The sequence below is a fragment of the Butyricicoccus porcorum genome, assembly GCF_051246315.1.
In the GTDB taxonomy this organism is placed as follows: domain Bacteria; phylum Bacillota; class Clostridia; order Oscillospirales; family Butyricicoccaceae; genus Butyricicoccus_A; species Butyricicoccus_A porcorum.
Genome location: NZ_CP178353.1, coordinates 1,381,013 through 1,496,355, shown reverse-complemented (window position 1 = coordinate 1,496,355; position 115,343 = coordinate 1,381,013). Strand labels below are relative to the sequence as shown.

At 53.5% G+C, this 115,343-nt stretch carries 105 protein-coding genes, 9 tRNA genes, 2 rRNA genes, 1 other RNA gene, 1 pseudogene, 1 CRISPR repeat array and 1 riboswitch (2 of these 120 running past the window's edge); of the genes and pseudogenes, 27 read left to right on the top strand and 91 right to left on the bottom strand.

All coding sequences use genetic code 11. The annotated features are described in order from the left end of the window. From ACLM7Z_RS07250 to ACLM7Z_RS07240, 3 genes are all read right to left on the bottom strand, one after another. Positions 1–778: the 5' portion of a GGGtGRT protein gene (locus ACLM7Z_RS07250; protein WP_273350364.1), read on the bottom strand. Its footprint begins 224 nt before the window's first position; the window shows 778 of its 1,002 coding nt (coding positions 1–778); it begins with the start codon at positions 776–778; its stop codon lies beyond the left edge, outside the window. A gap of 16 nt (positions 779–794) precedes the next feature. Beyond that, entirely contained in the window at positions 795–1,487 is a 693-nt protein-coding gene (locus tag ACLM7Z_RS07245; protein ID WP_087021896.1) for an iron-sulfur cluster assembly scaffold protein, read from the bottom strand. Positions 1,488–1,900: 413 nt separating this feature from the next. Then, positions 1,901–2,833, bottom strand: a complete 933-nt coding sequence (locus ACLM7Z_RS07240) for a sugar-binding transcriptional regulator (protein WP_087021893.1) — start codon at positions 2,831–2,833, stop codon at positions 1,901–1,903. Positions 2,834–3,515: 682 nt separating this feature from the next. Between ACLM7Z_RS07240 and ACLM7Z_RS07235 the strand changes: the two genes are divergently transcribed. After that, positions 3,516–4,076 carry a manganese efflux pump MntP gene (locus tag ACLM7Z_RS07235; protein WP_087021887.1) on the top strand — a complete coding sequence of 187 codons (561 nt, stop codon included), beginning with the start codon at positions 3,516–3,518 and terminating at the stop codon, positions 4,074–4,076. 194 nt (positions 4,077–4,270) lie between these two features. Beyond that, the gene (locus ACLM7Z_RS07230; protein ID WP_087021884.1) at positions 4,271–4,951 is read left to right on the top strand and encodes a GTP pyrophosphokinase; all 681 of its coding nucleotides are present in this window, start codon (positions 4,271–4,273) and stop codon (positions 4,949–4,951) included. 97 nt (positions 4,952–5,048) lie between these two features. Here ACLM7Z_RS07230 and ACLM7Z_RS07225 read toward each other — a convergent pair whose 3' ends face one another. The 3 genes from ACLM7Z_RS07225 to ACLM7Z_RS07215 form a co-directional block, all read right to left on the bottom strand. After that, entirely contained in the window at positions 5,049–5,456 is a 408-nt protein-coding gene (locus ACLM7Z_RS07225) for a hypothetical protein (protein ID WP_435645751.1), read from the bottom strand. A gap of 16 nt (positions 5,457–5,472) precedes the next feature. Then, positions 5,473–6,654 (bottom strand): Gfo/Idh/MocA family protein, encoded by a 1,182-nt coding sequence (locus ACLM7Z_RS07220; RefSeq protein ID WP_087021879.1) that lies wholly within the window; start codon positions 6,652–6,654, stop codon positions 5,473–5,475. A 93-nt stretch (positions 6,655–6,747) separates the two neighbouring features. Next, entirely contained in the window at positions 6,748–7,680 is a 933-nt protein-coding gene (locus tag ACLM7Z_RS07215) for a sugar phosphate isomerase/epimerase family protein (protein ID WP_087021876.1), read from the bottom strand. 312 nt (positions 7,681–7,992) lie between these two features. Here ACLM7Z_RS07215 and ACLM7Z_RS07210 point away from each other — a divergent pair, with 312 nt between their 5' ends. Together ACLM7Z_RS07210 and ACLM7Z_RS07205 are read left to right on the top strand one after the other, a co-directional pair. Further along, positions 7,993–8,865 (top strand): AraC family transcriptional regulator, encoded by an 873-nt coding sequence (locus ACLM7Z_RS07210; protein WP_435645750.1) that lies wholly within the window; start codon positions 7,993–7,995, stop codon positions 8,863–8,865. A 275-nt stretch (positions 8,866–9,140) separates the two neighbouring features. Then, positions 9,141–9,569 carry an Hsp20/alpha crystallin family protein gene (locus ACLM7Z_RS07205; protein ID WP_087021871.1) on the top strand — a complete coding sequence of 143 codons (429 nt, stop codon included), beginning with the start codon at positions 9,141–9,143 and terminating at the stop codon, positions 9,567–9,569. Between the two features lie 104 nt (positions 9,570–9,673). Here the strand turns inward: ACLM7Z_RS07205 and ACLM7Z_RS07200 are convergent, their stop codons facing one another. The 7 genes from ACLM7Z_RS07200 to ACLM7Z_RS07170 form a co-directional block, all read right to left on the bottom strand. Next, complete coding sequence (locus ACLM7Z_RS07200; RefSeq protein ID WP_435645749.1) at positions 9,674–10,852, bottom strand: MFS transporter; 1,179 nt, start codon at positions 10,850–10,852, stop codon at positions 9,674–9,676. A 131-nt stretch (positions 10,853–10,983) separates the two neighbouring features. Continuing rightward, on the bottom strand, positions 10,984–11,586 hold the full coding sequence (gene recR / locus ACLM7Z_RS07195) for a recombination mediator RecR (protein WP_087021865.1): 603 nt from the start codon (positions 11,584–11,586) through the stop codon (positions 10,984–10,986). Positions 11,587–11,592: 6 nt separating this feature from the next. After that, the gene (locus ACLM7Z_RS07190) at positions 11,593–11,964 is read right to left on the bottom strand and encodes a YbaB/EbfC family nucleoid-associated protein (protein WP_087021863.1); all 372 of its coding nucleotides are present in this window, start codon (positions 11,962–11,964) and stop codon (positions 11,593–11,595) included. A gap of 15 nt (positions 11,965–11,979) precedes the next feature. Next, positions 11,980–13,617 carry a DNA polymerase III subunit gamma/tau gene (gene dnaX, locus ACLM7Z_RS07185; RefSeq protein WP_273350102.1) on the bottom strand — a complete coding sequence of 546 codons (1,638 nt, stop codon included), beginning with the start codon at positions 13,615–13,617 and terminating at the stop codon, positions 11,980–11,982. Positions 13,618–13,709: 92 nt separating this feature from the next. Further along, positions 13,710–13,976, bottom strand: an RNA gene (ffs, locus tag ACLM7Z_RS07180) — signal recognition particle sRNA large type. A 73-nt stretch (positions 13,977–14,049) separates the two neighbouring features. Next, entirely contained in the window at positions 14,050–15,960 is a 1,911-nt protein-coding gene (locus ACLM7Z_RS07175) for an LTA synthase family protein (protein WP_165761173.1), read from the bottom strand. A 91-nt stretch (positions 15,961–16,051) separates the two neighbouring features. After that, positions 16,052–18,511: a transglycosylase domain-containing protein gene (locus tag ACLM7Z_RS07170; RefSeq protein WP_435645748.1), complete on the bottom strand. Its 2,460-nt coding sequence runs from the start codon at positions 18,509–18,511 to the stop codon at positions 16,052–16,054. A gap of 236 nt (positions 18,512–18,747) precedes the next feature. Between ACLM7Z_RS07170 and ACLM7Z_RS07165 the strand changes: the two genes are divergently transcribed. Continuing rightward, on the top strand, positions 18,748–19,065 hold the full coding sequence (locus ACLM7Z_RS07165) for a hypothetical protein (protein WP_087021851.1): 318 nt from the start codon (positions 18,748–18,750) through the stop codon (positions 19,063–19,065). 54 nt (positions 19,066–19,119) lie between these two features. Here the strand turns inward: ACLM7Z_RS07165 and ACLM7Z_RS07160 are convergent, their stop codons facing one another. Then, complete coding sequence (locus ACLM7Z_RS07160; RefSeq protein ID WP_087021848.1) at positions 19,120–19,671, bottom strand: inorganic diphosphatase; 552 nt, start codon at positions 19,669–19,671, stop codon at positions 19,120–19,122. A 583-nt stretch (positions 19,672–20,254) separates the two neighbouring features. Between ACLM7Z_RS07160 and ACLM7Z_RS07155 the strand changes: the two genes are divergently transcribed. Beyond that, entirely contained in the window at positions 20,255–21,937 is a 1,683-nt protein-coding gene (locus ACLM7Z_RS07155) for a carbon starvation CstA family protein (protein WP_087021845.1), read from the top strand. A gap of 90 nt (positions 21,938–22,027) precedes the next feature. On the opposite strand, the gene ACLM7Z_RS07150 is transcribed toward ACLM7Z_RS07155, so the two are convergent. Both ACLM7Z_RS07150 and ACLM7Z_RS07145 read right to left on the bottom strand, forming a co-directional pair. Continuing rightward, the gene (locus ACLM7Z_RS07150; protein ID WP_087021842.1) at positions 22,028–22,816 is read right to left on the bottom strand and encodes a hydroxypyruvate isomerase family protein; all 789 of its coding nucleotides are present in this window, start codon (positions 22,814–22,816) and stop codon (positions 22,028–22,030) included. Between the two features lie 132 nt (positions 22,817–22,948). Further along, complete coding sequence (locus ACLM7Z_RS07145) at positions 22,949–24,475, bottom strand: phage tail tip lysozyme (RefSeq protein WP_435645747.1); 1,527 nt, start codon at positions 24,473–24,475, stop codon at positions 22,949–22,951. Positions 24,476–25,077: 602 nt separating this feature from the next. On the opposite strand from ACLM7Z_RS07145, the gene ACLM7Z_RS07140 reads away from it, so the two are divergent. After that, complete coding sequence (locus ACLM7Z_RS07140) at positions 25,078–26,112, top strand: sugar ABC transporter substrate-binding protein (RefSeq protein ID WP_087021836.1); 1,035 nt, start codon at positions 25,078–25,080, stop codon at positions 26,110–26,112. Between the two features lie 200 nt (positions 26,113–26,312). Here the strand turns inward: ACLM7Z_RS07140 and ACLM7Z_RS07135 are convergent, their stop codons facing one another. Continuing rightward, complete coding sequence (locus tag ACLM7Z_RS07135; RefSeq protein WP_273350090.1) at positions 26,313–27,182, bottom strand: AraC family transcriptional regulator; 870 nt, start codon at positions 27,180–27,182, stop codon at positions 26,313–26,315. A gap of 305 nt (positions 27,183–27,487) precedes the next feature. Here ACLM7Z_RS07135 and ACLM7Z_RS07130 point away from each other — a divergent pair, with 305 nt between their 5' ends. Together ACLM7Z_RS07130 and ACLM7Z_RS07125 are read left to right on the top strand one after the other, a co-directional pair. Then, entirely contained in the window at positions 27,488–28,666 is a 1,179-nt protein-coding gene (locus ACLM7Z_RS07130) for a Gfo/Idh/MocA family protein (RefSeq protein ID WP_087019711.1), read from the top strand. Between the two features lie 108 nt (positions 28,667–28,774). Beyond that, positions 28,775–29,740: a sugar phosphate isomerase/epimerase family protein gene (locus tag ACLM7Z_RS07125; RefSeq protein WP_087021830.1), complete on the top strand. Its 966-nt coding sequence runs from the start codon at positions 28,775–28,777 to the stop codon at positions 29,738–29,740. A gap of 86 nt (positions 29,741–29,826) precedes the next feature. Here the strand turns inward: ACLM7Z_RS07125 and ACLM7Z_RS07120 are convergent, their stop codons facing one another. The 4 genes from ACLM7Z_RS07120 to ACLM7Z_RS07105 all read right to left on the bottom strand — a co-directional run bounded on the left by ACLM7Z_RS07120 (position 29,827) and on the right by ACLM7Z_RS07105 (position 34,944). Beyond that, positions 29,827–31,194, bottom strand: coding sequence for an MATE family efflux transporter (locus tag ACLM7Z_RS07120; RefSeq protein WP_087021827.1), 1,368 nt, complete (start codon positions 31,192–31,194; stop codon positions 29,827–29,829). A 140-nt stretch (positions 31,195–31,334) separates the two neighbouring features. Further along, positions 31,335–32,423: a sugar kinase gene (locus ACLM7Z_RS07115; protein WP_435645746.1), complete on the bottom strand. Its 1,089-nt coding sequence runs from the start codon at positions 32,421–32,423 to the stop codon at positions 31,335–31,337. 197 nt (positions 32,424–32,620) lie between these two features. Next, positions 32,621–33,643: a substrate-binding domain-containing protein gene (locus tag ACLM7Z_RS07110; RefSeq protein WP_087021821.1), complete on the bottom strand. Its 1,023-nt coding sequence runs from the start codon at positions 33,641–33,643 to the stop codon at positions 32,621–32,623. A gap of 353 nt (positions 33,644–33,996) precedes the next feature. Then, entirely contained in the window at positions 33,997–34,944 is a 948-nt protein-coding gene (locus tag ACLM7Z_RS07105; protein ID WP_087021818.1) for an AraC family transcriptional regulator, read from the bottom strand. A 192-nt stretch (positions 34,945–35,136) separates the two neighbouring features. Here ACLM7Z_RS07105 and ACLM7Z_RS07100 point away from each other — a divergent pair, with 192 nt between their 5' ends. After that, the gene (locus tag ACLM7Z_RS07100) at positions 35,137–35,958 is read left to right on the top strand and encodes an MBL fold metallo-hydrolase (protein WP_435645745.1); all 822 of its coding nucleotides are present in this window, start codon (positions 35,137–35,139) and stop codon (positions 35,956–35,958) included. Positions 35,959–36,088: 130 nt separating this feature from the next. On the opposite strand, the gene ACLM7Z_RS07095 is transcribed toward ACLM7Z_RS07100, so the two are convergent. From ACLM7Z_RS07095 to ACLM7Z_RS07065, 7 genes are all read right to left on the bottom strand, one after another. Then, positions 36,089–36,173: transfer RNA gene (locus tag ACLM7Z_RS07095), tRNA-Tyr, on the bottom strand. Between the two features lie 22 nt (positions 36,174–36,195). Further along, positions 36,196–36,271 (bottom strand) — tRNA-Thr (locus ACLM7Z_RS07090). 116 nt (positions 36,272–36,387) lie between these two features. Further along, positions 36,388–37,080, bottom strand: coding sequence for a helix-turn-helix domain-containing protein (locus tag ACLM7Z_RS07085; protein WP_165761130.1), 693 nt, complete (start codon positions 37,078–37,080; stop codon positions 36,388–36,390). A 235-nt stretch (positions 37,081–37,315) separates the two neighbouring features. Next, positions 37,316–39,649, bottom strand: coding sequence for a hypothetical protein (locus ACLM7Z_RS07080; RefSeq protein ID WP_435645744.1), 2,334 nt, complete (start codon positions 39,647–39,649; stop codon positions 37,316–37,318). After that, entirely contained in the window at positions 39,624–40,523 is a 900-nt protein-coding gene (locus tag ACLM7Z_RS07075) for an ABC transporter ATP-binding protein (RefSeq protein ID WP_273349100.1), read from the bottom strand. Before ACLM7Z_RS07075 ends, ACLM7Z_RS07080 begins: the two co-directional genes overlap by 26 nt. After that, the gene (locus tag ACLM7Z_RS07070; RefSeq protein ID WP_273349101.1) at positions 40,520–40,894 is read right to left on the bottom strand and encodes a GntR family transcriptional regulator; all 375 of its coding nucleotides are present in this window, start codon (positions 40,892–40,894) and stop codon (positions 40,520–40,522) included. Before ACLM7Z_RS07070 ends, ACLM7Z_RS07075 begins: the two co-directional genes overlap by 4 nt. Positions 40,895–40,987: 93 nt before the next feature. Next, entirely contained in the window at positions 40,988–41,494 is a 507-nt protein-coding gene (locus tag ACLM7Z_RS07065) for a VanZ family protein (RefSeq protein WP_273349102.1), read from the bottom strand. 190 nt (positions 41,495–41,684) lie between these two features. On the opposite strand from ACLM7Z_RS07065, the gene ung reads away from it, so the two are divergent. Then, on the top strand, positions 41,685–42,374 hold the full coding sequence (gene ung / locus ACLM7Z_RS07060) for a uracil-DNA glycosylase (protein ID WP_087020720.1): 690 nt from the start codon (positions 41,685–41,687) through the stop codon (positions 42,372–42,374). Between the two features lie 85 nt (positions 42,375–42,459). Here the strand turns inward: ung and ACLM7Z_RS07055 are convergent, their stop codons facing one another. Further along, on the bottom strand, positions 42,460–42,759 hold the full coding sequence (locus ACLM7Z_RS07055) for a DUF1292 domain-containing protein (RefSeq protein WP_273349103.1): 300 nt from the start codon (positions 42,757–42,759) through the stop codon (positions 42,460–42,462). Between the two features lie 236 nt (positions 42,760–42,995). Here ACLM7Z_RS07055 and ACLM7Z_RS07050 point away from each other — a divergent pair, with 236 nt between their 5' ends. Beyond that, positions 42,996–43,970 (top strand): alpha/beta fold hydrolase, encoded by a 975-nt coding sequence (locus ACLM7Z_RS07050; RefSeq protein WP_087020723.1) that lies wholly within the window; start codon positions 42,996–42,998, stop codon positions 43,968–43,970. Between the two features lie 73 nt (positions 43,971–44,043). On the opposite strand, the gene ACLM7Z_RS07045 is transcribed toward ACLM7Z_RS07050, so the two are convergent. The 5 genes from ACLM7Z_RS07045 to ACLM7Z_RS07025 form a co-directional block, all read right to left on the bottom strand. After that, the gene (locus tag ACLM7Z_RS07045; protein WP_087020726.1) at positions 44,044–45,201 is read right to left on the bottom strand and encodes a bifunctional histidine phosphatase family protein/GNAT family N-acetyltransferase; all 1,158 of its coding nucleotides are present in this window, start codon (positions 45,199–45,201) and stop codon (positions 44,044–44,046) included. Next, complete coding sequence (locus tag ACLM7Z_RS07040) at positions 45,198–46,106, bottom strand: dihydroorotate dehydrogenase (protein WP_435645743.1); 909 nt, start codon at positions 46,104–46,106, stop codon at positions 45,198–45,200. The genes ACLM7Z_RS07045 and ACLM7Z_RS07040 overlap by 4 nt, the downstream gene beginning before the upstream one ends. Beyond that, entirely contained in the window at positions 46,106–46,873 is a 768-nt protein-coding gene (locus ACLM7Z_RS07035) for a dihydroorotate dehydrogenase electron transfer subunit (RefSeq protein WP_087020732.1), read from the bottom strand. Before ACLM7Z_RS07035 ends, ACLM7Z_RS07040 begins: the two co-directional genes overlap by 1 nt. Positions 46,874–46,966: 93 nt before the next feature. Then, positions 46,967–47,251, bottom strand: a complete 285-nt coding sequence (locus tag ACLM7Z_RS07030; protein ID WP_087020735.1) for a Dabb family protein — start codon at positions 47,249–47,251, stop codon at positions 46,967–46,969. Between the two features lie 95 nt (positions 47,252–47,346). Then, positions 47,347–48,036, bottom strand: coding sequence for a Bax inhibitor-1/YccA family protein (locus tag ACLM7Z_RS07025; protein ID WP_435645742.1), 690 nt, complete (start codon positions 48,034–48,036; stop codon positions 47,347–47,349). A 201-nt stretch (positions 48,037–48,237) separates the two neighbouring features. Here ACLM7Z_RS07025 and ACLM7Z_RS07020 point away from each other — a divergent pair, with 201 nt between their 5' ends. From ACLM7Z_RS07020 to ACLM7Z_RS07010, 3 genes are read left to right on the top strand one after another with little or no spacing between them, the layout of a single operon-like run. After that, complete coding sequence (locus tag ACLM7Z_RS07020; protein ID WP_242969848.1) at positions 48,238–49,812, top strand: ClC family H(+)/Cl(-) exchange transporter; 1,575 nt, start codon at positions 48,238–48,240, stop codon at positions 49,810–49,812. A gap of 11 nt (positions 49,813–49,823) precedes the next feature. Beyond that, positions 49,824–50,318, top strand: coding sequence for a DNA-deoxyinosine glycosylase (locus ACLM7Z_RS07015; protein ID WP_087020741.1), 495 nt, complete (start codon positions 49,824–49,826; stop codon positions 50,316–50,318). A gap of 16 nt (positions 50,319–50,334) precedes the next feature. Beyond that, complete coding sequence (locus tag ACLM7Z_RS07010) at positions 50,335–51,054, top strand: lysophospholipid acyltransferase family protein (protein WP_087020744.1); 720 nt, start codon at positions 50,335–50,337, stop codon at positions 51,052–51,054. Between the two features lie 59 nt (positions 51,055–51,113). Here ACLM7Z_RS07010 and ACLM7Z_RS07005 read toward each other — a convergent pair whose 3' ends face one another. The 4 genes from ACLM7Z_RS07005 to glyA form a co-directional block, all read right to left on the bottom strand. After that, positions 51,114–52,403 (bottom strand): S-layer homology domain-containing protein, encoded by a 1,290-nt coding sequence (locus tag ACLM7Z_RS07005; protein ID WP_087020747.1) that lies wholly within the window; start codon positions 52,401–52,403, stop codon positions 51,114–51,116. 152 nt (positions 52,404–52,555) lie between these two features. Continuing rightward, positions 52,556–53,902, bottom strand: a complete 1,347-nt coding sequence (locus tag ACLM7Z_RS07000) for an S-layer homology domain-containing protein (protein ID WP_435645741.1) — start codon at positions 53,900–53,902, stop codon at positions 52,556–52,558. A gap of 227 nt (positions 53,903–54,129) precedes the next feature. Further along, positions 54,130–55,377, bottom strand: coding sequence for a replication-associated recombination protein A (locus ACLM7Z_RS06995; protein ID WP_273349876.1), 1,248 nt, complete (start codon positions 55,375–55,377; stop codon positions 54,130–54,132). A gap of 17 nt (positions 55,378–55,394) precedes the next feature. Further along, complete coding sequence (gene glyA / locus ACLM7Z_RS06990; RefSeq protein ID WP_273349879.1) at positions 55,395–56,651, bottom strand: serine hydroxymethyltransferase; 1,257 nt, start codon at positions 56,649–56,651, stop codon at positions 55,395–55,397. A 231-nt stretch (positions 56,652–56,882) separates the two neighbouring features. Between glyA and ACLM7Z_RS06985 the strand changes: the two genes are divergently transcribed. Together ACLM7Z_RS06985 and ACLM7Z_RS06980 are read left to right on the top strand one after the other, a co-directional pair. Further along, positions 56,883–57,524 carry an endonuclease III domain-containing protein gene (locus tag ACLM7Z_RS06985; protein WP_087020755.1) on the top strand — a complete coding sequence of 214 codons (642 nt, stop codon included), beginning with the start codon at positions 56,883–56,885 and terminating at the stop codon, positions 57,522–57,524. Positions 57,525–57,792: 268 nt separating this feature from the next. Beyond that, a complete protein-coding gene (locus tag ACLM7Z_RS06980) occupies positions 57,793–58,020 on the top strand; it encodes a helix-turn-helix domain-containing protein (RefSeq protein WP_087020758.1) in 228 nt (75 codons plus the stop codon). Positions 58,021–58,073: 53 nt separating this feature from the next. Here ACLM7Z_RS06980 and ACLM7Z_RS06975 read toward each other — a convergent pair whose 3' ends face one another. Together ACLM7Z_RS06975 and ACLM7Z_RS06970 are read right to left on the bottom strand one after the other, a co-directional pair. Continuing rightward, a complete protein-coding gene (locus ACLM7Z_RS06975) occupies positions 58,074–58,910 on the bottom strand; it encodes a type III pantothenate kinase (protein ID WP_435645740.1) in 837 nt (278 codons plus the stop codon). Positions 58,911–58,947: 37 nt separating this feature from the next. After that, positions 58,948–59,448 (bottom strand): metallophosphoesterase family protein, encoded by a 501-nt coding sequence (locus tag ACLM7Z_RS06970; RefSeq protein ID WP_435645739.1) that lies wholly within the window; start codon positions 59,446–59,448, stop codon positions 58,948–58,950. 216 nt (positions 59,449–59,664) lie between these two features. Here ACLM7Z_RS06970 and ACLM7Z_RS06965 point away from each other — a divergent pair, with 216 nt between their 5' ends. Genes ACLM7Z_RS06965 through ACLM7Z_RS06955 form a run of 3 tightly spaced genes read left to right on the top strand, consistent with a single transcriptional unit; the run spans position 59,665 to position 60,681 of the window. After that, entirely contained in the window at positions 59,665–59,949 is a 285-nt protein-coding gene (locus ACLM7Z_RS06965; RefSeq protein WP_087020767.1) for a hypothetical protein, read from the top strand. A 3-nt stretch (positions 59,950–59,952) separates the two neighbouring features. Continuing rightward, positions 59,953–60,369, top strand: coding sequence for a hypothetical protein (locus ACLM7Z_RS06960; RefSeq protein ID WP_087020770.1), 417 nt, complete (start codon positions 59,953–59,955; stop codon positions 60,367–60,369). Positions 60,370–60,372: 3 nt separating this feature from the next. Continuing rightward, the gene (locus ACLM7Z_RS06955) at positions 60,373–60,681 is read left to right on the top strand and encodes a hypothetical protein (RefSeq protein WP_273349886.1); all 309 of its coding nucleotides are present in this window, start codon (positions 60,373–60,375) and stop codon (positions 60,679–60,681) included. 5 nt (positions 60,682–60,686) lie between these two features. Here the strand turns inward: ACLM7Z_RS06955 and ACLM7Z_RS06950 are convergent. The 27 genes and pseudogenes from ACLM7Z_RS06950 to ACLM7Z_RS06820 form a co-directional block, all read right to left on the bottom strand. Next, positions 60,687–61,321, bottom strand: a pseudogene (locus ACLM7Z_RS06950) (precorrin-8X methylmutase). Positions 61,322–61,335: 14 nt separating this feature from the next. Further along, complete coding sequence (locus ACLM7Z_RS06945) at positions 61,336–61,857, bottom strand: cob(I)yrinic acid a,c-diamide adenosyltransferase (protein ID WP_087020776.1); 522 nt, start codon at positions 61,855–61,857, stop codon at positions 61,336–61,338. Position 61,858: 1 nt separating this feature from the next. After that, positions 61,859–63,358, bottom strand: coding sequence for a cobyric acid synthase (locus ACLM7Z_RS06940; protein WP_087020779.1), 1,500 nt, complete (start codon positions 63,356–63,358; stop codon positions 61,859–61,861). Continuing rightward, positions 63,346–64,443, bottom strand: coding sequence for a threonine-phosphate decarboxylase CobD (cobD, locus tag ACLM7Z_RS06935; protein WP_087020782.1), 1,098 nt, complete (start codon positions 64,441–64,443; stop codon positions 63,346–63,348). The genes ACLM7Z_RS06940 and cobD overlap by 13 nt, the downstream gene beginning before the upstream one ends. A gap of 17 nt (positions 64,444–64,460) precedes the next feature. Beyond that, positions 64,461–65,426, bottom strand: coding sequence for an adenosylcobinamide-phosphate synthase CbiB (gene cbiB / locus ACLM7Z_RS06930; protein ID WP_087020785.1), 966 nt, complete (start codon positions 65,424–65,426; stop codon positions 64,461–64,463). Continuing rightward, positions 65,423–65,746: a bifunctional adenosylcobinamide kinase/adenosylcobinamide-phosphate guanylyltransferase gene (locus tag ACLM7Z_RS06925; protein WP_087020788.1), complete on the bottom strand. Its 324-nt coding sequence runs from the start codon at positions 65,744–65,746 to the stop codon at positions 65,423–65,425. Before ACLM7Z_RS06925 ends, cbiB begins: the two co-directional genes overlap by 4 nt. Positions 65,747–65,770: 24 nt before the next feature. Then, positions 65,771–66,544: an adenosylcobinamide-GDP ribazoletransferase gene (gene cobS / locus ACLM7Z_RS06920; protein ID WP_165761134.1), complete on the bottom strand. Its 774-nt coding sequence runs from the start codon at positions 66,542–66,544 to the stop codon at positions 65,771–65,773. Then, positions 66,537–67,073, bottom strand: a complete 537-nt coding sequence (locus ACLM7Z_RS06915) for a bifunctional adenosylcobinamide kinase/adenosylcobinamide-phosphate guanylyltransferase (protein WP_087020794.1) — start codon at positions 67,071–67,073, stop codon at positions 66,537–66,539. Before ACLM7Z_RS06915 ends, cobS begins: the two co-directional genes overlap by 8 nt. 3 nt (positions 67,074–67,076) lie before the next feature. Beyond that, on the bottom strand, positions 67,077–68,135 hold the full coding sequence (cobT, locus tag ACLM7Z_RS06910; RefSeq protein WP_273349897.1) for a nicotinate-nucleotide--dimethylbenzimidazole phosphoribosyltransferase: 1,059 nt from the start codon (positions 68,133–68,135) through the stop codon (positions 67,077–67,079). Continuing rightward, positions 68,132–69,481, bottom strand: coding sequence for a cobyrinate a,c-diamide synthase (locus ACLM7Z_RS06905; protein WP_087020800.1), 1,350 nt, complete (start codon positions 69,479–69,481; stop codon positions 68,132–68,134). The genes cobT and ACLM7Z_RS06905 overlap by 4 nt, the downstream gene beginning before the upstream one ends. Then, a complete protein-coding gene (gene cbiE / locus ACLM7Z_RS06900) occupies positions 69,478–70,656 on the bottom strand; it encodes a precorrin-6y C5,15-methyltransferase (decarboxylating) subunit CbiE (protein WP_087020803.1) in 1,179 nt (392 codons plus the stop codon). Before cbiE ends, ACLM7Z_RS06905 begins: the two co-directional genes overlap by 4 nt. A gap of 4 nt (positions 70,657–70,660) precedes the next feature. After that, positions 70,661–71,941, bottom strand: a complete 1,281-nt coding sequence (gene hemL, locus ACLM7Z_RS06895) for a glutamate-1-semialdehyde 2,1-aminomutase (RefSeq protein ID WP_087020806.1) — start codon at positions 71,939–71,941, stop codon at positions 70,661–70,663. Between the two features lie 18 nt (positions 71,942–71,959). Beyond that, positions 71,960–73,465 (bottom strand): uroporphyrinogen-III C-methyltransferase, encoded by a 1,506-nt coding sequence (gene cobA, locus ACLM7Z_RS06890; protein ID WP_435645738.1) that lies wholly within the window; start codon positions 73,463–73,465, stop codon positions 71,960–71,962. A 2-nt stretch (positions 73,466–73,467) separates the two neighbouring features. Next, positions 73,468–74,352, bottom strand: coding sequence for a hydroxymethylbilane synthase (gene hemC / locus ACLM7Z_RS06885; RefSeq protein WP_435645737.1), 885 nt, complete (start codon positions 74,350–74,352; stop codon positions 73,468–73,470). Continuing rightward, positions 74,349–75,524, bottom strand: coding sequence for a precorrin-6A reductase (gene cobK / locus ACLM7Z_RS06880; protein ID WP_273349912.1), 1,176 nt, complete (start codon positions 75,522–75,524; stop codon positions 74,349–74,351). Before cobK ends, hemC begins: the two co-directional genes overlap by 4 nt. Further along, positions 75,521–76,249: a precorrin-3B C(17)-methyltransferase gene (cobJ, locus tag ACLM7Z_RS06875; RefSeq protein WP_087020819.1), complete on the bottom strand. Its 729-nt coding sequence runs from the start codon at positions 76,247–76,249 to the stop codon at positions 75,521–75,523. Before cobJ ends, cobK begins: the two co-directional genes overlap by 4 nt. Then, entirely contained in the window at positions 76,246–77,481 is a 1,236-nt protein-coding gene (gene hemA / locus ACLM7Z_RS06870) for a glutamyl-tRNA reductase (protein WP_435645736.1), read from the bottom strand. The genes cobJ and hemA overlap by 4 nt, the downstream gene beginning before the upstream one ends. After that, positions 77,478–78,494: a cobalt-precorrin 5A hydrolase gene (locus ACLM7Z_RS06865; protein WP_087020825.1), complete on the bottom strand. Its 1,017-nt coding sequence runs from the start codon at positions 78,492–78,494 to the stop codon at positions 77,478–77,480. The genes hemA and ACLM7Z_RS06865 overlap by 4 nt, the downstream gene beginning before the upstream one ends. Then, complete coding sequence (gene cobM, locus ACLM7Z_RS06860) at positions 78,491–79,246, bottom strand: precorrin-4 C(11)-methyltransferase (RefSeq protein ID WP_087020828.1); 756 nt, start codon at positions 79,244–79,246, stop codon at positions 78,491–78,493. Before cobM ends, ACLM7Z_RS06865 begins: the two co-directional genes overlap by 4 nt. Next, positions 79,243–79,926: a precorrin-2 C(20)-methyltransferase gene (gene cobI / locus ACLM7Z_RS06855; RefSeq protein ID WP_087020831.1), complete on the bottom strand. Its 684-nt coding sequence runs from the start codon at positions 79,924–79,926 to the stop codon at positions 79,243–79,245. Before cobI ends, cobM begins: the two co-directional genes overlap by 4 nt. Next, positions 79,923–81,074 (bottom strand): cobalt-precorrin-5B (C(1))-methyltransferase CbiD, encoded by a 1,152-nt coding sequence (gene cbiD, locus ACLM7Z_RS06850; protein WP_087020834.1) that lies wholly within the window; start codon positions 81,072–81,074, stop codon positions 79,923–79,925. Before cbiD ends, cobI begins: the two co-directional genes overlap by 4 nt. A 1-nt stretch (position 81,075) precedes the next feature. Beyond that, a complete protein-coding gene (locus ACLM7Z_RS06845; protein ID WP_087020837.1) occupies positions 81,076–81,927 on the bottom strand; it encodes an ATP-binding cassette domain-containing protein in 852 nt (283 codons plus the stop codon). Next, on the bottom strand, positions 81,924–82,706 hold the full coding sequence (cbiQ, locus tag ACLM7Z_RS06840) for a cobalt ECF transporter T component CbiQ (protein WP_242969849.1): 783 nt from the start codon (positions 82,704–82,706) through the stop codon (positions 81,924–81,926). Before cbiQ ends, ACLM7Z_RS06845 begins: the two co-directional genes overlap by 4 nt. Beyond that, positions 82,703–83,011, bottom strand: a complete 309-nt coding sequence (locus ACLM7Z_RS06835; RefSeq protein ID WP_087020839.1) for an energy-coupling factor ABC transporter substrate-binding protein — start codon at positions 83,009–83,011, stop codon at positions 82,703–82,705. The genes cbiQ and ACLM7Z_RS06835 overlap by 4 nt, the downstream gene beginning before the upstream one ends. 10 nt (positions 83,012–83,021) lie before the next feature. After that, positions 83,022–83,744 carry an energy-coupling factor ABC transporter permease gene (locus ACLM7Z_RS06830; RefSeq protein WP_273350311.1) on the bottom strand — a complete coding sequence of 241 codons (723 nt, stop codon included), beginning with the start codon at positions 83,742–83,744 and terminating at the stop codon, positions 83,022–83,024. A gap of 122 nt (positions 83,745–83,866) precedes the next feature. Continuing rightward, positions 83,867–84,052, bottom strand: a riboswitch (cobalamin riboswitch). Positions 84,053–84,055: 3 nt separating this feature from the next. Then, the gene (rsmA, locus tag ACLM7Z_RS06825; protein WP_435645735.1) at positions 84,056–84,922 is read right to left on the bottom strand and encodes a 16S rRNA (adenine(1518)-N(6)/adenine(1519)-N(6))-dimethyltransferase RsmA; all 867 of its coding nucleotides are present in this window, start codon (positions 84,920–84,922) and stop codon (positions 84,056–84,058) included. Positions 84,923–85,135: 213 nt separating this feature from the next. Continuing rightward, the gene (locus tag ACLM7Z_RS06820; protein WP_273350307.1) at positions 85,136–86,155 is read right to left on the bottom strand and encodes a 3D domain-containing protein; all 1,020 of its coding nucleotides are present in this window, start codon (positions 86,153–86,155) and stop codon (positions 85,136–85,138) included. 434 nt (positions 86,156–86,589) lie between these two features. Between ACLM7Z_RS06820 and ACLM7Z_RS06815 the strand changes: the two genes are divergently transcribed. Next, positions 86,590–87,558 carry a DUF2971 domain-containing protein gene (locus ACLM7Z_RS06815; protein ID WP_087020850.1) on the top strand — a complete coding sequence of 323 codons (969 nt, stop codon included), beginning with the start codon at positions 86,590–86,592 and terminating at the stop codon, positions 87,556–87,558. A 308-nt stretch (positions 87,559–87,866) separates the two neighbouring features. Further along, a CRISPR array of direct repeats spans positions 87,867–93,502; the repeat unit is 33 nt; unit sequence ATTTCAATCCACGCACCCCGTGCGGGGTGCGAC. Between the two features lie 170 nt (positions 93,503–93,672). Here the strand turns inward: ACLM7Z_RS06815 and cas2 are convergent. The 7 genes from cas2 to cas5c form a co-directional block, all read right to left on the bottom strand. Further along, positions 93,673–93,963 (bottom strand): CRISPR-associated endonuclease Cas2, encoded by a 291-nt coding sequence (gene cas2, locus ACLM7Z_RS06810; RefSeq protein ID WP_087020852.1) that lies wholly within the window; start codon positions 93,961–93,963, stop codon positions 93,673–93,675. A gap of 8 nt (positions 93,964–93,971) precedes the next feature. Beyond that, the gene (gene cas1c / locus ACLM7Z_RS06805; protein WP_087020855.1) at positions 93,972–95,003 is read right to left on the bottom strand and encodes a type I-C CRISPR-associated endonuclease Cas1c; all 1,032 of its coding nucleotides are present in this window, start codon (positions 95,001–95,003) and stop codon (positions 93,972–93,974) included. After that, the gene (gene cas4 / locus ACLM7Z_RS06800) at positions 95,000–95,665 is read right to left on the bottom strand and encodes a CRISPR-associated protein Cas4 (protein ID WP_087020858.1); all 666 of its coding nucleotides are present in this window, start codon (positions 95,663–95,665) and stop codon (positions 95,000–95,002) included. Before cas4 ends, cas1c begins: the two co-directional genes overlap by 4 nt. An 18-nt stretch (positions 95,666–95,683) precedes the next feature. Next, a complete protein-coding gene (locus tag ACLM7Z_RS06795) occupies positions 95,684–97,858 on the bottom strand; it encodes a CRISPR-associated helicase/endonuclease Cas3 (RefSeq protein WP_087020861.1) in 2,175 nt (724 codons plus the stop codon). Positions 97,859–97,923: 65 nt separating this feature from the next. Next, positions 97,924–98,808 carry a type I-C CRISPR-associated protein Cas7/Csd2 gene (gene cas7c / locus ACLM7Z_RS06790; protein WP_273349820.1) on the bottom strand — a complete coding sequence of 295 codons (885 nt, stop codon included), beginning with the start codon at positions 98,806–98,808 and terminating at the stop codon, positions 97,924–97,926. 1 nt (position 98,809) lies between these two features. Then, the gene (gene cas8c / locus ACLM7Z_RS06785; protein WP_087020869.1) at positions 98,810–100,567 is read right to left on the bottom strand and encodes a type I-C CRISPR-associated protein Cas8c/Csd1; all 1,758 of its coding nucleotides are present in this window, start codon (positions 100,565–100,567) and stop codon (positions 98,810–98,812) included. After that, positions 100,564–101,226, bottom strand: coding sequence for a type I-C CRISPR-associated protein Cas5c (gene cas5c / locus ACLM7Z_RS06780; RefSeq protein ID WP_087020871.1), 663 nt, complete (start codon positions 101,224–101,226; stop codon positions 100,564–100,566). The genes cas8c and cas5c overlap by 4 nt, the downstream gene beginning before the upstream one ends. A gap of 375 nt (positions 101,227–101,601) precedes the next feature. Here cas5c and ACLM7Z_RS06775 point away from each other — a divergent pair, with 375 nt between their 5' ends. From ACLM7Z_RS06775 to ACLM7Z_RS06765, 3 genes are all read left to right on the top strand, one after another. Further along, complete coding sequence (locus tag ACLM7Z_RS06775; protein ID WP_435645734.1) at positions 101,602–102,693, top strand: IS1182 family transposase; 1,092 nt, start codon at positions 101,602–101,604, stop codon at positions 102,691–102,693. Between the two features lie 70 nt (positions 102,694–102,763). Beyond that, a complete protein-coding gene (locus ACLM7Z_RS06770) occupies positions 102,764–103,111 on the top strand; it encodes a transposase (RefSeq protein WP_435645733.1) in 348 nt (115 codons plus the stop codon). Then, positions 103,062–103,919: an IS3 family transposase gene (locus ACLM7Z_RS06765; protein ID WP_435645260.1), complete on the top strand. Its 858-nt coding sequence runs from the start codon at positions 103,062–103,064 to the stop codon at positions 103,917–103,919. Before ACLM7Z_RS06770 ends, ACLM7Z_RS06765 begins: the two co-directional genes overlap by 50 nt. Before the next feature lie 160 nt (positions 103,920–104,079). Here ACLM7Z_RS06765 and ACLM7Z_RS06760 read toward each other — a convergent pair whose 3' ends face one another. The 8 genes from ACLM7Z_RS06760 to ACLM7Z_RS06725 form a co-directional block, all read right to left on the bottom strand. After that, on the bottom strand, positions 104,080–104,721 hold the full coding sequence (locus tag ACLM7Z_RS06760) for a hypothetical protein (RefSeq protein ID WP_435645732.1): 642 nt from the start codon (positions 104,719–104,721) through the stop codon (positions 104,080–104,082). After that, complete coding sequence (locus ACLM7Z_RS06755) at positions 104,705–105,574, bottom strand: ATP-binding cassette domain-containing protein (protein WP_435645731.1); 870 nt, start codon at positions 105,572–105,574, stop codon at positions 104,705–104,707. The genes ACLM7Z_RS06760 and ACLM7Z_RS06755 overlap by 17 nt, the downstream gene beginning before the upstream one ends. Further along, positions 105,561–107,510, bottom strand: a complete 1,950-nt coding sequence (locus ACLM7Z_RS06750) for a hypothetical protein (protein WP_435645730.1) — start codon at positions 107,508–107,510, stop codon at positions 105,561–105,563. Before ACLM7Z_RS06750 ends, ACLM7Z_RS06755 begins: the two co-directional genes overlap by 14 nt. Positions 107,511–107,750: 240 nt before the next feature. Further along, positions 107,751–108,101 (bottom strand): hypothetical protein, encoded by a 351-nt coding sequence (locus tag ACLM7Z_RS06745; RefSeq protein WP_133058293.1) that lies wholly within the window; start codon positions 108,099–108,101, stop codon positions 107,751–107,753. Between the two features lie 39 nt (positions 108,102–108,140). Further along, positions 108,141–108,224, bottom strand: coding sequence for a cyclic lactone autoinducer peptide (locus tag ACLM7Z_RS06740; RefSeq protein WP_435645762.1), 84 nt, complete (start codon positions 108,222–108,224; stop codon positions 108,141–108,143). Positions 108,225–108,240: 16 nt separating this feature from the next. Next, entirely contained in the window at positions 108,241–108,846 is a 606-nt protein-coding gene (locus ACLM7Z_RS06735) for an accessory gene regulator B family protein (protein WP_435645729.1), read from the bottom strand. Between the two features lie 72 nt (positions 108,847–108,918). Next, the gene (locus ACLM7Z_RS06730; RefSeq protein WP_435645728.1) at positions 108,919–110,256 is read right to left on the bottom strand and encodes a GHKL domain-containing protein; all 1,338 of its coding nucleotides are present in this window, start codon (positions 110,254–110,256) and stop codon (positions 108,919–108,921) included. Beyond that, positions 110,253–110,960 (bottom strand): LytR/AlgR family response regulator transcription factor, encoded by a 708-nt coding sequence (locus ACLM7Z_RS06725; RefSeq protein WP_133058295.1) that lies wholly within the window; start codon positions 110,958–110,960, stop codon positions 110,253–110,255. Before ACLM7Z_RS06725 ends, ACLM7Z_RS06730 begins: the two co-directional genes overlap by 4 nt. Before the next feature lie 205 nt (positions 110,961–111,165). Between ACLM7Z_RS06725 and ACLM7Z_RS06720 the strand changes: the two genes are divergently transcribed. The 3 genes from ACLM7Z_RS06720 (at position 111,166) to ACLM7Z_RS06710 (ending at position 113,572) form a co-directional block, all read left to right on the top strand. Continuing rightward, positions 111,166–111,510 (top strand): hypothetical protein, encoded by a 345-nt coding sequence (locus tag ACLM7Z_RS06720; RefSeq protein ID WP_087020891.1) that lies wholly within the window; start codon positions 111,166–111,168, stop codon positions 111,508–111,510. A 598-nt stretch (positions 111,511–112,108) separates the two neighbouring features. Next, entirely contained in the window at positions 112,109–112,975 is an 867-nt protein-coding gene (locus tag ACLM7Z_RS06715) for a hypothetical protein (RefSeq protein ID WP_435645727.1), read from the top strand. A 120-nt stretch (positions 112,976–113,095) separates the two neighbouring features. Further along, on the top strand, positions 113,096–113,572 hold the full coding sequence (locus ACLM7Z_RS06710) for a tyrosine-type recombinase/integrase (RefSeq protein WP_087020898.1): 477 nt from the start codon (positions 113,096–113,098) through the stop codon (positions 113,570–113,572). A 123-nt stretch (positions 113,573–113,695) separates the two neighbouring features. Here the strand turns inward: ACLM7Z_RS06710 and ACLM7Z_RS06705 are convergent. From ACLM7Z_RS06705 to ACLM7Z_RS06665, 9 genes are all read right to left on the bottom strand, one after another. Then, positions 113,696–113,771: transfer RNA gene (locus ACLM7Z_RS06705), tRNA-Thr, on the bottom strand. Between the two features lie 2 nt (positions 113,772–113,773). Continuing rightward, positions 113,774–113,850: transfer RNA gene (locus ACLM7Z_RS06700), tRNA-Asp, on the bottom strand. Between the two features lie 4 nt (positions 113,851–113,854). Then, positions 113,855–113,930 (bottom strand) — tRNA-Trp (locus ACLM7Z_RS06695). A 75-nt stretch (positions 113,931–114,005) separates the two neighbouring features. Further along, positions 114,006–114,082, bottom strand: a tRNA-Ile gene (locus ACLM7Z_RS06690). 70 nt (positions 114,083–114,152) lie between these two features. After that, a tRNA-Asn gene (locus ACLM7Z_RS06685) sits at positions 114,153–114,228 on the bottom strand. Between the two features lie 36 nt (positions 114,229–114,264). After that, positions 114,265–114,381, bottom strand: a 5S ribosomal RNA gene (rrf, locus tag ACLM7Z_RS06680). A 67-nt stretch (positions 114,382–114,448) separates the two neighbouring features. Continuing rightward, positions 114,449–114,523, bottom strand: a tRNA-Glu gene (locus ACLM7Z_RS06675). Positions 114,524–114,561: 38 nt separating this feature from the next. Further along, positions 114,562–114,637 (bottom strand) — tRNA-Lys (locus tag ACLM7Z_RS06670). A gap of 104 nt (positions 114,638–114,741) precedes the next feature. Then, positions 114,742–115,343, bottom strand: a 23S ribosomal RNA gene (locus ACLM7Z_RS06665); it runs 2,236 nt beyond the window's last position.

Below are 115,343 nucleotides of genomic sequence, written 5' to 3'. Positions count from 1 at the left end.
CGCCGGAAGCAACAGAGAAGTACTTCTTGCCCTGCTCAATGCATTCCTTCTTGTATGTGCCTGCAACCGGATGCTGGAAGCGGGTCGGGTTGGTGGAGTTACCAGTGATGGAAACGTCAACACCCTCATGATGCATGATAGCAACGCCTTCACGGACATCGTCAGCGCCGAAGCAGCGAACCTTGGAGCGCTCGCCGTCAGAGTATGCGATCTCGCGAACAATTGCCAGCTCGCCGGTGTAGTAATCGAACTTGGTCTGTACGTAAGTAAAGCCGTTGATGCGGGAGATGATCTGAGCCGCATCCTTGCCCAGGCCGTTCAGGATAACACGCAGCGGCTCCTTGCGAGCCTTGTTTGCGGAACGTGCCAGACCGATTGCGCCTTCTGCAGCAGCGAAGGACTCATGGCCTGCGAGGAATGCAAAGCACTTGGTCTCCTCACGCAGCAGCATAGCAGCCAGATTGCCGTGGCCAAGACCAACCTTGCGGTCGTCTGCAACGGAACCCGGGATGCAGAATGCCTGAAGGCCGATGCCCAGCGCTTCCGCAGCTTCCGCAGCAGTCTTAACGCCCTTCTTGATTGCGATTGCAGCGCCTACGGTGTATGCCCAGCAAGCGTTCTCAAATGCGATCGGCTGTACAGAGCGAACGGTAGCTGCCGGATCAATGCCCTTTTCCTTGCAGATTTCGGCACACTCTTCTACGCTGGAGATGCCGTACTCAGCGAGGACGCCATTGATTTTATCAATTCTTCTTTCGTAACTTTCAAATAAAGCCATGATCTACTGTCCTCCCTTACTCTGCACGCGGATCGATGAACTTGACACCCTCAGCGAAGCGGCCATAGGTGCTGGTGTTCTTCTTCATTGCTTCTGCCGGCTCAGTACCCTTGCGGATTGCTTCCATCATCTTTCCAAGATGGACGAACTCATAGCCGATTACGAGATTGTCCTTATCCAGTGCAAGGCGGGTGACATAGCCCTCTGCCATTTCCAGATAACGGGTGCCCTTTGCCTTGGTGCCGTACATGGTACCAACCTGGCTTCTCAGGCCCTTGCCGAGATCTTCCAGGCCAGCGCCGATCGGCAGGCCGTTCTCGGAGAATGCGGTCTGGGTGCGGCCGTAAACGATCTGGAGGAACAGCTCACGCATTGCAACGTTGATTGCGTCACATACGAGGTCAGTGTTCAGTGCTTCCAGCAGCGTCTTACCCGGCAGGATCTCCGAAGCCATTGCTGCGGAATGGGTCATACCAGAGCAGCCGATGGTCTCAACGAGTGCCTCCTCGATGATGCCGTTCTTGACATTCAGGGTCAGCTTACATGCGCCCTGTTCCGGTGCACACCAGCCGACGCCATGGGTCAGGCCGCTGATATCCTTGATTTCCATTGCCTGAGTCCATTTTCCCTCCTGCGGGATCGGAGCCGGGCCATGGTATGCGCCCTTAGCTACCGGACACATGTTTTCCACTTCTACGGAATAAAGCATAGTTTTTTTCCTTTCCTGAAACAGATTCTCCCCTTCCACACACTGGAAGGAAAGGCTTCATGCTGAAAATGGAGCTTTCGTCGCAAAAAAAGCTGATAACCCGCATATGCCCTGCCAAAGTCATCAGCACAAAACGGAGAAACCGTATTTGCAGATGCAACAAAAAGTCACGTTTCGCTTTGGCAATATCTTACCATGCCGCAAAAATTTTGTCAACCTGCGCGCATCTGTCATCATGTACTTTTGGAACAGGTTGAGCCGACTTTTTTACGATTTTTGACGGTTTTCCGTCACTAAATTAACCAAAACAGCAACGTATTAAAACCACAATTTAACCATTTGATCCCTTTGGATACAAAAAAAGAAGCGGATTGCCCGCTTCTTTTCCCGTTATTCAAAATTTTTGTAAGCTGTTATGCATAATTCCACTTATCCGTCATGACGGCATCGACCAGCGTTTCCCGTGCAAAAACATGGGTCAGCAATCCGGTTCGCAGTGCGCCTGCGAGTGCTCGCGGGCTGACGTCTGCCGCACACAGGCCGATGACCTGCCGGCACTTCGCCAGCTTCTCCAGCGGGATATGTACCAGATAATCCGATTCCGGACGGATAAACCGGCCATTGATGTCATACGAATACGCTACCATATGACCAACCGTGCGGTTGTCCTGCACCAGCGGACAATCCACATCGACCGCTGCAGTTGTCTCATGGATGCCGACAACTGCCATATCCAACTGATCCCACTGTTCAGAGATTGCGCGGTAATGGCTGGTTTCAGACAGCAGATTCCGCTCATTCATGTCAGCCGGGAAGGCCGGAGTGTACAGGAATTTCGGCTGTGCACACAGTCCCTCTGCAATGATGCGGACGTTTTCATCTGTGTGAAACCGGCGCGATGAGACGCTGCTGTTTCCGACCAGTGGACACACCGTCTGAACCGAGCTCTGCCGGGGCGGAACGCGCTCCAGCAACGAAGTCAGCGCGCCGATGATGGTGCCCCAGCCAATGCCCAGTGCCTTCGGCTGCTCCGCTTCAATATACTCCAGCAGCTTCTGTGCCAAGTTGAAATCACTCATGCTGTTGTTTTCCGCTTCCGGGATCAATACGCCTCCCTGAAGGCCATAGCGCTGGCACAGACGTCCCAGCAGCGCATCCACATCACATACAGGCTGATGCACACGTATCTCCACAATGCCCAGATCTCTGGCCTCCCGGAGCATGCGGCTGACGAGCGGACGGGACACATGCAGCAGATCGGCGATTTCGCCTTGTGTCCGATCCTCCTCATAATACATATGAGCGACCCTGGAAAGCCGCTCTATTTTGTTTTTCCTGTAGTTCATTTTGCATCTCCACCATTCACGAACATGCCTACAGCCAGACTATACACCCCGGACAGACCTCCACCCCCGTCCGATGCAAGCTGTAAAGCATTCAGAGAAGAATTCGAGCTGATCCTTCCCATTGCGTGCAGGCCGCGGTTTCCGCCGCAAGCCGTTCCCTGTTTTCCCTAGGTGTCCTATTACCTTATATACTATCATAAGTATAGCATTTTTTTAATAAAATATCAATAAATCCGTCTATACTTTTACAAAAAATGCGCTATTTTTTTGCGCTCAGGGTGCCATTTTATGTTAAAAATGTGCCTACGAGCTGACAGAATTAACTTTTTCCAATGCTTTTTTCCGTTCGCATATTCATTTTCTGCTCTGCGCCCCTTTTTGGGGTTGGACAGTGCCGCCAATCTCTCTCCATATCCGATTTTCAGCCTGTTTCCCGTCCCGCACGACAGCAGCCGACCAATTTTTTCTTGACAGCCGGAGTGCTTCATGATATGGTAAACAAGATATAAGGGAGTAGTCAGCGCACGGCGTAACTGAGTCAACATACTGGAACACCGGTTCCTGGCTTTGTTTGAAATGACGAGACTTATCTGTAGTACTTGCCGCAGATAGGGTTCGTCTTTTTGTATGTCCCGATCTCCGGCAAAATTCCACAATTTTCGGAAAACAAGGAGCAAATGACATGAATTTATTTGAACTGTTTATTCTGGCGGTCGGCCTTTCCATGGACGCTTTTGCCGTTTCTGTCTGTAAGGGGCTGTCCGTGCGGCAGATCAAACCCAGGCATGCTTGTATTGTCGGCGCATACTTTGGCGGCTTTCAGGCGCTGATGCCGCTCATCGGCTTTGTGCTCGGCGTGCAGTTCCAGCGCTATATCGTCAGCATCGATCACTGGATTGCCTTTATCCTGCTGTTGCTGATCGGTGTAAACATGATCCGTGAATCGCGCGGCGATGCGGAAGAGCTGAACGACTCGTTCACCTTCCCAACCATGCTGCCGCTTGCAATTGCAACGAGCATCGATGCACTGGCCGTCGGCGTCACGTTCGCCTTCCTCCAGGTCAACATCCTGCCCGCCGTGCTGTTCATCGGCTGCACAACCTTTGTCCTGTCCGCAATCGGCCTCAAAATTGGCAATGCCTTCGGCGTCCGCTATAAATCACGCGCCGAGCTGTGCGGCGGTATTGTGCTCATCCTGATGGGATGTAAGATCCTGCTCGAGCATCTTGGATTTCTGCCGTAATCCCTCACTGAAAAAAATGCACTGCGCCGCCGGTAAACCGGCGGCGCATTTCTTTTACATTCCGGTCACACTTTCGTCACAGCAGGTTCGTTGACAGTCCTTTCGTGTCACGGTATAATAAAAACAACGGGGAAACACCGTAAAATCCTCAGTTTTTGCAGTTTTTCCCAATTACAGAGAAAGAATTGAGAGATATGATAGAAAACAACGTAGAACAGTTTACAAAGCTGATCCCGCAGAAAACCGACCTCGTGGGTTTCGCATCCATGGCGGAATCCTTTCAGCGTCTGATGACCTATTACCGCTGTGCGATCATGGAGGTGGAGACAAAATTCCGCGTGCTCGATGTCCAGCTGTCCCTGAACAGTGAAAACAACCCGATTGAAACCATCAAAACCCGCCTCAAACGTCCGGAAAGCATTGCCGCAAAAATCCAGCGGCGCGGCCTTCCATTTACACTGGAAGCCATCGAAAACAACCTGTTTGATATTGCAGGGGTTCGTGTCATCTGCTCGTTCCCCGAGGACATCTACCGTCTCGCAGACAGCCTGCTGCGGCAGGATGATGTCACGCTGATCGAGCGCAAGGATTACATCCAGAATCCCAAACCAAACGGCTACCGCAGCCTGCATCTCATCATTGAAATCCCTATTTTCCTGCAAAATGAAAAGCGCATGATGAAGGTGGAGGTGCAGCTGCGCACCATTGCCATGGATTTCTGGGCGAGCCTGGAGCACAAGCTGCGGTATAAAAAAGATATCCGCAATGTGGAGCATTACGACCAGATCTCCCAAAAGCTCAAAGCCTGTGCCGAAATGAGTGCCACGCTTGACAGCCAGATGGAGGCCATCCGCAACCAGATCGAAGGCATCTGAACCAACAGCAGCATACAATAAGACCCGCCGGTTGGAGTTCTGGCGGGTCTTGCTTCGTCTTGGAGTATAAAGAGAGAGTGGCTCGCTTTCAGGGGGATTATGCCAGTACCAGCGGCGAGAAGATAATGTACATCAGGACAACAACTGCAATGGCCCAATATTTGCCCGTCTTCCAGGGTGTCATATCCAGAACCTTTGCGTCCGGCATCTCCCAGTCGGTCTTGCGCGGTGCAGCCTTGATGCAGACGAAATAAATGATGCATTCGAGGACAAACAATGCAAAAACGACATACAGATAATGGAACTGGCTGAAAAACGGGATGACCTTGGTCAGTCCATACAGTACCATATGTACCGGAACAATGATCTTCGGCGCGATGGCCGGTGCCTTCTTGCTCAGCAGACCGAACAGGACAGCGGTCAGCAGCGGCATGGAGAAGAAGTCCGCCCAGATGGCGCCCTTCTGACCCTCTGCGAGGTTCTTGCCGCCAAGGGAGTGATTCACCCGGGAGAAAGCTGGATTACTCGTAATCTACCCAGCATGCGCCATTGTTTGCCGATTCAACGCACTTTTCAATCCACTTCACGCCCTGTGCACCCGACTCGACGTTCGGATACCAGAAGTCGCCGTATTCTTCGCCGTTATTCGCCGCGTCCATTGCGACAGCAAATCTGCGGTACAGATTTGCCCATGCCTCGAACAAGCCTTCCGCATGACCGCCGCCGATGCGATCCTCGACACGTGCTTCCGGATACAGATAGCCTGCACCGCGCTCCAGCGTGCGTACCGGCTCGCCTTCGATTTCATAGGTCATCTGATTCGGACGCTCATCATCCCACTCAATGGATGCCTTGGAGCCGACGACACGGATCTTATGGCCATGGCGTGCGCCGCAGTTGATGGAGCTTGCCCAGCAGTATACCTTTGCGCCCTCCTGGACAGACTTGCTGCCCTTCAGTCTCATGATGACGAATGCATTGTCCTCCAGCTCACGGCCTTCGACGAACGAATCCTTGGTGCACATCAGGTTGTCGATCTTCATATCCGGGATCATCGCCTCGATGATGAACAGCGGATGGGTGCCGACATCGCCCAGTGCAAAGGACGGACCTGCCTTGGTCGGATCAAAACGCCACTTGGCTGCCGGGTTGGTCTCCTCAATTTTGTAGTTGTAGCCGCCGAATGCAAAGCTCATGTTGATGACACGAATATCGCCGAGGTCGCCGTGCTGAATCATCTGGCGTGCCTGCTGAATCATCTGGTGGCCGGAGTAGCCATAGGTGACACCGACAACGCGGTTCTTTTCCTTTGCGAGGGCAACCAGCTCTTCTGCCTCCTCAGAGGTGAAGCACAGCGGCTTCTCGCAGACAACGTGCAAACCTGCTTCCAGGGCAGCCTTGCAGACGGTGTAATGCATGCCGTTCGGGGTAGCGATGGAAACAGCCTCAATGCCGTCCTCACGCTTTGCCTCTTCCTCAAACATGGTCTTATAGTCCGGATAGCAGCGGTCCGGTGCGACACCCAGCTCTGCGGCAAACGCCATGCCGCGTTCCGGATTGATGTCAAATGCACCTGCAACCAGCTGGAAATTGTTGTCGCGCAGCGCTGCGGAACGATGAATGTAGCCGATCTGGCTGCCCTTGCCGCCGCCGACCATTGCCCAGCGAATCGGATGATCCAGTACCTTGGAACCGTTAATCATAGTCATTTCCTCCTCAAACTCAGAATCCCAAACGGACTCGCTTATGTCAGATTACATGCTTCACATTGTGTTTGCTCAGATTGTGTACGTTATTCAGATTGCGTAGCCGACCGACTTGAGATAATCCACGCTGCGCTTGACATCACGCAGGGACGTATCGGAGTTGCGCGGGTCACGCTCCTGTTCGATGGTAATGTAACCGCTGTAACCGATTTCCTCCAGTGTCCTCTTGATTGCCGGATAATCGAGCGCGCCGGTGCCGATCGGGCACATTGCGCCCTTGCCGCAGCCATCAAAGAAACGGATGTGCTCACCGAGAACTTCACGGTAAACCTTCTCATTGACATCCTTGAAATGGACATAATCCAGCTTGTCCTGATACTTTTTCAGGTACTCGACGGGATCCATGCCGGAGTAATACAGATGACCGGTGTCGAGGCAGAGGCCTGCAACCTCATACGGGATATCGCGGGTAATCCGCTCGATGTCGTCAGCGAATTCAATATACGTACCGGCATGCGGATGGATAACCGGGCGGACGCCCCAGCTGTTTGCGCGGTCGCAGACAGCGCGGACATTCCCGACGAATGCTGCCCATTCTTCGTCGTTCATGCGCGGTGCACGGTCGAAATGACCTGCCGCGAAGTCGCGCTCATCATGGCCCCAGTCCATGACAGTCAGGTACGGGGTCGGCCACTTCTGTCCCTCATGTACCGGCAGCTTCGGCATCTTCGGATCGGTAATCAGCTTGCAGATATCATCGACTGCCTGAAGGACGCTCGGCTGGTTGGCAGGATCGACAAGATCATGGAAAATCGTGCCAACGACAATGGCAAGACCGTTCTTCTCCAGTTCTGCCGCAACGGTATCGACGTCGTTCGGGATATATCCCCACGGGCCAAGCTCAATGGCACGGTAGCCTGCCTGGCTCGCCTCGGAAAGGACTCTCTGCCAAGGCGGCAGATACGGATTCTTTGGATCATCAACACCCCAGCAGCTCGGTGCTCCACAAATATTCATACTCATAGCTTACACACTCCTTATCATCCTCTAAGTCTTTGTTGCGGCAGAAAACACGGTATCTTGTTGTCACCCCATATATTCCCGGGTTTTTACACGATTTTACGTTTCTCCCGCTGTGTTTGTATCCTGTCTTCATTGATTGACTGTGTTGTTTTCCTGTGTTATGCTTTTATTATACTCCTATTTTAGCGGCTGACCTCTAGTAAGTTGTCTGGATGACCGCTTGTTTTGCCGTTATTCTGCACAAATTTCAGCTTCAATTTTTGAACACTACACTATCTTGTTGTCATTTGCGTGTGAAAGGAGCAAAAGCCCATGAACGAAGCGAACGCTGCCCTCGCAAACATCTTTGAAGGCAACCGTCTTCCCACACTGGTTTATGCAAACCGGCAGGACTACGGGCGCGAAAAACACGACCGCCCCATGCACGGGCACGACTCGCTTTGCGAGCTGCTGCTGTGTTATCGCGGCTTCGGCACCTATAATATCGATTCCTTTTCCTATATGATCCAGGAGGGCGATCTCATCTATTACAATGCGGGTGAGCTACACGAAGTCGTGTCCAATTATGACACGGAAATCGGCACATACTGCTTTGGCTTTTCTGATGTACACTTCCGCGGGATGCCGAAAAATCACTTCATCCCGCAGGACAGCCCGCATGTGCGTCCGTCACAGAGCATGTTCCGCTTCCTGCGCGATCTCGCGGAGCAGATTCTCGACCGCTATAACAGCAATCCGTTTGACCAGGTTACGGTACAGCTTTTGGGAGCATCCCTGCTCATGCTGGCGGCGCAGATGCCGACCACGCCGCAAGAAGAACATATCTCCGACACCGCTTCCCAACTGACCACCCGCATCAAGGAATACATCGATGCGCATTACACCGAACCGCTCAAGCTGGAGAATATTGCACAAGCTCTGTCGTGTTCTGTCCCCTATCTCGCGCACACGTTCAAGGACGCAACCGGCTACTCTCCCATCCAATATGCCATCCGCCGCCGCATCGGGCTTGCGCAGACGCTGCTGATCTCCAGCGACTACTCCGCAACGCGCATCGCGACCATGGTCGGCTATGACAACACGAACTATTTCAATTCACTGTTCACCCGCATTGTCGGCACCACGCCGATCCGATACCGCAAAAAATACCTCGAATCGCTGCACGGCGAGCGCGATCAGACCTGAATTAGCACTCTCTTATCGAGAGTGCTAATTTTAACAATTTTGTCACATTTTTTGCGAATTTTATTCACAATCCACTTCTATACTATAGTCATACAAAAAAAGAGCGCACCGAAAGTACAAACCACCGGGCGCAGAAGAAGGAAGGCGTGTCCCGTGACACAGTTCATCTTTACCTGTTGTTAGCACTTAGCTTATCTAATTGCTAGCACACCGTGCCATCCCCCCATTTTACTTCACATCACTTTGATTACTTTATTACGAAAGGACAATGACTTATGTTTGGAATGATTCCGTTTGAATACCGTGACCACAATCTGTTTAACGCATTTGACAACTTCGAGCGCAGCTTCTTCGGCAACAGCAATGTTGACCTGCCTGCATTTCGCACCGATATCCGCGACGCGGGTGACAAGTATCTGCTCGACGCCGAATTGCCGGGCTTCAACAAGGAAGACATCAGCCTCGACATCAAGGATGGCATCCTGACCATTTCTGCCGAGCACAACGAAAGCAATGACCAGAAGGACGACAATGGCAACTACATCCGCCGCGAACGCCGTTACGGTTCGTTCCGCCGTTCCTTCGACATCTCCGGCATTGATGAGAATGCAATTTCCGCATCCTATCAGAACGGCATCCTTCAGCTGACCCTCCCGAAGGCACAGCAGGTTCTGCCGCAGAGTCACCGGATTGCCATTGAGTAAGTTTTTCTTCCTACAATCTTTTGGATCTCATTACCACCTCCATGCATTGATATGAAAGAGGAGCAGGTTTCCGTTTTCCCGGTTACCTGCTCTTCTTATTTGCCTTATTTTACCGTCTTTTTCTGATGATACACAAAAAACAGTGCTGCCGCGACAAGCAGAACGGCAACCAGCACATACAGGAAGCACATGCCGCCGCGAATTCCGATGTGGTCGGCAATCGTGCCGATGGCGCTCTGTGTCAATGCCGCGCCGATGCCCGGAATGGCAATGAACATACCCATGCACATCGGGTATTTCTCCATCAGGTTTTCGCTTCCGCCCAGTGCCGTGCCGTACATGCCTGCCATGAACAGGCCGAGGCCGATCGCACTGACCGTCATCGGAACCAGCGTATGGCTCATCATCAGCCCGGTAAAGCACACTGCGACACCGAGCGACATCACCGCAATCATATGGTGCGGGCGGAACCGCGTGGACAGCCAGGCGCTTGCAAACCGCCCGACCAACAGGGCTCCCCAGAGCGCAGTTGCCAGCAGCTGTGCCGTCGATTCCTTCGCGACGCCGGAATCGACAAAATAAGTGACCAGCCAGCCCATGACCGAGCCCTCAATGGCAAGATAGCTCATGATAAGCGCTGCGCACAGCCAGAATATTTTTGTGCGGAAAAAGCCGAAGTCTACTGTTCCGCTGTCCTCGTTGCTTACAGAATCCTCCGGTCTGATCTCAACGCGCATGCCATGCAGAAACATCACAATACCGACTGCAATTGTGATGGCAAATGCCAGACGCCATGATGTGCCGCACACCATGGCGACCAGCGGCGCCGCACAGGCACCGACAGCAAAAAATGCCTGCGCCAGATTGAGCAGGCTCGCATTGCTGCCTGACATCGTGCTGACAAGCTGGTTTCCAAAATTGCACGTGCTGCCCTTGCAGATGCCGGTGAGCAGCATGGCAAACAACAGTACAAACGGATTGCCTGTCACCATCATCAGTGCGAGTCCGACAAACGCCAGAATGCCGAAGCCAAGATAAACTGCCTTGACGGAAAGCCGCTGTGCAATCATGCTGACACACACACCGGTAACCAGATAGCCAATCTGCTGCGCGGACATCATCAGTCCGCCAATGCGGTAACTGATGCCATAGTCCGCCTTGATGGACGGCAGTGCCGAACCGATCAGAATCAAATACAGTCCCATTGAAAAATATGCAATGAAAAAGTCGTAAATCAGGTAACGCTGCCGTTTCGACATATCTTTCAGTCTTTTTCCCTTCATGTTTCTTTCCTCCCCTTCTGTTGCGATTATATCACGGCGGAATACGGGAAGTCTATCACAATATCGACATATCACTGGTACAAAACCGGATAAAAAACGGACGGACTCCAAAGGAATCCGTCCGCTGTCGTTTATTCAATGCTCTGTCTGCCGTCGAGCGCACGCATCAGCGTGACCTCGTCGATATATTCCAGCTGACCGCCGACCGGAATGCCATATGCCAGACGGCTGATGCGGATGTGGAACGGCTTTAACAGCCGCGCCAGATACATCGCTGTCGCTTCACCCTCCGTGTCCGGATTGGTTGCCAGGATAACCTCCTGGATGTCCTCCTCCGCGACGCGGTGCAGCAACTCACGAATGCGCAAATCATCCGGGCCGATGTGGTTGAGCGGCGAAATTGTGCCGTGCAGCACGTGGTACAGCCCATGATATTCGCGCGTCTTCTCGAACGCCAGTACATCCTTCGGGTCGGCAACCACGCAGATGGTATGCGTGTCGCGCGCCGGATCGGAACAGATCGGGCACAGCGCCTCATCCGTCAAATTCTGGCATTTCGGGCACAGGTGTACGGTCTGCTTGGCATTGGTAATTGCCTGTGCCAGCGCATCCGCCTGTTCCTTCGGCAGGTTGAGCACATGAAACGCCAGCCGCTGTGCCGTCTTGCGCCCGATGCCGGGCAGCTTGGCAAACTCATCGATCAGCGTTTCCACCGATGGTGCAAAAAATTTCATGGATGCTTAAAACATGCCCGGCATACCGCCGCCGGTCGCCTGACGCATGATTGCCGCGCTCTCCTCATCTGCGGTCTTGAGCGCCTGATTGACTGCCGTGACAATCAGATCCTCCAGCATTTCGATGTCATCCGGGTCAACAACCTCCGGGTTGAGCTTCAGGCTGACAATCTCATTGGAGCCCTTGACCACCGCGGTGACAGCGCCGCCGCCGGAGGTCGCGGTATATTCCTTCTGCCCCAGCTCTTCCTGTGCCTTGACCATTTCCTCCTGCATCTTCTGTGCCTTCTTAATCATGGCGTTCATGTTCATTCCGCCCATGCCGCCCATAGCGCCGCCTCTGCCGGCCATGCCGCGGCTCTTAAAACCCTTTGCCATTGATATATCCTCCTGTCAATCGTCTATTTCACATGCAATATCCAACTCTCCGGCGCGCCGGATGATATCGTCAACCGGGTTTGCCTTTGTGGACAGCGCACTGACATTGCTTTCTTCCAGTACCTTTACGCGATAGTCCCTGCCCATAACCGTCTGTGCGGCCTGCGCCAGCGCCTGCTTGACGCTGGTCTCGTTGCACAGCTCATACGTAAACGAATCCTCGCACACAACCAGCAGGTCTTTGCCATGCAGCACACCTTTGGCAAAGGTCAGCTGTGCGAATTTGCTCATCGGCAGCAGCTTTTTTGCCGCCAGCGTGATGTCATTCCATTGCGGGCTGCATTCCAGCTTTTCCGGCTGCTTTGGTTTTGCAGGCACCTGCGCGGGTGCATCCATGTCGTCCCAAAGCGGCATGTCTTCATCGCCCGGGGGCGGTGCGTCCAGATCCGACGGAAACCCGTCGTCCGATGGCTGCTGTGCCGCAGGCGCAGCAGCCATAACAGGCACACCGTGCGCGAGCTTTTCCTCCAGCGCATCCACACGCCCGCTCAGCGTATCGTAATCCTCCGCCGTCAGCTGGCACAGCCGCACGACACACAGCTCCGCTTCTATGCGGCGGTTGGCCGCATGCGGCATGCGCGTGAGCGCCTCCTGCAAAATACCGGTATACGCGAGCAGACGCGACGCAGGTACGCCTTCACACAGGCGCTGTACCGTTTTGAGCGAATACGCCGGGGACAGAAGCGTGGAAACATCGCTTTTGCTGGTCTTGACAAGCAGCATGTCGCGGATCAGCCCGAGCAACTGGTCGAGCACCGCACCCAGCTCACGCCCGGCAGTATAGCTCTCCGCCAGCTGGCCGATGGCCGCCGTCAGATCACCCGTCAGGATGTGCTGCATCAGATCAACTGCTGTGTCACCCGCCAGAATTCCGACGCCGGACGCCACATGTTCCTCATCAATCGGCTCACTGCTGCCCGCAGCGGCGCGGTCGAGAATGGACAGTGCGTCGCGCAGCGCACCATCCGCCAGCCGCGCAATCATGCGCGCGCCGCCTTCGGTCAGCGCGATGTGCTCCTGCTCCGCGATTTCAGTCAGTCGGTGCGCGATATCGTGCGGCGAAATGCGGCGGAAATCAAACCGCTGGCAGCGCGATAAAATCGTCGCAGGGACTTTATTGATCTCCGTCGTCGCCAGAATGAACAGCACATGCGCCGGCGGCTCTTCGAGCGTCTTGAGCAGCGCGTTAAACGCGCCCTGTGACAGCATGTGCACCTCGTCGATGATGTACACGCGCATTTTGACCGATGCCGGCGTATAGCGCGTCTCGTCACGGATGTCGCGGATGTTGTCGACGCCGTTATTGGATGCCGCGTCAATTTCCACAACATCGAGCACGCTGCCGTCGAGAATACCGCGGCAGGATGGGCATTCGCCGCACGGATCGCCGTTTTGCAGGTTGGTGCAGTTGACCGCGCGCGCCAAAATTTTGGCGCAGGTGGTCTTGCCGGTGCCGCGCGTCCCGGTAAACAGATAGGCATGCGACAGGCGCCCGCTCTCCAGCTGTGCGCGCAGCGTATCGGTGATATGCTGCTGTCCCACAACGTCGGCGAACCGGGTCGGGCGCCATTTGCGGTACAATGCCTGGTACATGCGTCTCTCCTCTCCCGAAAATCGGAAAAACGGGCAATCGAAATTGCCCGTTTGTTTGCTGTTTCGCATGGAGAGAACGGTGCTCCGCGCGACCGCGCACCGGCCGTTGAACGAAACGTAATACCTGGTACCCGTACCGTCCGGCTCAGACTCGGTGTTCCCGCGGCACACACCGGGTTCTGCTTAATGCTGCTCGGTTCCCCGCCTGACATGGTTCACAGTCCGATGTTGCGCAGGACCGAATCTTCATCGCCTTCCGATCCGGGTCAAACAATACACGCGCCGCCCGCGGGCCGGGATTCACCCCTGCTATAGCGGATTGCAGGTACAGGACACCGCTGCCGTCCCGGCTAGCGCAGCCACGCGGAGCATCGTTTTCCCACATGCAAGGATATTATACTATAGAAAGCACCTCAATGCAATCAATTTCTTTTATTTGGAATTATTTTTCGCATAATAATCACATTTCAGCAGCAGATTGCTGATGTCAATAAAGTCTTGTGCGGTCTGATTCATCGCGTCGAGATCGACCTGCTCCGCCGCGCCGTCATAAAATTCCTTTACCACTGCGCCATCGCGGTACAACACGCCGCCACTGATCCAGTCGCCGTCCGGGAATATCGCATAGCCGTCATAGCTGTCGTCAAACGCATCGCGTCCGAGGTAATCATACTCGCCCTGCATGCCGAACAGGTTACACACGGTCGGCAGGATATCCGCCGTGTTCAGCGTCTTGTCCACTGTCACCGGCTGCATGCCGTCCGCCCAGATAAAGCACGGCGTTTTTTCCACCAGCAGCGTATCGTCCACGCCGGATTCCTCATACAGCTTCTCCTTATCCGTCATGCCATATACATAGTGGTCGGTAAACGCGACAATAACTGTATCGTCCAGATGCCCGGTTTCCTCCAGCTTGTCGCGGAGCGCACCGAACATGTCGTCCACCAGCTTCGCCTTTGCCTGTAGGCAGTCTACCTCCTCATGTCCGGTCTTGCCCTTGAATTCCGGATACTGCTCCAGCGCGTACTGGCTCAGTTCATCGTCATAGGTATACGGCATATGCGCCGAACGCGTAATCAGGAAGCTGCAAAACTGCCCGCTCTCGCTGTCTCCGCCGAAAAACTTTTCACATACCGCCTCGTTATCCAACGGGAAGGTATCGCTGAACAGCGCAGCGTCTGTGCTGTCCGACACATAGTCGGCATAGCTGACATATTCTTCAAACCCCATCGCCGGATGCATGACGCCGCGGTTGTAGAAAATCGGCTGATTGTAATGGAACGATTCGGCGGAATACCCCCGCGCCCGGAACAGACTCGGCAGGCTCTGCGAGAAATCATTCGTGCAGTAGGAAAACGCCAGATTGCCATCGGTCGGCAGGTAAATGCCTGTGTTGACACAGAACTCGGTGTTGAACGTGCGCACGCCGCCATAGCCCGGCGTATACATGTCGGTAAAATTGATGCCCTCTCCCATCATGCGGCAGATATTGGGCGTCAGATCCTCGTCAATCAGCCAGTCATCCATGCTCTCCATCAGCACGACGATCACATTTTTTCCTTCAAACAAACCGGTCATTTCGTTGGTTTGCACATCCCCGCGCGCATCGAAATAGGCATCAATGGTCTCGCGGTTCTGCTCCAGCTCTGCGGCATAGGCAGGCGTGTGCGGCACGATGAAATGCTTGTAAACATCGCGCATGGTGTACTGATACAGGCCGCAGATGCGGTAAACCTTGCGCGCGTCATACATGATATCGTAGGTTCCCTCGAGCGACAGTGCACGGCGGTATTCGTCCTTCGCACCCCATAGATCCTCATCTGCCCGGAACACCTGTCCCGGCAGGACATACAGACCCGCACAGGCTGCGACGATGATGGCGGCACAGGTCACACGGTGATACCAGCGGCGCCGGGTCGGTGGAACCAGTTTGACACCGACGACACCGATGGCAATCATCAACACAATGGAAATATAAAACCCCTTCGACAGGAAGTCAAATACTGAGTTTGCGAACTCCGCGCCCTCGCTGGCATACCGGATATCTGTCAGCCACATCATTTTTCCAAAAATCTGATAATAGCCTGCCTGTGCGATGGCGTATGCCATCAGGACAAAATACAGCACGCCAAATACGATCTTTCCGCCGCGCCGCGGGAACAGCAGCACGACCGCCGTCAGCAGCACTGCCCACACCACAGAAAAGGCCAGCGGATAGATCAGATCATGGCAGATGTAATGGCGCATAAAGACCTCGAGTCCCATAAATGCCGCCGCCATCCATACGGCACACACAGCGGTGCGCAGCGGGCCGCCGCGCATTCGCTCCTTCCATTTTTGCATACAGGTAAGTACTCCTTTACAATGGCAAGAATGCTGCCGGAACCATTCCGGCAGCATCCCTGCTGAAATCATATAGATACGGGTGTGCACCTCATGACGCGATCAGTTGCTTCCACCAGGCGTGCAGCTGCTCGAGTGCATTCTGCACCTGTGGCTCTGAGGGCTGTTCCGTCGGTGTCGTCGGTTCCTCCGTCGTCGGCTCATCCGTCGTCGGTTCCTCCGTCGTCGGCTTATCCGTTGTCGGTTCCTCCGTCGTATCGTCCGTGTCATCCGGTGTCGTGGTAGGTGTTGTCGTCTTAGGACGCACGATCTTTCTCACATAGTGTCCATTCGGGCTGGAAACACGCTGACCCTCGCCAATCGGATCGTTGGTTCCTTCATAACAGTAGTATTCGTCGGTTACCTCGACATCCAGCGGGAACAGACGCGTCAGGTCGAGCATGGAAACACTGCTGTACCGCCACTTATGCAGGTTACAGGTGTCCTCCGGCACATCGTCCTTGTAGAACCAGCCGGTTTCAATACGGCTTCCGCGCACATCGCCGCGGCAGGCACGCACCGGCTCCAGGCCGCTGTCCAGGCAGTATTCCGCTTCCACGAAATCGCCCTCTGCCGGCTCCTGAAAACTCTTGTCTTCCTTGTCCTCATGCAGTCGATCCATGACCTCCGACCAGACCGCCACCGCCGGGTTGGGTGACAGGCTCGGCAGACCATAGCGTTCGTCATAGCCAAACCATGTGACGCCGACATAATACGGTGTATAGCCCGCAAACCAGCGGTCCTTGTTGTCCGTCGTCGTACCGGTCTTGCCTGCGACGTCGATGCCATTGATCTTTGCCAGCTTGCCGGTGCCGTTTTCAACGGCGTTGGTCAGCAGGTCATTGATATAATACGGCGTAGATTCCGGATGTTCAAACACCTGTGTCGGCGTGTTGTCCTCGTTGGACAGGATGGTCTCGCCGTTCGCATCGACCACCTTGGTATAGCTGATCGCTTCCGAATAATTGCCATAGTTCGCCAACGCAGTATACGCCTGCGCCATCTCGCGCACGGTCGCACCGTCGGTCAGGCCGCCGAGCGCCATCGGCGCGTAATCGATATCCGCATTCTCCAGCGTCGTAAAGCCGAGCTTTTCGGTCAGGAAATTATAGGCAGACTGCGGAGTCAGCATCTTGAGCACCTGAACCGCAACGGTGTTGGTAGAATCCGCAACGCCCTGCATAATGGTCGTCTGGCCGTCATAGCGGCGGTTTTCGTTTCTCGGCCACGCCGTGCCGCTGTTGTTGAACACCGGCATGTCGGTGACGACCGAATAGGGCGTAATAAGACCCTGATCAATTGCCGGTGCATAGGTGCTGATCGGCTTGATGGACGAGCCGGGTGACCGCTTGCTCTGCGCCGCGCGGTTGAGCACGAGGCTGTCGGTCTTTTCACCGCGCCCGCCGACCACGCCGCGAATCTGTCCATTCGTCGGGTCGAGCACAATCATCGCGGATTCCGGCCGGACGCCATCCTCCGAAATACTCGGGAAATTGCTGCTGTCTTCATAGACATCTTCCAGTGTTTCCTGTACATCCATATCGACCGTCGCATAAATAGACAGACCGCCGCTGGTGACCAGCGTGCGCGCATACGACTCGGAATAGCCGAGCTGCTCCTGCAAATCATTGACAACATCGGTAATGACCATGTCGGTAAAATACGAATACGGGCCGCTGCTCTGACTGCTGGAGGAAGCTTCGCGGTATACCATCTCTTCCGCCACGGCATCATTGTACTCGCTCTCGGTGATATAGCCCTGCTCGTACATTTTGAACAGCACGGCCTGCTGGCGCTCCTTCGCGTTTTCCGGATATTTGAACGGATTGTACTGCGCCGGATTCTGGGTCAGTCCGGCGATCAGCGCACACTCTGCAAGATCCAGCTCGCTGACCGGCTTGTCAAAGTAAGTCTTCGCCGCCGTCTGCACGCCATAGGCATTCTTGCCGAAATAAATGATGTTCATATACAGCTCAAGGATGGTATCCTTGTCGTTGATTTTCTTCTCCAGCGTCAGTGCACGCATAATCTCGGTAATCTTTCGCTTAACCGAGTAGTCGTCATCATCCGTCATGTTTTTGACCAGCTGCTGCGTAATGGTCGAGCCGCCGTAGCCGGAGCCGATGGGCAGCACCCAGTTGAGCGCCGCGCCGAAGGTGCGCTTCCAGTCCACGCCCTTGTGCTCATAAAAGCGCTGATCCTCGATTGCCACAAACGCATTGGCCAGATTTTCAGGAATTTGTTCCATGTCCACCCACTCGCGGTTTTCCTGGCTCGCCAGCTTTTGCAGCACCTGCTGCTGTCCGTTGTCGTCCTCATAATAGATGACACTGTTGAACTTCATGGACAGGCTGCTGATGTCCAGATCCGCCTCCGGCAGGATCACAATATTGAGATACAGCACAAATGCGCCGATGCACATGGCTGCTGTTGTCAGGCCAATGAGAAACAGCGTCAGTATGACAAATCCAACTCGTTTGGCTTTGCTTTTTTTCTTTCGGTTGTTCGCCAAATTTGTTCCCTCCCGCGTCGCCGTCTCACGGCCAGATTGTTTCAAATGTAACCATTATTTTATTATACCATAAATTGCTCCAAAATCCACACAAAGTTGCAATCCCCGGTATAATCTCCAAAATTTCGGGGAAACTGTAACAAAACGAGCAAATGATTTTGGATAATTTCCATATTATTTTTTGCAGCTCTGCCGTGAAATGGTACGGCGGTGCTGTTCCCGAGGAGGAACCTGTCATGAAAAAAACTGTTATCGCGCTGTCGCTGTGCTGCGCGGCACTGTTCTCCATGCTGCTCTGGCAGCAGTTCTCCGCACCGGCTGTCACGGCTTCCGAGGCGCTCACCGCGCAGGAGCAGGAAGACAAGCCCCTGTATATGGTGCGCGTCACCGACGGCGTACTCGCCATCTATCCCTACGGCTCGGACACGGCGGCCGAGGTGACCGATATCCGGCTTTCCTCCCTGCGCGCATACGACCAGAAGCTGATGCAGCAGGGCTTCCCGCTGTATTCCGAGCAGGAGCTTGCTTCCTTTCTGGAGGATTTCGGCAGCTGACGCCTGCGCAAAAAAACGGGGAGATCGTGCAATCTCCCCCACCTGTTCACTTTTTCAGGACTGCGGCGGGATTTTCCCACAATAGCGGAGCAGATAATTCTGCTGACAGGCGTCAAAATACTTCTCCGCCTGCTCCAGACCGCAGAACTCAGTGGCGCTCACCGGGCGGCGTACCAGCTGCTGGTCATAGCGCAGATAACGCACAATCGCCTTGCGCGTTGCGGTCGGGATTTCATCCACCGTCAGGCAGGCACTCCAGAACTCATCCGCACAGGCGGCGGAAATTATGTAATTGCGCGTGCCGCCGTCCTCCAGATGCAGTGCAATCAGGCCGACCGGGCGGCAGCGCACCAGCGTCATCGCAGGCAGCGGCTGGCTGCACAGCAGGATGGTTTCAATCGGCAGCCCGTCCTCTGTGCATGTGCGCGGCAGAAAGCCGGTGTTATTGGGTGCGCCAATATTGGAATCACTCAAATGATCCAGGCACAGCAGACCTGCATCCCCGTCAAACGACAGGCGCGCCGTACTTCCCATGCTGTTGGCCGTAAATACGGTATATTCTTCCCTTCGGACCAGATCCGGCTGTAAATCATGCCAGATATTCATTTTCGCATCCCCTCGCTTCGGATTACAATCTTGGGGTATTATACCACAATCATCTGAAAATGAAAAGCTGTGTTTTCTGCACTTTCTGGTGGAAACACGATAATCTTATGGGTAACTTATTTCCGTTTTTGCCAAGATGTCCCGCACAGCTCCCTAAAAGTGTAAATATTTTGTGAATTGTTCCATTGATTTTTCCCATTTCCGGAGTATACTTAAAACCAATCTCAGATTTCCAGAATGCAGTGAACAGGAATCCGGGTCTGACTGATTCAACCTTCCAGAGAGCCGCCGGTCGGTGCGAGGCGGCAGGACACAGGCAGATTTATCCCCTGCGAGCAGGCCGCACAACGACTGGTTCCCTCCAGTCCAGTAATACGGTTCGGTATCCCGCCGTTATCGGGAAACGCACTTGCGGCAGATTCTGCCGGCAGCTGCGGCAGAGCGGTCGTATCACACGACAATTGGAGTGGTATCGCGGAGGAAAAATTCCAGCCTCCGTCTCCAGCGGTTTTCCCGCCGGAGGCGGGGGCTGTTTCTGATTTTGGGAATCAGGAGGGAATTTTATAAGGGAAGTGTTTTTACTATGAATGGTCTTACCATGATGGTAATTGCCATTGTTGTACTCGGCGGCGCATACCTGCTGTACGGCAAGTGGCTTGCCAAAACCTGGGGTGTCGATCCGAACGCAAAGACGCCCGCTTATGAACTGGAGGACGGCGTGGACTATGTCCCGGCTGACCGCGGCGTTGTCTTCGGCCACCAGTTCGCTTCTATCGCCGGCGCCGGCCCGATCAACGGTCCGATTCAGGCGGCAATTTTCGGCTGGGTACCGGTTCTGCTGTGGTGCCTGCTGGGCGGCGTATTCTTTGGCGCAGTACAGGACTTTTCCGCCATGTATGCTTCGGTAAAGAACAAGGGTCACTCCATCGGTGTCATCATTGAGCTGTATGTCGGCAAGCTGGGCAAGAAGCTGTTCCTGCTGTTCTGCTGGCTGTTCTCCATTCTCGTCGTCGCAGCATTTGCAGACATCGTTGCAGGCACGTTCAACGGCTTCGCAGCGGATGGCTCTCAGATCGCTGCCAACGCCTCGGTTGCCACCACCAGCATCCTGTTTATCGTTGCAGCTGTCTGCCTGGGCTTCTTCCTGAAGTATACCCACCTGCCGACCGCAGCAAACACCGTCATTGCAATTGCCCTGCTGGTTGCCTGCATCTTAATCGGCCTTGCGCTGCCGGTTTACCAGACCACCAGCTTCTGGCACCTGTTCGTCTTCATCTACATCTTTATTGCATCCATTGTCCCGGTCTGGGCACTGCTCCAGCCGCGTGACTACCTCAACAGCTATCTGCTGGTTGTCATGATTGTCGCTGCTGTCGTCGGCATCGTCGTCTACAACCCGTCGATGAACCTGCCGACGTTCACTGCCTTCAACGTCAACGGCTCTTATCTGTTCCCGACGCTGTTCGTCACCATCGCCTGCGGTGCGATCTCCGGTTTCCATTCTCTGGTATCCTCCGGTACGGCGAGCAAGCAGATCAAAAACGAGAGCGACATGCTTCCGGTTTCGTTCGGCGCCATGCTGATGGAAAGTATGCTGGCCGTCATTTCGCTCGTCTGTGTCGGTTTCCTCGCAAGCGGCGCTACGCTGCCGGAAGGCACGCCTCCGCAGATCTTTGCATCCGCAATTGCAACCTTCCTGAGCAAGCTGGGCATTTCGGAAACGGTTTCCTCCACGCTCATCCTGCTGGCGGTTTCCGCCTTCGGCCTGACCTCGCTCGACTCGGTCGCTCGTGTCGGCCGTCTGTCCTTCCAGGAATTCTTTGTCGATGCTGACACTGACATGGACAACCTGTCCCCGACCATCAAGTTCTTCTCCAACAAGTATGTTGCCACCGCTGCCACGCTGATTCTGGCGTTTGCACTGGCAAAGATGGGCTATGCCAACATCTGGCCGCTGTTCGGTTCTGCCAACCAGCTGCTCGGTGCACTGTCGCTCATCGCCTGTGCCGTCTTCCTCAAGCACACACACCGCAAGGGCTTCATGCTATGGTTCCCGATGGTCTGCATGCTGGGCATCACGTTCACTGCCCTGACGCTCAAGATTATCGCTCTGGGCGGCGGTCTGCTGGCCGGCACCTCTGCCAACGCCTTCGGCGACGGCCTCCAGCTGGTCTTCGCTGTCCTGCTGTTCGCACTCGGCGTCATCGTTGCCGTCATGGGTATTCGCAAGCTGTTTGAAAAGGAACCCGCTGCAGAAAACGCATAAGATACACCATACATCAAACGCCCAATCGACGCAAACAGGCGGCTGTAAAAATCACAGCCGCCTGTCTTTTTTTGCCTGTAAATCGGCAGATCAGAAAATTTCCATGATTGCCCTGACCGCAGTCGGGGTATCGGTCGCCGGGAACAGCTCACAGCCGACCCGTCCGGTATAACCCAGTTTCTTGAGCACATCCATGACATGCTTATAATTGATCTCACCCGTACCCGGCTCATGCCGCCCCGGCGCGTCCGCAATATGAATATGTCCGATAGTGTCGAAATACTCCGTAATGGTGTCACAGATTTTGCCCTCATTGAGCTGCATGTGATACGCATCGTACAAAATTTTCAGCTTCGGCGAGCCGATCAGCCGGATCATTTCCGCTGCCATCTGCGTGTTTTTGAGGAAATTGCCGACATGATCCGTCGTGATGTTGAGCGCCTCAAGATTCATCGAAATGCCGCTCTCCTCCGCAATCTTCGCGCATTCCAGCAGCATGTCATACATCGAACACAGCTTGACCGTGTCGGACAGCTCATCATAATGGTTGACGACAATACCGCCGTCACCCAGCGCATTGGAATGAATCGTGACGCTTTCTGCGCCGATCTTTTGCGCCGCCGCAGCCGACTGGCGCAGGAAGTCCAGATATTTCTGTTTATGTGTCGGATCAATCAGCGAATAATCCGCGTCGCCGTTAAAGCCGCTGATCCGGATCCCCGCCTTCTCTGCCGCAGCTTTCACCGCGTCCAGATCCTTATCTGTCCAGCTCCAGAATTCCACATAATCAAAGCCATCCTCTTTTGCCGCCTGAAATCGGTCAAGAAACGGCAGCTCGGCATACATCGGTTCGATGCAGGCACATTTCAAAAGCTCCATATGTCTCCTCAATAAGATTGATTTTACTATACTGTATTTTCCGCACATCGACAATATTCTTCCCGCTACATGCGCAAAAACAGCTGGAATCTTGTCGATTCCAGCTGTTCCGGTTTCCGTTATCAGGAATTATCAGGCAACCGTTGCCGCAAAGCTCCGAATCATTGCTGCCGCCTCTGCACGGGTCAGTGAGCTCTTCGGGCGGAGCTTTCCATCGCTGCCGCTCATAATCTTTTTCGCAACCGCCCATTTCATCGCGGTTGTCGCATAGCTGGAAATACTTCCGCTGTCGGAATAGCTGCTCAGCGAGGTGGTTGCCGACACATTGCAGCCGAGCTTCTTCGCATAAGCATACAGGATCGTGGCGAACTGCTCGCGTGTGATCTTGTCCGTGGGCCCAAAGGTACCGTTGTCATAGCCCTTGACAATGCCTGCACCGGCTGCCCATTTGACCGCCGTTGCATACCATGCATCGGACGGGACATCGGAAAAGCTGGCCTTATTGGTCGAGCTGAGCTTCAATTTGCTGTTGGTCTGCGACAGCTTGTACAGTACAGTCGCCGCCATCGCACGATTCAGCGAGGTATTCGGCTCAAATTTGGTCTTGCTCGTGCCAGTCATAATTCCATTGTCATATACATACTGGATCGGCGTGCAGTACCATGCGCCCTTCTTTACATCGGAGAAAATAGAATAGACCTGACCGGACTGTGTCTCATCCGGGGCAACCGTGACGCTGGAATCCTTCAGCTGCGGCCAGTATGTATCTCTCGCGCGGTTGCCGCGCTCTTTGGAGCGGAACTCCTTGTTCGCCGGTACCTCATAGTAGTAGCACCAGTCATAGCCCGCATCATATGCGCCGTCCGCCGTATTCGCCTTTGCCTTGAGCTTATTGGCAATGGTCAGTCCGTTATACAGATAGGCGCTGTTGTTGGCAGACAGCTCCTTTTTCAGGTAGTTGAGCTGGCCTTCGAGTGTCTTCCAGCTGTAGCCGTTGCTGTCGCACCAGTTCTTCATGGCAGTCAGACGTTCATTGTGCCACTGGCAGATGCCGTAGCTCTTATTGTTATCGCCCCACAGATTGGGGTTGAAATTGGATTCACACTCGATGTTTGCGATGACGCCGCAGGCAGCCGCCGCATGAAATCCGCATTCTGAAACGAGGAAATTAAAAATCGTGTAGACATTGCTGCTCAGCGCTGCCTTAGTCGATACGCCGGGCTGCGTATTAGAATCCACCGCATCCACACGGTATGCCAGCACATACGGTACACCGCTCGTGCTGTCGAGCACGCCCTCCGGCGCATAAGCACTCATATCCCACTGCGGCACATATTCATAATAATAATCGTCGGTGTTCGCATAGTCGCCAAGGCATACCCAGCTCACCGGGATTTCCACCGTTGTGCCATCTGTCAGATATGCGGTCAACGTCTGCGGCATCTGTGCCGTCAGCTCGGATTCCGCCTGTCCAAAGGTAAAGGAAACCTCTGCAATCTTTGTGCCGGCATTTGCAAACCCGGTAAAGGTCTGTGCCGCTGTCTGCTGCCAGGCTGTATCCGCCTGTACGGTATCAGCCGCAAGCACGCCGGTCTGCATCATGCTGATTCCCATGGATGCCGCCAGAAGCATCGCACCGATTCGCTGCATTTTCTTCATGTACAACCCTCTAACTCCTCTCACTGAATGTATGATAAACTGTTCACCTGATATTTGTTTGATATCAGAGTAACAAATTTTTACGACTTTGTAAACTACCTGTAACCTGATTTTACACGATTTTTTCGTTTTTTCCAGACATATCCAACGGTTTTCGTACAAAAGTTCGTGTTTTTCCTCCTGACTGTACGGCAGTTTACGCATTCGGTTTCAGCTGCGGGTCGTATGTTCCGAATAGAAACCAGTCCGTGTCGGCAGACGCCCGGCTTCTGCCACACTCTTGTGCATTTTTCGATTCAATTCCAGTATTTTCATGTACTACATATAACAGCAAAATCGATGAACTCTGTCGCAAATTCAATCAATTTTTCTGCAATTATTCGCAATTTATATCGGTATAAATCCGTAAATTCAATGAATTATGTAACAAGAAGGCGCATTTACTATTTTCGCAAATCAATTATAATTAACTCAACAATATCAGAGTGTCTAAAAGAAACATTCTGTATTCCGGTAAAATCGGAACAGTATTTTACAATCCGTAACCTGCTGATCCGTTTTACATACTTGTCATATTTATAACAGAAAGAGAGGAAACAAGGATGAAACTGAAAAAAGTGATGGCATTGGCACTGGCCGGTGCGCTGAGTGTAGGCATGCTGGCAGGCTGCGGCGGCAGCAGCAGTTCTTCGGATAGCGGCTCGACAGCCTCCAACAAAAATCTGAAAGAGCTGACGTTCGTCATCGCATCGCGCGATGAATTCATGTCCAGCCTCGAGCAGGCAATGTCCTCAGAAGCTGAAAAACTGGGCTACAAGATTGTTACCCAGGACGCAATCAACGATGCTGCGAAGCAGATTCAGTATCTTGAAACCTGTGCAAACTCAGGACAGGAAGCTGCTATCTGCCTGATGGTAGACGCAGAAGCTGCACAGTCTCTGGTTGACGCAGCCGGCGATATGAAGCTGGTCTTCGTAAACCGTCCGCCTACGGATCTCCACGTACTGGATGCAGAAAACGTATGCTACGTCGGTTCCGATGAGGATACCTCGGGCTACTACCAGGGTGAATACCTTGCACAGTATTTTAAGGACAAGGGCCAGAACGAAATCAAGTATCTGATGGTTCAGGGCACGCTGGGTCAGGTTTCCACCACCAAGCGTTCCGCGGGCGTTCTGAAGGCGTTTGAAGACAATGGCATTACGGCTACCGAAGCTTCTGCTCCGCTGGTTGCCGACTATGACCGTCCGACCGCGCAGGAAATGATTCAGCCGCTTCTGTCCAGCGGTACCAAGTTCGACTGCATTATTGCGAACAACGATGCAATGGCACTTGGCTGTGTTGAGGCCTGCAAGGATGTCGGCATTGACATCGATTTCCCGATCGTCGGCATCGACTGCACCAAGGACGGCGCACAGGCAGTTGAAGAGGGCTCGCTCGCTATGACAGTATTCCAGAATCCGGTTGGTCAGGGTCGCGGCGCTGTTATCGCAGCAATGAACATGATTAACGGCGATGCTGTGAACAAGGGCATGGAAGAGTACGCACTTGACGACTCCGGTAAATCCTACAGCGATTCCATCGCTTGGGTACCGTTTGAGCCGGTTACCAAGGACAACGTTGCGGATTACATGTAATCTGACGATGTTTTCCCCCAACTATCATTCATAATCAGCTGTATTTTCTCTTTAGAACATAGAATTTCTCTTCTATTTATTTGGAATCCGCGCGGTCATCTGCTTGGGATTTTATGATGACCGCCACCCTTAATATGACAAGCAAGGCAGCCGTTGTCGACCCCCATCGACAACGGCTGTTTTTGCGTCTGTTCTGAAATTTAATCTTGCGCTTTTGCCGCCGCACCGCCGCCCTGCTGCATGGTGCGGAATGCCTTCGGCGTGTAACCAACCTTGCGTGTGAACACATTGATAAAGCTGCTGGCCGAGCTGTAACCTACCTCAAACGCAATTTCATTGACCGACTTACGCGAATGAGTCAGCAAACGCTGAGCCTTCTCAAGCCGTGTATTGATGACGTACTCTGACGGCGAATAGCCTGTCTGCTTTTTAAATGAATGCGACAGGTAGCACGGACTGAAATTGGTTAGCCGCGCCAGATCATCCAGTGTGATCTGTTCTCCGACATTGTGAATGATATACTGGATGGCTTCATCAATCGGTGAACCCTCCGTCACCGGCGGAACCGCAACCAGCGACAGCTTTTGCAGCAGCTGATTGATCCAAAAATGCACATGCAGTGCATTCTGTACCGTGCCGCGCTCATGCATCAGCGCGGTATCATACAGTTCCTTGCCGACCTCCAGATTTTTTTCCTGCCGGAAAATCGGCCCGCCGTTCAGATCAACCAGCCAGTTGACCAGATCGTGGGAATTCAGCCCATCGAAATGAATGTACACAAACTCCAGTCCGTCATGCGCGCGATAATAATGCGGATGCACACAGTCGAGCAGGACGACATCTCCCTTCTGCACCAGGTATTCGCTTCCCTGATAGCGCAGATCCATCTCTCCCCTGCGGACAAACAGAAGCAGGTTGTATGGATATGTATCACGGCTCATATAGTACTGCCTGGTGCAAAAATAATGCCCGCACCAGGTCATATAAATCAGTGACTTTCTCGCACTTTCGGATGGCTGAAAGGTGGAACAATGGGACTGCGGAAGGATTCCGGGATCAACACTTTTCATGCTTAAACTGGCCTCCATTTCAAAAAGCAAATGCGATGGATTTTATAGCAACCACGCGTATTTACGATTATATAATAATAGATTATACTACAGTCAGAAAGAACACAAGTAACAAATATAACAAAGAAAACAGTGTTTTTTCGTAAGCTTTTACCAAAACCCATCATATTTTTGCTGAATTGCACATAAAGCAAATCCAAACATTCTCCAAGTGAAAACCGCCTTTGAACCGGCGATTTTATAGTCTGGGTGAAATACCCAAAAAAACAGAAACAAAGAGACAGAAAAGGAAAGGAATTACTAGTATGCAGATCGGTGAAAAGAAAATTGAGCGCCCCTTCCGTTGGGGCATCGTAGGCGGCGGCAAGACCTCTCAGGTCGGCTACAAGCATCGTCTGGGCGCAATGCGCGACAACACTTCGTTCGTTCTGACTGCTGCGGCATTCGACGTTGACTTCGATCGCTGCAAGGAGTTCGGCAAGAACCTGTGCATGGATGAGGATCGTCTGTATCCGGATTATCAGACCATGTTCGCAGAAGAGGCAAAGCGCGAGGACGGCATTGAGGCTGTTGACATTGCTACCCCGAACTTCCTGCATTACGAAGCAACCAAGGCAGCTCTGGAAGCTGGCCTGCATGTCATCTGCGAGAAGCCGCTGTTTTTCGAGGTTGAGCAGGGCGAGGAGATCAAGAGACTGGCAGAAGAGAAGGGCAAGATCGTTTGTGTTACCTATGGCTTCTCCGGCTTCGAGCTGCTCCAGCAGATGCGTTCGATGGTTACCTCCGGCATGCTGGGCAAGATCAACATGATCGACCTGCGCTATGCACATGGCTTCGGCTGTGATCCGGAAGGCGACGTCAAGTCCGAAGGCCAGAAGTGGCGTGTTGACCCGTCCAAGGTAGGCCGCGCATTCGTTCTGGGCGATCTGTCCACCCATACCTACTACATGTCCCAGATGATCTGCCCGGATCAGAAGCTGAAGCAGGTTCTGTGTGACCGTCAGGCTTTTGTCGGCTCCCGTTATCCGCTGGAGGACAATGCATATGTCCTGATGCGTTATGAAGACGGTGCGGTTGGCCGTATGTGGTGCTCCTGCGTCAACGCCGGCGACATGAGCTCCCAGCACATCCGCATCGTTGGCTCCAAGGCTTCCCTGGAGTGGAACGACATGCATCCGGACGAACTGCATTATCAGCCGCAGGGCCAGCCGGAGCAGATTCTGTACCGTGGCATGGGTTACCTCTCTCCGGAGGCACAGGAAGACGAGCGTCTGGGTGCGCTGCACTACACCGGCCTCATCGAGTCCTGGTCCAACCTGTACGGCCGCTTCGCTGTTGCAATGGACGCAAAGAACCGCGGCGACGAAGAGACGCTCAAGAACCTGGTTTACCCGGATCTGGAGCACGGCATCGACGGCATCAAGTGGATCAATGCATGCGCAGAGTCCGCTGACAAGGGTGCTGTCTGGGTTGACGTAAAGTAATTTAACTTACTTCACATACCACTTTTCTACACAACAACATGCCCTGCCGGGGCGCCGATCTGAGCGCCCCGGCAACAAACAAAGTATGAAAGTATGGAGGAATTTGTTATGAAGCTTTCTATTTGCACTGACGTATTCGGCAAGATCCCGTTCACTGAAATGCTCGACAAGGTTAAGGCTTATGGCATCGACGCAGTCGAAATGACTGCTGGCGGCTGGGGCGGCTGCTGCTTCATCCCGTCTGCGGAAGAGCTCATCAACGACGATGCAAAGCGCGCAGCTTTCCAGGCTGAGCTGGACAAGCGCGGTATGGAAATTTCTGCACTGAACTGCTCCGGCAACCCGCTGATCGACACCCCGATGGGGCATGCACACAGCAAGACCATGCGTGACACCTTCGTTCTGGCTGGCAAGCTGGGCGTCAAGACAGTTGTCACCATGTCGGGCCTGCCGGCAGGTGCACCGGGCGACAAGACCCCGAACTGGTTTGTCTCCACTGTTTCCTGGCCGGAGTACGACGGCTTCAACTACATGGTTGAAGGCGTAAAGTATCAGTGGGAAGTCGCTGCTGCGTGGTGGAAAGAAACCTGCAAGATCGCCAAGGAAAACGGCGTTGAAAGAATTGCAATCGAGGAATTCCCGGGCGCACTGGTACACAACGTCCGCACCTTCAACAAGCTGTGTGAAGTTGTCGGCGAGGATTCCGATGTTCTCGGCCTGAACCTCGACCCGTCCCACCTGATGCTCCAGGGTGCAGAGCCGATCGCTGCTGCACGCGCACTGGGCGACAAGATTTTCTACATCCACGGCAAGGACGCACGCATCGAGCGCTACAACTCTGACGTTGACGGCCTGCTGGAGAACCTGCCGGTTGACGCTTCCGCTGAGCGCACCTGGAACTACGTAGCAGTTGGCTGCGGTCGTGACCTGCAGTGGTGGAAGGAATTCTTCTCCGTCTGCAAGATGATGGGCTACGATGGTTATGTATCCCTCGAGATGGAAGACCTGACCATGAGCGTAGAGGCTGGCCTCCAGACCTCCATCGACGCCCTCAAGGCAACCATCAGCCAGTAATCAGCTGTCTCTTTCATCGTACATAGGAAAACGGAGCGGTATGTGCCTCGGCACATCCGCTCCGTTCTTTTTATGCGATTTTGCACTTACAGCGTACCGTCTCGCTTCATCTTCCGGGTCGTGAAAAGATAGCAGACCGCAAAGAAAAGAATGCCGTAAACCGATGCCAGCGGGACAGCAATACCGATATCGACCAGCGAAGCGCCCGGCTTCAGGCTGAACAGATAGGACAGCGGCACGCGGACAAGGAACGATGCTGTAATGCCCTGCACCATGACCGGAAGCGGCTTGCTGTGGCCATTAAAATAGCCGATGTAGCTGAATACAATGCAGGTCAAAACTGCCTCCGGGCTGAAGCCGCGCAGATACTCCGCCGATTTCTCAATAAATACCTCGTTGGAAGTGAACAGGGACGACGGGATATCGCCCTTGAAGAACGACAGTGCACAGATGAACACACCAATGGTCACGCCGATTGCCATTCCGGTGACCATAGCGCGGCGCGCACGCTTTTCCAGCCCCGCGCCGACATTTTGTGCGACAAAGGCGGACATCGATTGCATCAGCGAGGACGGGATCAGCATGATAAATGATACAACCTTCTGCGCAATGCCATAGCCGGAGGACGCCTCCAACCCCATATTATTGATAATCGCGCACAGGATCAGGAACGAAATATTCGTCAGGCACTCCTGTAATGCCAGCGGGATGCCGAGCTGTAAAAACGTTGCGATTTCCCTGTTAAACCGGATATCGCGCCGGGAAACGGTAAACGGCAGCTTCTGCCGGCGGATAATGACGAACGACAGAACAACACTGACCGCCTGTGCGAGGATCGTCGCCAGTGCCGCACCCGCGACATCCAGCTGAAGCCCTGCGACAAAGACCAGATCGCCTATGACGTTGACGATGCACGCAATCAGCACAAAGATCAGCGGCAGACGAGAATTGCCCAGCCCGCGGAAAATGCCGCTGATGACGTTGTACGCGACGACAAACACAATGCCTGCACCACAGATACGGATGTATGTGACGGTAAGGTCATATGCCTCCTCCGGCGCATTGAGCCACGAGGCAAACTGCGGCGCAAACAGCAACAGCACCGCCATTAACACCGCTGCCAGCGCGATAAAAAAGCAGATTGCGCCGCCGATCACCTTTCCGACGCGCTCCACGCTGCGTTCGCCCAGATACCGGCTGATGAGCACCGTGACGCCCATCGTCAGGCTCGTGATAACAAAAGTCACAAGGTTGATGACATTGCTGCCGGTGGCAACGCCGGAAATGCCTGCGTTGGTACCAAACTGTCCGACAACGATGAGGTCGACCGCGCCGTACATCGCCTGTAAAATCAGCGCGCCGAGCACCGGTATCATAAATTTGATGAGTTTCCCTGCAATGCTGCCCTGTGTAAAATCATCGGACAGCGTATTCTCTCTTGCTTTTTTTGCCATAGATTATCCTCCTTTTCCATATCTCAAGGCAGGCGGTATCCGAAAACCGGTTTTCAGATACGCCCCGGTATTCCGATGGTTTTGCGGTACACAAAAGGGAGCACAGCAACGCTGGCTGCGCTCCCATTCTATTTTCAGGCTCATCGCTGAATATCATAGTTCATGTTCATCAGGCTGCGGATGCCCTGCGCATCATCGGTAATGTTCGCGTCGCCATGAATGGTATGCTTGAGCACACTGCTTGCCACCGCAAAGTTAATCATATCCATCGGGCGATAATCATGGATCATCGCGTAAATCAGGCCGCTGGCAAATGCATCGCCGCCGCCGACGCGGTCGAGGATGTTAAACGTAAACAGTTTGCTCTCAAACGTATGCCCGTCATACCACATGAATGCCTTCAGGCTGTTCTCACTGCCGCTGTGGACATAGCGCACATGGCGCGCGATGCATTTGAGATTTGGGTAGCGGTCGATGAATGCCTGGAAAATCTCATCCTGCTGCTCATAGCTCGGTTGGAGTGGCACGCCGTCTTTGTAATCTCCCTTGCTGTGGTCGTCTTCATCGCGCCAGAGGTGATACGGCTCGATGCCCAGCAGCACATCGACATACGGAAGGCAGCCCGTGCAGAAATCACGCGCTTCCTCCCAGGTCCACAGCTTGCTGCAGAAGTTGCCGTCAAAGCTGACAACCATGCCCTTTTCCTTTGCCACCCGCAGGCAGTCCATAATCAGCTTGCGGCAGTTTTCGCTGAGTGCGGGCGTGATGCCGCTCAAATGCAGCCAATCGAAGCCGTCCAGCAGCGCATCAATGTCGACGCCGCTGAAGTCGTACTCGGTAATTGCGCTGTGCTTGCGGTCATAAATGACCTGGCTCGGGCGGATGCCATAGCCGGTCTCGAGATAATACGTGCCCAGACGGTGCGATGGCGTTTCCTCCGGTGTGCTCAGAATCATCGGCGTACAGTGGACATCATTGCTGCGCAGCATGCGCACGGCACTCTTTCCGAGGCTGTTGTTCGGCACGACGCTGAAAAAGGTGCTGTCTACGCCGAGATTGGCGAGGGAAAGCGCAATATTCGCCTCACTGCCGCCATAGCTCGCTTCAAAATTGCTCGCCATGCGGATTTTTTCATAGTTCGGCGGGGTCAGGCGGAGCATGATCTCACCGATCGCAAAAAATTTCTTTGGACTGTCGTTGTTCTTCAGTAATGGATTATAGTGTTCCATAATAGCCTCCGTTTCCTCACATAAATTCTGTGAAATCCCAAGGCTCTTCTATTCTCTTTTATTGTAACAAATAAAACCAAAAAAGGACAGGGGGCTCAGGCAGGTTTTATCTGTTTTATTTAAAAAAACAATGTTCCATAAAAGGCAGAAAAAGGCGCCGGACGGATCCGGCGCCTTCTGTCTTACACAATATGGAATTACAGGTACTCTGCGACATTGTCCGCAGTGACTTTTTCAAACGGAACCCAGATAATATTGCTGTTTTCCTCATCGGTCTCATAGCTCATTCCCTCGGTCAGTTCGGCGCCTGTGGCAAGGTTGATCGCTGCCTGCACGCCTGCAATTGCCTGTCCGGTCGCGTTCTGGTATACCGTTGCCAGCATAGTACCGTCAGAAACCGCTGTAAGGCCTGCATTGGTGCCGTCGATGCCGACAACCAAAATGTCAGAAGTATCAATGCCGTTCTGCCGGAGCGATTCCAGAGCGCCCAGCGCCATCGCGTCATTGTTTGCAATCACGCAGTCGACCTTGGACATGTCCAGCCCCTCTGCCAGCATGACAGTCATCTGATCCATTGCCGTGATGCGGTCATAGCCGCAGTCAACCGGCTCCACAGCAGCAGTCGCGGTGATTCCCTCTTCATCGAGCACCTTCAGCACATCTTCCGAACGCTGGATGGTGTGGATCAGGCCTGCGGTGCCTTCAATCATCACATAATTGATGTTGTCCTTGCCTTCCTTTTTGAGTTCTCCTGCCAGCATCTCGCCCTGATAGGTGCCGGAGCAGCTCTCATCCGAGCCGACATAGATGTGGTTTTCGTCGAGTACCGATTCATCCTGCGGGATACGGTTGATAAATACAATTTTTGTATCACCTGCCGCTTCAACCACTTCATCGGCACGCATGTCGTCCGCAAGGACGACCAGAATGGCATCTGTCCCATTGCTGGCAGCCGCACGTACATACTGAAGCTGTTTATCCATATCATCGGCACAACCCGTCGATGTCAGTTCACACCCTTTGGATTCTGCAGCGGCCTTCACTGCCATGTCCAGCATGCCAAGATATTCATCCTTATAAGAAACAATAAACGATAATTTGGTATCGGGCGCCGGGTCGCTCGCCTGTGCAGCCTGATCCTCCGAACCGCCGCAGCCGGCCAGCATGCCAGCTGTCATGATGCCTGCCATCAACAGTGCAAAAAACTTTTTCATTTTCATGTGGTCTACCTCTGCTTTCTCATTTTGTGTCGGGATTTGGATCAAACCGCCAGATAAAGATGGGCTGTATTGCGGCTTCCCATTGCTGCCCCATCTTTATCTGTCGTTTGATACAAAAGAGATTCTGTCATATCATGACAGAAAGAAAAGAAACAGCGAAACTACGTAAATTTCTATGAACACCTCCTGATGCCATATCCATTCAGAAGTCTTTCTTCGCTTTTCAGTATAGTGCATTTTATCCGTATGTAATTCCACTATCCCGGCATTTTCCTGCACATTTCCGGCAGACCGTTTTTGTTTTTCAATTTTTTGCGCAATTCAGTCAGATGGTTGCACAATTCCGTCATGTATCATTTTTTGCAGCTTGTCTCCTGCTGAATGAACTGTCGCGGCGTCATGCCAAACTCTCTTTTGAACAGCCGGTTGAAATATCCGACCGACTCAAAACCGACAGACAGCGCGATTTCGGATATCATGCTGTGTGTGGTCAGCAGCTTTTCCTTCGCACACCGCAGCCGGTAATCATTCAGATACTCCACCGGAGACATATTGGTTCCTGCCCGGAAGCACCGCAGCGCGGCACTCTGGCTGATATTGGCTGCACCGGCAATATCGTCCGCAGAAATGCGCTCGGTATAATTCTCCCAGACAAACTGCATCATTTTGCGCAGGCGTGCCTGCATGACAATATTCCGGTCTGTTTTCGGCTGTTCCCGGTATTCATTTACATGTGCCGCCAGCTCCAGCCACAGATTGCACACGTTGATATGGATTTGCAGCTCAGGCATGCTCTCCGCCGTCCGGCAGATATTCCAGAGGTTTTCCAGCCATTCGCAAATACGTTTTCGCCACGGTATGTCCCGGTTAAATACAATGACATCCGCCCCCGAATCCAGCGCCGGTTCCACATATTTCCTGTAAATAGCTGAATTTCCCGGCGCAACCAGCTCCGGCAGGAACAGGAAATTGATGAATCTGCACCATTTTTCTCCCGCATTATGCATTCCCCCATGATGAATTACACCGCTGTTAATCATGGCACAGTCGCCTTTTTTCAGGCTGACGACCCTGTCCCCTGCCTGATATTCAATGGCCCCCTCCTGTACCAGCACAAATTCCAGCTCCCGGTGCCAGTGCCATCCAATATCCCCTATATTGTATCTCCAGTCAAAAAGCTCGCTGTAACACTGGAACGGAAAATCTCCCGTACCATGTGACCTGATTTCACGCATTGTGTCATCGGTGGCAATCAGCCATTCCCCATCGTTGGTAACATTCTGAATCAGTTCCATCTGCATGTTGTTTTTCTCCTCCACATCATGATATCGTTATCATAATACAATCCCATGCCAAAATTCTTGCCGCATTCCGTCAATTGCCTGCACAATTCCGTCAGAGCACAGGCGCAGGCCGATCGGTTGCAGACAGATCACGTTTCCCCTATAATAATAGCAGAGACCGGCACAGACGCAAAGCGAAGGGAGATAAAAATGGAACAGCTGTATGTACTCGGAACCGGAAATGCAACGTCAGTTGAAGCGTTTAACACCTGTTTTCTGATCCGCGACGGCGCAGAGCTTTTTCTGACCGATACGGGCGGCGGCAATGGCCTGTTAAAACGCCTGCGGGACATGGATATTGCGCCGGAGGACATCCACCATGTCTTCCTCAGCCATGCCCACATGGATCACTGTCTCGGCGCCCTGTGGCTCATCCGCGTGCTGTCTGTCAAAATGCAGGCGGGTCATTATAACGGCACCCTCTCCTTTTACGGGCACAGAGAGGTTCTGGACACGGTTGACGCTATGTGTAATATGATGCTGCGCCCGAAATTTTACCGCATGATCGGGAAATATATTTTCTTTGAGGCCGTCCAGCCCGGCGAAACGCGGCAGATTGCCTCCTGGCCGGTAACCTTCTTTGATATCGGCTCGAAAAAAACGCTGCAATATGGCTACACCCTGCGGCTGCACAGTGATCGGACACTGGTCTTTGCGGGCGACGAACCGTTAAAGCCCCATACCGCCGAAATCGGGCGCAATACGGACTGGCTGTTGCGCGAAGTGCTCTGTTGCCATGCCGACGAGGGACAATTCCACGCCTACGAGAAAAAACACGCGACAATGAAGGAAGCGTGTATGGAATCCGCTGACATGCAGGTAAAAAACGCCGTCCTGTGGCATCTGGAGGACAGGACGGACAAAAAAATCCGCAAGGGCAAATACCTGGCGGAAGCAAATCAATGGCTCAGCGGCGTTCCTGAGCCGCCTGTGGTGCATGTGCCGGATGACGGGGATATCCTCACGCTGTAACGGAAAAAATTTACGACAATACTACGACAAAAATCCGGACGGAAATTTTTCTTCGATTCCGCTCGGATTTTTATTTGCATGAAATGTGCAGAAAAAAGCCCGAATCGTAAAGATTCGGGCTTTCAAAGCTTGGTGGGAGGTGGTGGATTCGAACCACCGAAGTCGTTGACAACAGATTTACAGTCTGCCCCCTTTGGCCACTCGGGAAACCTCCCATATTCACTTGATCGCAGAAAGTGGAGCTGGTGGACGGACTCGAACCCCCGACCTGCTGATTACAAATCAGCTGCTCTACCAACTGAGCTACACCAGCGTGCCGCGCCTTTGTCGTCCGCTGTGTTCTCTCAGCGACGTGTTATATATTATCATGAAGCATTCGATCTGTCAACACTTTTTTCAAAAATTTTTGAAAAACTTTTTTCATTCGACTCACTTCTTTTTTCGAGTGGTCTGATCGAACTCTTCAATGGAATCAGAAACGCTTTGCAGGACATGCAACAGTGACTCCGCGCGACCGGGATAATCATCCGGCAGTGCCGCCAGCGACAGATCAGGAAGCTCCGCATCCTCCTGCTTCAGGCCAAGCGCACCGCCGCCGTTCGCCGCGCAACGGATGCGCAGTTCGGTCAGCTTCATGCGTGCATCACACAGCGCGTCAAAGCGATCCTCATCGGTGCGGAAGGCTTCCGATGGGTTGGACTTGTCCGCCGCATACAGATAGCGGAACAGCTTGTACTCCACTGTTGAAAGATAGGTCGTCAGCTCGTCCACCAGCTGCTGTGAGCCGGATTTTGCCGCGGCATCCAGCAGGACGCATGCGGAATCCGCAACCAGCTTCTTGTTGAGCACTGCGCTGTCCGCCTCGTCCTCCCCGGCCTCCGCCGGAGTGGGTGCGAGTGCCGTGCCGCCGTCGCGCGACATACTACGCCCCAGCAGGTAATCGCAGGAGACGCCATAGTAATCAGCTGCGCGTACAACAAAGCTGAGACCTGGTTCACGCAAACCATTCTCATAGTGGCTGAGCAGGGCCTGTGAAACCTGAAGGTCTCCGGCGGCTGTCCGCTGGCTTATTCTCTTTTCGCGGCGCAGCAGCGCCAAAGTACGGGAAAAGTCACTTGCCATTGATGTTTGCTCCATCTCTCAAAAGCATACACGCATACCACTGCCGTGCAGGGCTGCGTCTGGTATTTATAGTATACTGGTTTTATAACTATTTGTAAAGTGTTGTACCAAACAATTGTGTCATTTTCTCCGGTTTTCTCTGGAAATAAACCGTATTCCGCCCTGATTTTCCGCAGACAGCAGGCAGCACCTGCGCGTATGCACAGGTGCTGCCGTCGTTTCTGACTACACAGTGTTATTGCCGTTTTCTGCGCCGGTGAATCAGCCAGGCTGCCGCAACAGCCGCGATGATGCCCACCGTGAGCAGGATAATTGCCACGATTGCTTTGGGCGAACCAAAGGAAGTTGTCACTATGACAGCGGTCGGGCCATCCGTTCCGCCGATGATGCCGACTCCGGTGCTGCTGGCAGCATCGCCCTCACGCTCCGCGCCGGACTCCTGATGTGCGGTGCACTGAACGCTTGTGCCGTCCGCCAGCTTTACAACATAGCTTTCATAATCCAGACCGTAAATCGGATCGATGACCGAATCAAACGAACTGGGCACGAGTTTTTTGCTCCATTCGGCAATCTGATCCGGCTCAGTATAGACGGTCTCATGCTCTGTACCGTCGTCGTCGTAAACGGTCGAAACAACACTTGTGACCTTCTGATCTCCAAAGCCGGGGGCAAAGCCTTTCGCGTACAGCCTGAGCTGCGCCAGCGTCCGTGTTTCGCATTCATACACCGGGATGTCGTATATACCATCCTGATCGGTAGACCAGTCCCAGAGGTCTATATTGACGCCTTCCCACTGGTCGATCAGATCCTGTGTAGCAGCACGCAGGATCGCAACGGGTGCATGCGCTTCGGCATATTCCTGTGTGATGGACAGGGACTCCGCTTTCAGTGTTTCCAGAATGTCGATGATCGTGCTCTGGTTGCTGATCTTTTTTCCGCTGCCCGTCGAATTGATATCGCCAACATCAACATAGTTGCCGACCATCAGGAAGGTAATCTGATGCTTTCTCTTTTCCGCCCGTGCAATTGCTGTACGTGCATTCAGATATTCCTGAGAAAAGCGTACTTTCGTGCTGTTCTCTGCAATCTGGTCGGTTTCACACGGCATGTAATAATTGCGACGGAAAATCTTTCCGTTTTTTAACTGGAATGTGACGTCATAGCTCCACGTTCCATCCATGACGGTACTGCGATCCCCCTGCATCGCCTGTGCGCCCATGGATGCCGAAGCATAAATCGCATCTATGTTTTCCGGTTCCTCCAGCAGGCTTGGAATTGCTTCTTCCGATTCCTCTTCCCGTTCCACCGGGACACCCAGAATGGAGAAGCTGGTGTACACCCTGCAACCGTTTTCATAATCTGTACCGCAGCTCCAGGACGGATCATCTGCCGACAGATCCGCGCCGACAATGTCCTCCCGGTCAGGCAGCGTGCTGTTCCAGTGCGTGACATCCATCGCCATGCAGGCGAGTACAATCGCCGCCGCCGCACCGAATATCAGTGTGCTCTTCCAGCGACGGAACAGGCTGTGAAAATCCTGATCGTACACAATCTCCACCACACACGCTGCAACCGCCACACCGATGGCAATGCCAAGGAACATCGTCTTCCAGTCGCAGGTCGTAGCCTGAAAGACCAGTCCGCACACGATGCCGACGACGCTGACCATATACAGCTTGAACGGCAGCTCAATGACGGGGAACGCGATGGAAAGTCCCGCATGTTCACTCTTGCGGATGCGGCACAGGACATAGCACAGCGCGAGAATCAGAGCCGTCGCAATCAGGCAGCCCAGTGCGGGCAGCACACACTGCATGGCATAATCCGTCTGGTCTGTCCACAGCTGGCTGAGCGCTGTCGTCATGCGGAACAGCGCCACCGGAGGCGACAGCCACAGCTCGCCGTCCGGCTGCGCGGGTACACGCGCCGGATACAGGATACTCAGCAGGCAGCTCACACCATAAACACCGAAGAACAGCCCAAATTGCAGCCAGCCGCACACGAGCAGCGACACCAATGTGTGCCCGCAAAGGATTGCCGCCAGAATACTGACGACATAAATGAACAGGAAGCCCGCAACATGCGTCAGAATCGAATACGCCAGCTGTGTTCCGTCGATGGCGTCCGCAAAACCGTAGGCGACACATACGCCGCAGGTAAGCACGACGCTGAGCAAATACGCCGGAAGGACTGACAAAACACCAGTGAGCGCGCGGACGGCAAAAATCTGTCCGCGACGAACCGGCAGCGCGCCGAAGAAATCCGTCTGGCTGCGCGAATGCAGATAGCGGAACATCGCAATGCCTGCGACAACCGCCAGCGTCATCAGCACCACATTCGCCAGCTCCTGTGCCATCAGTCCACTGCGAACAGTGTCCACCATGTTACTCCAGGAATCGGGGTCGCTCCTGTCCCAGGCATACCGCAGCAATGACTGAATGGTGAGAATCATGCCGACCGGCAGAACGGCAAGCATGGAAACCAGTGACAGCGTGAACAGCGCCGCCTGCCTGCGGCAGCAGTTGGACAGCAGGGTATGGAACTTAAACGATGAGCTTTCTCGCGTCATAGCCGTTCACCTCCGTTTCAGCAATAAAGATTTCTTCCAGCGACAGCGGAAGAAGCTCAAAATACAGCGGATTCGCTGCACGCAGACGCGCTTCGGTTTCCGCACGGTTGCCGCGCACCGTGACCGTCAACATGCGTCCGCTGCGCTGTGTATCCATCACATCCAGATCGCGCAGGATTTCAGGTGCCGGGATGTCGCCGGGAATCAGCTGGATTTTCTGGATATTCAGCTTCATGTCGTCCAGATCGCGCGAAAACAGAATGCCGCCGCGATGCAGCAGCCCAATGCAGTCGCAGAAATCCTCCAGCTCGCGCAGGTTGTGTGAAGCGATGACCGGTGTTGCACAGAATTCCGCGACATCGCCCGCAAACAACGACTTGACTGCCTGCCTCGCGACCGGATCAAGCCCGTCAAAGGTCTCGTCACAGAATAAGTAATCCGCGCCAGAGGACACCGCGCAGATGACCGACACCTGTTTTTTCATGCCCTTCGAGAACGTGCGGATCTTGCGCCGTTCATCCAACCCGAAATTGTTCATCAGGCTGCGGAAGCGCGCCTCGTCAAAATGCGGATAAATCGTTTTATAATATTCCTTTAAATCCCGCGGCGTACAGCCGGAGAAAAAATATGGTTCATCCGAAATCATAAAGCACCGGCTCTTGATTTCCGGATTTTCAAAAACCGGCTGGTCGTCTATTGTCACCGACCCGCTGTCCGGCCGCAGAATGCCCGCCAGAATGCGCAGGAAGGTCGACTTGCCCGCGCCATTGGAACCGATCAGCCCGTAAATCGAGCCGGTACGGATTTCCGCCGTCACGGAGTCGAGCGCCGGCATACTGCCAAAGCTCTTATGCACAGCCTGTGCCCGAATCATACTTGTTCCACCTCCATAAATGACCGCAGCAGTTCATTGCACTGCTGTGTTGTTGCCCCCAGTTCGCGTGCCTGCTCCAGCAGCCTGCCAATGGCACTGCGTATTTCCTCCAGCTTTTCCCGCCGGATGCGCGAGCAGTCACTCGATACAAAATTTCCCTTTCCTCGCACGGAATAAATCACGCCACGGCTCAGCAGCTCGCTGTACGCCTTCTGCACGGTGTTCGGATTGAGGGAAAGCTCCATCGCCATCTGGCGCACACTGGGCAGCTTGGAATCCGCCTCCAGCACGCCGCGCACCGCGAGCATTTCCATCTGATCGACCACCTGCTCGTACATCGGCCGTGGATCGTGCAGGTCCAGATGTATCATCGTTTTTCCTCCTTTTCTCTGAATTTTGATATCGGCTGGCCGGGAGATATCCTCCCGCCGGCCAGCCATGCCATCTGGGGCATGCCACACGCCCTAATTCGCGATTGTCAGCAGAAACAGCAGCAGCAACGCAGCAATTTCAATCACTATGCCGATGCTGTTGATGGCGACAGCCAGTTTATCTCGGAGCACGCCCCGGAACATCCGGCATCCGGCGATGCCCAGCAGACAGCCCAGCGTATTTGCAATAACATCCGTGATATCGCTCGCTCCGATTGCAAACACGAATTGAATGGCTTCAAACAGCACGCTGAGCAGTGCGCCGGCTCCCAGCTTGAAGACAAACGGTTTTTTCCACAGAAACAGTTCCATGTATACGCCCAGCGGAACAAATACCAGCGCATTATACACAATTTCCTTGATGCTCAGGCTTCCGTTTACCACCATGGACTGTCCAAACGGGACGAGATTGATGTTTCGGATTCTGCTCAGTTCGCTGATATGGACGCTGAATTTAAACAGGACAAGCCAGCACAGCAGGAACAAATAAACCGCGAATACCACCTTTGATATCGTTTTCTGTTTGTTTGATTCAAACACCGCAAACACCATCCTTACCGTTTGAAGCCGAACGCAATTGCCATGAAGGCACTCTCAAGTGTACTATTACGCCTAGTACACACAGTATACTGTCTGCCGCCGGCAAATACAACTACAGTTTGGTTACAGTTTTCTTTCCACCCCAATCATGGTATACTAAGGTCATCCAAAACGAAAGGAATCCAAACCAATGGTCAATATCGGAAATGAATGGGATGCGCTGCTTGCAGATGAATTTGAAAAGGACTATTATTTGCAGCTGCGCGAATTTCTGAAGCAGGAATACCGCACGGCGCGCGTCTATCCGCCGATGAAGGATATTTTCAACGCACTCAAATACACGTCCTACTCGGATGTCAAAATCGTCATTCTCGGACAGGACCCGTACCACGGTGAAGGACAGGCGCACGGCATGTGTTTCTCTGTCCGCCCCGGCGTACCTATGCCGCCTTCGCTGCAAAATATCTTCAAGGAGCTGCACGACGACATTGGCATCTTCCCGCCGCAGTCCGGCTGTCTCGTGCCATGGGCACGCGAAGGCGTGCTGTTGATGAACACGGTACTGACTGTACGCGAGGGCCAGCCAAATTCCCACAAGGACAAGGGCTGGGAGATTCTGACCGACCGCATTATCTCCCTGCTCGGTGAACGTGAGACGCCGATGGTCTTCCTGCTCTGGGGCGCCAATGCACGCAAAAAGAAGGAGCTGATTACCCGGCCGCAGCATCTGATTCTCGAATGCGCGCATCCCTCGCCGCTGTCGGCACACCGCGGCTTTTTCGGCTGCGGGCATTTTTCACAGGCAAACCAGTTTCTGTATGACCACGGCATCGAACCGGTCGACTGGAATGTTGTCAACACAAAACCGGAGGGCATCTGACCGTGCCCGGCAAATACAATCGATCCTGGAAGAAAAAAAGACCTTTCGCGGCACATGTCCGTGAAAGGTCTTTCTGTGTACAAAATCAGTCCGCAAAATCCAGCTGATCGGCAAAGCGTTCCTTGAAAATCTCATAGACCGCGGAGAGGATATCCTCGTCATCGACCGCCACATAGTTCTCCATATCGCCGTCGGACTCGACCGCAAGGATAACTGCCTCGTAGCCGTCCTCGGGCGGCTCACAGTCCTCCTGTTCCACCGGCAACAGAACGATATATTCCGCATTTTCATATGTGATGGAGTCGATAAATTCGTATTCTGCCTCTTCGCCTTCTTCATTGATAAGCGTCATGACACCGTCCAGCTCTTCCATGTTGTTATCCATACAATCCTTCTCCTTCCCATCTTTTTTACGCCTGCGGCGCCCTTTTTCTATCTGTTATTATACCTGTCCCCGGCAGCATGTGCAACCCCCCAACGCATCCCCCTTTCCACCTTCTAATTATATTTTAAACCGTTTGTAAACTTTTGTCTTTCTCCCGTTCATTTGGTCGAGAGTATGATATCATATGAATACAATACGTTAGCGATATAATAACATAACGAAAGGAGGAAGCCTGCATGAATATCCGCTGCACACAGAGCACATACCCGAGTGCATGCTCCGGCGCAACGATTTCCTATTACATCCTGCGCCCGGTCGATGTAGAGCCTCGCGGCATCGTGCAGATTTCCCACGGCATGTGTGAATATTTCACACGATATACATCCTTTGCAAAATACCTGTGCTCGCTCGGCTTCATTGTCTGCGGCAATGACCATCTCGGCCATGGTTCTTCCGTCCCCCCCTCCGGCGCACTCGGCTTTTTCGGACAGCACAACGGATGGCGCGTGCTGGTGGATGACATCGCCACACTAAAAGAGAAAATGCAAAACCGCTGGCCGGAGCTTCCGTATTTCCTGTTCGGGCATTCCATGGGCTCCATGATTGTACGCCTGTATCTCGCACGCTGCACGGACGGTGATCTGGATGGCTGCATCCTGAGCGGCTGTCCCGCCCCCAACGCCGCAGCCGGTATCGGCATCCATCTCGCCAATTCCGTCATCCGATCACACGGGCCGATGTACCGCAGCAGCATGCTCAACAGCCTGATATTCAAGCATTACACCACACGCATTCAGGACTGCCAGTCTCCGTTTGACTGGCTGACACGCGACCGCGCGGTTGTCTCCCTGTTTCAGTCGGACGCGAAATGCAACTATATTTTTACCGCCTCCGGCTTCCGCGACCTGTGTTATCTGATGCAGAACAGCAGCCGTCTGAACTGCATGCGGGAAACTTCAAACAGCCTTCCGCTGTTGTTTCTTGCGGGCGACGCCGACCCGGTCGGAAGCTACGGCACAGGCGTCAAGCGCCTCGCCTCCAGCTACCGCGCAGCGGGCTGCCGCAATGTCGATATGATTTTCTACAAAGATGCCCGGCACGAGATTCTGAATGAACTGAACAAGGAAGAGGTATACGGTGACATCAGCCGCTGGCTCGAAGCTCAGCTGGCACAGCGCGCCGTCGCCGCCGGGCAGATGCAAAACAGCTGAACGGCATTTCCCCTCCCTCGAAACGTCAAAATACCGCAGGAAATCCTGCGGTATTTTTTATGCAGCCTACTGCTTATTTTACTTCAATATTGCGCTGTAAGATGAAAAATTCGCCGCATTCATCGGTATATTCACCCACCGGATCAAACCCGTTGCGCTGATAAAATTTTACCGCGCCGGGATTGTGCTTGGCGGGGGTCGCCTGGAGCACCTTTTTCCCCATGCGGCGGTAGACGCTGACGGCGTTTCCGATCAGCTGCGGGCCAAAACCAAAGCCGCGGAATTTTTCCAGAATGCAGGTTCCGCCCATTTCACCGATCTCCGTGTCACGGTTTTCCAGCGTATTGATCGCAATAATACCGCCGATTTCGCGGTCAACCATGCCAAACGAAACTGCATCCGGCGTGACCGACTGGAAGCCGCGCAGCCGTGCTTCAATCTGCGCGTCGGTATAGGTGTCTTTTCCGTAGGTCGGCCAGTAAATCTGGTGGAACAGGTCCAGCGCCATCGCCTTATCTGCCGCATCGTCCCAGTTAACCGGGCGGAACCACATCTGCGGCGACGCAGGCACATCCACGCTGTCGCTCCACTTGAGCGAATAAAACGTGGAAAGCTCCTTCGGCAGATGCGAATTGTCGTTGCGGTATGGGATTTCAATCGATCCGTCGTCGTGGAAAATCATCTTTGCCACGCAGGTATTATCTCCCCAGCCGACCTGCATCATCTCATCGTCGCGCAGGCCGAGCGCGCGCGTCAGGATGCCGCGGATGGCAGAACCATGGCTGACAACGACGACCGTTTTGCCGTCCTCATCGCGCGCAATGCGGCGCATTTCCTCCAGCGCGCGTACACCGGATTCCATGATGGTCTCACCGCCGGGCGCACGGCACAGCCACGGGCGGTTGCACCACGTATCATACAGCTCCGGCTGAACAACCGGCAGCTCTGCCCATGCCTTGTCCTCCCATTCACCCATGTCAATCTCGCGCAGTGCCTTGCGCTCAATGACCGGGAGCCCATGCGGTTCCGCGATGGCCAGCGCGGTATGGCGAGCGCGCCACAGGTCACTGGAGTACACCGCATCAATCGGTTCCTTTCGAAATCGCTCGCCGACAACCTTTGCCTGTTCCAGACCACGTCTGGTCAGCAGGCTGTCATACTGTCCGTGACAGCGGCGGCCGATGTTTCCCTCCGCCTCGGCGTGACGGACGAGATAAATGGTTGTACTCATATCTGCACCGCTCCTGTCAGTTCGGTGACGGATGCAATGCCGTGGTCATCGAGGAACTGCTCCAGCTCATGCAGCGCCTTGACCGGCGCCATCGGGTCGGCAAAGCATGCAGTGCCGATGGCAACCGCCGAAGCGCCTGCGAGCATCATTTCGACAATATCGCGGCCGGAACGGATGCCGCCCATGCCGATGATCGGCACGTCGACGGCCTGATGCACCTGATAGACCATGCGAACAGCAACCGGGAATACAGCCGGGCCGGACAGTCCACCCATGATATTGGACAGGATCGGGCGGCGACTTTCGACATCAATGCGCATGCCGAGCAGCGTATTGATGAGGGACAGCGCCTCCGCACCTGCGGAGACTGCCGCGCGGGCAATTTCCGCGATATCCGTGACATTTGGGGACAGCTTGACAATCAACGGTTTCTTTGCGACCTTTTTCGCCGCAGAAACAACCTCCTCGACCATCTTGGGCTGTGTGCCAAAGGTCAGTCCACCACACTTGACGTTCGGGCAGGAGATATTCATCTCGATCAAATCCACATCGGCATCGGAAATTTTTTCAACAATTCCAGCGTATTCCTCGACGGAGGTGCCGGAGACATTTGCAATAATACGCGTATCATACTGGCGCAGGAACGGAATCTGCTCAGCAATAAACCGGTCAACGCCCGGATTTTGCAGACCGACACAGTTGAGGATACCCATCGGAGTTTCCGCAATGCGCGGTGCCGGGTTGCCGAGCCGTTCCTCCGGCGTCAGGCCCTTGACACCAATGCCGCCCAGCTCGCCCAGATCATAAAATTCACCGTACTCGTGACCGAAGCCGAACGTGCCCGACGCGGTCGTGACGGGGTTTTTCAGCTCTACCCCACAGAAATTCACGCGAAGATCAGCCATTACCACTCCACCTCCTTCGAGTCAAAAACCGGGCCGTCCTTGCAGACATGCCCATAGCGGGTTTCGCCGTCCTTTGCCTTGAGTGCGCAGGCACAGACGAGGCAGGCACCGATGCCGCAGCCCATGCGCTCCTCCATTGAGACCTGGCACGGAATGCCGGCCTCCTCCGCGATGGATGCGAGTGCGCGGAGCATCGGCTTCGGACCACAACAGCCGACCGATGTGTATTCCTCAATATGTGCCCCCAACACGTCGGATACAAAGCCGTGGATGCCATAGGAGCCGTCATCGGTTGCGACATAGGTCGTGCCGAGTGCCTGGAAATCCTCCTCCAGAATGACCGCATCGCGATTGCGGAAACCAAGGATCGCGGACGGCTGTGCGCCGTTTGCGCGTGCCGTCTGCATGGTCAGCAGCATGGGCGGGACACCGATGCCGCCGCCGATAAACACCGGGTGTGCGCCGAGCGCATCCATGTCAAAGCCGTGACCCTGTGGGCCGAGAATATCGAGCACATCGCCCGCTTTGCGTTCAGACAGCCATTTTGTGCCTTCTCCCTTGACGACAAAGACAATTTTCAGCAGGCCGTCTTGCGCCTGGCAGATAGAAATCGGGCGGCGCAGCAGGTTCGCTTCCCCGCATGTAATATGAACAAACTGTCCGGGCTGCGCTGCCGCGCTGATGCGCGGCGCTTCCATCGTCAGCGCGAACATCGTGCTGTTCAGCGCCTGTCGTTCCCGGACGGTACACAGTTCCTGTATGGACATAGTCAAAAACCTCCTTGTTGGTCTTGCTATCATTGTACATGATTTTGAACGGAAAAGAAAGATACCGCTGTATAAAACAGCGGCATTCCGATATTATTCTTCAAAATCAATCGCGGCGCGCGTCTCGCGGATGGATTTGCACAGCTGCGACACCGCGACATGACGCGGATCGTTTTTATAAAGATCCAGATCCTCCAGCGAATCGAACTTCGAGATAAGCACGGCGTCATAAGCATTCGCCTCGTTGCAGCTGACGCGCACTTGCATGCCGCGAATCTGCGGGATAACACCGTCCAGCGCCTTCAGCCCGTCGAGGAATTTGTGCATGTTTTCCTCTTCGCCTGCCTTGAATTTCCACATAACGATGTGTGTAATCATTTTCTGTCACATCCTTTCCTGCTGCCAGTGTAACACAGACGGCATAAAAAAAGCAAGACGGCTTGCGCCGTCCTGCCGGAAAACAATTTGTTTTTTCAGTCCCGCTTGCCGAACAGACGGATCAGATACAGGAACAGATTGATGAAATCCAGATACAGCTGAAGGGCAGAGATAACAGATGCCTTTTGCAGCAGTTCCGGGCTGCTCTGGAATGCCATGTAGTTGCGGCGGATCATCTGCGTATCATACGCGGTAAACGCGACGAAAATCACAACGCCGATGAGACACATGCCGGTTTCCATGCCGGGAATGAACACAGACAGCAGCGCAAGCACGAGCAGTGTAATCAATCCGAACAGAAGGACCGGACGAATGCGGGACAGGTCAGTCTTTGTGACCATACCGTACAGTGCCATGACGCCGAAATACAGTGCCGTCATGCCGAAGACAAAGACGAGCGATGAGACGGAATAGATGGCGAAGATCGAACTGAATGTCACCGCGTTGAACAACGCATAGACAAAAAACAGCCCGCGTGCCATTCCAATGCTCATTTTATGCAGACGGGCGGACAGATAGATCACGACACCGAGCTCCGCGATCAGCAGGACATACGGCAGGATGCCATTGTAAAGATAATAAATGGCACCGGTGAAATAAATTGCCAGCGAAGCAGCAAAGGTCGTCATCAGTCCAAGGAACATCCACCCGAAGGTTTTGGCTGTATAGGATGAAATGGAATCGCTTTTCACCTGAAAGGTTTGAGGATCATAGCTTGGATTCATGAAAAGCACCTCCTGATTTTTATGTATTATACCTCATTTGCTTCAAAATGTACAGAAAGTTCGTGAAACTATTCTGTATACATTTTGTGAACAACGTATTAAAATAAATAGCGTAAAAGTGTGTCGAATTGTGCCTGGGCAGTGAAATGTCCGTGCGGGTACGGGCACAGTTTTTCAAATCCTGAAAAGGGAGTTTACAAAATGAAAAGAACTCGGGAAATGAAAGCAGGGCAGATGGTCAGCCGGTACAGCTCCCTGCGCACACTGCTCGTCTTCGAGGGACTGCTGGTCGGCATCGTTTCGGGTCTGGTCACATCACTGTACCGGTATGTGCTGGATCGCGCAGATGATATCCGCAATGCGGCCCTTGGGCTGTGCAGCGGGCATCCGCTGCGCATGGCATGTTGGTTTGGCATCCTGATTGTGCTGGCAGTTCTGGTGACCGCGCTGCTGAAATGGGAGCCGATGATCTCGGGCTCCGGTATCCCGCAGGTGGAAGCAGAGCTGCTGGGCTATATCCGCCCACGCTGGTGGCGGGTCATCCTTGGCAAGATCGCAGCCGGATTTCTGTGTATCGTCGGCGGACTCTCACTCGGACGCGAAGGCCCATCCATCCAGCTCGGCGGCATGGCAGGCAAAGGTGTTTCCCGCTGGCTGAAGCGTTTCCGGCTGGAAGAGCATTTCCTCATCACCTGCGGCGCGTCGGCGGGACTTTCCGCCGCATTCAATGCGCCGCTGGCCGGCGTGATGTTCGCACTGGAGGAAATTCATAAAAACTTTTCCGCGATGGTGCTGCTGTCCTGCATGGCGGCCTCCCTCATTGCGGATTATATCTCAAACGGCATATTCGGCATGGAACCGGTCTTTTCGTTCCAATTCATCGGCATGATCCCGCTGCACGGGTATGCATATATCGTAATTCTGGGTGTACTGTGCGGCGTGCTCGGCGCGGTGCACAACGCAGGCATGCTCGGCGCACAGACATTATATAAAAAGCTGGGCTTTCTGCCGCAGGTCTGCCGTATTGCAATTCCGTTTCTCATCGCCGGTGTGCTTGGCTTCGTCATGCCGGAGCTGTTGGGCGGCGGCCATCATATGGTAGCGATGCTGTACGCGGAGCATCCGAATCTCGGTCTGCTCCTGACCATCATCGTGGCAAAATTCCTGTTTACCGCTGTCAGCTTCGGTTCGTCCGCACCGGGTGGCACGCTGGTGCCACTGCTGACGCTCGGCGCGTTCATCGGCGGCGCATATGGCTCTGCTGTTGTGGACTGGTTCGGCTTTGACCGCGACTTTTCGACGAATCTCGTCATCATTGCAATGGCAGCATTTTTCGCAGCAATTGTCCGCGCACCGGTTACCGGTATTGTACTGATTTCAGAGCTGACCGGCAGCTTTTCCCATCTGCTGTCGCTGTCCACCGCGGCACTTGTGGCGTATGTGGTCGCGGAAACGCTCGGAAGCAAACCGTTCTTTGAGAGCTTAACCGAGCGCTTTCTGGAAGGTCAGAAGGGTAAGGTCATTGTCAAGGGCGCAGGCAATAAAAAATCCATTATTACATCCATCATTGAAGAAGGCAGCGAAGCGGACAACTGCATGATTCAGGATCTCGGTCTGCCGTCCGAATGCCTTGTAGTATCCGTCACGCGCGGCGCAAATGAGCTGATTCCGCGCGGCAAGCTGCGGCTCAAAGCAGGCGATACGCTGGCGACCATGGTCAGCGAACGTGATCTCGCGGCGATGGAATCCGTGCTCAAACACAAAACATCTTTTTAGGAGACCTGACCATGCTGGTAACACATGAATTTGGCCCGTGGTACGACACGCAGTCGCGCGTGCTGGTGCTGGGCACCATGCCCTCCCCCAAATCGCGCGAGGCAGGATTTTATTACGCCCATCCGCAAAACCGTTTCTGGCGCGTGCTGCCGGCACTGTACGGTGAGCCGCCGCTGATCGGTAATATCACAGCCCAGCAGGATTTTCTGACCCGGCGGCACATCGCACTGTGGGATGTACTCGCGAGCTGTGAAATTGAGGGCGCATCCGATTCCTCCATCCGCAATCCCGTGCCCAACGATATGAATGTAATTTTACGCGCCGCGCCAATCCGGGCGATTTTCGCCACGGGACAAAAGGCAGGCGCACTCTATAAAAAATATTGCCTGCCGCAGTGCGGTGTACCCGTTCAGGTACTGCCATCCACCTCTCCTGCCAACTGTGCGGTAAAGCTGGATGCCCTGTGCGAGAAATACGCCGTCATCCGGCAGGCCGCGGAAGCGTAAAGAGAGGAGACATCATATGCTTCGCACAATAATCTGGTTTATTTATTTTTTCCTGTATCTCGCGGTTGTATCGCCGGTCTGGCTGTACTGCAACCACAAGATAAAAAAGGGACAGCGCGCACAGGTTCAGCCTACCATTGAAAAAATGGTGACCAACTGGGCATCGCGCCTGCTGTGGCTGGCGGGCGGCAAAGTGGAAGTCATTGGAAAGGAAAATATCCCCGACGAGACTGCTGTCTTTGTCTCAAACCACCAGAGTGACTTTGACATTCCGGTTGTACTGACTCAGGTCGGCAAGCCGCATGCGCTGATGGCAAAGCAGTCGCTCGCCAAGGTCCCGGGCATTCACGGCTGGATGAATCTGCTCCAGTGCGTATTTCTCGACCGCGACGACGAGAAACAGGCGGTGCGCGCGCTGATGGACGGCACCAAACTGGTCAAGGCAGGCAATTCTATGACCATCTTCCCGGAGGGCACACGCAGCAAGGGTGGCCCGGTGAAGGAATTCAAGGGCGGTGCCTTCCGCATTGCGACGAGTGCAAAGGTTCCGATTGTTCCGGTTACGATTGAAGGCACCTATCACCTGCTCGAAGAACATGGACGCATCCATCCGGGACAGGTTCGTGTGACCATCCACGAACCGATTCCGACGGCAGGCATGAGCCGCCAGGAGGTGCGCGAACTGCCAGAGCGCGTGCGCGCACAGATTATTTCAGCGATGACCGAACAGAAATAATCCCGACAGATAAAAAATGTGCGCTTCCGGCTGGAAACGCACATTTTCTTTTTTTCAGGTTATGCAAGGGCAAGCAGCTGATACAGCATGCAGGCCGCCTGCGCGCGGGTTGCCTCCGCCTGCGGATTGATCCGGACAACATCGTCCTGCCCCAGATCACCGCTGATAATGCCTTCACGCATCATAGCATCCATCGCAGTCTGTGCCCAATCGGATATCTGATCCGCATCCGGCATTTCCGACGGTGTGACCGTTTCGACAACATCCTTCTTCATGATCTTGTTCTGATAGCTGTACAGCATGACCGCCAGCTGTTCGCGGGTAATGGTATCATTCGGGCCGAATGCACCATAGCCATAGCCGTTGGCAATGCCATTCGACACCGCCCAGCCAATGTAATGATTGTACCAAGAGTTCGGATCGACATCATAGAACATTGCGCTTGCAGAATATTTGCTGACATCCTGTCCGGATGCCGCCGCAAGCAGCGTAACCGCTTCCGCACGGGTAATGCTGTCCAGCGAACCGAACGTCCAGCTGTTCTTACCACTGATGAGGCCACGGCGGGTCATGTCATAGACCTTGTCATAGAACCAGTCGTACGGACGCACATCCTTGAACCAGATGGCGCGCACCAGCGTGCTCTTCTGCTGCTGCCAGTTTTCCGGGCGAATAATGCCGTCCTGCGCAGTCATAGAGATCGTCGCCTTATTTTTGGCAACAAGTGCGCCGTTTTTGCTCACGTCGTTCGGCGTATAGAAATTACCCGCCTGAATGTACACCGGCCCATCCTGCGCGTAAATCGCGTCATCATAGGCACTGATTGCCGCACCCATGACATTGACCTGCGCATCAATGCAGTTGACGCCCGCATCGTTCGCCGATGAAATCGTCATGTTGTCCAGCACAAGTACCGGCCGACAGGTGCGATCCATCGATTCCACCCAGATACCGCTCGCATACGGCGAGCCGACCGTCGCCTTTGAAGTGCATCGGATTGTGCCGTCACGGATGGTGACCTTTGGCGCAACCGATCCACCGCCCGCGATATAGGAAAATCCCGGCGAATTTGTGGTCGATTCATAAATGGTGTGATCGTTCAGATCAATGGTAATGTTGAACGATGCTTCACAGCTGCAAAACAGCGTGAGCTCCTCGTTGGAAATATCACGCAGGATTTCAATGGTCTGTCCGTCCTGTACTTTCTCCAGCGCTTCCCACAGCGTGGTGTATTGGGTCGTCCCAATCTGTGCCTGCGGCTCCACTGCAAACGCGCCTGCCGCTGCGGGCAGAAGCAGCGCCGCCGACAAAAACAGGCTCCCCAGCCGTTTTGTTATTTTGTTCCGCATTTTCAAAGATACCTCCTGACATTGTTGTTTTTCATCCCCCACAGGGAATCCTTTCCAATATTGTAACAGATTTTTACCGTTTTGTAAACGTTTTGTTACCTTTTTGTCAAAACAAAACCGTCGGCCGAGACCGACGGTTTTGAAATTCCATATCAGCTCTGTGCTGCAAATTTAAACATTGCTCTCAGCATCGTGCAGATTTGTGCACGGGTTGCATTGCCCTTCGGCAGGAGCTTGACGGTATCCTTGTCCTTGCTGCCAGAGATAATGCCCTCCATAAGCATGGTCTGTACGGCAGTCTCCGCCCAGGTTGCAACCTGATCGCCGTCGGGATAGACAGGAACCTCAACGACCTGTCTCGGCTCAATGTTCAGGATATTTGCCTGATACTTATACAGCATGACACAAACTTCCTGACGGGTAATTGACGCCGTCGGCGCGAACTTTCCGTTTCCGGTACCGCTGACAATGCCGTTATCATATGCCCATTCGATCTGGCGTACAGACCACGCATGCGTGACATCGCTGAATGTCTTTTTGTTTTCATACGCACTCAGGTCAGCACCTGCCGCACTGGCCAGCATAACTGCAAACTGCTCGCGGGTAACGTTTTTGGCCGGGCTGAATGTCCAGACATTACCGTCGCCGCTGACGACGCCCCGGTTTGCCATCTCATAGACATAATCGTAATACCACGGATTCTTGCCATCCGCACCCGGCTGGACATCCTGGAAATTCGTAACCCACAGGCTCATCGGCAGGGTGGTTTTCCAGTCTGCCGGGCGGACAATTGCCGGTTCGCCCGCCGTCGTGACGCGGGACATGTCCAGCGTCATATTCTCATCGTCAATCCACAGATACGAAGCAATGGCGCCGTCATTGCTGTCCGTTCCGGTCGCGTTAAAGCTGCCTGCAAGCAGATTGATGGCAGAATCCTCGGCATAAATCGCATCGTCAACGCCGGTGATATTCGCCTGTACGTCCAGATTGGCGCCGAGGCAATAAACAGCCGAATCTCCGTCTGCCGAAACAGTCATATTGCGCAGCGTGACCGTCGTCGGCGTAGAAGAATCGAGATCCATCACACAGATGCTGTCCACCTCTGTGCCGCTGGCAGAAATCGTGCCGTTTTTCAGCGTGACTGACAGGTTTCCTGCGCCTTCGTCCGCAGCAATCAGCAGGGCATCATCTGCATTGCCGGAAGCAGTGATCTTTTTTCCGTTCAGGTCGATGGTAAACGATTTGGCAGATGCGCTCTCGTGGATGTAAGCAACACCTTTTCCTTCCCCGCCCCAATACGACTCGGTACTACTGGAGACATTTTGCAGCAGTACGATGGTCTGTCCGTTTTTGACCGCTTCAAGCGCCTTGTTCAGCGTCCTGTATCCGGTCGAATTGATTTTTGCTACATCTCCTGCTGCAAAGGCGCCTGCGCTCATGCCGCACAGCATCGCTCCGGTCAGCACTGCTGCACCGATCTGTCTGAATATTCGTTTCATATGTACCTCCGTTCTGCTTTGTACCAAAACCACGCAGTATCTGCGCATTTTGCCCAAAAAACGCCGTTTATTTTGCGTTCTGTTGTAAATTTTAACACTATAGTTCCCAAATTGCAACCCCGTTTCAGCAATTCGGCTGTCCGCGTTCATATATTTCCAAAAAAATCAAAAACACCTGGCTGCATTGCACAGCCAGATGCTTTGATCTAGTCCATTGTCGGTGACGCTTATATCCGTCCTTTGACGGCATCCCAGTATGCTTTCGCACGCTGTTCCGTCTTGTTCTCGCCGTAGTCATAATAGTGTGCGCCGCGCAGCGTGTCCGGCAGGTACTGCTGCTCGACCCAGTGGTTCGGATAGTCGTGTGGGAATCGATAGGCCAGCCCATGTCCAAGCCTGCCCGCACCGGAATAATGGCTGTCCTTAAGATAGTCGGGCACCTCGCCCGCCTTGCCATCACGGACATCCTGCATGGCCGCGTCAATCGCGCGGATGCCGCTGTTTGACTTAGGCGCAGTCGCAAGTAAAATTGCCGCATCTGCGAGCGGAATGCGCGCCTCCGGCAAACCGAGCTGTGTTGCCGTATCCACGCACGCCTTAACGATGGAAATCGCCTGTGGATATGCCAGTCCGACATCCTCCGCTGCAATGACCAGCAGGCGGCGGCAGGCGGAAATCAGATCGCCCGCCTCGAGCAGCCGGGCCAGATAGTGCACCGCTGCATCCGGATCAGAGCCGCGGATAGATTTTTGCAGGCCGGACAGAATGTCATAATGCTGGTCGCCGTCGCGGTCATAGCGCATCGCGGAGCGCTGTGCCGCCTGTTCGGCATCCGCCAGCGTAACCGTACCGCCGCGTGCCGCCTGTGCCAGCAGCTCAACGGCATTCATCGCCTTGCGCACATCGCCGCCACAGGAGGAAGCAATGTGTGCACACACTTCATCTGAGACAGACAGGGAAGGGTCTGCCAGTGAAAACGCCCGGCGCACTGCGGGCTCAACCTCCTCCGCCCCGACCGGACGGAATTCAAACACCGTGCACCGGCTGAGAATTGCACTGTACACATAGAAATACGGGTTTTCTGTCGTAGAGGCGATCAGGGTAATCCGTCCATCCTCGATAAATTCCAGCAGTGACTGCTGCTGTTTTTTATTAAAATACTGGATTTCGTCCAGATAGATGAGCGCGCCGTTGGGCGCAAGCATCGTGCCCAGCTCGTCAAAAATCTGCCGGATATCGGAAATGGACGCCGTGGTGGCATTGAGCCGGTACAGCTTTCGCTCCGTCTGTCCGGCAATGATCGATGCGACCGTCGTCTTACCCACACCCGACGGCCCGTAAAAAATCATATTCGGAATGCTGCCGCTCTCGATGATCCGGCGCAGCAGGCCGGATTCTCCCAGAATATGCGGCTGGCCAACCACATCCGCCAGTGTGGTTGGGCGGATACGGTCGGCCAGAGGCTGAAATTTCATATTGTCTTCCAAACAAATCAGTACAGCGGGAACTGCTTGCAGATCTCGCCGACACCGGCACGGATTTCGTCTGCCTTTGCGTCAAAATCAGTGATTGCCCAAGTGATAAACTGTGCAATCTTGTCCATCTCCGCTTCCTTGAAACCGCGGGTTGTGACAGCCGGGGTGCCCAGACGGACGCCGGAGGTGACGAACGGGCTGAGCGGTTCATTCGGAACGGTGTTCTTATTTGCGGTGATATAGACCTCATCCAGACGGTTCTGGAGTTCCTTACCGGTGACATCGGTACCGCGCAGGTCAACCAGCATCAGATGGTTATCCGTGCCGCCGGAAACGAGGTTGATGCCGCGCTTCATCAGGCCTTCTGCGAGTGCCTTTGCATTCTTGGCAACCTGGGTCTGATATTCCTTGAACTCCGGCTTGAGTGCCTCGCCGAAGCAGACAGCCTTGGCAGCGATGACATGCATGAGCGGGCCGCCCTGAGTACCCGGGAAGATTGCCTTGTTGAACTTCTTCGCCAGATCCTCGTTGTTGGTCAGGATGCAGCCGCCGCGCGGGCCGCGCAGGGTCTTATGAGTCGTCGTGGTGACAACGTCGGCATATTCCAGCGGATTCATGTGCAGACCTGCTGCAACCAGACCAGCAATGTGTGCCATATCGACAAACAGATATGCGCCGACTTCCTTTGCGATGTCCGCAAAGATATCGAAACGAATTTCACGCGGATATGCGGAAGCGCCTGCAATAATCATCTTCGGCTTGACTTCCTTTGCCTGTGCGCGCAGGGCATCGTAATCGATGTAGCCGTTGTCATCAACGCCATATGCTACGATGTTGTACAGCAGGCCGGACTGGTTGACCGGAGAACCATGGGTCAGATGGCCGCCGTTGTCCAGCGACATGCCCAGAACGGTGTCGCCCGGCTTGCACAGTGCCTGATAAACGGCCATGTTTGCCTGTGCGCCGGAATGCGGCTGTACATTGGCAAACTTTGCGCCAAACAGCTTGCAAACGCGCTCGATTGCCAGATTCTCGGCAATATCAACGCACTCACAGCCGCCATAGTAGCGCTTTCCCGGATAGCCTTCGGCATACTTGTTGGTAAGAACGGTACCCATCGCTGCCATGACGGTCGGGGAAACGATGTTTTCCGACGCAATCAGCTCGATGTTGCGGCACTGACGGTCATATTCCTTGCGGATTGCTGCACCCAGCTCAGGATCCATGCTGGTGACAAACGCAATATTTTCTTCAATTCTCTTGGCTTCGGACATGCTGAATACTCCTCCATAAAAATCGGGCTTGAATCAGTTTTTCTTCTTCTATTAAAACAGGAAATTCTTCTTTTTGCAAGGCACATTTCCCCTTTGAGCAGTTTTTCCCTTTAATGCAGTAAAATTTTCGTAAAGTTGTCGATTTTTTGTGCAGAATTTGTGATACAATACATATGTTCCGGGCTATATTTGACCCACTGACCAAATTCGATCTGATAAAGGAGACCATTTATGCTGACGCCAACCGAACGCGCCGAAGCTGCCGTCCGCCTGCTCGAACAGGAATATCCGGACGCAATCTGCGCCCTGCAATACAAAAAAGATTATGAACTGCTGTTCGCCACGCGCCTGTCCGCCCAGTGCACGGATGCGCGCGTCAACATTGTAACAAAGGAGCTGTACACCCGCTTCCCTTCGCTGGAATCCTTCGCCGCCGCAACTCCGGACGAAATTGAAGCCATCATCCGCCCGTGCGGCCTCGGCAAAACCAAAGCACGCGACCTGCACGCAGCTGCCCAGTATCTGCTTGAGCACCACGACGGCAAAGTGCCCGGCACCATGGAGGAACTGCTCAAAATTCCCGGCGTCGGACGCAAGACTGCCAACCTCATCCTCGGCGATCTGTACGGAAAGCCCGCAATCGTTGCAGATACCCATTGCATCCGCCTGTCCAACCGCATCGGGCTGGTGGACGGCATCAAGGAACCGGGCAGACTGGAACGCGCGCTGCGTCCCATTGTTCCGCCCGCCGCGTCCAACGACTTCTGTCACCGTCTCGTGCTGCATGGGCGCGCTGTTTGCACCGCGCGCAAGCCGATGTGTGACAAATGCTGTCTGCGTGAAATCTGCAAAACCGGCAGCGAAACCACCTGACCATCGAAAAAAACGCCGTCATTCACATTGCTGTGAATCCGGCGTTTTTTTCACACCTATATCTATAGCCAAAATCGATACATGCAGATTTTCCCATAGGATTGCAGCTTTTGTTTCTGACCGGGTCAAAATCCGGACAAAATCCCTGTACCCGCACCCCGCAGCGCAGCAAAACGCACAGCATGTAACCTGACACGTTTCAGAAATAATTTACCGCGTTGTCGTACGTGCTCCAATTATCGCGTAAACTATGCTGGGAGTGGTGAATTTGGACAAACAGCATCAGCAAAAGTATCAGCAGCTCGGTCTGAACATTGCATATTATCGCAAACAGTGCGGTATGTCACAGATCAGGCTGGCAGAGCGGGTCGGCATCAGCCGCACCCATATGAGCCGGATTGAAACCGCTGAGTGCGCCGTTTCACTCGACGTCATCTTTTCTATCTGCGCCGTTCTGGACATTTCCCCCGACAAGCTGTTCGATTTCAGGCAATAGGCGCACACAGAAACAGGGGCGGATGCAATGCATCTGCCCCTGTTTTTCTGTCCTCACAGCCGTGTTTCTATTTCCTCGTCTGCGGAAACGCAGAGTGTGCCGAGCGGCTCCACTGCGTCAAATTTTTCTTTATTGGCCTGATAAATCATCAGCAGACCCTCGAGTGTCAGGTTTGCATCGACATGCGTGATGATATCGCAGTACTGCGCCATCATACGACCCATGCCGCCGGTTGCAACAACGTTGCATTTGCAGCCCATTTCCTCCTGCATCTCGCCGACAATGCCCTGAATTGCGCCCGCATAGCCGCGCACAGCACCCGACTGCATGCTCATGACGGTATTCGTGCCAATGGCCTTGTCCGGACGCACGATATCGACACGCGGCAGCTTGGACGCCTTCTGAAACAGCGCCTCCATGGAAACCTTGATGCCCGGATAAATCGCGCCGCCGCGATAGGCACCGTCCTCGTCGATGACATCAAACGTTGTCGCCGTGCCGATGTCGATGATAATCAGCGGGCTTCCATATTTTTTCACGGCGGACACCGCGTTGACCAGGCGGTCAATGCCGACCTCCTTCGGATTGTCATAGCAGTTGACCAGTCCCGTGTCGATGTCCTTTCCGACAATCAGCGGCTTCACGCCGATATATTTGCGAATTGCGTTAATCAGCGTATACATGACCGGCGGCACAACCGACGCAATGATAACCGCATCGGTGTCCCTTGTATCCAGCTTGAGAAAGCTGTAATACAGATGAATTTTCATGCCGATCTCATCCGACGTGCGTTCCGCCGTTGTGGACAGACGGAAGCTGCCAATCAGCTCCTCCCCGCGATAAATACCAAAAACTGTGTTGGTGTTGCCAACGTCAATCGCCAGTAACATATCTCTCGATCCCTTCTCCTGTGTTGTTCTGCGGCATTCAGCGTTTCTGATCCAGATAGATGATCTCCGGCTGAATGTCCGTTTCCTCGATCACCAGCCGCAGATAAGACGGCGGTGCAGCAACATATGGCAGGCTGATGCTGCCCGGATTGGCGATCAGAATGCCCCCATCCCGATCAATTTCCGCTTCATGTGTATGTCCATACAGCGCCATCTGGCAGTCATGTCTGCGCGCAGCAGCTGCCAACGCCTTTGTATTGCGGCGCACACCGTACAGATGCCCGTGCGTCAGGAACAGCTTCACCTGTCCCGCGCAGACAATCAGATTATCCTGCACGTCCTGTGCGCGCCAGCCATAATCGTTATTGCCCCGGACGTTATACACCTTCAGATCCGGATATACCGAACGAATATCGTCTGCATCGTCGACCACGTCGCCCAGATGCAATACTGCGTCCGGCTTTTCCTCGTCGATAATAACAAGCATGTCCGAACTATTCCGGCGGTGGGAATCGGAAAAAACGATCAGTTTCATCATAATACCTCCTTCCACACCCCTGTCATGTACGCAGTATATCTGAGAACCGTCCATATGGCATTTTTACGATATGAACCATTCTCAGATATGCTATCAATGAATATACACTATTTTTTTCTGAAAGTCAAAGAACAATTGACGCAGCTATGGCGTATACTGCAATGAACACGGCTGCGGCAGTGGCCGCAGCACACGCAGATACAGGAGGCTATTCTCATGCAACAACGCGATATGGAAGAACTGATGCGTCGCATCTCGCGCGAAACCGGAAATCCCGACGCGGCACAGGCTGCCGGACGTATGCGCGACGCGCTGAACACACCGGAGGGACGGCGGGCCGCCCAAAAGATTCTGGAGGGTCACAGCAGCTCGCTGGAAAACGCCGCCCGCATGGCACAGGCGGGCAATCTGGAAGGCGCAAAGCAGTCCGTACAGGAGCTGCTGCGCACACCGGAAGGTGCACGGCTTGCCGCACAGATTGCGAAACTGATGGGGCGGTGAGCCATGGAATCCTCCGATATGCTCGCCTCCCTGCTGAATGACCCGGAAACCATGCAAAAGCTGGCGGGCATTGCATCCCAGCTGATGGGCAGCACAGGCGCATCGGGTGATACGCCGCCTGTGCCGGAGCAGCCGGAGCAATCGGAGCCGCCGGCACAGGCAGAGCTTCCCGCCGCAGGCGGGGATGATCCGACTGCTGACTTCATGCTTCGGGCACTGCCCGCAATTTCCGCCATCGCCCAGAGCAGCCGCCGCCCGGTCTGTCCGGAGCGCACTCAGCTGCTCGACGCACTCCGGCCATTTCTCTCGGCGCAGACCTGCGCACAGATCGACCGCGCCGAACACATTCTGTCCGCCGCGCGCATGACACAGGCCGCCGCAGGACAGCTTCTGCCACAGCTGTACCAGAGGGAGGTCTGACCTGTGTACAACCGTTACCTGCAAAACACCTGCCCGCATGAGCCGCAAAAGCAGGAGCCGCACCGCGACTGCGACTGTGCGCCCCGCCGGGATGACCGCAGCGACTGCAAACAAAAAGACAGCAGCGGGGGCGGGCTGCTGTCTTCTCTGAGTCATCTGCTTGGCGGCGGAGAGGGTGGGCTCGGCAGGCTGCTGGATGACAACACCCTGCTCGTCCTGCTCATTCTGCTGTTCCTGTTAAAAGACGACGATGGCAATATCGACCGCGATCTGCTCATCCTCGCGGGCGTTTTCCTGCTGGTAGGTCTGTAATGTGTTTAAAATCCTTCGCGGCGCACCAGCTGGTACAGCAGCGCGTTGACAATCGCTGCTGCGACATTGCTGCCGCCCTTGCGCCCGCGCGCCACGATATACGGCACACCGGATTCCTGAATCAGCTCTTTCGATTCAACCACATTGACAAAACCGACCGGCACACCAATCACCAGTTCCGGCGACAGTGTCCCCGCATCGACCAGGCGGCGGATTTCAACCAGCGCGGTCGGCGCATTTCCAATCGCAAAAATCAGCGGTACATCCAGCCCGGCGGCGCGTTCCATTGACACGGTGGAGCGCGTCACGCCGCGTGCCTTTGCCTCTGCCGCGACGTCCTCGTCCGCGACAAAGCAGTGCACCTCACCGCCGAACTGTGCCAGAATCTTTTTGTTGATGCCCGCTTTGACCATATTGGTGTCGGTGACGATGTGCGCGCCGGCCTCAATTGCCTTGCGTGCGCGCGCAACGGCACCCTCGGAAAACACCAGATTGTCCGCATATTCAAAAATCGGCGGAGGTGTGGATCACGCGCTTGACCACCGGTGCAATGTCCGGCGGAAACGTGCGGTCCCCCCAGCTCCTCCGTGATAATGGCAAAGCTGCGCTTTTCAATATCTGCCGGTTTTACATATTCCATCTTGCTCATATCTGTCACCTTTCTATCCCGCGGCGCGCCGCGATGCCCTGTTCATACGGATGCTTGATTTTGCGCATCTCTGTTACATAACCCGCCAGCTCCAGCAGGCGGTCAGACGGGTTTCGTCCGGTCATCACGACCTCCAGTCCCTGCGGCCGGTGAAGCAGCAGGTCGATCAGATGCTCCTCGTTCACCATACCCGTGCTGCATGCCGCCATGATCTCATCCAGCACCAGCAGCCGCAGGTGCTCCGTCTGTGCAAATGCCTGATCGAGCAGCGCCGTGTGGTCGCGCGCAGCCTGTGCGCGCTCCTCCGCATTCATCTGAAATGTGAATTTTGTGCCCTGCTTGGCGCGCAGCAGCTCCACATTTGGAATGTTCTGTATTGCGCACACCTCGCCGGTCTCACCGCTCTTCAAAAACTGCGCAATGCGCACCGCATACCCGCAGCCCGCGCAGCGCAGCGCCAGGCCGAAGGCACAGGTCGTCTTGCCCTTGCCGTCGCCGCAGTAAATATGAAGTAAACCCTGTTCCATCTCATTCTCCATTCAAAATACGGTAAACCGCCTGCATATCCAGCGCACCGCGCACCGCATCCGCGAGCGCGTCATACTGCTGCTGCTTGTATGCCTCGGTATCAAAACCGCGTATATCCGCATCTGACAATCCCCGGCGCGCGAGCAGTGCGGAAACCAGTGCTTCGCTGACCGCCTCGCGGTCGAAGATGCCGTGCACATATGTGCCGCAGCAGACACCGTTCTGCGCGCCGTCTGCGACCGGCGTTTCGCCGCGCGTGAGATGCGTCAGCGGTCTGGCACCCGGTTCATACGTCGTCTCACCCATGTGGATTTCATAGCCGTCGAACGCCGTACCGGACAGGCCGGACAGCACACCGTCCACAGCTTCAAATGTACCGTGCACCTGCGTCGTCGCCTTGTCCGCACAGAATACCGTATGTGTCGGCAGCAGTCCCATACCATCCATCGTGCCGCCTGCCTCGACGCCGTCCGGGTCGGCCAGTGTCAGGCCCATCATCTGATATCCTCCGCATACGCCGAACACAGGATTGCCCGCCGCGGCATGCTTCCTGATCTCCGCCTCAATGCCGTTCTGCCGCATCCATTTGAGGTCATCCATCGTATTTTTGCTGCCCGGGAGCACAATCAGATCGGGATTTTTCAGTTCCTGTGCGCGCGAGACATAGCGCACCGACACGCCCGGCATGCGCTCGAGCGGAGCAAAATCAGTAAAATTGGAAATGCGCGGCACGCGGATGACCGCGATATCGATGAGTGCTGCCTGCCGGTCAGCATGCAGCCGCTCGGACAGGCTGTCCTCGTCATCCAGATCAAGATACAGATACGGTACAACACCGACAAACGGAATGTGCAGGCGCTGCTCCATGAGCTCCAGCCCCGGCCTTAAAATATCCACATCGCCGCGAAATTTATTGACAATCAGGCCCTTGATGCGGGCGCGCTCCTGTGGTTCGAGCAACTCCACCGTGCCGTACAGCGACGCGAACACGCCGCCGCGGTCAATATCGCCGACCAACAACACCGGTGCGTCCGCCATCTCTGCCATACCCATGTTGACAATATCATTTTCCCGCAGGTTGATTTCTGCCGGGCTGCCCGCCCCTTCGATGACAATAACATCATACTCGGCGGCAAGGCTATTGTATGCCTCCATGATATCCGGTACCAGCTGCTTTTTATACGCATAATATTCCTTCGCGGGCATCGTACCGCGCGCTTTGCCGTTTACAATCACCTGCGAGCCGCAATCGCTCGTCGGCTTGAGAAGGATTGGGTTCATGCGCACATCCGGCGCAATCCCGGCGGCCTCCGCCTGCATGACCTGTGCGCGCCCCATCTCCGCGCCGTCCGCCGTAATAAACGAATTGAGCGCCATATTTTGTGATTTAAACGGCGCAGCACGCAGGCCGTCCTGTTTGAAAATGCGGCACAATGCCGCGACTGTCAGGCTCTTGCCCGCGTTGGACGTCGTGCCCTGCACCATGATTACCTTTGCCATTGGTCTGCCCCCTCCTTTTTCTCTGATACAGAATCCTTCAGCTCCCGCAGCGCATGCAGCAGCACAAAATTTTCCGCCTCTGTGCGCACCGCTACGCGGAACCAGCGCGCATCCAGTCCCTCAAAATTCGCGCACGAACGGATCAGAATGCCGCGTGCGCGCAGGCGTGCTGCAAGATTCTCGATGATATCGTTGCGGAACAACACAAAATTTGCCGCGCCGGGGATCACCGAAAAGCCCAGCCCGCGCAGGCCGTCTTCCAGCTGTGCGCGCTGTTTCGCGATATATTCCCGCGTGCGCACAGAGTATTCCGTATCCTGTGCCGCCCGAATGCCGCATTCCTGTGCGACGACGGATACCGACCACGGTGCGCCCGCATCGTACATGCGATCAAGCAGGCCGGTATCGGATGACAGACAGTAGCCGACCCGTATCCCCGGCATGGCATACATTTTGGTAAACGACCGCAGCAGCACCAAATTGCGGTGTTCCGGCACACAGTCGGTCATGACAATCTTTTCCGGCTCGTCAGGAAAATCATGGAAACACTCGTCGACAATCAGCGTCGCGCCGACGGCCGCACAGCGTTCCATCCCTTTCTTCACCAGCCATTTGGGAATGACCCGTCCGGTAGGATTGTTTGGATTGCACACAATCACCGCATCGATGTCCGGTATGAGTGCGTCCCAGAAGTCCTCTCTCAGGTCAAAATTATCCTGCTCGCGCAGCGGAACGCGGACAAGTTCACTGCCTGCCAGCGCTGCCGCCTGTGCATATTCCCCAAAGGTCGGCGCGGGCAGCAGAATCTTTTTCGGTTTCAGGGCGAGCAGCAGCCGGAACAGCACATCCGCTGCGCCGCCGCCGCAGAACACCTGCTCCACTGTCACGCCCTCCCGCGCGGCAATCGCCGCGCGCAGCCGACGGCACAGCGGGTCTGGGTAATGCCCACTGCGCGCAAGCGCCTCCTGTGCCGCGCACAGAATGCCCTCCGGCATGCCGAGCGGGTTGATGCTGGCGGAAAAGTCCAGCGGCTCTCCCATCAAATCCTCAGCGTAAATATCGCCGCCATGTCGGTTTTCCGTCATCTCATCGCTCCTGCCTTTCAAAAAATCGTCACAAGTGCCGCGCGCAAAGCGCACAGCAGAATTACTGCCAATACAGATGCCCACATCATCAGCCGGTTGGTGCGCACAATGTCTTCCGGCTCAATCGGCCGCCGTGCATCGCCCAGCGTCGGCTTTTCATACAGCTTGCCGAAATAATACGCATTGCCCGCCAGCTGTACGCCAAGCGCACCCGCACAGGCGGACTCCGTCTGCGCCGAATTCGGGCTGGCATGCCGCAGCCGGTCGCGCCGGAAGCAGCACCATGCGCCGTGCGCATCCAATCCCGCAGGCTTCGCGCCCAGCACAAACAGCAGACCGCTGAGCCGCGCCGGAATAAAGTTCCACACATCATCCATTTTGGCGGAAAACCGTCCGAAATACAAAAATTCGTCGTTTTTATAGCCCACCATCGAGTCGAGCGTGTTGACTGCCTTATAGGCAAAGCCAAGTGGTGCACCGCCCAGCAGCAAAAAGCACAGCGGCGCGATCACGCCGTCACTCGCGTTTTCCGCGACGGTCTCCACCGCCGCCTTGGTCACCTGCTCTGCTGTCAGCTCCGCGGTGTCTCTCCCGACAATCCACGAGACATATTTGCGCGCGCCCGACAGATCCTGTGCCTTCAGCGCATGATACACGCGCAGCGCAGCGACCTTGAGCGACTTCGCCGCAAAAATCTGCCAGCAGAACACCGTTTCCAGCGCAAACCGCGCGACGGGATGAATCAATCCCGCGATATACAGCAGCGCAAATGGAATGAACCACGACGGCACAACCACGAGCGGCCACAGAAGCACGCCCGCCCAGAACTGTCCGCGCGGCGTATCCGGAAACCATGCGCGCAGGTGCTTTTTCCAGAAGGAAATCATCGAGCCAATGCCGCAGATCGGATGCCACAGTCGTTCCGGGTCGCCGAGCACACAGTCAATCAGAAAGCCCAGCAGGACTGCTCCAACAATGCTCATGGTTCCCCCTTGATGCACTGTGCGATGCCACAGGTCAGGCGATACACACGGTCCGCCTGCGCCGCGATGTCACAGCACAGCCGCCCGGTTTGCTCTCGCCATTCGCGCTCGCCCGCGTCCAGCGGCACAATACCACAGCCCAGTTCCGTACAGACGACAGTCTTTCCCAGAAACTCCGCCGCCTGCGGCAGCGGGGCGCCTGTGTCCAGCGCCTGCCGCACAATATCCTGTAAATTGTCCACAACGCCGGCCTCCGGCGACAGCGTGCGCGCAAATGCGCTTTTGCCCTGTGCCATCCCGCCGACAATTAAAATTGTCATGATTTGTTTCTCCTGTTATGTACGTCACCGCAGGCACAGCCCGCCGATAACGGCTGCGGCCAGCGTGATGGTCTCGCATACGGTGATGCACATGCCGCACAGATCTCCCGTGATGCCGCCAAAAATTTTTTTGCATTTGCGGATATGGTACGCAAAGAATACCAGCACCGCGCCGACTGCCAGCACACCGAACCGGTTCCCGGTGACTGCAAGCACCGCCGCGCATGCAAACATCCAGACACACATGACGCGCGCCACGATTTTTTTATCCGCATGATCGGAAAACAGCCGCGCCAAACCGGAGTCCTTCGCACAAGGCTGCGCGACGATCATGTGTCCGCCGCATGCACGTGCCATGGCATAGCCCGCGCCGAGCAGAGCGGCACAGCGCGGCGCGTCATACAGCTGTGCGAACAGGCCGAACTGCACCAGCAGCAGTACCAGCAGCCACAGCACACCGAATGCGCCAACATGTGGGTCTTTCAAAATAGCCAATCGTTTTTCTCGGTCGCCATACGAGCACAGTGCATCGCACGTATCAGTAAAGCCGTCCAGATGGATGCCGCCCGTCAGGATAACCGGCACCAGCACCGCCCCCGCCGCATACAGCATTGCGTTCAGCCTCCATGCCTGTGCCAGCCACAGCCAGCCGAGCTGGCACAGCCCGACCAATACGCCGATCAGCGGCAGAAAAATGAGCGCAAAGCGCATGGTATTCTTTTTCCATTCTACCTGCGGCAGCGGCAGCGCCGAATACAGCCCGAATGCCACCAGCAGTCCGCTCCAAATATCACTCAAAATCTGCGCTCCCTTTCCTCATCACCGGAATGCCGCACACGCTCTCGACCACCACATCCGCCCGCTGCGCGAGCAGCAGATTGAGCTGTCCAAGCGCGCGCAGATATGCCATTGTGCCCGCGTCATACGTGCGCCCGTCGGAAAAAACTTCATTGGTCACGAGAACCACATGGGGACAGGCCTCTGCCAGCGCGTCCACGCCGGACAGGATGCTGTTCTTCCAGTTCTCCCCCGCGCCGTCCGGCGAAAACAGCTCGTTCGCCAGCGCGTTGCTCATGCATTCAAACAGTGCGGCTTCATACCCCGCCGGGACGCGCAGCCGGTCAAACCGCTTCGCATGCTCGAGCGTGTCAAAGCCCTTGCCCGCGCGCAGAGCGCGATGGCGCGCAATGCGCCTCTGTGCCTCCTCACCAGATGGCTCCATTGCCGCGACATACAGCATTGGCCTTCCGTTCGCAAGGCGGCACACAATATCCTCCGCACGCGCGGACTTTCCGCTCGCCGCGCCGCCCGTCACCAGCACCAGCATCTCTTACACCAGCGGCACATACGCTTCGATATTGCTGTCATCGAACGTATTGCCATTGTAGTACAGTGACGCCGCCATGTCCAGCGGCCCGAACAGGCACACTGCACCCGTTCCCTCGCCCAGTGCCATATGTGCGTCGATCAGCGGATGTACGTCGAGCGCCTGCTCAATCAGTACGCCCGCAGGCTCCGCCGTGTGGTGCGACGGAATGAGGTATTCGCGCACGGTCTCGCACATGCGCACAGCGCACAGTGCCGCCGCGCCCGAAATCACGCCGTCGATGAGCATCGGTAACCCGCACGCTGCGCCGCCGAGGAACATACCGGTCAGGCCGCAGAGATCAAAGCCGCCGACCTTGCTCAGGATATCTACCGGGTCGTGCTGATCCGGCTGCCATTTTTCCAGCGCCTCCGTGACGACGCGGATTTTCTTTTCGAGACCGGCGGTTGTCAGCCCTGAGCCGCGTCCGGTGACCAGCTCTGCCGGGGCGTGCAGCAGCGCCGCGACAACTGCCGCTGTCGTCGTCGTATTGCCAATGCCCATTTCACCGGTCGCAACAATGTCATAGCCCTGCTGTTTGCACCAGTACGCGGTTTCGATGCCGACCTCAATCGCCCGTACCGCCTGTTCGCGCGTCATCGCCGGTTCTTTGTACAGATTTTTCGTACCATAAGCGATTTTCCGGCGCAGAATGCGATCACCTTTGACCTCGCGCGACACGCCGATATCCACCGGAATCACGTCTGCCCCCGCCGCACGCGCCATATGGCATACGGTTGATGTACCGGCAGACAGGCTCTCAGTGATGATCGCCGTGACCTCCTGCCCGGTCTGTGAGATGCCCTCTTCGACAACGCCGTTGTCCGAACACATCACGACGACACATTTGCGGCGCAAATCCATACGCGCCGTGCCGCGGATGCCCGCAATCTGAATCAAAAGATCCTCCAAATCGCCCAGGCCGTGCAGCGGCTTGGAGAGGGAATCCCAGCGGTATTTTGCCCGCGCCATCGCCTCGCTGTCCAGCGGTGCGATCTGTTTTAACGTCTGTTCCAGCGTCATGCTTCTGCCTCCTCGTGATATGTCCGGCATGCGGACAGGAAGTTCTGCGCCGCGCGCACACTGCCCGCAAAATGGAAATGCGGATATCCCGCATGTACTGTTTGTGTCGCTTCCACGCAGTCCCAGCTGCGCGCCCGCAGCGGCTTCTGCGCGCGGAAGCTATTCCCCTGCCGCTCGCTCTGCGCATAGTGAAATTCATGCGCATGCAGGCGTTCTCCCGCCGCACACAGCAGGGAATCGTGCTTTGCTGTCAGCGTAACATAGCCGAATTGCTGTAATTTTTTCGTCATGTGCGCCGCGCCGCCGCAGATGCCTGCCATCGGCACGCCGTCCAGTGTATCATGCAGCAGCAGAAAGCCGCCGCATTCCGCAACGGTCGGTACGCCGCGCTGTACTGCCATGCGCAGCTCGTCCAGCAGCGTGCGGTTTTCGCCCAGCTGCTGCGCATACAGCTCGGGATACCCGCCGCACAGCAGCAAACCATCGATATGCTCCGGCAGGTGCGCATCGTGCAGCGGTGAAAACGGCACAAGCTGCGCACCCATCTGCGTGAGTACATCCAGACTGTCCGCATAATCGAAGCAGAACGCCTCATCACGTGCCATGGCGATGCGCAAGCCGTCCCCGCAATGCGGGTACTCCGGCTGAGTATCGTCCAGCGCAGGCGCGGTGCGCGCCAGCGCCAGCACCCCGTCCAGATCGATACCCGCGCGGGCGTGACCCGCGAGCACCTGCATTTTCTGCTTCAAGTCCGTGATCTCACCCGCCGTGACCAGTCCGAGATGGCGGCTCTCCACCGCACAGCTCTCATCGCGCGGCAGTGCGCCGTAAACGGTCAGACCGGTGTGCTGCTCGACAATATTCGCATAGTAATCCGTCATCGACGGAGAAATACCGTTGAGAATCACGCCGCGAATGGTATTTTCTTCAAAATTCAGATAACCGCGCAGCAGCGCTGCAAGTGACAGCGACATGCCGCGCGCGGACACGACCAGTACCGTCGGGGACTGGGTGAGCCGTGCGAGATCGGCGGTGGAATTTTCGCTCGAGGTGCCGCCCAGCCCGTCATAATAGCCCATCACGCCCTCAATGACGGAAATGTCGCCCGCATGTTTCGCCAGCAGGCGCGGGACGGTATCCCGCCCGCACAAAAACGTGTCCAGATTGCGTGAACGCGCACCGATGATGCGGCTGTGGAACATCGGGTCGATATAATCCGGCCCGCACTTAAATGCCGCCGTGTCCATCCCGCGGTCAACAAACGCCTGTAAAATCGCACAGGTAACCGTTGTCTTGCCGCAGCCGCTGCCCGTGCCACCGATCACCAGCCGCGGCGCCGCCCTCACAGGTTACCTCCGATCAGGTAAACAGGATTCTGCGCCGTCATCATGTGATAGCTGCCGACCGCACGCGCGCGCGATACCTGCACGCAGGAAATTTCCGGCTGTATGCCGGCATCTGAAAGCGCCTGCATCGCCGCATGGACGGTTTCCAACGCAATGGCAGAGATGACCATGCGCACGCTGGGGTTTTTCTCCAGCAGTGCGCGCACGATGTCCGGCAGATTGCCCCGGCTGCCGCCGATAAAGGCACAATCCGGTGCGGGCAGGATGTCCAACCCCTCGGGCGCCTTTGCCGCAACCGCCGTCACATGGTAATTGCCCGTCTGCACGCGATTGCGCGCGATGAGCTCCAACGCGTCCTGCTTGCACTCTACCGCAAAGACCTGTCCGCGATTGGCGCGCCGCGCCAGCTCCATCGACACTGAGCCGGTACCCGCGCCGATGTCATAGACGGTATCCGCCGGGTGGACTGCCAGCAGGTCGCACGCCAGCCAGCGTACCTCCTGTTTGGTCATCGGCACCTCGCCGCGCACAAAATCGCTGTCGCGCAGCGGGCGCGATATCTCCGCCGGGCAGTCGTTTTCGACCAGCATCACGCTGAGATCGGCAAAATTCAGCCGGGAAAGCTCCTCCGGCGAGCCGGAAACCATGCGCTCATCCACTGCACCGAGGTTTTCCCCGACATGCACGCGCACATGGTTCAGCCCTGCATCTGCAAGCACCGCACACAGCGCGTCCGCGCGGAATTTCCCGCCGGTCAGCGCAAACACCTTGCGGTGGCAGCTGACTGCGCCGAGCAGTCCGCCTTCTCTGCCGTGCATACTGAGCAATACGGCGTCGTCATACGAGGTGCCCAGCTTCGCGCAAAACACCTGCAAGCTGCTCATGCCGGGCAGGATGCGGACGCGCCCATGCGCGCGCAGCTTTGCCGCCAGTGACTTTGCCGCGCTGAAAAATCCGGTGTCGCCGCTGAGCAGGATGGCAATCCTGCCTTCACAGGCGCACGCACGCTCTGTCAGCTGTGTGAGCGGCACGGCTTCGATATCGCGGATGCCGGACAGTCCGTCCGCCAGACGCGGCGTCGTAAGCACGATATCCGCGCGCGCAATTTCCTCCCGCGCCTGCGCGGTCAGCAGGGCTTCACAGCCCATGCCCGCGCCAATCAGAACAAATTCCATGTCCTTACAGCTCCTGCATGACGCGGGATGCCGCCAGAACCGTGTTCATCAGGTCGTCTTTTGTATGCGCTGCACCGACGAACATCGCCTCAAACTGTGCCGGAGCAAGATAAATCCCCTGCTTCAGCATCGCACGGAAATACGCCGCATAGCGCTCGGTATCGCTCGACTTTGCGCCCGCAAAATCGGTCACCGGGCGGTCGGTAAAGAACACGCTGAGCAGCGAGCCGATCTGGTTGACCGTACAACCCTTGTGGTACTGCTCCTCCAGTGCGCGCAGCTGAGTTGCCAGCCAGATGGCACTGTTTTCAATCTGCATATAAATTTCCGGATGCTCGTTCAGGATGGTCAGCTGTGCCAGACCCGCCGCCATTGCGACTGGATTGCCGGACAACGTGCCTGCCTGATACACCGGGCCGGTCGGCGCAACCTGCTCCATCAGCTTCTTGGAACCTGCGAATGCACCCACCGGCATGCCGCCGCCGATGATTTTGCCGAATGTCACAAGGTCGGCGCGCACGCCGAAGTATTCCTGTGCACCGCCGCGCGCCAGACGGAAGCCCGTGATGACCTCATCAAAAATCAGCAGCGCGCCGTACTGGTCACACAGGCGGCGCAGTCCTTCCAGAAAGCCCGGTGCAGGCGGGACAACACCCATATTTGCTGCAACCGGCTCGACAATGACCGCCGCGACCTCGCCGTCATTCGCGCGCAGCAGCGCTTCCACGCTGTCCAGATTGTTGTACTGTGCCGTCAGTGTGCCGGAAGCAATCGCCGCCGGCACACCGGCGGAATCCGGCCTGCCCGCAGTCAGCGCGCCAGAGCCCGCCTTAACCAGCATGGAATCGGAATGGCCGTGATAGCAGCCCTCAAATTTGATGATTTTATCGCGCCCGGTTGCACCGCGCGCCAGACGGACGGCACTCATAACCGCCTCCGTACCGGAGTTGACCATGCGCACCATTTCAATGCCCGGCACCATCGAACACACCAGCTTTGCCAGTTCAGTCTCACGTCCGGTCGGCGCACCGAAGCTCAAACCGTCCTTCATCGTGTCCGCAACCGCCTGCAACACATCCGGGTGGCTGTGTCCCAGAATCATCGGCCCCCATGAGCCAACATAGTCGATATATTCCACGCCATCCACATCCGTGATATAGGCTCCCTTTGCGCTGCGAATAAACCGCGGTGTCATGCCGACGGCACGATACGCGCGAACCGGGCTGTTAACGCCGCCCGGCATGACGGCACAGGCCTCTGCAAACATTCTCTCCGAAGTGTCCATCTCGTTACTCCTCTCCTGTCAGTCCCGCGCGGCACAATGCTCCCGCAGGGTGTCTATCATCGCGTCAATCGTCGCATTTGCGGCGGTAATGGTATGCATGCCCGCCTGCTGTGCGGCCTTCTGTGTGCTCGGGCCGATGCACAGTGCGGTAAAGCTCGTCAGATCGGTATCTGCCGACAGGCTGCCGACAAAGCCGTGCACGGTAGAGGCGCTGGTAAACGTCACATAATCGACCGCGCCGCGCGCCAACAGCCCTGCCAGCTCCTCACTGCGCTCGCTGCGATATACTGTGCGGTAAATTGCAACATCGTCAAACGCCACGCACGCCTCCGAAAGCAACGCAGGCAGTTCCGGTGTACCGATCTCCGCACGCAGCAGCAGCACGCGCTCACCGTCGCGCACAAGACGGATCAATCCCTCCGCCAGATGTACGGAATCGTACACATCTGGGACATAATCCGCACGCAGACCGTGCTCGCGCAGTTTTTTCGCCGTGCCCGCGCCGATGACGGCGAGCTTCAGATGCGCAAGGCTGCGCGCATCCATCTCCGCCGCATCCAAAAGTCGTGCGAGCGTATCCACGCCCGCCGGACTGGTCAGCACCAGCCAGCTGTACTGCTCCAGCGATGCCAGCGCTTCCACAACCGGCATATTCGGCCAGATGTCCTGTGTCTCAATACACGGATAGGAAAGGACATCTGCACCGAGCCTGCGCAGACGGTCGGTCAGCGTGCCCGCACGCTGTCTTGGACGCGTGACCGCGACGGTCACGCCGTGCAGCGGCAGCGTGTCATACCAGTCAAACCGGTCGGACAGCGCACAGACCGCACCGACAATCAAAATCGCCGGGCTGGAAATGCCCATCTCGCGCATGCGCTGCGCGAGTGTGCCGACCGTAGCGACCAGCTTGCGCTGGCGCGGCAGCGTGCCGCGCTCCACCATCGCCGCGGGCAGGTCGGGAGACATCCCCGCCTGCATCAGCCCGTCCAGAATCGCCGGGGTGCTCGTCACGCTCATCAGGAAAACCAACGTGCCGCCATGGCGCACCAACGCGTCAAAATCGATGTGCAGCTCGCCATTTTTCTTTGCGTGACCTGTGATAATGTGCACCGACGAGGTGAAATCACGGTGCGTCACGGGGATTCCCGCATAGGCGGGCACCGCCAGCGCGCTGGTCACGCCCGGAATGACATCGAAATCAATGCCGTTTTCCGCGAGCAGCTCCAGCTCCTCGCCGCCGCGCCCAAACAGAAAGCAGTCGCCGCCCTTGAGCCGCACGACATTTTTTCCCTCACGCGCCTTTTCCAGCAAAATCTCATTGATGCGCGGTTGCGGCACGGGATGATGGCAGCTGCGCTTGCCCACATCGATCTGTTCGGCGTGGTTCGGCATCAGCGCCAGAATTTCCGGCCCAACCAGCCGGTCATATACAACAACATCCGCCTCGGCAATCGCCTGGCGGCCCTTCACAGTGAGCAGTCCCGGATCCCCCGGCCCTGCTCCCACCAGTGTGACATGTCCCATGGTCATCCCTCCCGTTTCATCCGCTTTGCCAGCTCTGCGGCACAGTCTGCGCCGTCGGCACGCGGACAGCTTATCGTTTCGACGCGGGTACGTGTGCGGTCATCCGAGACATACAGGCCGGTCAGCTGCATCGTATCCGCATCGGTCAGGCGGGCAAACGCCGCCACCGGCGACGAACAGCCGCCGTCCAGCGCGCGGATAAACGCGCGCTCCGCTATCGCACAGGCGAATGCATCCGCATCGTGAAAGGTGCGCAGGCAGGCAGTATCAAAGCCCTCCCGCGCCTGCACCGCCAGAATGCCCTGGCAGGCAGACGGAATCAGTTCCTCCGGCGAAAAAACGCGGTGAATGCGGCTGTCCAGCCCGAGGCGATGCAGCCCTGCCTGTGCAAGCACCAGCGCGCCGTATTCGCCGCTGTCCAGCTTGCGCAGCCGCGTCTGAATGTTGCCGCGCACCGGGCGAATCTCCAGCTCCGGATACAGCGCCTGTAACTGAATCGTGCGCCGTGCGGACGCACAGCCGACCGGTCTGGATTTGTCCCATTCCTGACACCCCTCCGGCAATACCAGAACGTCATACGGTGTCTCGCGCCGCGAGACCGCAACGAGCGGCAGACGCGGGTCGAGTTCGGCCGGCAAATCCTTCATCGAATGCACGGTCAGATCAACCTCGCCTGCGAGCAAGGCGCGGTCCAGTTCTTTGACAAACAGACCCTTGCCGCCTACTTTGTCCAGTGTGCGGTCGAGAATTCGATCGCCTGTGGTTTTCATCGTCACCAGTTCAGTGGAAATGGCGGGCTCTGCTTCGCGGATGGCATCCATCACCATATCACTCTGAATCACCGCCAGCCGGGATTCGCGGCTTCCGACTCGGATTACTCTGTTCATGTCCGCGACTCCTCCTTCAAAACCTGCCCAATGGCGCGGGCTGCCCGCGCCGTCTTTTTATGGTCACTGCCGTCGGACACCAGCCCGACCGACAGATTCGCACCCGTGCGCACTGCCGGAAAGAAAAACGTACATTCCTCCCGGTTGTCCGCGGTGCTGACAAATACATTGCGCTGTACACACAGCGTGTAAATTTCGTGATTGATGTCCCGGCGGTCTGTCGCCGCTGTCACCAGAAAAACGCCGTCCAGATCGTTCGGTTCAAATGCGCGGCGATGGTGCACCGCACCCGCAGGCGCTTCGCCCTCCGGTGCAACGACAATAACCTCTGCGCCATAGCGCAGCAGAACTTCCGCGCGGTGCGCGCCAATTTTGCCGCAGCCGACAACCAGACACCTGCGCCCGGTCAGATCGACAAACAACGGAAAACGCATCGGCGGTTCCGGCAGCAGAAGCTGCCGCACCTGCTCCGGCGTCAGGCCGTCCTCCTGTGGACGGTCGATCAGGATCACCCGGCAGCCGCATTTTTTTGCAGCCGCCAGCTTTTCCGGCAATCCGCCCGCCTCACCTGTATCCTTGGTCACGAGCCATTTCGCACCGCTCATGTGAATCAGCGCACAGTTCAGCTCTTCCGAAAACGGGCCTTGCATCAGGATGAGATGCGCCGCCGGAAAACCGAGTGTTTTGCAAATCTGCATCGACGCTTCGGCGGGCAGCACACGCGGCCACAGCCGCTCTGTATAGTCCGGCACAGCGGTAAAGCAGTGCAGTTCCTTGCTGCCGACTGTCAGCAGCACGGCGCCTTCCGTCTGCGCAAGATAGTCTGCCGCCGCACGTGCGTCCGGCACATGCACGGCGCCTTCAACGTGCGTCTTCGGGCGCAGCAGGCGCAGATACCGGCACCCGGCCTGCTGACACGCCTGCCGGATATTTTGGCTGACCTCTACGGCATAGGGATGTGTGGCATCGACGGCTGTCTCCACACCGCGCAGAAAATCCGCCATCTGTGCAGCGTCCATGCGCCCGGTGTGCACGCGGATGCCCGGCAGCGCCGGCATAACCTGTTTTCCATATTCCGTTGCGACACAGGCAACCGCCTCCTGTCCCGCGCGGGACAGCTGTTCACACAGGGTTCGCCCTTCGCTCGTCCCGGAAAAAATCACTGTTTTCATTTGGTTTCATATCCGCGCGGCGTGACCAGCTTTCCACCGATCACACGCGTCTGGCTGTTGCCGATAAAGACCGTCGTAAACATATCGACCGACGTATCGCGCAGCTGTGCCAGCGTGCAGACCGTGCCGCACTCGCCCGCGCGCCCGATGTTCTGCACATAACCGCAGGGGGTGTCCGGCAGCCTGCTCTTCAGCATAATGTCACACGCTTTTTGCAGATAATCCGCGCGCTTTTTGCTGGACGGATTGTACAGACAGATGCAGAAATCCGCCTGAGATGCAAAATCCAGCCGCTTTTCAATTTTCTCCCACGGCGTAAGCAGATCGCTCAGGCTGATGACCGCAAAATCATGCACGAGCGGCGCGCCGAGCACCGCTGCACCGGCACACGCCGCCGTGATGCCCGGCACGACTTCAATGTCGATGTCCGGATGATCCGCACAGACCTCGTGCATCAGCCCCGCCATGCCATATACGCCCGCATCGCCCGAACAGATCATGGCGACCGTCTTTCCGGTCAGCGCTGCGTCACGCGCGCGCGTGCAGCGGTCAATTTCCTGCTTCATTGGGGTCTGTAAAATTTCTTTGCCTTCGATCAGCGGGCGCACCAGATCAATATATGTGGTGTAGCCCGCGATGATATCACTCGCTTCGATAGCGGCACGCGCGCGCGGCGTCATCTGATCCGCGCCGCCCGGCCCAATGCCGATGACATAAAGTTTCATCCTGTCCTCCCGTCCCGCAGCTGCGGTGCCTTGCGTAAAATGGCCTCCCGGCACGTTTCCAGCGCGCCGTCGCCCAATTCACCCTGTAAGCCGCTCAGCAGCAACCGTGCGGTTTTCTGTGCCGCCAGTCTGGCGGCATTCTCCATTTTTTCTGTGGTTTTCCCGTCCTCCCCGTCCGAGAGCACGGCAAAATCATATCCGGTGGCGACGCGCTCCGCCGCCAGCCCGCACAGCTCATCAATCAGCGGCAGCGCCTCGCGGTACGAGCGCCAGCGCGCAAATTCCGCCATTTCCTCATCAATGATTCGTTCCACCTGCCGACGGTCGTCTGCATCCACATGCACATCGCGCCCGCCCATGCTGTCCATATCCAAAAAGACCGCGACATCGTCCAACTCCCGCACTGCGGGCTCAATATCGCGCGGCATGGACAGATCGCAGACGATGGACGGCACCTGCGCAAGCTGCTTCATATCGTCCAATGCAACGGTATAATGCGGGCTGGTTGTCGCGCTGAGAAGAATATCGCAATCCGCCGCGCGCTGCATGCGGTCGCCGTAGGCAATCGTATGACAGCCCGCCGGGACAATCGTTTGACCATGGTGGTAGGAACGCAGTGTCACTGTCACGTCACAGCCGCGCGCAACGAGCAGGCTGGATGCCAGCCGTCCCATCTCGCCGTTGCCGATGACAAGCGCGCGCCTGCCGTGCAGATCACCCGCCGCCTGTTCCATCAGCGCAACCGCCTGTCCCGCAACCGACAGCGGTGCAGCGGACAGGCGCACCTGTGTGCGGCTGCGCTTGCCTGCCGTTGCCGCAAGCCGGAACAGCTGGCTCAGCTCCGCATCCGAACAGTCCGCTTCATGGGCAATCTGATAGGCGCGCTTGACCTGCGATACGATCTGATCCTCTCCCAGAATCTGTGAGCACAGGCCGCACGCGACGCGCATCAGGTGGCGCGCCGCATCGTCGCCATACCGCACCGTGAACAGGCTTTCCTCCCCCTGCGCGCCTGCGGCACGGCACAAAACGCGCGCCGGAGCCAAAAGATCCGCTCCGCTCAGGTACAATTCTGTCCGGTTGCAGGTCGCCAGCAGCACACAGCCGTCCACGCCGTTCATCTGCCGGATCACGCGGCATAGCCGTGCGACCTGGCTGCCTGTGAACGAAAACGCTTCGCGCTTGTCCATATTGGCGCTTTTCCAGTCGATCCCCGCCATGCAAATACTCAAAACTCCGTCCTCCAGTCCTCACAATACACAGAAACCGTCGTGCCGCCGCCCGCAGTCTTGCCCAGCAGGCAGCGTCCGTTTTTCGAGGCGCGCGCCGCCGCGCGCTGACAGACATTGTCTGTTCCCGTTGTCTCTCTGACAAATGCCGACGGTGGGAATTCCCCCGGCACTTCGTCCAGCTCCGCCGCCGTATAAAACTGCGCAGGCACATTCCATGCGCGTGCCAGCTCGCACACAGCCGGTTCATCCGCCTTCAGGTCAATCGATGCAACCGACGCCACTGCCTGACGCGCAATGCCCAGCTGTCCCAGAAGCTCCTCCACCCGGGCGTTTAATTGATCCGGCGGCAGGTCTCTCCGGCAGCCCACGCCGACATGCACGATACGCGGCACGAGCCACAGGGTATGCGCAAACGGACGTTCCGCCCGCTCATAAATTGAAATCAGAATGCCGTTTTCCGGCTGTCCCTCCGCCGTAATACCCTCCGGCAATGCGCCGGAAATCGGGAACTCACTGCGCAGGCCGACCGAATCGCCGCGCAGCAGCGCGCCGGAAATGTACTTAATGCAGCGGATATCGGCGACAACACAGCCATGCTGCACCGCCCAGCTGTCTGCGGCGAATCGTCCGCGTCCGTCGGTCGCTGTCGTGATGACCGGAATTGCGTGCAGCTGTTCCGCCAGCTGTTCCGCCAGCTGGTTCGCACCGCCGATGTGACCCGACAACACAGGGATCACAAACCGTCCGTTTTCATCTACGACGAGCACTGCCGGATCGACATCCTTGCCGCGCACAAACGGCGCAACGGCGCGCACTGCAATGCCGGCCGCACCGACAAAAATCACTGCGCTGTCCTCCGCCATTGCGCGCGCGGCGAACGCACGCACTGAGTCATACGCCGCAAAGCCCTCCGCTTTCGCGTACTGCGTCACGCAGTCCTCCGGCATGCACGCGGCAATGCGCGCGCTGAGCGCGTGCCCGCGACCGGTAAAAGAAATAATGCTGATGTTCACCGGCTCGCCTCGCGGCAGCCATGCGTAAACGACGGGTCGTACAGCTTCGAGCGCTCATAGCTGTCGCCCAGAAAACCGCCGACCGTAATCAATGCCGTTTTGGTGATGCCGTTTTCCTTCGCCGCCTGCTCCAGTCCTGCGACCGTTGTGCGGATAACTTTTTCATCCGGCCAGGTCGCTTTGTATACAATCGCCGCCGGGGTTTCCGGCGCATAACCGCCCGCAATCAGCTCCGCAGACAGCTTTCCGAGCATACCGGACGACAGGAACAATACCATTGTGCTGCCGTGCGCCGCGAGCGAACGAATGGATTCGCGCTCCGGTACCGGTGTGCGCCCCGCCATGCGGCTGAGAATCACCGTCTGGCTGACATCCGGCAGGGTATATTCCGCGCGCAATGCCGCTGCCGCGCCGCAGAATGATGAGACACCCGGACACACCTCATAGTCGATGCCCTGGGCATCCAGCCAGTCCATCTGCTCGCGAATGGCACCATAAATCGATGGATCACCCGTATGCAGGCGGACAACCGTTTTGCCCGCTTTTGCCGCGGGAATCATGACGTCCATAACCTGCTCCAGCGTCATCGACGCGCTGTCATGGATGTCACAGCCCGCTTTCGTGCGCGCCAGATGCGCCGGGTTGACCAGCGAACCGGCATATACTACCACATCTGCCCGCTTCAGCAAAGTTTCACCGCGCACGGTAATCAGATCCTCCGCTCCGGGGCCTGCTCCGACAAAATGAATCATATCTGTTTATCCTTTCCATGTCTGACCAGTACCACGGAAAAATACCCCGCGTCCGGATCAATTTCGTCCAGCGAGCGGAACACCCGCTCGTTCTGCATGCCGCAGTTTTCCACCATCTGTGCGCTGTCCCCGCGTGCACGCAGCTTGTCCCGCAGGTCACCCATCGACCTGCCCGCTTTCATGAATACCTTGTTGCCGGGAAAATCCAGGCAGGCATCGGCATTTCTATACGACGCAGGGACAATCATCAGCGGCTCTGCGCCCTCGCACAGCGAATCGCCCAGCCGCGCCGCAACCGCACAGAATGACGGCACACCCGGAACGAGTTGTGCCTCATAGCCGCGCGCCAGCACACGCCGATGCACGTACATATAGGTCGAATACACAGACGGATCGCCCAGTGTCAGGAACGCCACTGTCTTCCCCTGTTCGAGCAGGGCACAGATACGCTCTGCCGCCTCGTCATGCTTCTGCGCGAGCAGTGCCTTGTCGCGCAGCATCGGCATCGAACAGGGAAGGATTTCCTTCCCCTCCAAATAGTCCGCCGCAATATTCTGTGCAGTCTGCCCATCAGGGACAGCAACCACATCCGCCTCCCGGATGATGCGCACCGCCTTGACGGTCATCAGCTCCGGATCCCCCGGGCCGACACCCACACCGTATAATACGCCCTGCTTCATTGCCTGTTCTCCTGTTCCCGGCGCGCCTCGATGCATGCAGCCGCACCGACTGTCTGCATCAGTACGCCGTATGTATTAGTAAAGATGACATATTCCACCGCAAACGGCCTGCCGGCTTTCGTCGACGTCCGATGTGTCAGATGTGCCAGTATTTTATGTGAAATGGAATCCAGCACCTGCCGGTCCAGTTTTTCCCGCTGTAAAATCTCGAGACAGGCATCCACCGTCACCGCGTCCATCAGCGCGCGCACAGTCTCCACCGCTGCGCCGCACAGTGCCGCATGTGACGCGAATATTTCCTGTCTGGCATCGGCATACGCGGAATGCGTCTGAAACACGCCCGCCGCCAGCTTGATGAGCTTGCCCGCATGCCCGACGAGCAGTACACCGCAAAAGCCGCGGTACACCGCATAGTCCAATGCCTCGCCGATGAAGTTGGAGCATTTCACGCCGCGTGTTATATCCAGCCCCAGCGTGTCACGCGCAAAATCCTCGCCATAATTGCCCGGGCACAGCAGCAGCGTGCGCTCACCCGCGGCATACCGCGCGTCAATATCCAGATGTATCGTGTCAATCAGTGCCTGTTCGCTCATCGGCTCGACAATACCGCTTGTGCCGAGCACGGACAACCCGCCGACAATACCCAGATTGGGGTTAAACGTGCGCGCGGCAGTCTCTTCCCCATGTGGGATGGAAATTTCGACAGAAAACCCGCCGGTATAGCCATATTCCGCCGCGGTCTCCTCCAGCGCCCGCGCAATCTGCCGGCGCGGGCCGGGATTGATCGCCGCCGTGCCGACCGGCTGCGCCAGTCCGGGTCGCGTCACGCGCCCGACTCCTTTGCCGCCGTCGATGTCAATGCCGTGCGGAATGTTGCACACAGCGGCATACACCAGCATGCCGTGCGTGATGTCGGGGTCATCGCCCGCATCCTTGCGCACTGCACAGCGCACGCAGTCCGGCGTGCGCGTCATATCCTCTACATCCAGCAGCAGCTCAATGCCCTTCGGTGTCATCAGCTGTACCTGCCGCACCGGATTCCCAGTCAGCAAAGCTATGGCTGCGGCTTTCGCCGCCGCCGCTGCACAGCTCCCGGTTGTGTAGCCCAGCGCGAGCTTTTTCTGGTTTTTGACTACATACCGGTTCATGTTATTTCTCCTCCAGCAGGCGCAGCAGCTCCCGGCGCGCCCGCCCGATGGTCGCCGCCGACCGGTCGACCGGAATGCCGTCGCGGTCGGACAGAATCTCCATCAGATGCGCAATGCGCGGCAGACGCAGGTTGTTCTCACGCAGGATATCCGGCCGCGCAAAAATTTCGTCCGGTGTGCCGTCCATCAGCAGCCTGCCCTCCTTGAGCAGATAGGCATAGTCACAATACAGAGGTACGATGTCAATATCATGTGTCGCCGCGATAATCGTTATCCCCATCTGGTCACGCATATCGCACAGCAGCTTCATAATATCCGACACGCCCTTGGGATCGAGACCCGCTGTCGGCTCGTCGAGCACAATCACATCCGGCTGCATGACAAGCACGCCCGCAATGGCCACACGCTTTTTCTGCCCATAGCTCAGCGCATGTGTGGGCCGCTGCCGCAGCTCATACACACCGGTGCGCTGCATCGCGTCCTCAACACGCCGCCGAACCTCGTCCTGCGGCAGACCGAGATTGACCGCACCAAAGGAGATATCGCGGTACACATCCGCAGAAAACAGCTGGTCATCCGGGTCCTGAAAGACAATACCAACACGGCGGCGCATTTCGCGCAGCCCAGCCCGCGTATAGCTGACCTTCTCGCCGTCCAGCAGCACCTCGCCCTCTGTCGGTGTCAGCACACCGTTCAAATTGAGAAACAGTGTGGATTTGCCCGCACCGTTTGGCCCGATCAATCCGGTAATCTTTCCCTTCGGCGCACGGAAGCAGACATCATCCAGCGCCCAGCTTTCGCTGTGCTCATACCGATAGCGCAGATGACGCGTTTCCAGTATCGGCTGTGTCATGCCGCCAGCCCCCTTTCCATGCAGAATGCGGCAAACTGGAGTGCTGCCGCCGCGGCGCACATCAGATACACCGCACGTCCGCTTTCATATTCCTCTGCCAGCGTGCGCACCGACTGCCCGCCGCCGCGCGACTCCAGTGCCGCATAAACGCGGTCGGATTTCTGCCACGCGCGCACGAACAGCATTGCCGCCAGTGTCCCGGTAGAATGGTATACATTAACCAGCCCGTCATAACCCAGCCGCGACGTCTGTGCGGTGTGAATGCGGTGCATGGTCTCATATAAGACAAAAATAAAGCGGTAAATCAGCTCCATCAGCTCGACCAGCAGCTCAGGTACATGCAGCTGCCGCAGCACACCCGTGATATCGGTCATCGGCGTATTCATCGCAAGGAAATACATGCTCGCAACAACACCCAGCGCACGCAGACAGATGGAAATGCCCTGTACGGCCGAAGCCGCCGTCACGCCGTATCCATGCGTTCCGAGTGAAATGCCCACCAGCATCTCTGTTCCCGGGTCATACCGTCCGATGAAAATCGTGAGTGTGGCGAGTATCATAAAGCCCGCCGGAACGAGCAGCATGCGGCGGAATTCACGCAGGCGCACGCCGCCCAGACACACGGTCGCCGCCCCCATTGCCAGAATGGTGACCACGCTGACCGAAATGCAGTCCAGGCACAAACACAGTACGGTGGTCACCGCCATCACCAGCAGCTTGGACTGCGGCGACACATGCGCCAGCCGTGACGCATATGCATACCGGTCGGTTCCTATCATTTTTTGTCCGACTCCTTCTTTTCGTCCTGCGGTTTTTTTGCGGTCAGGCGACCGAGAACAAAGCCTGCCACACCTGCACCGATTGCCGTCTGTACGCAGAACAGCAGCGATTCAATTTCCCCGGACGGCGGCTCATACAGCGAGGAAAACCACGGCTCATAGTCCGGGTTCTGCTCTGCAATCGCGTCGGTCGCCTGGTCATCGCTGCCGCCGTATTCTCCCTGGATAAATACCAGTGGAATGACCACAATGGCGACAACAAGCAGCAGCAGGACAAGATTCTTTTTCCAGATTGTCTGTTTCATGTTGTCCTCCTCACAGCACACCGAGATCGGTCAGCTCGCGGCTGCTGTATTTTTCCAGCACGTTGAACACGACCACTGTCAACAGGCCCTCTGCAACCGCAAGCGGAAGCTGTGTGACGGCAAAGATACCCATAAACTTGAGCACTGCGCCCGCAAGGGACGCGCCCGGATATGCCAGTCCCAGCTCAACCGATGTTGTGACATAGGTCAGCAGGTCGCCCGCGAAAGCCGCACAGAAAATCGCAGCTGCTTTTGGGCATCCGGTCTTTTTCAGTCCACGGTAAATCGCCCACGAGCAGATCGGGCCGACAATTGCCATGGAAAATACATTCGCGCCCAATGTTGTCAGACCGCCGTGCGCCAGCAGCAGCGCCTGAAAGAGCAACACAATCAGACCCAAAACCGTTGTGGTCGTGGGCCCAAACAGGATGGCACCGAGGCCGACACCTGTCGGGTGCGAACAGGATCCGGTCACGGATGGAATTTTCAGCGCAGACAGGACAAATGCAAACGCACCGCACAGCGCGAGCAATGTCAGATTTTTTGGATTTTCCTGCACATACTTCGAGATGCGGCGAAAGCCAATCCCGACAAACGGCAGGCATACAACAATCCAGAAGGCTGCCCAGCCCTTCGGCAAATAGCCTTCCATGATGTGCATAGCAGAAGCGCTCACACTGAGCAGTCCGACCGCCATGCAGGTCAGGGTAAAAATCTTTTCACTTCGTTTCATGTCATTTCCTCATTTCTGTTAACTGATTCTATCCTGCATGCAGGTGTCAGGAATCCTTCCAGAGATGAGACCATTGGCGATGACGCATCGATATACCTCCTCTATACTCCGTAGAGAGTCGTATGATACTTACAAAACAGGCAGGTCTTCCGGCTCAGGGTCATCAGATACCGATGTCTTCCCAAAGGATCACATCCTCCAGTGACGTCATATCGGCATCCTCACGCAATACGGCAGCGGGACTGTGCGGGATTCTCACCCGGCTTCTCTCTTAGCGCAATGCTGCGGCCTGTGTTGCATCAAAATATAAATTATTTGTTCAGGCGCTCATGTGCCAATTCCGTCAGTGTAGCATAATCCGCAAGGCTGAGCTTTTCGCCGCGCACGCGTGCGTCAAAGCCGCAGTCGGTAATGAGCTGCACAATCCCTTCCTTACCCAGCGAGCCGCCGAGTACGGAGGAAAGCGCATTGGCAAGCGTCTTGCGTCGCTGTCCGAACGCCGCCTTGACCAGCGAGAAAAACAGCTTTTCATCGCACACCGGTACAGGCGGTGTACTGCGCGGTGTCAGGCGTACAACAGCGGAATCGACCTTCGGCTGCGGCACAAAGCAGTTGCGCGGAACATCAAACAGGATTTCCGCGTCGGCATAGTAATCAATATAAATGGAAAAGGCACTGTAGGCAGCGGTGCCTGCCGGAGCACAGATGCGCTCTGCAACCTCCTTCTGCACCATAACAGTGATCGCCTCGAACGACTTCGATGCCAGCAGCGCAGAAATAGCTGGAGTGGTGATATAATACGGCAGGTTGGCGCAGGCATATACCGGCGCATCACCGAACTTTTCGCGACAGATTGCTGCAAGATCACACTTCAGCACATCGCCCTGTACGATTTCAATGTTATCGCAGTGCGCAAGTGTTTCCTCAAGCACCGGAAACAATGCGCGATCCAGCTCAATGGCGCAGACTTTACCTGCGCGCTGTGACAGCTGTTCGGTCAGGCAGCCCATACCCGGGCCGATCTCCAACGCACAGCCGGTTTGATCTACGCCACAGCTGTCCGCAATGCGTGCAGGAACCCACGCCGCCGTCAGGAAGTTCTGACCCAGCGACTTGGAAAAGCGGAATCCGTGCCTGCCGAGTACCGCGCGGATATCATCTATATTACAAAGATCCATTCAGATTCTCCATTAAATTTCATATCATTGGTTCTATTTGTTTTCCCTTTCAGGAAAGTCTGTGATCGCTTAGCATTATACACTGTTTTTCTGTTCTTCGCAATCACCTTCGGAATGCTCACAGCAGGACAGCAAGATTTCAAAACAAGTTCATAAGAAATCAAAAATCCGGCAGCGCTGTACGCTGCCGGATCAGGAAATGTCTCACATGATTCAGTTCAGAATATAAACCTTTGCCGTCTGGCGGCCAAAGCTGTTGCACTGCGACTCCGAATTGAAGTAGAGGTCAATGCGGTTGCCCTTGATGGCACCTCCGGTGTCCTCCGCAACGGCATAGCCGTAAACCCAGGACTTGCCATCCGCCGAAGTGATATACAGCTTCGATCCCAGCGGGATGACGCGCGGGTCAACTGCGATGGCACCGACACGTGCGCGGGTACCGCTGGCGGTCACACCACCGCCGCTGTATGCCGTTGCTTCCACAGTCAGGACACGGGAATAGGCAACCGTGCCGCCTGTAGTGGCTACCGCCGGCTGTTTGGTGCCGTTTTCAACAATCTTGGTGACCGGCTCAGTGACAACCTTCTCACCGACCTGTGCACAGGAAACCTGTACGCCGTCATGGTAGGTGTACTCCAACGTGATTTCCTTCACGCCGTTGACGCCCTGCTGTGCCACACGGCTCTCGCCGGTATACAGCTCGCTGGTCGAACGAGTCTCCGTGGTAAACGGAACTGCCTGTGTTTCTGTCTTCTGTTTCTTGGTGACACGGGTCACAGTAATCTGCGTCGGCTCGGTGATCTTCGTATCGAGCGACGGGCTGACCAGATCGTTCTCACCCAGTTCAATGCCTGCCTGACGCAGCACAGCAGAGACCTGTGCGTCGCCCGTGTGGCAGGAAACCGTCTTTCCGTCCGCCACAACTGTGACGTCGTATTTTTCCTTAACCGTTACGCTAAATACATCATCGCCATTGTCATAGACCGAGACAATCGCATAGTCTCCGTCGCCGAACGACGAATGTGCCAGTGCACTCTCTGCATCCTCCTGATACAGGCTGACACGTTCTGTAGTCGTGCCGTCGGTGATTTCATAAATATCAACGCCTGCCGCCAGAACCGGAACGGTCATACTTGTCGTCAGAACGAGCGCTGCCAGCGGGACAGCACGGCGCTTCAGATGTACTTTTGCAAACTCATGATGAAAGACCTTCATCGATGTGAACAGGTTCATAAAACTCCTTTCGCCAGATCCGCACACGAAAACCTGCGCGTATGCGGTGCCGCCGTCCCGGAACATCACCGTTGAACAGCGGTCAAAGATTACAGTTAAAATGCAAACAGATTACAAATCGGTAACACGCTTTAATTTATGTGAATTGTAGCGCATAAAATGCATAAAGTCAAGGAAATCGCGAACTTTTTCGCCACTGTTTACAATTCATTCACATTTTGCCGTGATAGTTCACAATTTTTTGTTACTATTTTCCACATTCTCTATTACAGTTGCAAAAGGCCTTTTTTTTGAAAATTTCATCACATTTTTAACTTTTTTATATTCATGATAAAATTCTCCCTATTTTCTTCCTGTTATCCCTTTGGATTTTTCTCTGTTCGGTGTACAATAGAATTGACCTGATTTTCGTCATGTGAAAGGAGCCCCGCGCTATGAAAACCATCCTGCGGCACACCAAACTGCCCAATGTTGTTTATCACTATTGTACGGTCGAAACCTTTTTTCATATTATATCCAATCACACACTTCGCCTGTCCGACATCGAGAAGAGCAACGACTTCATGGAGAAAAAATGGGCCATTCGCCAGTGCCTTCAGCACATCGAAAATAACCTCAGCAATCCAGCGTATCCCTGTGCCGAGCAGCCCGAGCTTGCCTCTGCCCTGCTGGCGGAAATGAAGCGCCAGTTCCACGATTACAACACAATGATTCTCGCTGCCTGCTTTTCCTCTCGACGTGACCTGCTCAGCCAATGGCGCGGCTATGGTGACAACGGTTATGGTGTGTGTATCGGTGTTGCGTCCGGTACGGAATTCCGTGAAGCGTTCCGCCGTGCGGAACGCTACCTTATATTAAAGGGAAGCTGTTCCCTTCCTTCCGGTCTGCTGTTCCACAGCATCAAATATTCAACCAAAGAGATTGAAGCGACCTGTATGCGGCTGTTCTGCATCTATATGCGCTGGCTGCCGCTGCGCACCTCTGTGGAAGCAGCAGCTGCCGAGCTGGTTCGCATGATGTATCCCGCCCTGCCGTTTTTCAAGTCAAGCGCTTTTTCCGAAGAAGCAGAATGGCGTTGTGTATATTATCCCGAACTGCCCGCACCGCCGTATGAAACCGAAACCTTTGATGAAGCGCGTTTCCAGCAGCTGCTGTCCGCCCAGATGGTCGAGCAGGAATTGGACAATTTCCGCATGCAGCCACTTGGCTATCGCCTGCGGCAAAATAATCTGGTTCCATACCGTGATGTTCTGTTCGATCCGCCCTGCGGTCCGTTTATCCAGAGCATCACCATCGGTCCCAAATGTCCACTCGACCGCGAAACGGTCAAGCTGTTCCTCGAACGCAGCGGCATTCCAATTGATATGGCAAATATTTACCTGTCAGATGTATCCTATCGATAACAGGTGTAAAAAAGACCTTCTGCCCGCAGGCCGAAGGTCTTTTGCTGTTTTTATCAGAACAAAGGCGCATCTGAAAAGTCGAAAATCCACCTTCATCTTTGTGCATGATTTGTCATTTTCTCTGTTTCCAGATAATATCTAAATCATATTGTATTTTTTATTGACACGTTGAATCACAACAGGTAAGTTGTGATTAATACATGCGTGCCGCACAATGATACAGAACAAGATCATATTCTCTGTTCTGTCCCTACTGCGCTTCAACAGCCCCAGCTCATCCCCTAAAATATTCATAGTTTGTAGAAATTTTCTGAATCCACGCACCCCGTGCGGGGTGCGACATGTGATGATTAACAAAGGCGCAGGACGATACGATTTCAATCCACGCACCCCGTGCGGGGTGCGACTTCGTCTGTTCGCATGTCGATTCATGGAAGCTCTATTTCAATCCACGCACCCCGTGCGGGGTGCGACTGTTCCTCCAGCTGTTGGATACGGTCTTCCATTTATTTCAATCCACGCACCCCGTGCGGGGTGCGACCAGTGCGTCGATAATGACTATGACTGCCAGAATATTTCAATCCACGCACCCCGTGCGGGGTGCGACCCGATTCGGTCGCCTGCTTCTGTATTGCCACGAATATTTCAATCCACGCACCCCGTGCGGGGTGCGACCAAAGGACAGGTGTATTTCATCAATTTGCTGTTATTTCAATCCACGCACCCCGTGCGGGGTGCGACGTTCCTGTCACCGGGCGGCGGCTTGTTTATCAAAATTTCAATCCACGCACCCCGTGCGGGGTGCGACGACAATATCTCAAACTGTCCGGGGCGACATTGGTTAAAATTTCAATCCACGCACCCCGTGCGGGGTGCGACTTCCGTAAATCATTCCGTCATACCCCCATCTGTCTATTTCAATCCACGCACCCCGTGCGGGGTGCGACTGTTGTACTCAGACATGAGATTTATGTTCACTTGTCATTTCAATCCACGCACCCCGTGCGGGGTGCGACTGCACGCCCTGCAAATAACGCCCCTTGTTGTTCTTATTTCAATCCACGCACCCCGTGCGGGGTGCGACGCAGGACACAATATGCGCTGCCGTTCTTATTATAATTTCAATCCACGCACCCCGTGCGGGGTGCGACGTAATGTGTTGCATTGTGATATTGGCGATTTGATTATTTCAATCCACGCACCCCGTGCGGGGTGCGACTCGCTGTTTGATTTGTTGTATTTAGTATAGCACCAATTTCAATCCACGCACCCCGTGCGGGGTGCGACATGTCTCATTTTCATATGCGGATTTGCTCTCTTATTTCAATCCACGCACCCCGTGCGGGGTGCGACAAAAATTATTGATCACCAAACCTTGCGCGGGGTATTTCAATCCACGCACCCCGTGCGGGGTGCGACGTGGGGCGTGCGAGGACATACCAGAATTTTCAAATATTTCAATCCACGCACCCCGTGCGGGGTGCGACCGTAACTACGGATTATATTTTAGGGCTTGAAAAGATTTCAATCCACGCACCCCGTGCGGGGTGCGACAGGTTGAGCGCGGCGGCGGTATCTCGCAGTAGTATTTCAATCCACGCACCCCGTGCGGGGTGCGACGCTATGCAGCATCTATGTACGACGCTGCTGCACTATTTCAATCCACGCACCCCGTGCGGGGTGCGACGACCAACAGCGCGCGCACGCCGGATCGGTTCAAGACATTTCAATCCACGCACCCCGTGCGGGGTGCGACATTATGACTGCGGAGGATGTCGGATTGATGAGGATTTCAATCCACGCACCCCGTGCGGGGTGCGACGAAGCGCATCGTTATTCCTGCCGCAGCCGTTACGATTTCAATCCACGCACCCCGTGCGGGGTGCGACCCGCGTTGTAGCTGCATGTCATTGCAAAAATTGTGATTTCAATCCACGCACCCCGTGCGGGGTGCGACGTTCCTGTCACCGGGCGGCGGCTTGTTTATCAAAATTTCAATCCACGCACCCCGTGCGGGGTGCGACGACAATATCTCAAACTGTCCGGGGCGACATTGGTTAAAATTTCAATCCACGCACCCCGTGCGGGGTGCGACTTCCGTAAATCATTCCGTCATACCCCCATCTGTCTATTTCAATCCACGCACCCCGTGCGGGGTGCGACTGTTGTACTCAGACATGAGATTTATGTTCACTTGTCATTTCAATCCACGCACCCCGTGCGGGGTGCGACATGTGCAAAAAACAAAAATGGAGGAAAAGCAATATTTCAATCCACGCACCCCGTGCGGGGTGCGACCGGCACTTTGGAAACTGGCATCACAATCAAGGTATTTCAATCCACGCACCCCGTGCGGGGTGCGACATTTTCTACTTATCAAAATATTACATGATAAATTATTTCAATCCACGCACCCCGTGCGGGGTGCGACTCCTTGCGGATTGAGTACCCTAATTTGTAATATTCTATTTCAATCCACGCACCCCGTGCGGGGTGCGACTGTAACCACCAAGGCATGCCCAGAGCCGATGTGTGATTTCAATCCACGCACCCCGTGCGGGGTGCGACCTTAGCAACGTACTCGACCTACTCAAAATCTACATTTCAATCCACGCACCCCGTGCGGGGTGCGACGATAAACGCCGCATCGCTCTGCCGTTCCAGTGCGATTTCAATCCACGCACCCCGTGCGGGGTGCGACGCCTGGTGGAATATTGGATGTGTTGCAAGTGCTTAATTTCAATCCACGCACCCCGTGCGGGGTGCGACGGCAGGTTCTGCCGTTCCTTGATTCGTGCCAGACCCCATTTCAATCCACGCACCCCGTGCGGGGTGCGACCGTCCCTTGTCATCCCGAACACTTTCGTTCGGGATATTTCAATCCACGCACCCCGTGCGGGGTGCGACGGCCCTGACGATTCTGGATAATGCAGGCCTGCTGATTTCAATCCACGCACCCCGTGCGGGGTGCGACCCCGTAGCGAGCTTTTGTCTTAGATTTTTTGTGAATTTCAATCCACGCACCCCGTGCGGGGTGCGACATAGTTGCAGTAAAGTCGATTTCTGTTTATTCTATGGATTTCAATCCACGCACCCCGTGCGGGGTGCGACCAAATGCACCCGTTGTCAGTGCAACCTCCGTTAATTTCAATCCACGCACCCCGTGCGGGGTGCGACGCGTGATGCCGTGGTTATTGCTTACATTGTAAACATTTCAATCCACGCACCCCGTGCGGGGTGCGACTTTATTCTCCCGGTTTTGACCAGGTCAGAGTTCCGATTTCAATCCACGCACCCCGTGCGGGGTGCGACATTCTCCGGTATGCTCCAGCAACATCTGATTGATATTTCAATCCACGCACCCCGTGCGGGGTGCGACGAAATCTCAAATTCCAGAAAGGAGGCATTTATATGATTTCAATCCACGCACCCCGTGCGGGGTGCGACCTTGTATTGCTTGGGAACTATCAGCATATCTCCCGATTTCAATCCACGCACCCCGTGCGGGGTGCGACGACACCACAAGCGACTGGCTGTGCAGTTCGACCGACTATTTCAATCCACGCACCCCGTGCGGGGTGCGACGACACGCATTGCGACGCGGCGGGTAAGCCTGCTGTATTTCAATCCACGCACCCCGTGCGGGGTGCGACCCGCGCAGAACTTATCGCTATTCTTGCAGAGCTTATTTCAATCCACGCACCCCGTGCGGGGTGCGACACATCAGCGGCAGATAGCATGATGATCCGGCAGGATTTCAATCCACGCACCCCGTGCGGGGTGCGACTGGTTGCCCGATGGCTGGACGTCATAGCAGGGAATTTCAATCCACGCACCCCGTGCGGGGTGCGACCAGAGTTCTTCATAATCACAGCACTGACTACAGCGATTTCAATCCACGCACCCCGTGCGGGGTGCGACGACAGAGGTTATAAGCGAGAAGTCAGACCTGTTCCAATTTCAATCCACGCACCCCGTGCGGGGTGCGACCTGCGCAGCCCTGTTGCGTTCAACAGCAACAGTATTTCAATCCACGCACCCCGTGCGGGGTGCGACGTTTTCTGGCTCCGGCTCGCCAGAGGTCGGAGCAATTTCAATCCACGCACCCCGTGCGGGGTGCGACTTCTCTGCGCTTCTGATGGCAGCATCTACTGTATTATTTCAATCCACGCACCCCGTGCGGGGTGCGACATTCTGCAAAAAAATTCGGAAACTACCTGGTGTATTTCAATCCACGCACCCCGTGCGGGGTGCGACTTCGATACCAATCTGCGATTTTATATTGTCACTGAATTTCAATCCACGCACCCCGTGCGGGGTGCGACGTTCTGGCTGCCTTGTTCCTGAGCAGTCTTTGGAATTTCAATCCACGCACCCCGTGCGGGGTGCGACATCTGATTTCAGTACGCTTGTATATGTAATCGTGATTTCAATCCACGCACCCCGTGCGGGGTGCGACAATGGGGCAGCTACCGCACGTTGCCGTTATCAGATATTTCAATCCACGCACCCCGTGCGGGGTGCGACCGGTCAAGGTTTCGGTCTCGTGGGCAACAGTCTATTTCAATCCACGCACCCCGTGCGGGGTGCGACGTTGGGGCTGTCGGCATAGCTTCAACCCATACATCATTTCAATCCACGCACCCCGTGCGGGGTGCGACTGCAGTTGCCATCGCCCTGATTGCGGCATCTGAATTTCAATCCACGCACCCCGTGCGGGGTGCGACCGCAGCGCAACCATGTCCTGCTGTGCAAGATTGTACTATTTCAATCCACGCACCCCGTGCGGGGTGCGACGGCGCTTTTGTTGAATATACCGACGGAGACGAAACATTTCAATCCACGCACCCCGTGCGGGGTGCGACTTCGCGTTTTCTGGCAACGCCGCAACATCAATGGTATTTCAATCCACGCACCCCGTGCGGGGTGCGACCCGCGTGTTGATTTCCTGCTTGTGCTTCTGGATATTTCAATCCACGCACCCCGTGCGGGGTGCGACCGCAGAATCGCGGTGACTTGTCAAAAATGATGCTTATTTCAATCCACGCACCCCGTGCGGGGTGCGACCTGAACGCCTGCGCCATATCGGAAGAAGTGACCGATTTCAATCCACGCACCCCGTGCGGGGTGCGACCAGGGCATCGCGGACAGCCTTCCAATCCTGATTATTTCAATCCACGCACCCCGTGCGGGGTGCGACCCAAAAGGCGGTTTCCGCGTCCTCCATGCGCGCCTTATTTCAATCCACGCACCCCGTGCGGGGTGCGACCCCCGGAGGTTACGAGGGCAGAAAGGATCAACGATATTTCAATCCACGCACCCCGTGCGGGGTGCGACCCCACGCAGGGATAACATCAGGATCAGGAATCAATTTCAATCCACGCACCCCGTGCGGGGTGCGACCTTTCCTTCGCTGTCATACCCATTTACGATTACTTATTTCAATCCACGCACCCCGTGCGGGGTGCGACGCGCGTATATTCATAATCTTCTGCAAGCTGCCCGGAATTTCAATCCACGCACCCCGTGCGGGGTGCGACCTGATGTGGGGCGACTACGACACGCAAAAACGCATTTCAATCCACGCACCCCGTGCGGGGTGCGACAAATCCTGGTATATCCTCGCACGCCCCACACAAACATTTCAATCCACGCACCCCGTGCGGGGTGCGACATTGGACGGCATCCGTATAACCGGTACACTGCTATTTCAATCCACGCACCCCGTGCGGGGTGCGACCTTCGGCAAGGAAGACAACTTCTGGGAGCATGGCTATTTCAATCCACGCACCCCGTGCGGGGTGCGACGGCGCGCCGGATATCAAGTCAACAAAACTCGTTAATTTCAATCCACGCACCCCGTGCGGGGTGCGACGGATGCCGTTGCGGTCATTTCGCCGACAAATGTACAATTTCAATCCACGCACCCCGTGCGGGGTGCGACAGCAAAAGAAAACAAATATCACGTATGATTTTTCTTCTCTTTCGTAACAATAATAGTATATCCTTTTGAAGCCGACATATCAACCCACAAAATAACCATCCAATCTGTCATTTTATGAGCTCAAATCTGTGCGAACATATTCCTATTTTTATGTCCACTTATGGTTCGCATTAAATCATGAGCAATCCCTCTGAATCATATCCTGGTTTCACACCAAAATGTTCTATCCTCGATTGATATTTGTTGCCCAGATTGTAAAAACGAAGGCTATCCCTTTCAGGATCCATAATTGCGCAAAGCCTTGCCTGAAGCATACGATACTGTGCGGCATCTATATTACATTCAAATACGGAATTCTGTACCCTTTGCCCATAATTTACACACTGCTTTGCAATCTGACGCAAACGTTTTCTTCCGGCTGCATCTTCTGTATTGACATCATATGTAATTAAAACAAGCATCGCACGCCTCACTTCCACAAAAATGGCGGATATCCATCCAAATCATCTCGCAAATATCGTGCCAACAACAAAGCCTGCGCATATGGCACAAGCCCCCATTCCATCTTTTCTTTCAGGAACGGATGTGTAATCTTTCCTTTTTTCTTCTCCTGCCACTCTGCGAGAACTTTTTTCCTACCTTCTGTCTTTAACAGCACTGCACCGTTCTCCTGTAATTCAAAATCCTTGGGAGAGACAATGCGATCATTGATCAGAGTCAAAACAAATCGATCTGCCATACATGGCCTCAATTCCTCCAGAAGATCCTGTGCCAGTGAAGTTCTTCCTGGGCGGTCACGGTGCAAAAATCCGACATATGGATCCAGTCCTACAGATTCCAGCGCAGACGTACAATCATTTCCAAGCAGTGTATAAACAAAAGAAAGCAGCGCATTAACGCGATCCAACGGCGGCCTGCGGTTGCGGCCATGAAAATAAAAGGTCTCCTTATTTCTCAATATCATATCATCAAACAAACCAAAATAAATGGTCGCCGCAGCACCTTCCATCCCTCGCAACGCATCCAGCGAGGTCTCTTGCATCACCTGCTCCATTCGTCCGCGCAGCTGATCCATTGCTAATTGGAACTTTTTCTCGTCAATGCGAATGGCATGATCCCGGCGAGTGCGGTCAAGCACCCGTCTCGCATTTGCAAGTTTGCCAAAAATAAAACACCGGGCGATGCGTGCACTCTGCAGAGGTTCATCCGCCAGCCGATACTGCATTCTGCGCAGTAACACATTGCCTCGTATTTCCGCACACGTTCTCGCCAGAAATCTTCCTCTCGGTGTACAGAATACAAGATCAATTCCTTCTCTCGCACATTTCCCCATCAGGGCAGGCGAAGCTCCCACATAAGAAAACAGAATAATTCCTTCCAGCTGATGAAGCGGAATGCGGCCCAATTCGGTTTCCTTTGCCCGAATGACAACATTTTCACCGTCCAACGCCGCATATGCTTCTTCATTCATGACATATAACGTGTTCAGCAGCTTTCTCATTGTCTGGCCTCCTCTATCTCTTCCTCAAGATATGCTGAAACCGATGTTTTGCGCAGCAATCTGGGTACACACAACTCTTTGAGTGAACACGCATTACAGAATTTCGATGGTTTTACGCGCGGCGTATGCCCTTTCCGGTACATCTGATGCATTTCTTCCGCTGTGGCAGCTGTCAGCTCCCGCAGCTGCGGTGTAAAAGAAACGATCTGTCTGCGGCGCAGCTGACCATAATACAGGGCTCCTTCTGAAATACTGCAACACAGCATTTCCTCCAAACACATTGCCTGCGCACACAGCTGTGCTTCATCTGCCTGATTCGATTTGCTTTCTCCTCGTTTATATTCAACCGGATACGGCTGCCAAAGGCCCTCTGTCCGCGCGAGACGGATGCCGTCTGAATTCAAATGGAATTCTACTACATCACATTCACCGGATAATCCGAGTTTTTGTGAATGAATTTTGAGTCCCCGTATCGTCAGGATATCTCCTCTTCGTGTGCGCATGCGAGAATCATGTGTATGTTCATGCATCAGATTTCCATCAACAGTACGGTAATTTTCGGCCCATTGCTGTTCCAGATGAATCAATGCCCACTGCCGCCTGCAAAAAATAAAATGCTGTATGCCCGAGAGCATGAGATATTCCTCTTCCCGATATCCCATCACGCCGCTTCCTTTCTTTCACAAGAAAATTGCACGCCCGGATTCTGCCCGCATGGACAGTCCGGTTTCCTCAGAATATGCGTCCGGATTGGTCAGCATATACGTATCCTTCAGCTGTTCCACCGGTTCGATATCCCCGGCGTCATACAATGCTTGTGCATGATTCTGATACACTGACACACTGTATTGTCCCAATTCCCGGAACAGGTTGGCTGACCATTCACCACTTTTCAGCTGTTCTGTTAGCTCCCGTCCTTTTCCCCGCGGGATATAGATGGTACACGTATCGGTTTCGATCAAATGAAACCGCTCTGCTATTGTCTGAAATGGAAAGGCTCCGGTATCCAGAAGTGTAAGGATTTCCTTTTTATCCTGTTCTTTCTCCCCCTTCAAATCGCGCCATTCACGGAAATATTGCGCAATTGCCGCTTTTCCTGCAATGTCCTCGTTTTCCTCCATTGCAATCTCTCCTGCTGCCACGGATGCGGCAAACAATACCGGCGGAACTGTTTCCGGACGAAAAATTGTGACAATACTCTCCTCTGCCGCCCGCCTGCCCTCGCGATTGCACCGTCCGGCAGCCTGCAAAACAGAATCCAAGCCAGCTGTTTCCCGATAGACAAACGGAAAATCCACATCCACGCCCGCTTCAATCAGCGATGTAGATACAACACGGCACACCTGTGGATGTTTCGGATCCAGCCGTCTGCGGATTTCCTTTAATACGGCCCTCCTGTGTGCGGGATACATCAGCGTTGACAGATGGAATGCTCCTTCTGGATCTATTTGCTCATATACGCGCTGCGCATTTTTTCGACTGTTGACAATGCAGAGCACCTGCCGGTGCTGTCCAAGCTGTTCCGCGAGTGCGTCCCATGTCAGCTGACCTACTGTTTCAAACGCAACACGACGAAAAACCGGATTTTCATACATGCCTGCCGGACACAGCTCCAGTGCCGGTCTGTCCGGCAAAAACCGTGCAAATAACGGCTCCAGTGCAGGCTGTGTAGCCGTACACAAGACAGCCGATACATGATACTGCGCCACAAGCTGTGAAATCGCAGACACACATGGCTGCAAATATGGAAGCGGAAGCATCTGTGCCTCGTCAAAAACAATCACACTCTGTGCCAGATTATGCAGCTTGCGGCAGCGGGATGGTTTACAAGCATATACCGACTCAAAAAACTGTACTGCTGTCGTGACAATGACCGGCATATCCCAGTTTTCTGATGCGTACATCAGCCGCACATTTTTTTCATTTGCTTCGTCATCCATATCAAACAGCACGCCGGAGTGATGTTCCAGAACATTTTCCTCTCCCAGAATTTTGCGGAATACATCCGCTGTCTGCTCAATAATCGACGTATAAGGAATGACATAAATCATGCGCCGCAATCCGTTTGCACGCGCATGACGCAGAGCAAACGCAAGCGAAGCTACCGTCTTGCCTCCACCTGTCGGGACAGTCAGCGTGAATAGTCCGGGCTTTTCTTCTGTACCCCTGCGTTCACACTGCCGCAAAATATCACATCGGCAGGTGTTCAGCTCCCCCTCCGGCGGGAACCAGCCGGAAGTATATGCATCCAGCCGCTGGTTCAGTTCGTCTATCGTGCTCCCGCCGCCGCGTGGCGGTTCCTGTCCCTGCATAAACTGCTCGGTGTCCAGATAATCAGCATCGACCAAACAGGAATACAGCATACGGATAAAAAATGCTGCCTTCTGCTTGTCACGGGCACAATAGGACGGCAACTCTGCCTTTGGCAATACGGCAATCTCGTCCCGCCATGCGCCATACAGCTCCAGCATTCCTTTCTTTGCCTTGTTCAGCCTGCCATGCAGCGTCGATTTATCTATATCTGCTCGTCCGCCGCCATCCGGCAGCCCACCGTGATGTCCAGATATGCAGAATGCCGCCGGAATATCGTTTGTTTTTGCTGCTTCAAATGCCCCCGCCGTTGCATGATCTACTATGGCGCCACCCTGCAGCCGTTTTTGAAAGGCATCTGTATATTTTCCAATATCATGCAGCATTCCTACCTTACGCCCTTCGTCCTCCGCATCAAATGCGGCGGCGAACGCCGCACAGCGCTCTGCTGTTCCGTTCAGATGCTCCAGCACCGTCTGTTCTCGCAGCACATTCCCCTTCTCATCCACAGCGAGATGTGCCAGCCATTTCGATTTTGTCTCCATCCCGATCATCCCTCCTGAAAAGAATGCGCCCTCCGGTCAAGAGGGCGCAATAATATCTGTTTGTCTCAGTCTCTGCATTCGCAGGTAACGCCTTCCGGCAGATCCGCAGTGTCTACCGTCACGGTATAGTCCTGATAGCAGCGTGGAATTTCTGTTCTCTTCTCTACCTGTACGCGGTCAAACAGCTTGTGAGCCGGTGCACGGCCGAACTCAGAATCATGCTTAAAGATAATCAGCTGCCGCACTGCCATCTTGCCGCGCGCAGCAGAATGGTCATTCTCAAACATATTTAAAATAGCATCCCACAGCAGGGAAAGATCCTCTTCAGAAAAACCTGTCGTCTTGCGCGCCAGATTCGCGGATACATAGCCTTCGCATTTATAAAGGCCATACGGGACAATATATTTGCGTCCCATCTCCGTTCCCTTTTTCTCGGCGTCCGCTTCCGTTGTAATTGCAACGCGCGTAATTGTGACTTCCTGCGGGACAATCGGGTCAATGCTGCGGGCAAAACCCAGCTGTACCGGTCCGCGCACCTGTCCGCAGTTGAGCGCCGCTTTGACAAATGTCGTCATAACTGCGCCGAACGTGCGAATATCAAAGAAATTGGCGCACATCCAGTCGCGGATTTTGCGATCCAGCTCCGGATCTTCCTTCTTTTTCGCCTTTACGGTTTTGTCTGTGACCTCCAGAGCGGCATATGCTTCCGCATCACTGCGGTTCAGCGGCACGCCGTCCTTGACATAAATGCGGTAGCCGGTACAATCCTCCTTTACTGCCTCCACATAATTGCGGATTTTGCGCTTCAGGCAGACATCCGTGACAATGCCAAGTCCGGTTTCCGGATCGACGCGCGGCATATTTCCCGCATCCGGGTCACCGTTTGGGTTTCCGTTTTCTACATCAAATAAAATCACAAATTCATAGCGGTTTTTAATTGGCTCGCTCATATCACATGTCCTCCTTGCTGTTTTTCTGATAGCGTTCCTGTGTCTGATGATAATAACCAAGCTGGAACGAGCCCTGCTGCGGCAGCGTCAACCGATTCGGATATTCCTCCCCGAGCTTGTCTGTAATCGAGCCCAGCTGTTTTCCATAATACACGCGCTGACCCTCATTCAGCTTTTTCAAATGCTTCTGCGCCAGATTGAGCAGAATCGGAAAGACATGCGCCGGCGTAGCCGAAGCCGCATTAAAATATCGGTCACGAATGGTTGCATTGATACCGGGATTTGCTTTAGACTGGATATCCTCCAGCACGGAAAACAATCTTCCGAGATTATAATACACATTGTTGCTGTCAGGATTGAGGGACACAGTTAAAACCTCCTTTGGGACATCAGGATTCGGATTTCTCTGATTCAGATAATATGCCTTGATGATAGCAGCTCGCCCGCGTGTGATTTCATGCTCTGCGCGGATACGCAACGTGACGCCGTTCAGCAGCGTTGCAGGATACGGTGTATTGGTCAGAATCGCACGCAGCAGTTCACCGGCCAGTACCGGAGACGCCGTTTTCTTTTGCGCATTCTGGTTGACAGTTTCATTCAGCACCCGCCACAAGGACAGCGTTTCGTTCTGATCATAACTCGGTCGGATGATTTCCAGCCGCTTCTGATGTGCCAGAATATTGCGGATCATATCCCCGAACGTACTGCGCAGAAAAAAACGTACCGACAGCCGCGCCGCATTTGGCGCAATGCCGAGCACATAAAATGGACGTTCCGGATCAATTCGGCTTTCATGAAAATCAAACGGCCTACCAGTTGCCAGATCGTGTGCCATCTGATGATAATCTTCTGCATGATACGCGTTGTTTTCGTCACCAAACAGAAAGCCGCCGAACACATCCTGATATTCCGGCTCACCGCCCTGTACCCAGCAGAGTACCGCAGTATCTCCAATATAATTGATATGTTCGCGGTCCGCAATCAGATGGCTGAGCGCTGTGCCATAGGCAAACGCGGCATATTGGCTGGTCGGCGCATTCATGCCCTGCTCCCGCCCATAGGAACAAAACGCAGGTGCATTGAACGATACCAGTGAAGCGCCACTGGACTGTGCGTCTTTGATTCCCTTAATGGCCGGATGCAGCTGTGCTGCCGGTGCAAACTGCCCTGTAACCAGGCAGATTCGCAGCTGTGCATCATCGTCCGCCGTCGAATACGCCTGCCATGCGCGCCGAATTTCTTCTATTTCATGTACATATTCCCCATCATACCGAAATACAAAATTGGCGTTTCCAAGAATATCATCCATTTCCTCCTGTACAGCCTGAAATGCCGGATGTGTTTGCAGCTGCTCCGGATCCCAGCTTCGGAAAAACGCCAGAACAGCCTGTGCCGCCGGATGTCCGACATCGGAAAGGATGTTTTCGTGCAGCTCGCGGCAGGCCTCCAGACATTCCCGCGCTCGTTTCGGTTTTCCCTTGCTGTCCACACCCAGAATATAACTGGAATTGTCGCACAGGAAATTGGCCAGCACACCACTGCTGCGCTTGACTGGCGCCGGGACAACCATTTCCTGTGGCGCCCAAATCATTTTCTTACCCCGCTGCTGTTCCGTTTTGACCGAGACAATACGGACGACCTCTCCCTGATCGTTTAAATACAGAGCATACGACACCTTTGCCAGGCCCCAACCCGGTTTTGCTACTTTTCCGCATGCCGCCAAGTCTTCGTAATGCTGAACCAGCGCCTGTAAGATCATCCCTTCACCTCCTCACTGTCACGAGAGGGAACATTCAGGATACCATTGCACAGCTTTGCACGGAAAAACAGCGGGCGAATATCCTGCGGATCGGAATAGTCCAGATCATATAACATATATCCAAGATCCCGTTCGCCCTTCAACTCCTCGGGGCAGCGCGGGATGTGGTCACATTCGCGGAACTGTGCAGCAAATTCACGACAGCCAAAATACGGCTGGCTGTAGCACTGTCCACGCCGGATGCGCCGCTTGATAATATCCTGAAATTTACCGGGATTATCTCCGGGAGCCGCGCGCTCTGTCATATCAAAATGCGCTTCGATTACATAACGCACATCGGTCAGAAGCATCGCTGCTCTCTGCTGAATGTCGTTCGATGTGGACAGATATAGCTCTCCTGTACCGCGTTCCATTACTGTGCGCGCAGATCGTGCGCTGATGACCGATTTTACTTCATTGCGCCGCAGATTCATAAAACGGATCGGTGCACAGACATGAATGCGATCAATGGACCAACGCATACCCGGATGCCAGTAAATACTTTCCAACACCCCTCTCGCCGCCGAAGGAGTTATGATGTCATAGGACACACGTTCCGTCTTCATCTCCGGCCGCGTAAACAGCGCATACTCCCCCCATACCTCCAATCGTATGGCCATATCATCTCTCCTCTCAAGACAGATGTTCAAATGATTCCATTTGCTTACAGCAGGCAGCGGTGCATCTCGCAGTTCATAATCAGCAGTCTCTCTTCTTATCAGAATACTGCCAGCGCCGAATGCATTTGGCCGAGATTCAGCTTTTTTTGATAAATTTCCGCTGTTATTCTCCCATCTGCCGTTATACTGATATGTTTTTCTGACAGTTCCTGCTGTTTATATCATATCACATTTTTTAGTCCAAAGCAAGAACAGGCTCTCAGCATTTTCAAATATCGTCTGATCGAACTTTATGAAAAGTTATCAGCCTGTCGAAAAAGTCGCCGAAAGGCGGCTTTTTCTGTTATAATAAAGATAAGAGAGACAGGTGATAAAATGATAGTAAAAGGGAAGGAAAACAGAGAGGCAGTAGAGATTGTAAGTCTGGATATGTTAGTGCCCGAGGATCATCTACTGAGGAAAATAGATGCAGCAGTAGATTTCAAACAAATTTATGAATTTGTAGATGATTTGTACTGCAAGGACAACGGCAGGCCAAGTATCGATCCGGTAGTATTGTTTAAGATTGTAATGATACAGCACATATATGGGATACCATCGCTCCGGCGGACGCTGGAAGAAGTGAATATGAATGTTGCATACAGGTGGTTTATCGGTTATCCATTGAATGAGCAGGTGCCGCATTTTTCAACAGTAAGCTATCATTTTAAGCATCGTTTTACAACAGCAACTGTAGAATATATATTTCGGTGGATATTGAACACAGCAGCAAAGGAAGGTTTTCTGGATACGAGTGCAATCTTTATCGATGGGACACATATCAAAGCAAGTGCAAACATGAAGAAAAAAGCACGAAAAGCTGTTCCAGTTGAAGCAAAACGATATGCAAAGGAGCTGCGGGAAGAAATTAACAGAGATCGCGAAGAACACGACAAAAAGCCATTCGATGATGATGACGATTCAACACCGCCAAAGGAGAAAGAAATAACAGTTTCGACAACGGATCCGGATGCCGGCGTATTCCATAAAGGTGAACACAAGAAGTGTTTTGCCTACGAAGCGCATACAGCCTGTGACAAGCATAATTTTATTCTCGACGTAGAAGTAACAGCAGGAAATGTACATGACAGTGTAGCATTTGACCCGTTATATGACCAGCTTTGCGAACATTACCCAGAACATAAAACGATAGTAGCAGACAGCGCCTACAAAACTCCTTCGATTTGCAAACGTATTTTTGAGAGTGGAAGAGTATTATCTACAGCATATAAACGTCCAATGACAAAGAAAGGCGGTCATGAATGGTGGAAATATGTTTATGATGAGTATTATGATTGTGTAATCTGTCCGGAGTATAAAACACTTCATTATGCAACAACGAACAAAGATGGATATCGTGAATATAAGAGCAGGTCATACGTCTGCGAACATTGTCCGACCAGAAAGTATAATGGTCTCATAAATTAAGACACTTTTTCGGACAGATTTTAATGAATCTGATATACTTAAACCAGTATGTAAGAAAGGAGCCATTATCATGTCCAGACAGAGAAGAAGTTTTAGTGCCAAATTCAAATCAAACCTTGTAATTGAGCTGCTTAAGGGTGAGAAAGATCTCAATACCCTGGCAGCTGAAAATAGCATCCAACCAAAACTGCTCCGTAACTGGAAAAAGGAGTTCCTGAACAATGCTTCGGTTGTGTTCGACGACAAGCGCGAGGAAAACCTCAAAGAAAAGCTTGCCGAAGAGCGAAAAGAGAAAGCGGAGTATGCCAAAAAGGTTGGTCAGTTAACCATGCAGGTTGACTGGCTCAAAAAAAAATCTGAAGAAATTTGTGGACCTGACTACGAGAGTAAGTTTAGTCCAAAACCTTTTGACGACTAAGGAAATTCCGGCTTCCGTTGGTGCCAGGTTGCTTGACATCAACCGTACAAGCATTTATTACAAGGGCGCCCCTATTTCAGATGAGGAACTGGCCTGCAAAGAGATCATTGATCATCTCCATACAGATAATCCCACTTGGGGCGCAAGACAAATGTCTGCACAGTTAAAAGCCCGTGGTTACCAGGTTGGGCGCCGCAAGGCAAGACGCTACATGAATGAGATGGATATTTACCCGATCTATCCAAAGATGAATCTTTCCAAGCGAATGCAGCAGGCGAAAGTATGTCCATATCTTCTTCGTAATGCGGTCATAGACAAGCCAAATCAAGCATGGTCTATTGATATTACATATATCCCGATCAAGCGCGGATTTCTGTATCTGACAGCCGTGATCGACTGGTATAGCCGTTGTATTGTCGGCTGGGAAGTGGATGACACACTTGATACCAGAATGGTTATCAGTGCCCTGAAAAAAGCTTTCAAAGTGGCAAAACCTCAAATCCTGAATTCAGATCAGGGTTGTCAGTTTACAAGTCAGCAATACATTGATTTTGTAAAGGAAAACGGCATCCGTCAGAGTATGGATGGAAAAAGTCGCTGGGCAGACAACATCATGATTGAACGCTGGTTCCGCAGCTTCAAGTATGAGGAAGCCTATCTGACACAGTACAACAACATCAGGGAAGCAAGAGCTGCTATCGGACAGTATATCCACATCTACAACTTTGAGCGGCGCCATTCTGCACTTGATTACCAAACACCGGCTGAATGCTACTATCCGGCAATGTTGATGCCATATGTAGCTTAGCATATATTGAATCTGGGGAGTGCTCCACTGTTCTCCACATGTTCCTTGTAACTTGTCCACTATATCAGTTCATTATAAAAATCTTAGATTTTTGTCTTGACAACTGAGCCACTATAGTTTGGGGTTTGTTTGAAGAATGTTTGATCTTTCTTATTCATAACTACAAAAATTTCGATGCGCGGTGAAATCGACGATACCACACGATCATTCCAATAAAAACTATTTGAATCAGACCTTGCACAATCCAGTAACTCGTTCCAAATCCATCTATCAGCCGATTGGGGCGCAGCAGTACAGGAATATTGGTATCTGCCAGCGGAATGGAAATACAAATATAAATCAATCCCACAGTAATATTTATAACCGGAGAACGCAGCAGATACAGCAATACGATAAACACAATGCTGAGGCAAAAGCTCTGAAACACTAAAATCCAAATAATGATCCGATAATACGGCAACGCGAAAAACATCCAAATATACAACGGAATACAGATCACCTGCTCAATCAGCATGAGTTCCAATACACAAGAAACAACCGGATGTCTTAACGCCTGCAATGTCTCGCGTATTCTCGGCTGATATATTGGCAGAAAAAAGCAAAACAATGACCAAAGCGTTAGAAAGGCCAAAAATAGCTGACTATTTCGGAATATTTCTCTCACTGCCGTCATCATATCATAAATCTGGAGGATATGCATGTGATAAGGAAGCAGAAAACAGTATATTAAAGCAGCGGGAACTCCCTGCCGAAGCACTATGTGCTTCGCCGGGTAGGTAATAAGCCTAAATGCTCTTCTCATTGAGATCATCCTTTGTCAACAAATATAGATAACCGTCTTCCAATCGTGGCACAAGTGGCACTGCACTTACATCCGGTGCACATTCTTTTTCCGCACAGAGAACCTTGACAAGCCGATTCCCATTTTCTTCAATACATCCAATCTGCTTGCATGTGTTTCTCTGCCTCCGATAGATTTCTTCCGGCATTTTCCATACATGACCCGTTGCAAGACTGGAAAGGTATTCAATTTCTCCAGCGAAAATAATATGCTTTTTTTGAAGAACGATAACCTGTTGACATGTTGCTTCAATATCTTCCGCAATATGGCTGGAGATGATAATCGGCTGTCTCCCGCGCAATTCTTCCAGCATTTCTTTTAGTCGAACACGTTCTTCAATATCCAGTCCAACAGTCGGTTCATCTAATAAAATTATATCTGGTCGTCCAAGAATTGCCTGTGCAATACCAAGTCTGCGCACCATACCGCCGGAAAGCTGCCCGCATTTCATATCTTTCTGATCTGTTAAATGTGTCAGCTCCAATGCACGATCTACTTCATTTGTCCAGTCAATTCCATCATTCTTTTTTTGTTTCAGCTTTGCAAAATAAAACAGTTGCTCCTTTGCTGTCAATGTCCGAAACGCACCAAACCGCTGTGGCAAATAACCGATTTGCAGCTCCCTTCTATTCCCGTCAACCTGTACTGTTCCGCTGTTTGCGGAAATCAAGTTTGTTATAATACGAAATAACGTTGTTTTTCCCGCGCCATTGGATCCCAACAACCCGTATGTATAATTCCCCAAATCAATGGAAATGTTGTCCAACACTACATTTTGCTTATATCGTTTTGTTATCGCATTAAGACGTACCATAGCGCTCGCTCAACTCCTTCCAGAATATTTCTTCATCAGCCTCTTCATGTTCTGAAATCAGGAATGCTGCTATCTCCCGCACCAGCTGCTCCTCTTTTCCGGCATCCTTCGCCGCATCAAGTAAATCTACCAGCTGCAACTCCGCATCTGAAAGATCTTCTCGCGGAAAATCACTAAAATATGACCAACTCTCCAAAGTTTCCTCCGGCGTTTCACTCAGTCCCATCCCGCCGATTACCATGGATACTTCACTTTTATTCCGTTCTATAATAAGCGCTTTTGTGAAGTTACTAAAAGATCCTAAACCTGAATCGCTAGTCAGAATATAGTCTGAAAAGATTGCAACATCTCCTCCTGTTCCGTTACAAGATAAATCGGCAGACGCTAAAATGATTTTTCGATCAGAGATCAACGTCTGATCCAGTCCGTAGGCTTCCATCGCGTCACACATGCTCTGATAGTTATCTTTTACCAGCTCCACCATTCGTTCTTCTGTAACAGATAGATTGAGCGGTAGGATATTTGCAATTACAGGATCCTCCGTTTTCTCTATATATCCTCCAATGATTGTAATGCTGTCGCTTTCGCCTTCATATACCCGTTCCGATGTCTGCGCCAAATTACTGACCAGCGTAAACGGCGCCTGAACGTCCAGCCGGATATGTGCCGGTTCAATTCTATTATATGTATTATATTCGGAGTTCCAAGTTTCAAAATTTAAGTAAATCTGTTTTTCACCTGCCATCGGATACCATGGAAACCAGCCGGGCAGCATTGCTCCGTCCATGTTGCTGTAAAACAAGTTATTATACCCCTGATATTGCAGTGTAATTGACAATTGTTCCGTTGGTTTTTCCGTATGGATAGTGACAAGATCATCCTGCAAAGACCATGTGATCGGTTGTGTACTCTCCAGGCTCTTTAATTTATAGCCGCGGTAGAGCGTAAAAACGAACGCATCCATTGGTTTTTCCGCCTCTATTACAAGTGTTCCCTCAACCTTCAACTGTCGACCAAAGTCCAACTTCAAATCGTAATCTTGAATCGTATAGCCGATATCCGCCGTTTCCTGCAAACCGTTTGCCTGCTCTTTGTATAGGTAATAATCTGTATTGCTATTATAATGGCGATATGTGCTGGCTGGCAATTGGGCATAGATCAGACACGCAACGCTGCATGCCAGCAGCAAACAACCAGATATGCACAGTTTCCGCTTTTTTATCGAACAAAGCATACCAAGACAGAGCAAGATCCAGAAGAACTGAACGGCAAAGCGCGTCCATTCCGTTTGTAGCCCCGCTTGTTCATTGGGCCACCACATACTTTCCTCGTAAAATATCGCAAAGATATGCCGTAATATATAACTGAGTCGATTTCCCCATGAATTAGTATGTTCTTCATTTCCAAGCATCATTTCTGTCAGAGGGCTGGACATAACCAAAAAGACGATCAACGCAATGGCAGAATGATGCTGATTCTGCCATTGTGCAAGTACGCACCCCACCAAAAGGCAAATGAGCAGCGGAAGCAATAAATTGCACAGAAACATTTTGGGAAGTATAGGCAACGCATAGCCGGTTGCATCATTGCGAACGGTGACGAATTCCATCATCAGAAAAATAATCGCCTGGCTCAGAATAAAAACCACAAAAAAACGTCCCAGGCCTTTTCTCTGATAATAGCCGCTTCCCCTGCAACCCGCAATCGTTTCATCAACATCTTCTAATAACGAACTTGATAGACAGATATACACTGCTACCGTCAATACCGCACACAAATAAAACCAATAGCGGCAGAGCCAATACAGTGTTGCCATCCCAGACTGATTTCCCATATTAAGATATATTTGATATGTCAAAGGCAATAAAATGGAAATCATACAAAATATACAAAATGATTTTCTGCGTATCATTTCTTTTGTCAGGATGTTTTTCATATGCAATCCCCCTCTCAAAATATCGTTCGATCATGAATAAAAAGTTTCTACGGCTTCAATAATCCGCCTTTCTATTATATTTGTTCTATATCCAATGCAAAACGTAACATATTTTCAAGAACTTTTTCAAAGTTTTTATTTATATAGAGTTATATATAGAGCGGATTCCACTGGTAACCAGCGGAATCCGTGTGATGTAACATCTGTTCTATTGTTCTCTATAAGTTCTGTAGCGATGATTTAACTAACTGTCATCGTGCCGCTGCCATTGCAGCCATAGCTTCCCACCAACTGCATCTGGAAAGAATACGTGTTCTGACTATCAGACCAACTTCCACTCGCTTTTTTTCCAATTTGTATGGATGGACTCCATTTTATCGCTCGTCCTGCCATTCCATATGCCTGCATGATTTCCGTAGAGCTTGAATAATTTGCCGCAGAAAAGTTAGCTCCGTGCCCAGAAAGCTTCGAAGATAATTTCGACCCTTGTCCCTTGGAAATGGTAACGGTTGTGGTAGCTGCAAAAGCTCCCATCGTCAACATGCATACCGTCAGGATACTTGCAATAATCCCAATCCACTTTTTCTTCATTAGAATTCATCTTCTTTTCGTTCCGTAACATGTTTCTTCTTACCTCTTCAGTTCCTTCGGAGCATCTGGCTGATACGCGCCAAAGCAAGACGCCGTCCCTGCCGATGATGTTGCTGCAAACATCACCAGTTCTGCCATCTTAGACAGAATCAAATTCAGACCATTCACCGTCTTTTCCTTCTTTCCATGCCGACTTTGCTTTTCCACATATAATACCTATAGAGACAATCCAGATCGCCACAGCAATTGCAAGCCCCAGTTGAATCCCTGAAAGTATAAATACAACTGAAATAAGTGTCCATATACCGCAAATTACGAGTGCCTTTCGCCGATTCCTCTTTCGATATTGGCGCGACAATGGTTTATTCTCATGAATAACGGGAGCGTATCCAATAATCGGAATCCATGCAATAACCAATCCTGAAAAAATGATGTACGTTTGCATAATATTCAGTGCATGATACACCGCCATAAAACAACAAAACATTGCAAACATTGATATCCCGCACATGATGTGCGTATCTGCATGAAATCCGCCGCAGAATATTCTTGTTGATACGAAACAAAGCAGATATACAAGCCCTACATCAAGAGCATGGAACCATGCGCTTGTCAGAAGAATAATGGCAAAATTGATACTATCTGCAAAAATCAATTCAAATCCGTATTCAAAAATATTCCGTTTCTCCGTTGCTATTATTTTCCGATCAATAAAATAAGCAGTTACCTTATTGGCAATCCTCATGCTAAGATTCCTCCTCTGCGGTGATCCTCTTTTCACATAAGATTACTTTCCTATAAGATAACTGCTTGTTTATTAAAATTCAAGCTCCTGTTCGAGTTTGGTCGTTTTTCGTTCGAGATTGGTATGCAAGGGGATCAATATATCGCAAATAAACTTGCCTTCTTTCTCATCAAACATAATTACACCATGATATGTATCTACAATTCTTTTTATATTTTGCACGCCAAAGCCATGACAATTTTTGTCCCTCTTAGAAGTTTGTAATTCAGGATTGTGCGATAAAATCGACGCACTAATTGTATTTTGAACGCATATATATGCATATTCCCCTTGTTTTACAATCTGAATATCAATTGTTTTTTCTTCCGTTTTTATCGCAGCCTCTATTGCATTATCCAATAGATTCCCAAATAATACGCAAATATCGCTCTGGGAAATCGGTAGCTGCGGATGCGTAATCAATATAGAACAACGAATCCCCCGCTGTTCGGCTATAGATATTTTCGTGTTCAAAATTGCGTCTAAAATATCATTTCCTGTAAAAACAATCGTATAAGATTCTTTTTGTTGTTCTTCAAGTAAATTTTGTACATATTGTTGGATCTCATTGCATTTTTGCTCTGCTGCTAAACGATCAATACAGTACAAATGATTTTTTAAATCGTGGCGCACACTTTGCATTTCTTCATAAATATGCTGTGTCTCCCGGCTCGTATTCCTGACACAATCATATTGCAGCTTTAACAAGGCATAGTCTTGCTTTACCTGATTATCTGCACTGATTCGTCGAAACAGAATATACACTAAGATATCCATTAAGGCGATTATTGCAGTCAGGAAGAATACCATTCTCTCCATCCTGGAATCACGAAATGCAATCATCCAGAGCATAAAGATCGCAATAATAGAAAAAAGCGGTATGAAAAACAAAAGGAGAAAATCTGCAAGCGTCAAGTTCGCTTTTGTCTTGCATCGGAGGGCAATCCGGGTAAACCAGATCAGTAAAATCTTTGCAAAAATCGTAGCTGCTATTCGGTATAGCGAGAATGTGCCAATGAGTTCAGAAGCATTTGCTCCGCTGAATCTTCCAAATAACGACAACCCAATAACCGCCGCAATTGCAACCAATGCCATAACGAACACGGAAAGAAATGCTTTTTCCTGCCTTTTTCCATTCAGCATCCGTATACAAAAAATATAGTTTATACAAATAGAGAGCAATGTACTAACGACTTCTAAAGGAACTAATATGGACGGAATTGTAATGGCAGCAAATGATATCATACCCCAAAATATCGTTTCCACATATTTTCCTTTTTTCTCCGTTCGATATCCCAAATATCGAATCAAAAAATCATAGATAATTGCAACTTCAAGTAGATTAATAAATAATTCCCATGCAATATTCATACATGTACACTCCGCGTATATTCGATAAACTTTTTCTGCACATCTTTTAATCTATTTCGTGCGATTGGAATCGTTTCTCCCGATAGGAGTTTCAACTCACTCTGACTGATGATTGCGATATATTGACAATTTACCAAAAATCCAACATGTGGACGCGCAAAATAAAAGGCAGACAATTCTTTGGAAATTTCACCAATAGATGCTTTATATTTATACGACTTAGATGTTGTATGGACAGTTACATAATGATTATGATTTTCAAAATATCGAATATCTTTTAAGAATATAGAAATATGTTGTTTATGTATTTCAAAGTCAAATATATACTTCGTATTTCGGACATATGCCAGTATTTTTTCAACCACGATAGATAGTTGAGATAAATCCGACTTTCGTAAAAACCAAAATGGATGATAAGAAAATGACTCGAAAACAAGATGATCTTTGCTGGAAACAAATATAATAATGGATGAACCCGGCATTTTCTCCAGTTTCTCTGCAACATGAAATCCTGTCATTTCCGGCATATCTATATCTAAAAATATCGCATCCGGTTCTGTATTTTCCATCTGACTGAGTAGTTGCTCTCCTGAAGAACACGTAATAATCTGTACCTCGATAGGATACCTTCTCAGTTCATTTCTAGTTAAATCTGTTATTGTATCCAAAAAAGCAGTATCATCATCACAAAAAATAAAGTTCATATCTATAGTCCCTGCATTATAATACACCAAGTTATTTTTTATTATATCACACAATACAAGAAACAACAATCTTTCGCTTCAATCGTATCTACCATGATATTTGTATTTTAACCTCACTTTCTGTTCATAGAAAATTTACGTGTGTTTTCCCCTATACTATGATACACTTCATTATAAAAAATAACATACCAACGAGGTTCCTTCCATGAACGCTATCAATGAATTATATCGCTTACGTGCCCGTGCAAAGTCTGCCATGCATAAGTCCACAGCCCAAGAACGCAAAGACGCAAACCAAAAAGCCTATGATGCGCTTACCTGGGCTATCAATCGCCTTGATCCACGTCTTAACAACTATACACGTATTCCCGCGAATCAAAAGCATTACCGCAATACGAAAACCTACAGCATCACCATGGCACCGGAGGATCATGACCGCCTTGTCCAGCTTGGAAAAGAGCTGCATATTGAGGGTGGCTTTAGTGGCGTGTTGACTTATATCGCGCAGAACTGCACCTTAATCCATGAAAAAAACGATATAGAGAGTTAATCCGAACATTTTGCTCCTCAATTAGGGGTAAATAATCAAATTATAGTCCATTTCCGAACTGCTAAATATATTAAAATTTCAATATTAAGTTCATCCATATTACAATCGAATTCGACAACAGGAGGCTACTATGCAGGGTAGACCTCCTGTTTTTATGCGCTGAATCGTGTATTGTGCAGCGCATAAAAAGAAAAACGGTCTCAACGGTATGTTTCTACCGAAATCAGGCTGTGAGATGCTACACCTCTGCAGGGCAAGTGGAAACGTGATATCTCCACAGCGAAAACAGAAGCAGGAAAGTAGTTGCCGTCAGAACGGTTACACGACATTTTCTACCAGAAAATGTACGGGTAAACGGATATGACGGTAATATCACAACTTTCAGTATTCCTTAGACAGCTCCCTAAAAAGGTTGCAGCGGTCAGGAATTTGCTGAAATCGGACGATTGGTGCATAACAATCGGGCTGTTTGTGCAGCCAAAATAAGAGTGTGTGCTTTGCTTTAACTGAAAAATCGTTCGGAACAACCAGTTCAGAACGATCATATCGAGCTACACCATATGGGCATACTATGCCCTCTTGGAGAAAGGAATCAATCATGGGTCATTGCAATCAAAACAAAAAAGGTTCCCTCGTCAGACAAGTCGAGATGACATTAAACGATCGTCTTGCTATCGGACGAAAAAAGAACGCACATAAGGCTGCTGACATCACTTATAAATATATTTACAGTTGGGAGACCTATCGCAGTTACTTAAAGCACTGCTGCTATTTTGTGAAATGGTGCAGCAAAACACATGGATGTAAAACCCTAGAAGAATGTCATCCGTATATGCAGGAATGGATGAAAACGCGTAAATCATTATCTCCATATACACAAAAGCTGGAAGTCAGTGCTCTGGCAAAACTGTACGGATATCGCACCGGAGAACTTGACATAAATACTGCCAGCCGCTGCCGGAAGGATATTAAACGGAGCAGGAACGAGGTTTCCCGTGACCGGCATTTCAGCGAACAGAAACATGCTGACTTCGTTGCATTCTGCCTCTCCACCGGCCTCCGCCGTGGGGAGTTAAAAGCGCTCCGTGGTACTGCGCTTTATCAAGATCCATCCGGTACCTATTACATCCATGTCACCAGCGGCAGTAAAGGCGGCCGGGAACGCTATGCGCCTGTTATCGGCGACATAGAGCTTGTCTGCAAGCTATGCCGTGATGCCGGTAAAAACAAGGTGTTTCCGTCTATCCCCTCTGCTGCCGATGTTCACAGTTACCGTGCAGAGTATGCCACACAAATTTATAAACAGTATGTACGTCCTCTGGAACACCTGGAACGGCATGAAATTTACTATTGTCGCGGAGATCGGAAAGGTGAAAAATTTGACCGGACTGCCATGAAGAAAGCCTCACAGGCTTTGGGACACAATCGAATCAGTGTAGTCGCTGGGCATTATCTGCGAATATAGGATTATGCCCTCGATACAGCGATAATGCAACTTTTTATCGTTTTATACTTCTTATATTCGCCAATTTTGTAAAATTTCAAACTTGAATATATATATTTATTTCGTTCGGCCCTTTCTTTCATGTTGCAGGAAATGATGAAGTCTGACCTTGGCCCTGAATATCAGGATTACAATATCGTAATCGCGCAGCCCAACGGCAGACCTTTTGAAGAGCATCAGATTTGCCAAAAGTTCAAGGCACTGATTACAGAGCATAATCTGAAGCCTGTCGTATTTCACTCTCTGCGCCACAGCAGCACGAGTATGAAGCTGAAAATCAGCGGAGGCGATATCAAGGCTGTACAGGGCGATACAGGGCACGCACAGGCGAATATGGTCACGGATGTATACTCACATATCATGAACGATGACCGCAAGCGCCTGGCAAAGAAAATGAATGACCAGTTTTTCTCCCCTCTCCATACTGAAGCAAAAGAAAAAGCAGTTGACGAGCCGCCCATGACTGAATCCATGGAACAGCTCATACAGCTGCTAAAGAGTTCTCCTGAAATTATTGAACCGCTTCTTCAAATGTCACAGTTATTAAGTTCAAAATGAACTTGCAAGTATTCTTGCAAACCTACTTTGTTTGAAAATGTTTGAAATCAACATTTTTTTCCAATTCAAATTGCTCCAAAAGTTACGAAAAGAGCCTGATTTCGTACGAAATCAGGCTTCAAATGGAGCTGCTAAGCAGATTTGAACTGCTGACCTCATCCTTACCAAGGATGCGCTCTACCGACTGAGCTATAGCAGCATTGGCGACCCAGAACGGGCTCGAACCGTCGACCTCTAGCGTGACAGGCTAGCGTTCTAACCAACTGAACTACTGGGCCAAAATGGCAGGGGCAGAAGGGATCGAACCCTCGGCACGCGGTTTTGGAGACCGCTGCTCTACCAGCTGAGCTATACCCCTGTATAAGCAAGCCGAGTTTTGCAGCCAACCGCTTCCTTTTGCTCACTTTCCCTTTTGCAATAAAAGAAAAATAAGTGGTGGGCCTTCGGGGACTCGAACCCGGGACCGACCGGTTATGAGCCGGTTGCTCTAACCAACTGAGCTAAAGGCCCATAATCAAAATGGTCTGTATATGATTTTCGCCGTCACATAACTCTATTATATGACGGCGAACAATCTTAATGGCTCCTCAAGTTGGACTCGAACCAACGACCCTGCGGTTAACAGCCGCATGCTCTACCAACTGAGCTATTGAGGAATATCGAAGCGATCTGATTTTCTCAGACCGCTTTTGTGTAGGCATCGACCTATCTTCCCGGGCCGTCGCCAGCCAAGTATTGTCGGCGTAAATGAGCTTAACTACCGTGTTCGGAATGGGAACGGGTGTACCCTCATCACAAAAAACACCTACTACCTTTTCTTTTCAGAAAAGACCTTTGTTACTATAACACATTCTCTGCGTTATGTCAAGAAAAAATTGGTGACCCGTGGGAGAATCGAACTCCCGTTTACGGCGTGAGAGGCCGTCGTCTTAGCCGCTTGACCAACGGGCCATTTCCACACACCGTATTTATCGGTGTCCAGAAAGAAGTGGTACACCATCGGGGACTCGAACCCAGGACCCACTGATTAAGAGTCAGTTGCTCTACCATCTGAGCTAATGGTGCATTTCGTCAACTTTTTCTCGTGAGTTTTGCATTATCTGCGCCCTCAAAACTGAACAGCAATACTCGTGACAGAAGCTTTTTCCGAGTTTACCCAAATCATAATTCAGGTCAAGCCCTCGACCTATTAGTATCAGTCCGCTGCATACATTACTGTACTTCCACTCCTGACCTATCAACCACATCGTCTACGTGGGGTCTTACTTCCGAAGAATGGGAAATCTTATCTTACGGGGAGTTTCACGCTTAGATGCCTTCAGCGTTTATCTCGTCCATACTTAGCTACCCAGCTATGCCCTTGGCAGAACAACTGGTGCACCAGAGGTATGTCCATCCCGGTCCTCTCGTACTAAGGACAGCTCCGTTCAAATTTCCTACGCCCGCAACAGATAGGGACCGAACTGTCTCACGACGTTCTGAACCCAGCTCGCGTACCGCTTTAATTGGCGAACAGCCAAACCCTTGGGACCGAATTCAGCCCCAGGATGCGATGAGCCGACATCGAGGTGCCAAACCTCCCCGTCGATGTGGACTCTTGGGGGAGATCAGCCTGTTATCCCCAGGGTAGCTTTTATCCGTTGAGCGACGGCATTTCCATTCACATACCGCCGGATCACTAACTCCAACTTTCGTTCCTGCTCGACCCGTCAGTCTCGCAGTCAGGCTCGTTTTTGCGTTTACACTCACTGCACGATTTCCATCCGTGCTG

Excerpts from the sequence above, each read along its gene's own strand:
- ACLM7Z_RS06745 (WP_133058293.1), bottom strand. The coding sequence starts at position 108,101 with ATGAAGAAAAAGTGGATTGGGATTATTGCAAGTATCCTGACGGTATGC.
- ACLM7Z_RS06915 (WP_087020794.1), bottom strand. The coding sequence starts at position 67,073 with ATGCTGGTGCTGGTGACGGGCGGCGCGGCGAGCGGAAAGTCCGCGCGT.
- ung (WP_087020720.1), top strand. The coding sequence starts at position 41,685 with ATGGTCAATATCGGAAATGAATGGGATGCGCTGCTTGCAGATGAATTT.
- ACLM7Z_RS07025 (WP_435645742.1), bottom strand. The coding sequence starts at position 48,036 with ATGAATCCAAGCTATGATCCTCAAACCTTTCAGGTGAAAAGCGATTCC.
- ACLM7Z_RS06755 (WP_435645731.1), bottom strand. The coding sequence starts at position 105,574 with ATGGTACGTCTTAATGCGATAACAAAACGATATAAGCAAAATGTAGTG.
- ACLM7Z_RS06715 (WP_435645727.1), top strand. The coding sequence starts at position 112,109 with ATGGGTCATTGCAATCAAAACAAAAAAGGTTCCCTCGTCAGACAAGTC.
- ACLM7Z_RS07175 (WP_165761173.1), bottom strand. The coding sequence starts at position 15,960 with ATGCAAAAATGGAAGGAGCGAATGCGCGGCGGCCCGCTGCGCACCGCT.
- ACLM7Z_RS07085 (WP_165761130.1), bottom strand. The coding sequence starts at position 37,080 with ATGGCAAGTGACTTTTCCCGTACTTTGGCGCTGCTGCGCCGCGAAAAG.
- cas4 (WP_087020858.1), bottom strand. The coding sequence starts at position 95,665 with ATGGGATATCGGGAAGAGGAATATCTCATGCTCTCGGGCATACAGCAT.
- ACLM7Z_RS07190 (WP_087021863.1), bottom strand. The coding sequence starts at position 11,964 with ATGGCAAAGGGTTTTAAGAGCCGCGGCATGGCCGGCAGAGGCGGCGCT.
- ACLM7Z_RS06775 (WP_435645734.1), top strand. The coding sequence starts at position 101,602 with ATGATAGTAAAAGGGAAGGAAAACAGAGAGGCAGTAGAGATTGTAAGT.
- ACLM7Z_RS07155 (WP_087021845.1), top strand. The coding sequence starts at position 20,255 with ATGAATGGTCTTACCATGATGGTAATTGCCATTGTTGTACTCGGCGGC.
- ACLM7Z_RS07150 (WP_087021842.1), bottom strand. The coding sequence starts at position 22,816 with ATGGAGCTTTTGAAATGTGCCTGCATCGAACCGATGTATGCCGAGCTG.
- ACLM7Z_RS06925 (WP_087020788.1), bottom strand. The coding sequence starts at position 65,746 with ATGACAATTTTAATTGTCGGCGGGATGGCACAGGGCAAAAGCGCATTT.
- ACLM7Z_RS06960 (WP_087020770.1), top strand. The coding sequence starts at position 59,953 with ATGGAATCCTCCGATATGCTCGCCTCCCTGCTGAATGACCCGGAAACC.
- cobA (WP_435645738.1), bottom strand. The coding sequence starts at position 73,465 with ATGGGACATGTCACACTGGTGGGAGCAGGGCCGGGGGATCCGGGACTG.
- ACLM7Z_RS06820 (WP_273350307.1), bottom strand. The coding sequence starts at position 86,155 with ATGAACCTGTTCACATCGATGAAGGTCTTTCATCATGAGTTTGCAAAA.
- ACLM7Z_RS06760 (WP_435645732.1), bottom strand. The coding sequence starts at position 104,721 with ATGAGAAGAGCATTTAGGCTTATTACCTACCCGGCGAAGCACATAGTG.
- cbiQ (WP_242969849.1), bottom strand. The coding sequence starts at position 82,706 with ATGATAGGAACCGACCGGTATGCATATGCGTCACGGCTGGCGCATGTG.
- ACLM7Z_RS06830 (WP_273350311.1), bottom strand. The coding sequence starts at position 83,744 with ATGAAACGAAGTGAAAAGATTTTTACCCTGACCTGCATGGCGGTCGGA.
- ACLM7Z_RS07050 (WP_087020723.1), top strand. The coding sequence starts at position 42,996 with ATGAATATCCGCTGCACACAGAGCACATACCCGAGTGCATGCTCCGGC.
- ACLM7Z_RS07215 (WP_087021876.1), bottom strand. The coding sequence starts at position 7,680 with ATGAGTATGAATATTTGTGGAGCACCGAGCTGCTGGGGTGTTGATGAT.
- ACLM7Z_RS07020 (WP_242969848.1), top strand. The coding sequence starts at position 48,238 with ATGAAAAGAACTCGGGAAATGAAAGCAGGGCAGATGGTCAGCCGGTAC.
- ACLM7Z_RS07110 (WP_087021821.1), bottom strand. The coding sequence starts at position 33,643 with ATGAAAATGAAAAAGTTTTTTGCACTGTTGATGGCAGGCATCATGACA.
- cas7c (WP_273349820.1), bottom strand. The coding sequence starts at position 98,808 with ATGAGCGAGCCAATTAAAAACCGCTATGAATTTGTGATTTTATTTGAT.
- cas5c (WP_087020871.1), bottom strand. The coding sequence starts at position 101,226 with ATGGCCATACGATTGGAGGTATGGGGGGAGTATGCGCTGTTTACGCGG.
- cbiD (WP_087020834.1), bottom strand. The coding sequence starts at position 81,074 with ATGAACCGGTATGTAGTCAAAAACCAGAAAAAGCTCGCGCTGGGCTAC.
- ACLM7Z_RS07245 (WP_087021896.1), bottom strand. The coding sequence starts at position 1,487 with ATGCTTTATTCCGTAGAAGTGGAAAACATGTGTCCGGTAGCTAAGGGC.
- ACLM7Z_RS06975 (WP_435645740.1), bottom strand. The coding sequence starts at position 58,910 with ATGTTACTGGCGATTGACGTTGGCAACACCAACACAGTTTTTGGTATT.
- ACLM7Z_RS07075 (WP_273349100.1), bottom strand. The coding sequence starts at position 40,523 with ATGATTCGGGCACAGGCTGTGCATAAGAGCTTTGGCAGTATGCCGGCG.
- ACLM7Z_RS06770 (WP_435645733.1), top strand. The coding sequence starts at position 102,764 with ATGTCCAGACAGAGAAGAAGTTTTAGTGCCAAATTCAAATCAAACCTT.
- cobT (WP_273349897.1), bottom strand. The coding sequence starts at position 68,135 with ATGACGCTGGAACAGACGTTAAAACAGATCGCACCGCTGGACAGCGAG.
- ACLM7Z_RS06735 (WP_435645729.1), bottom strand. The coding sequence starts at position 108,846 with ATGAGGATTGCCAATAAGGTAACTGCTTATTTTATTGATCGGAAAATA.
- ACLM7Z_RS06815 (WP_087020850.1), top strand. The coding sequence starts at position 86,590 with ATGAAAACCATCCTGCGGCACACCAAACTGCCCAATGTTGTTTATCAC.
- ACLM7Z_RS07070 (WP_273349101.1), bottom strand. The coding sequence starts at position 40,894 with ATGATACATCTGGACCTGCACGATCCACGGCCGATGTACGAGCAGGTG.
- ACLM7Z_RS06940 (WP_087020779.1), bottom strand. The coding sequence starts at position 63,358 with ATGGCAAAGGTAATCATGGTGCAGGGCACGACGTCCAACGCGGGCAAG.
- rsmA (WP_435645735.1), bottom strand. The coding sequence starts at position 84,922 with ATGGATCTTTGTAATATAGATGATATCCGCGCGGTACTCGGCAGGCAC.
- ACLM7Z_RS07210 (WP_435645750.1), top strand. The coding sequence starts at position 7,993 with ATGAACGAAGCGAACGCTGCCCTCGCAAACATCTTTGAAGGCAACCGT.
- ACLM7Z_RS06730 (WP_435645728.1), bottom strand. The coding sequence starts at position 110,256 with ATGAATATTGCATGGGAATTATTTATTAATCTACTTGAAGTTGCAATT.
- ACLM7Z_RS07105 (WP_087021818.1), bottom strand. The coding sequence starts at position 34,944 with ATGCAGATGGAACTGATTCAGAATGTTACCAACGATGGGGAATGGCTG.
- cas8c (WP_087020869.1), bottom strand. The coding sequence starts at position 100,567 with ATGATCTTACAGGCGCTGGTTCAGCATTACGAAGACTTGGCGGCATGC.
- ACLM7Z_RS07240 (WP_087021893.1), bottom strand. The coding sequence starts at position 2,833 with ATGAACTACAGGAAAAACAAAATAGAGCGGCTTTCCAGGGTCGCTCAT.
- ACLM7Z_RS07230 (WP_087021884.1), top strand. The coding sequence starts at position 4,271 with ATGATAGAAAACAACGTAGAACAGTTTACAAAGCTGATCCCGCAGAAA.
- ACLM7Z_RS07005 (WP_087020747.1), bottom strand. The coding sequence starts at position 52,403 with ATGCGGAACAAAATAACAAAACGGCTGGGGAGCCTGTTTTTGTCGGCG.
- glyA (WP_273349879.1), bottom strand. The coding sequence starts at position 56,651 with ATGTCCGAAGCCAAGAGAATTGAAGAAAATATTGCGTTTGTCACCAGC.
- ACLM7Z_RS07015 (WP_087020741.1), top strand. The coding sequence starts at position 49,824 with ATGCTGGTAACACATGAATTTGGCCCGTGGTACGACACGCAGTCGCGC.
- ACLM7Z_RS06710 (WP_087020898.1), top strand. The coding sequence starts at position 113,096 with ATGTTGCAGGAAATGATGAAGTCTGACCTTGGCCCTGAATATCAGGAT.
- ACLM7Z_RS07140 (WP_087021836.1), top strand. The coding sequence starts at position 25,078 with ATGAAACTGAAAAAAGTGATGGCATTGGCACTGGCCGGTGCGCTGAGT.
- ACLM7Z_RS07080 (WP_435645744.1), bottom strand. The coding sequence starts at position 39,649 with ATGACGCGAGAAAGCTCATCGTTTAAGTTCCATACCCTGCTGTCCAAC.
- ACLM7Z_RS07125 (WP_087021830.1), top strand. The coding sequence starts at position 28,775 with ATGAAGCTTTCTATTTGCACTGACGTATTCGGCAAGATCCCGTTCACT.
- ACLM7Z_RS07205 (WP_087021871.1), top strand. The coding sequence starts at position 9,141 with ATGTTTGGAATGATTCCGTTTGAATACCGTGACCACAATCTGTTTAAC.
- recR (WP_087021865.1), bottom strand. The coding sequence starts at position 11,586 with ATGAAATTTTTTGCACCATCGGTGGAAACGCTGATCGATGAGTTTGCC.
- dnaX (WP_273350102.1), bottom strand. The coding sequence starts at position 13,617 with ATGTACCAGGCATTGTACCGCAAATGGCGCCCGACCCGGTTCGCCGAC.
- ACLM7Z_RS06720 (WP_087020891.1), top strand. The coding sequence starts at position 111,166 with ATGAACGCTATCAATGAATTATATCGCTTACGTGCCCGTGCAAAGTCT.
- ACLM7Z_RS07055 (WP_273349103.1), bottom strand. The coding sequence starts at position 42,759 with ATGGATAACAACATGGAAGAGCTGGACGGTGTCATGACGCTTATCAAT.
- ACLM7Z_RS07220 (WP_087021879.1), bottom strand. The coding sequence starts at position 6,654 with ATGATTAACGGTTCCAAGGTACTGGATCATCCGATTCGCTGGGCAATG.
- cobI (WP_087020831.1), bottom strand. The coding sequence starts at position 79,926 with ATGAAGCAGGGCGTATTATACGGTGTGGGTGTCGGCCCGGGGGATCCG.
- ACLM7Z_RS06945 (WP_087020776.1), bottom strand. The coding sequence starts at position 61,857 with ATGGAACAGGGTTTACTTCATATTTACTGCGGCGACGGCAAGGGCAAG.
- ACLM7Z_RS06725 (WP_133058295.1), bottom strand. The coding sequence starts at position 110,960 with ATGAACTTTATTTTTTGTGATGATGATACTGCTTTTTTGGATACAATA.
- ACLM7Z_RS07035 (WP_087020732.1), bottom strand. The coding sequence starts at position 46,873 with ATGTCCATACAGGAACTGTGTACCGTCCGGGAACGACAGGCGCTGAAC.
- ACLM7Z_RS07115 (WP_435645746.1), bottom strand. The coding sequence starts at position 32,423 with ATGGAACACTATAATCCATTACTGAAGAACAACGACAGTCCAAAGAAA.
- ACLM7Z_RS07010 (WP_087020744.1), top strand. The coding sequence starts at position 50,335 with ATGCTTCGCACAATAATCTGGTTTATTTATTTTTTCCTGTATCTCGCG.
- ACLM7Z_RS06970 (WP_435645739.1), bottom strand. The coding sequence starts at position 59,448 with ATGATGAAACTGATCGTTTTTTCCGATTCCCACCGCCGGAATAGTTCG.
- cbiB (WP_087020785.1), bottom strand. The coding sequence starts at position 65,426 with ATGAGCATTGTTGGAGCAGTCCTGCTGGGCTTTCTGATTGACTGTGTG.
- ACLM7Z_RS07200 (WP_435645749.1), bottom strand. The coding sequence starts at position 10,852 with ATGAAGGGAAAAAGACTGAAAGATATGTCGAAACGGCAGCGTTACCTG.
- ACLM7Z_RS07100 (WP_435645745.1), top strand. The coding sequence starts at position 35,137 with ATGGAACAGCTGTATGTACTCGGAACCGGAAATGCAACGTCAGTTGAA.
- ACLM7Z_RS07135 (WP_273350090.1), bottom strand. The coding sequence starts at position 27,182 with ATGAAAAGTGTTGATCCCGGAATCCTTCCGCAGTCCCATTGTTCCACC.
- ACLM7Z_RS06845 (WP_087020837.1), bottom strand. The coding sequence starts at position 81,927 with ATGACACAGCCGATACTGGAAACGCGTCATCTGCGCTATCGGTATGAG.
- cas1c (WP_087020855.1), bottom strand. The coding sequence starts at position 95,003 with ATGAGAAAGCTGCTGAACACGTTATATGTCATGAATGAAGAAGCATAT.
- ACLM7Z_RS06795 (WP_087020861.1), bottom strand. The coding sequence starts at position 97,858 with ATGGAGACAAAATCGAAATGGCTGGCACATCTCGCTGTGGATGAGAAG.
- ACLM7Z_RS07235 (WP_087021887.1), top strand. The coding sequence starts at position 3,516 with ATGAATTTATTTGAACTGTTTATTCTGGCGGTCGGCCTTTCCATGGAC.
- ACLM7Z_RS06750 (WP_435645730.1), bottom strand. The coding sequence starts at position 107,510 with ATGAAAAACATCCTGACAAAAGAAATGATACGCAGAAAATCATTTTGT.
- ACLM7Z_RS06835 (WP_087020839.1), bottom strand. The coding sequence starts at position 83,011 with ATGAAACAGACAATCTGGAAAAAGAATCTTGTCCTGCTGCTGCTTGTT.
- cas2 (WP_087020852.1), bottom strand. The coding sequence starts at position 93,963 with ATGCTTGTTTTAATTACATATGATGTCAATACAGAAGATGCAGCCGGA.
- cobJ (WP_087020819.1), bottom strand. The coding sequence starts at position 76,249 with ATGAAACTTTATGTCATCGGCATTGGGCCGGGCGGCGCGGATCAGATG.
- ACLM7Z_RS06740 (WP_435645762.1), bottom strand. The coding sequence starts at position 108,224 with ATGTTTGCAGCAACATCATCGGCAGGGACGGCGTCTTGCTTTGGCGCG.
- cobK (WP_273349912.1), bottom strand. The coding sequence starts at position 75,524 with ATGAAAACAGTGATTTTTTCCGGGACGAGCGAAGGGCGAACCCTGTGT.
- ACLM7Z_RS07045 (WP_087020726.1), bottom strand. The coding sequence starts at position 45,201 with ATGAGTACAACCATTTATCTCGTCCGTCACGCCGAGGCGGAGGGAAAC.
- hemC (WP_435645737.1), bottom strand. The coding sequence starts at position 74,352 with ATGAACAGAGTAATCCGAGTCGGAAGCCGCGAATCCCGGCTGGCGGTG.
- ACLM7Z_RS07040 (WP_435645743.1), bottom strand. The coding sequence starts at position 46,106 with ATGGCTGATCTTCGCGTGAATTTCTGTGGGGTAGAGCTGAAAAACCCC.
- cbiE (WP_087020803.1), bottom strand. The coding sequence starts at position 70,656 with ATGGAATTTGTTCTGATTGGCGCGGGCATGGGCTGTGAAGCCCTGCTG.
- cobD (WP_087020782.1), bottom strand. The coding sequence starts at position 64,443 with ATGACGGAAAACCGACATGGCGGCGATATTTACGCTGAGGATTTGATG.
- ACLM7Z_RS06995 (WP_273349876.1), bottom strand. The coding sequence starts at position 55,377 with ATGAAATTTCAGCCTCTGGCCGACCGTATCCGCCCAACCACACTGGCG.
- ACLM7Z_RS06965 (WP_087020767.1), top strand. The coding sequence starts at position 59,665 with ATGCAACAACGCGATATGGAAGAACTGATGCGTCGCATCTCGCGCGAA.
- ACLM7Z_RS07145 (WP_435645747.1), bottom strand. The coding sequence starts at position 24,475 with ATGAAGAAAATGCAGCGAATCGGTGCGATGCTTCTGGCGGCATCCATG.
- ACLM7Z_RS07160 (WP_087021848.1), bottom strand. The coding sequence starts at position 19,671 with ATGAATATCTGGCATGATTTACAGCCGGATCTGGTCCGAAGGGAAGAA.
- cobM (WP_087020828.1), bottom strand. The coding sequence starts at position 79,246 with ATGATTCATTTTGTCGGAGCAGGCCCCGGAGCGGAGGATCTGATTACC.
- hemL (WP_087020806.1), bottom strand. The coding sequence starts at position 71,941 with ATGGACACTTCGGAGAGAATGTTTGCAGAGGCCTGTGCCGTCATGCCG.
- ACLM7Z_RS07130 (WP_087019711.1), top strand. The coding sequence starts at position 27,488 with ATGCAGATCGGTGAAAAGAAAATTGAGCGCCCCTTCCGTTGGGGCATC.
- ACLM7Z_RS06985 (WP_087020755.1), top strand. The coding sequence starts at position 56,883 with ATGCTGACGCCAACCGAACGCGCCGAAGCTGCCGTCCGCCTGCTCGAA.
- ACLM7Z_RS07165 (WP_087021851.1), top strand. The coding sequence starts at position 18,748 with ATGAAAAAAACTGTTATCGCGCTGTCGCTGTGCTGCGCGGCACTGTTC.
- ACLM7Z_RS07030 (WP_087020735.1), bottom strand. The coding sequence starts at position 47,251 with ATGATTACACACATCGTTATGTGGAAATTCAAGGCAGGCGAAGAGGAA.
- ACLM7Z_RS07000 (WP_435645741.1), bottom strand. The coding sequence starts at position 53,902 with ATGAAACGAATATTCAGACAGATCGGTGCAGCAGTGCTGACCGGAGCG.
- ACLM7Z_RS07120 (WP_087021827.1), bottom strand. The coding sequence starts at position 31,194 with ATGGCAAAAAAAGCAAGAGAGAATACGCTGTCCGATGATTTTACACAG.